Here is a 111060-nt window from a genome sequence, read left to right on the forward strand (position 1 = left end):
GGCTGGAAGATCACCATGCTGCCCGACGAGGTGGTGCAGGCCTACACGCTGCTGGAGGGCCGCGACTGCCCCGCCGTGTCGCTCTACGTGACCTTCGACGAGGCCACGCTGGCGGTGCAGGCCAGCGAGACGAAGCTCGAGCGCGTGCCCATCGCCGCCAACCTGCGCCATGACCGGCTCGACGCGGTCGTGACCGAGGCAGCGCTCAACGGCGAGGCACCGGCGGAGTTCGACTTCGCGCCCGAGCTGACCTTCGCCCACCGCCTGGCACGCCACCTGAAGGCGCAGCGCGAGGTGGTGCGCGGCAAGCCCGAGAACTTCAACCGGCCGGACTACAACTTCCGCCTGGTCGATGCCGCCGGCCAGTCGCCGAGCGAGCCGCCGACCGGCGTCGAGACGGTGCAGATCAGCGAACGCCGTCGTGGCGCCCCGCTGGACCTGATCGTGGCCGAGGCCATGATCCTGGCCAACAACACCTGGGGCGGCTGGCTGGCCGCGCTGGGCGTGCCGGGCATCTACCGCAGCCAGGCCAGCATGGCGCCGGGCATCAAGGTGCGCATGTCGACCCGCGCGCTGCCGCACGCCGGCATGGGCGTGGCGCACTACACCTGGGCGACCTCGCCGCTGCGGCGCTACGTCGACCTGGTCAACCAGTGGCAGATCATTGCCTGCGCCCGCCACGGCTCGACCGCCGCGCTGGCCGCGCCGTTCAAGCCCAAGGACACGACGCTGCTGGCCGTCATCAGCGGCTTCGACGCCGCCTACACCGCCTACAACGGCTTCCAGAACGGCATGGAGCGCTACTGGACGCTGCGCTGGCTGCAGCAGTCCGGCACGACCGAGATCACGGCCACCGCGATGAAGGACGGCCTGGTGCGCGCCGACAACCTGCCGCTGGTGCTGCGCGCGGTCGGTGCCGAGAGCCTGCCGCGCGGCGCGCATGTGCGGGTCCGCCTGGGCGAGCCCGACCTGCTGACGCTGGACATCGGCGGCAGCGTGGTGGCCCGCCTCGACGACGTCCCGGCCGATGCCGACGCCGCCCCCGGCGACGACGAGGCGGACGCCGAAGAGGGCGCCGCCGCCGCGCCGCTGGCGCTGGCCATCGACCTGGCCGATGGGGACGACGCCGAGGCGCCGGCCGCCGCCCCGCCGCCCGCCGCCTGAGCCTCGCGACACCACCCGCCCCGTCATGCGCCTGGCCCTGCACAAGCCCGACCTGCGCCGCCTGTTCAGCCGGCAGACCTGGCGCAGCCTGAGCACGCTGCAGCGCGCGCTGGTGGTGTCGGTGCTGGTCCATGCGGCGTTGCTGACGGTGCGTTTCGTCGATCCGGAATCCCTGCGCCGGGTGCTGGACGACACGCCGCTGGAGGTCGTGCTGATCAACGCCAGCAGCGCCACCGCGCCGCCCAACGCTCAGGTGATCGCGCAGCGCAACCTGACCGGCGGCGGCGATGCGGAGCGCGGCCGGTCGACCTCGCCGCTGCCGCCGATGGTCGCCAACCAGACCGGCGACGCGCTGGAGGAGACCCGCCGCCAGCTCGAGCAGATGCAGAACCAGCAGATGCAGCTGCTCGCCCAGGTCAAGCGCGAGCTGGCCAGCCTGCCCTCGCCCGAGCAGCGCCAGGCCGGCGCGCCGCGCCTGCGTCCGGCCGACGAGGACCGACGCCGCCAGCTGCTCAACCTGCTGGCCGAGATCGAGAAGCGCATCCAGGTCGAGAACACCCGGCCGCGTCGCCGCTACGTCGGGCCGGCCGCCCGCGAAGGCGTGCACGCGCTGTACTACGACCAGCTGCGCCACCGCATCGAGGACGTCGGCACGCGCAACTTCCCGACCGCCAACGGCCGGAAGCTCTACGGCGAGCTGACGGTGCTGGTCGCCGTCGACACCTACGGCCGGGTGGTCGAGGCCGAGGTCGTGCAGGGCTCGGGCAACGCCGGCCTGGACAAGCGCGCGCTGGTGATCGTGCGGGGTGCCGGCCCCTACGGCGAGTTCAGCGCGGCGATGCGGTCCCAGTTCGACCAGCTGGTGTTCGTCTCGCGCTTCCGCTTCACGCGTGACGAGGGCCTGAAGGCCAACGTCGAGGACGCCAGCGTCCAGCGCGCGGCCGATCCGGCCGCGCGCTGAGACCGATCGACCGCACCCCCCGGAGAGAACCGCGATGCGCTCCCTGCGCACCCATGTCCTGCGCCTGGCGCTGCTGGTCCTGCTGAGCGGGATCGGCCTGCAGCTCTTCTTCGCTGGCCGGATCGCGCTGATGCGCGTCGTCGCCCCCGAGTCGACCGCCTTCCAGCGCAGCGAGATCTGGCGCCTGGCCGTCGAGAAGCAGCGGGTCGACTGGAGCCAGCGCTGGGTCGACGGCGACCAGATCGCCGACCACCTCAAGCGGGCGGTGATCGCCAGCGAGGACGCCGGCTTTGCCGACCACAGCGGCGTCGAATGGGACGCGATCGAGAAGGCCTGGAGCCGCAACCAGAAGGCCGAGGCCCGCGCCGAACAGCTCAACGAGGCACGCCAGAAGCGCGAGGAACGCCTGGCCCAGCGCGGCAGGCCCGCACCGGCGGCGAGCACGCCGGTGCAGCCCAAGCTGGTCGGCGGATCGACCATCAGCCAGCAGCTGGCCAAGAACCTGTTCCTGTCGGGCGAGCGCACCGCCGCACGCAAGGCGCAGGAGCTGGTCATCACGCTGATGCTGGAAGCGCTGCTGCCCAAGCGGCGCATCCTGGAGATCTACCTGAACAACGTCGAGTGGGGCGAAGGCCTGTTCGGCGCCCAGGCGGCGGCACGCCACTACTTCCGGCAGGATGCCCGCACGCTCTCGGCGATGCAGGCGGCGCGCCTGGCGGTGATGCTGCCGGCCCCCAAGCGCTTCGAGAAGCGGCCGGATTTGGCCTACGTGGTGGGCCGCGCCGGCACCGTCGCCGCACGCATGGGTGCGGTCGCCCTGCCCTGATCCCGTCGTCGGCCGGCGCCGTGTTCCCACGCTGTTTCGCGTTCCCCAGACTGGCGACAAGGACTGCCCCGTGACTTCGGACCTGACCCTGGAAATCGCTGCCGTCGCCGCCCGCCTGGTGGTCGACGAGGGCATGGAGTATGGCCCGGCCAAGCGCCGCGCCGCCGACAGCCTGGGACTGCGCACCGGCGGCCGGCGCGGCGGTGCCGAACTGCCCGACAACGAGCTGCTGGAAGACGCCGTGCGCGAGCACCTGGCGCTGTTCTGCGCCGACACCCAGCCGGGCGAACTGCGTGCGCTGCGCGAGCTGGCGGCCCAGTGGATGGCGCGCTGGCCGGCGTTCCGGCCACACCTGTGCGGCGCGGTCTGGCGCGGCACGGCGACGCAGCGCTCGACCGTCCACATCGAGCTGTACTGCGAGGACAGCAAGTCCGCCGAGATCGCGCTGCTCGACGCGGGCGTGGATTTCGACGTGGCTTCGGCGCCCGGACCGCGCGGCCAGCCGATCGACACGCTGCTGTGCGAGCTACCCTGCCAGCCGCTGCGCACGCATGTGCTGGTGCGCCTGAGCGTGCTGGACCACGACGACCTGCGCGGCGCGCTCAAGCCCGACGCGCGCGGTCGCCCCCAGCGCGGAGACCTGGCCGCGCTGCGCCGCCTGATCGCGCACGACGCGCGGGACACCGATCCCGAACATCCCCAAGACCCCGCTGGAACTGCCGCATGAACCGTCGCAACCTCACCCTCGGCGCCGTCGCCGGTGTCGCCCTCGTCGCTGGAATCGGCTGGTCGCTGCGCCGGTCAGGCTCGACCGCCTCGACCCCCTCGACGGCCGCATCGGCTGCCGCGCCGGCCACCGCCGATGCGGCATCGGCCAACGGCGGCGACGTCTGGAGCCTGGGCTTCGACCGGCCCGAAGGCGGCCGCATCGAGCTGGCCAGCCTCAAGGGCAAGCCGCTGGCGATCAACTTCTGGGCCACCTGGTGCCCGCCCTGCGTGCGCGAGATGCCACTGCTCGACGCCTGGGCCCGCAAGCATGCCGACCACGGCCTGACGGTGCTGGGCCTGGCGGTCGACAGCCCGTCGCCGGTGCGCGAGTACCTGCTCAAGACGCCGGTCAGCTTCCCGATCGGCCTGACCGGCTTCTCCGGCACCGAACTGGCCCGCCAGCTGGGCAACGAACAGGGCGGCCTGCCCTTCACCGTCGTCTTCAACGCCGCCGGCGAGCCGATCATCCGCAAGCTCGGCGAGACCCAGGAGGCCGACCTGGCCGCCTGGTCCAAGGCGCTCGGCCTCTGATCGAGGCGCCCCGGGCCGACGTCCCGCGTCCGGGCCGGTCGCCCCAAGCGATCGCCTGTCAAGGCGCTTTTTGGGCCGAAAAGCGCGTAAAGTCCGGGTTTCGCCTCGGAAACCCACCGCTTCCGGTGCAGAACGTCGCCGCCTCGGCCCTCTCGGCCGGCCGGTTCATCGCCCCGATGACCTGCCGCGCACGGCCCTCACGGCACCGGCTGGCACGACCGGCCGCTTGCAGTCCCGCTGCCCGGCGTCCCTCGCGGCAGTGGTCGCCCGGCGGTGATCCCACAACTTTTGGATGGTGCGCCCGCGCATGAGCAAGTCACGCAACGCGACAGCCCCAGCGGCGTCCGAACTTCCCAAGCAAAACAACCCTGGAGCGCCTCGCATGGACCTTCGCAAGCTCAAGACCCTGATCGACCTGGTGTCGGAGTCCAACGTGTCCGAACTGGAGATCACCGAAGCCGAAGGCAAGGTGCGCATCGTCAAGGCACCGCCGACCGTGATCCAGGCCGCTGCCGCGCCGGTCATGGTGGCCGCCGCACCGGCGCTGGCCGCTGCACCCGCGCCGGCCCAGGTCGCCGCCGCCGTGCCGCTGGAGGCTGCCGCGCCGGCCGTCACCGGTCACATGGTCAAGTCGCCGATGGTCGGCACCTTCTACCGCGCCTCGAACCCTGGCGCCAAGCCGCTGGCCGACGTCGGCCAGCAGGTCAAGGAAGGCCAGGCGCTGTGCATCATCGAGGCGATGAAGATCATGAACGAGATCGACAGCGACAAGGCTGGCGTGATCACGAAGGTCCTGGTCGAGAACGGCCAGCCGGTCGAATACGGCCAACCGCTGTTCATCATCGAGTGATTCCGGCCTCCCGCGCGACGGGACAGACGTTCACGAGACCCTGATCGCCGCCCTCCGTCCGCCGGAGGGTCGTCGAACCACCGGACGGCCGCGCTGCCGTGCCGTCCGGTCACCGGGCACAGCCCGCTAGGGCCCAGAGCCGAGGCACCATGTTCAAGAAAATTCTCATAGCCAACCGCGGGGAAATCGCCCTGCGCATCCAGCGCGCCTGCCGCGAGATGGACATCCGCGCGGTGGTCGTCTATTCGGAAGCCGACCGCGACGCCAAGTACGTCAAGCTGGCCGACGAGGCCGTCTGCATCGGCCCGGCGCCGTCGGCCCAGAGCTACCTCAGCATGCCCGCGATCATCGCGGCGGCCGAGGTGACCGACGCCGAGGCGATCCACCCCGGCTACGGCTTCCTGTCGGAGAACGCCGACTTCGCCGAGCGCGTCGAGAAGAGCGGCTTCGCCTTCATCGGCCCGACGCCCGAGTCGATCCGCCTGATGGGCGACAAGGTCTCGGCCAAGGCCGCGATGGTCGAGGCCGGCGTGCCGACCGTGCCGGGCGTGCCGGGCGCGCTGCCGGACGACAACAAGGAAATCGTGCGCATCGGCCGCCAGATCGGCTACCCGGTGATCATCAAGGCGGCCGGCGGCGGCGGCGGTCGCGGCATGCGCGTGGTGCACACCGAGGCGGCGCTGCTCAACGCGGTCCAGACCACCCGTGCCGAGGCCGGAGCGGCCTTCGGCAACCCGTCGGTCTACATGGAGAAGTTCCTCGAGAACCCGCGCCACATCGAGATCCAGGTGCTGGCCGACACGCACGGCAACGCCGTCTGGCTGGGCGAGCGCGACTGCTCCATGCAGCGCCGCCACCAGAAGATCATCGAGGAAGCGCCGGCGCCAGGCATCCCGCGCAAGGTGATCGAGAAGGTCGGCGAACGCTGCGCCGCCGCCTGCAAGAAGATCGGCTACCGCGGCGCCGGCACCTTCGAGTTCCTGTTCGAGAACGGCGAGTTCTTCTTCATCGAGATGAACACCCGCGTGCAGGTCGAGCATCCGGTGACCGAGCTGGTCACGGGCGTGGACATCGTCCAGCAGCAGATCCGCATCGCGGCGGGCGAGAAGCTCTCGTTCACGCAGAAGCAGGTGCCGCTGCGCGGCCACTCGATCGAGTGCCGCGTCAACGCCGAGGACCCCTACACCTTCATGCCCTCGCCCGGCCGCATCACGATGTGGCATCCGCCCGGCGGCCCGGGCGTGCGCGTGGACTCGCATGCGTACACCAACTACTTCGTGCCACCGAACTACGACTCGATGATCGGCAAGATCATCGTCCACGGCGACACCCGCGAGCAGGCGCTGGCACGCATGCGCAGCGCCTTGAGCGAGACGCTGGTCGACGGCATCTCCACCAACATCCCGCTGCACCGCGAGCTGATGGTCGACGCCGCCTTCGTCGAGGGCGGCACCAGCATCCACTACCTGGAAGGCTGGATGGAAAGGCGCAAGCGTCGATGATCGAGCTGCTGCTGCTGACGCCGGCCGCGCGCGTCGACGAGATCTCCGACATCCTGATGGAGCTGGACGCGCTGGCCGTCACCGTCGAGGACGCCGATGCCGACACGCCCGACGAGGCGCCGATCTTCGGCGAGCCGGGCATGCCGGCGACGCTGTCCGAGCAGATCCGCGGCTGGCAGCGCTCGGTCCTGAAGGCGCTGTTCGAGAACGAGGACGCCGCCACCGAAGCCCTCACCGTCCTGCTGGCGCAGGACGGCATGGCGGGCGCGGACGGCGTGCATGTGCAGTCGATGCAGACGGTGGCTGAGCAGGATTGGGTCCGCCTGACGCAGTCGCAGTTCGACCCGGTCCCCATCACCGGGCAGTTCTGGATCGTGCCGTCCTGGCATGAGCCGCCGGCCGAGGCCCGCCAGGTCATGCGCCTGGATCCGGGCCTGGCCTTTGGCACCGGCACGCATCCGACCACCCGCATGTGCCTGCGCTGGATCGCCCGTCACGCCGCCGAGGCGCAGGGCTGGGACCGTGTGCTGGACTACGGCTGCGGCTCCGGCATCCTGGCCATCGGCGCAGCATTGCATGGCGCGCGCGGCATCGACGCGGTCGACATCGACCCGGCCGCCGTCGAGTCGACGCAGGCCAACGCGGCGGCCAACGGCGTGACGCTGACCGCCGGGCTGCCCGAGCGTGCCGACGGCCTCTACCCGGTCGTGCTGGCCAACATCCTGTCGGCCCCGCTCAAGCTGCTGGCACCGCTGCTGTGCAGCCACGTCGCACCGGGCGGCCATCTCGTGTTGTCCGGCATCCTGGCCCGCCAGACCGAGGAACTCCAGGCCGCCTACGCGCCCTGGGTCGCGCTCGAGGCCGGCGATCAGGAAGACGGCTGGGTGCTGCTGACCGGCCGCCGCGCCTGAGCGTGGCCCGATCCGTCCGCCCATGACGCTCGCGACGTCCTGTCCATCCTGCGGGACCGTCTTCAAGGTCATCGAGGACCAGCTCAAGGTGTCCGAGGGCTGGGTCCGCTGCGGCCATTGCCATTCGGTCTTCAACGCGCTGGAAGGCCTGTTCGACCTGAGCACACGCTCGCGCAGCGGCCATTCGCGACCGATGGCGCCCGAGGGCCTGGCCAGCGGTGCCGGTCGGTTGCCTGAACCGGAGCGTCCGGCGCCGACGCCTGCCGCCCCGGAAGCGCCTGTCGAGCGTCCTTCACCCGTGTCCTGGCAAGCCGGCGCGGCGGTGGCGACGTCCGGCCTGGCGGAGCCTTCCGGCTTCGGTCAGAGCGGCTGGGGCAACAGCGGATTCGGTGCGGCAGCCGCTCCCCGGCCGGTTGCGCCCGAGGTCGAGGCGGACGGCCAGGCGGTCGTCCCGCCTGCGCCCCTCGACAGCACCGTGCGGCATCCGTCCGATGACCTGTTCGACGAGACGCCGCGCCAGGATCACCTCGCCGCCGGTTCGGTCCACGAACGGCATGAGCTGGAAGCGGCCCGCGGCGCACGGCGACAGTCGTTCGACGATGCCGACGGCGACACCGTCTTCCTGGCCCACGAGGGCTTCGGCACCGAGGACGACGCCTTGCTGGTCGTCCGCCCCGGAGCGGATGCGGTCAACGCGCTGCCTGCCTCAACATCGCATGCAGAGCCTTCCTTCGACGACCTGGCGCCTTCGGGCGTCGCGTCAAACGGCGATTCCGGCCTGGCGCCACTGGCGCATGGCTCCGATGCCCTGGTCGGTGCCGTCGACCGACCGGCCGACAACGGCTGGACCGATCCGCTGCCCGACTTCAGCACCGGCGAGCATTCGCCCAGCTTTGTCCGCCATGCCGACCGTGCCGCCTGGTGGCGGCAGCCGTGGGTGCGCGTCGGCCTGGCGCTGGCGTGCGTGCTCGCCACCGCCGGGCTGATCCTGCAACTGGGCCTGATGCGGCGCGACCTGCTGGCGGCCCAGTCACCCGCAGCACGTTCGGTGCTGGAAGCGGCCTGCGAGCAGCTCGGCTGCACGATCGAGCCGCCTCGGCTGCTGGACGCGCTGGCGGTCGAGAACAGCAACATGGTCAAGCTCTCGGGCATCGACGGCTACCGTCTGCAATTGCTGCTGCGCAACCGCGCGGGCCATGAGGTGCGCGCGCCCCACGTCGAACTGAGCCTGACCGACGCCACGGGTGCGCTGGTGGTGCGGCGCGTGCTGCCGCCGGCCGACTTCCGCCAGCCGGCATCCCTGGCTGCCGAAGCGGAGGGCAACTGGCAACTCGACTTCGCCAGCGCCGACCGTCGCGTGGCCGGCTACACGGTCGCGATCTTCTATCCCTGACGCGCCGTCCTGCCCACCATGAAAAAGGGCGACCCGAGGGTCGCCCTTGCTCCTTGCGCTTGGCAGCGTCGAGACAATCAGCCGCGTGCCTGCTTGAGCATGGTCTGCGCGTCGCTGACCTCGAAGGCGCCGGGTGCCTCGATGTTCAGCGTCTTGACCACGCCGTCCTCGACCAGCATCGAGTAGCGTTGCGAACGCAGGCCCATGCCGCGCGCGGTCAGGTCCAGCGTCAAGCCGGTGGCCTGGGTGAAAGTGGCCGAGCCGTCGCCCATCATGCGGACCTTGCCGCCGGTGCCCTGCTCGCGGCCCCAAGCGCCCATCACGAAGGCGTCGTTGACCGACACGCACCAGATCTCGTCCACGCCGGCCGCCTTCAGGTCGGCCGCTGCCTCGACATAGCCGGGCACGTGCTTGGCCGAGCAGGTCGGCGTGTAGGCGCCGGGCAGCGCGAAGATCGCGACCTTCTTGCCGGCGGTCTCCTTCTGCACGTCGAAGCTGTTCGGTCCGATCGAGCAGCCATTGCCTTCGACCTCGATGAATTCCTGCAGCGTGCCCGCGGGCAGCTTGTCTCCAACCTTCAGCATCTGTTTCTCCAGAGTCGTTGAACCGTGAGGATCGGTCCGCCGGGAGGGCCGCGCGGACACAAAAAAACCGGGCTGCCAGTATCCCAGCAGTCCGGTTTCGGGGTGGTCGGCGGCGTCTAATCCGCCAGCCAACCGGGGTCGGTGCGACGGTGCCGGCGCGAGGCCGACACCAGGCCGGTCATCAGACCGTGCGTGCCTTCTCGACCAGGCGGGTCACGACCCAGCTCTTGGTCTTCGACAGCGGACGGCTCTCGGTGATCTCGACCACGTCGCCCATCTTGAATTCGCCGTTCTCGTCGTGCGCGTGGTACTTGCGCGAGCGGGCCACGATCTTGCCGTAGAGCTCGTGCTTGGCACGACGCTCGACCAGCACGGTCACGGTCTTCGCGCGCTTGTCGCTGACGATCTTGCCCACGAAGGTGCGGACAGACTTGGCGCGGGTTTGGGCTTCGCTCATCACGCAGCTCCCTTCTTCTTCTCGGCGAGGATCGTGCGGGCGCGGGCGATGTCGCGACGCGTCTGCTTGAGCACGTTGGTGTTGCTCAATTGTTGCGTGGCCTTTTGCATGCGCAGACCGAAGTGGGCCTTCAGCAGGTCGCTGATTTCCTTCTCCAGAGCTGCGACATCCTTGGCGCGGAGTTCAGAGGCTTTCATCCATGTTCTCCTTGCGCTCAGGCGCCAAAGCCACGCGTCACGAACGTCGTGCGCAGCGGCAGCTTCGCAGCGGCCAGCGTGAACGCCTCGCGGGCGAGATCTTCGGGCACGCCGTTGAGTTCATACAGCACCTTGCCCGGCTGGATCTCGGCGACGTAGTACTCGGGGTTGCCCTTGCCGTTACCCATACGCACTTCGGCCGGCTTCTGCGAAATCGGCTTGTCCGGAAAGATCCGGATGAAGATGCGGCCGCCGCGCTTGATGTGGCGCGAGATGGCACGACGGGCGGCTTCGATCTGGCGCGCGGTGATGCGGCCACGCTCGGTGGCCTTCAGGCCAAACTCGCCGAACGACACGTTGGCGCCACGGGTGGCGAGGCCGGTGTTGCGGCCCTTCTGTTCCTTGCGGAACTTGCGACGCGATGGTTGCAACATTCCTTACTCTCCTTTGGCAGCCGCCGGTGCAGCCGCGCGAACGACGCGCTTGGCACCCGGCTTGGCATCACCAGCAGGGCCCGCCGACGGGGCGCCGGCAGGGCCGTCACCACGAGCGGGGCCACGCGGGCCACGACGATCACCCGGACGGTCGCTGCGCGGACCGCGGCGGCGGCGATCGTCTTCCGGACGATCCTCACCACGCAGTTGCGGCGCTTCGCCGTTGGCCAGGCGGTCACCCCGGTAGACCCAGACCTTGACGCCGATGACGCCGTAGGTGGTCTTGGCTTCCGAGAAACCGTAGTCGATGTCGGCCTTGAGGGTGTGCAGGGGCACACGGCCTTCGCGATACCACTCGGTGCGAGCGATCTCGATGCCGTTCAGACGGCCGGCCGACATGATCTTGATGCCCTGGGCGCCCAGGCGCATCGCGTTCTGCATCGCGCGCTTCATGGCGCGGCGGAACATGATGCGCTTCTCGAGCTGCTGGGTGATCGATTCGGCGATCAGCTGGGCATCGACTTCGGGCTTGCGCACTTCCTCGATGTTGACGGCCACCGGCACGCCCAGCATCTTGGCCAGTTCGACCTTCAGGTTCTCGATGTCCTCGCCCTTCTTGCCGATCACCACGCCCGGACGGGCGGAGTAGATCGTGATGCGGGCGTTCTTCGCCGGGCGCTCGATGGTGATGCGCGAGACCGCGGCGCTCTTGAGCTTCTTCTTCAGGAACTCACGAACTTCGATGTCTTCGGCCAGCATCGCGGCGAACTGGCGATTGCCAGCGTACCAACGCGACGACCAGTTGCGCGTCACCGGCAGGCGGAACCCGGTCGGATGGATTTTCTGTCCCATGGATTTCGTCCTGCCTTAGTTGCCGACGGTCACGTAGATGTGCGCGGTGGGCTTGCTGATGCGGTTGCCACGGCCCTTGGCGCGGGCCGCGAATCGCTTCAGCGTGGCGCCTTGCTCGACATAGATCGAGGTGACGCGCAGCTCATCGATGTCAGCGCCATCGTTGTGTTCGGCATTCGCGATGGCGCTCTCGAGCGCCTTCTTGATGATGCCGGCGGCCTTCTTCTGGGTGAAGTTCAGGATGTTCAGCGCCTGATCGACCTTCTTGCCACGGATCATGTCCGCGACCAGACGGCCCTTGTCGCAGGACAAGCGGACGCCTCGCACGACTGCTTTGGTTTCCATTGCTGCGACTCCTTAGCGCTTGGCCTTCTTGTCCGCCGGATGACCCTTGAACGTACGGGTCAGTGCGAACTCGCCCAGCTTGTGACCGACCATCTGGTCGGACACATACACGGGCACGTGCTGCTTGCCGTTGTGCACGGCAATCGTCAGGCCAATGAACTCGGGCAGGATGGTCGAACGACGCGACCAGGTCTTGACGGGCTTCTTGTCCTTGGTCGCCACGGCCTTCTCGACTTTCGCGAGCAGGTGGTGGTCGACGAAGGGACCCTTCTTGAGTGAACGAGACATGTGTTCGCTCCCCTTTTACTTCTTGCGACGCGAGACGATGAACGTCTGCGTGCGCTTGTTGTTGCGGGTGCGGTAGCCCTTGGTCAGGGTGTTCCACGGCGACACAGGGGCCTGGCCCTCGCCGGTGCGGCCTTCGCCGCCGCCGTGCGGGTGGTCCACCGGGTTCATTGCCGTGCCGCGAACGGTCGGGCGGATACCCAGCCAACGCTTGGCACCGGCCTTGCCGTACTGGCGCAGGTTGTGCTCTTCGTTGGAGACCTCGCCAAGCGTGGCGCGGCAGTCAACGTGGATCTTGCGCACTTCACCCGAACGCAGGCGAACCTGGGCGTAGGTGCCTTCGCGCGCCATCAGCGTCACCGAGGTGCCAGCCGAACGGGCGATCTGGGCGCCCTTGCCGGGCATCATCTCGACGCAGTGGATCGTCGAACCCACCGGGATGTTGCGGATCGGCAGGGTGTTGCCAGCCTTGATCGGCGACTCGGCGCCGCTCAGGACCGTCTGACCCACTTCCAGGCCACGCGGGGCAATGATGTAGCGACGCTCGCCGTCGGCGTAGCACACCAGCGCGATGTGGGCCGTGCGGTTCGGGTCGTACTCGATGCGCTCGACCTTGGCCGGGATGCCATCCTTGTTGCGACGGAAGTCCACCACACGGTAGTGGTGCTTGTGACCGCCGCCCTTGTGACGGATGGTGATGTGACCGTTGTTGTTGCGGCCGGAGTTCTGCTTCTGCGGTTCCAGCAGCGAAGCTTCCGGCGCACCCTTGTGCAGGTGCTTGTGCACCACCTTCACCACGGCACGGCGGCCGGGCGAAGTGGGTTTGACCTTGACGACAGCCATTACGCGGCCTCCCCGGAGAAGTTGAGTTCCTGGCCTTCCTTCAGGGAAACATAGGCCTTGCGCAGGTGGTCGCGACGGCCGATGCGGCCGCCGAAGCGCTTGGTCTTGCCCTTGATGTTCAGCACGTTCACCGACGCGACCTCGACCTTGAACATCAGTTCAACAGCGGCCTTGATCTCGGTCTTGGTGGCGTCCTGGAGCACCTTGAAGGTCACCTGGTTGTTCTTCTCACCAACGCGGGTCGCCTTTTCCGAAATGATCGGGGCAACCAGCACCTGGGCCAGACGGCCCTCGTCGAACTTGGGTGCGGCGCTCATGCGTACATCTCCTGCAGCTGCTCGATGGCGGCCTTCGTCACCAGGACCTTCTTGTAGAAGACCAGCGACAGCGGATCGGCGTAACGCGGCTCGACCACCAGCACATTGGCGAGGTTGCGCGAGGCGAGGAACAGGTTCTCGTCGATCGCGTCGGAGATCACCATCACGTGATCGAGGTTCATCGCCTTCAGCTTGGCGGCCAGCAGCTTGGTCTTGGGCGCTTCGATGGAGATCGAATCGACCACGGCCAGGCGGCCTTCGCGGGCCAGCTGCGAGAGGATCGACGCCATGCCGGCGCGATACATCTTCTTGTTGACCTTCTGGCTGAAGTTCTCGTCCGGCTTGTTCGGGAAGATGCGGCCGCCGCTGCGCCACAGGGGCGAGGCGGTCGAACCGGCGCGAGCGCGGCCGGTGCCCTTCTGGCGGAACGGCTTCTTCGTCGAGTGGTGGACTTCGGCGCGGGTCTTCTGGGCACGGGTGCCCTGACGCGCGTTGGCCTGGTAGGCGACGACGAGCTGATGGATCAGCGCTTCGTTGTAATCGCGGGCGAACACGGTGTCAGGCGCGTCCACCTTGGCGGTGGCCTGACCCTGCTCGTTCAGGAGCTCGAGCTGCATCAGTTGGCCCCTTTCTTGAGCTTGACCTTGACGGCCGGGCGCACGGTGACGAAGCCACCCTTGGCGCCAGGAACCGCGCCCTTGACCAGCAGCAGCTGGCGGGCTTCGTCGATGCGCACGACGTCGAGGTTCTGGGTCGTGACGGTGTCGTCGCCCAGGTGGCCGGACATCTTCTTGCCCGGGAACACGCGGCCCGGGTCCTGCGCCATCGAGATCGAGCCCGGCACGTTGTGCGAGCGGGAGTTGCCGTGCGATGCGCGCTGCGAACCGAAGTTGTGGCGCTTGATCGTGCCGGCGAAGCCCTTGCCGATCGAGGTGCCCTGGATGTCGACCTGCTGGCCGACCTGGAACAGGCTGGCAGCGATCGTGGCACCCGGCTTCAGCTCGGCGGCGACTTCGGCGGGAACACGGAATTCGCGCAGCAGCTCCGCGCCATCAGCGCCAGCCTTCGCCAGGTGACCGGCTTCGGGCTTGGTGATGCGGGAGGCCTTGCGGCTGCCGAACGCGACCTGCACGGCGACGTAGCCGTCGGTCTCGACCGACTTGACCTGGGTCACGCGGTTGTTGGACACGTCGAGCACCGTCACGGGCACGGCATCGCCGTCGTCCGTGAAGATGCGCATCATGCCCACCTTGCGGCCCAGCAAACCGAGGCGCTCGCCCGGGTTGGGGGTAGTCATGGTTCTTCTCCAATGCCCGACAACGATTGGCCGGGCTGACTGATGTGCTCGTCTGTCGGGCTCTGCCGTCCCGATCCTCGCGGACCGGGCCAGCCGGAACTCTCCAGCGGGCGCTTGAAATGGACGCGGGTTGCCCCTCGTCCGGGAAAGCTCGCGATGCTAGCACATGCGTGATCGAGGCATCAAGCTCGGCCTACCGGGGAAGTGCGTGGGCTGTCAAGCCTGCCGGGCCGCGTGGCGCAACGCCAGCAGCATGCCGGCGACGCCGACGACCAGCGAGGCGGCGATCAGCACGAAGGCCGTCGCGTCGGAGGCTCGCGCCGCCACCAGCCCCAGCAGCAGCGGCGTGGGCAGGCGGATCACGCCCGAGATCAGCGAGGCCCGCCCGAGCGCCTGTCCGCCGCGTCCGGGCAGCGCCGCGGCGATCTGCGCGAAGCAGCACGGGACGACGCAGGCCGTGCCCAGGCCGACCAGCGCGAAGCCGGCCACGCCGACCGCGAAGCTGTCGGCCATCGCGACGACGCCGAAGCCGACCGCCGCCAGCAGCAGCGACACCGTGATCACGCGGACATCGCCGAAGCGGTGCCGCAGCGGGTCGCCGACCAGTCGGACCAGCGACTGGCAGCCCGCGTACAGCGCCGCGCCGGCGCCGGCCAGCGCGGCCAGGCTGGCGGCCTGCTCGGCCAGGAACTTCGCCGACCACATCTGCGCGGTCAGCTCGGCCACGGTCGACAGGCCCAGCACGATGCCGAACAGCAGCACCGGATCGGGCTTGCGGCGCGGGCCAACGGCCAACGTCGACGCGGCCTGGATCGCCGCCGCACCGGCGCTCTCCAGCTCGGGCTCGCGCAGGGTGGCCGGCGGCGGATCGGGCAAGGGGCGACGCCGCCCCAGCCGCGTCACCGCCAGCCAGACCGGCGCAACCACCGCCGCGCTCAGCAGCGCGCAGGCCAGTGGGCCGACCGAGGTGGAGATCAGGCTGCCGCCGATCGCCCCGAGCGCGAACGAGCCCGAGGCCGCCGCGTGCATGCGCGTGAGCATCGGCTGGCCGCGCTCATGCTCCAGCGTGGTCGCCTCGGTGTTCATCGCCAGGTCCAGCGATCCGGCGGTCAGGCCCATGACGACCAGCGCCAGCACCAGCATCCAGGCCGACGTGGCGGTGAAGATGCCGAAGAACGCGACGCCGTGCGCGGCCAGCAGCGCGGCCATGAAGCCGCGCAGCTCGAAGCGCCGGGTCATGCGTCCGGCCAGCGTCATCGCGCCGATGTAGGCCGCGCTGTGCAGCGTCAGCGCCAGCCCCAGGCCTTCGGCGCCCAGGCCGGTGCGGTGCATCAGGACCGGCACCGAGCCGGCCCACAGGCCGATGCCCAGCGCGAAGGCGAAGAACACGGCGGTCGTCACCGCACGCGGCGACAGCACGCCCCAGGCGGGATTCAGGAAGGAACGGGATTCCACCGGCGACCTCTCGACATGCCGGCCGTCAGGCGCCCTGCGTGGTGGCCGCTGCGGGCTGCGCCACGGGGCGCTGGCGCAGCACGCCGCTGACGGCAAGGCTCAGCAGCACCATCGGCAGACCGAGGCCAAAGCTCCAGCGGATGCCGATGTGCTCGGCGACGAAGCCCAGCAGCGGCGGCGCGAGCATGAAGCTCACGAAGGCGATCTGGGCCAGTGCCGCGACGTTGACGGCAGCGGATCGGTCGGTGCGCTGCGCCGCGGCCGACATGGCCAGCGGGAACAGCACGCTGGTGCCGACGCCCATCAGGCCGAAGCCGATCAGTGCCTGCGCCGGATGGGCGGCGGTCACGACCAGCACGTTGCCGAGTCCGAGCAGCGTGAGCATCAGCCGGGCCACCTTCATCGGGCTGTGACGCTCGACGTGGCGGTCGGCGAGGTAGCGCGTCACCGCCTGCGTGAAGGCGCCGATCGCCACCGCCGCCGCGCCGACCCACGGGGCGGCCTGAAAGACGTCGCGCATGAAGATCGCCGACCAGTCGAAGCCGGCGCCTTCGAGCACCAGCGCCGACAGCGACAGCGCGACCAGCACGAGGATGGCGCCGGTCGGCCGGGAGAACAGCGGCGCCGGCCCGTCGCTGGCGGCGACTGCGGCGGCGCGGTGCGGCGCAGCCTCGAAACGGCCCATCAGCAGCACGGTCATGAGCAGCGACAGCGGCACCATGCCGGCGAGCTGCCATTGCGGGCTCAGGCCGACGCGGGCGGCCAGCGCGCCCAGCAGGCCGGCACCGAAGAAGCCGAAGCTCCAGAAGGCATGGGCGCGGTTCATGATGCGCCGGCCTTCCTGGTGCTCGACGCGGTCGGCCTCCAGGTTGACGACCACCTCGATCGCACCGATGAAGAGGCCGGCCGGGAACAGGCACAGGAACAGCCCGAGCGTGCCGCTGGCGTGCGAGGCGACCGCGTAGAAGACCGGCAGCAGCGGCGGCACGATCAGCAGCATGCGGCGGTGCCCGATGCGCTCGATCAGCCGGCCGGCGAAGGTCAGCGAGACCAGCGTGCCCATCGCCGCGCCGATCAGGCCCATGCCGAGCTGGCCCTCGGTCACGCCCATCATCCCCTGCAGCTCGCCCAGGCGCGGGAAGAAGCCGCCGAAGCCGAAGGCATAAAGGAAGAAACCGGCGAAGACGCGGCGGTGCGCGGGCAGCTCGAGCCCGAGGCGGCGGATCAGGGAGGTGGACAAGCGGCGGCTCCGGAGGCGGGAGATGGGGGCGGACGTTCTGGGCGGCCGCGCAGTATGCGTTGCAGCCCTTGATCGCGTGCGACAGGCGGGTACACGACGGCGGCGCGTGCGCCGCACCACGGTCCGGGCTCAGCCGCGCGGCAGCACGATCGCGTCGCCGGGCTCGAAGGCGACGCCGACCGGGTCACCGCGCCGCAGCGAGCCGGCACCGCCGGCCGGCCCGAAGGCCAGCAGTTCGCCCCAGGGCGAGTCGAGCAGCACCTCGGCATGGCTGCCCAGGTAGTCGGCGCGCCGGCAGGTCGCGTCGAAGCGGCCGGCCCCGGCGCCGACCAGGCCGATGCGGTGTGGCCGCAGCGCCAGCGAGGCCGGCCCCGGCACCAGCCCCGGCGCGATGGCGGCCGGTTCGACCGGCACGGCCACGCCGCCGGCCTCGAAGCGGCAGCGCTCGCCGTCGCGCCGCAACGTGCCGTCGACCAGGTTGGCGTCGCCGATGAAGTCGGCCAGGAAGCGGCCGGCCGGGCGCTCGTACAGCTCGGCCGGTGTGCCCTGCTGGGCGATGCGCCCGCCATTCATGACGATGACGCGGTCGGACACCGCCAGCGCCTCGCTCTGGTCGTGCGTGACGTAGAGCACCGTCAGCGCCAGCGACTGCTGCAGCTCGCGGATCTCCTGGCGGACACGCCGGCGCAGCTTGGCGTCGAGGTTGGACAGCGGCTCGTCGAACAGCAGCACCGCCGGCTCCAGCACCAGCGAGCGCGCCACCGCGACGCGCTGCTGCTGGCCGCCCGACAGCTCGGAGGGCAGGCGCTGCTCCAGCCCGGCCAGGCCCAGCATGCGCAGCTTGTCCTGCGCCAGCTCGCGCGCCCGGGCCGGCTTCGTGCCGCTGGCGATCGGGCCGTAGCAGACGTTGTCGAGCACGTTCAGGTGCGGGAACAGCGCATAGGACTGGAACACCATGCTGACGTCGCGCTCGTGTGCGGCACGGCGGGTGACGTCGACGCCGCCGATGCGGATCGCGCCTTCGCTGGCCGCCTCCAGCCCGGCCACCATGCGCAGCGTCGTGGTCTTGCCGCAGCCCGACGGGCCCAGCAGCGTCACCAGCTCGCCCGGGGCGATCGTGAAGCTGACCGCGTCGACGGCGGTGACCTTGCCGTAGCGCTTGCTGACGCGCTCGAAGGAGACGCCGCCGGCGGTGTTCGGGTGGACAGGCTGGTTCATGGGTCGGTCAATGTCCGGTGACGAGCACGTCGCGCGCGCCGGCGGCAGGTTCGGCGCCGCGCTGGCGCCGGCCGATGCGGGTCTCGCCGGTCAGCGCCTGCACGGCCAGCAGCACCGCCAGCATGAACACGATCAGCACCGTCGAGTAGGCGATGGCCAGCGGGTACTCGCCGGCCTCGACGCGGCCGATGATGTAGACGGTCGCCAGGTTGTATTTCGCCGTGACCAGGAAGATCACCGCGCTGACCGCCGTCATCGCATGCGTGAAGCTGAAGACCAGCGTGGTCACGATGGCCGGCCGCAGCAGCGGCAGCACGACCCGGCGCAGCGTCTGCAGCGTGCCGGCCCGCAGCGTCGACGAGGCCTCGTCGAGCGAACGGTCGATCTGCGCCAGTGCCGCGACGCCCGCCCGCACGCCCACCGGCATGTTGCGGAACACGAAGCAGATCACCAGGATCGCCAGTCCGCCGGTCAGCTCCAGCGGCGGCACGTTGAAGGCGACGATGTAGGCCACGCCGATCACCGTGCCCGGCACCGCGAAGGCGACCAGCGTCATGAACTCGAAGATGCCGCGCCCGGCGTAGCGGTGGCGCGTGATCACGTAGGCCGACAGCAGACCGACAAGGGCCGTCAGCGGCGCGGAGATCCCGGCCACCATCACGGTGGTGAAGAAGCTGTCCCAGGCCGAGCCGCTGAACAGCAGGCCGTGCGGCCCCCAGTCGATGCCGAAGCCTGCGCCCAGGTGCTTGAGCGACAGCGCCATGTCGCCGCGGCCGATGTCCTTGACGAAGCCGCCGACCGCGATCACCGCATAGCAGGCCAGCGTGAAGCCGATCCACAGCCAGGACAGGCCGACACAGCCGAGCCGCAGCGCGTCGGGCAGCACGGCGGGCAGGCCGCTGTCGCCCTTGCCGGTGACGCTGACGTAGCTCGCGCGACCGAGCCAGCGCTGTTGCAGCGCGAAGGCCGCCAGCGTGAAGACCAGCAGCACGGCGGCCAGCACGGCGGCCCGGCCCGGGTCGAGCTGCGCGCCGGCGACGGCGAAGAAGATCTTGGTCGACAGCACCTCGTAGTTGCCGGCCAGCACGATCGGGTTGGCGAAGTCGGCCATGCTCTCGACGAAGCCGAGCAGGAAGGCGTTGGCCAGCGCCGGCCGCAGCAGCGGCCAGGTGACGGTGCGCATGACGCGCCAGCGCGAGGCCCGCAGCGTCTGGGCCGCCTCTTCCAGCGACGGGCTGATGGCCGCCAGCGCGGCGTGCAGCATCATGAAGGCGATGGGCGTGAAGCTCAGCAGCTGAGCCAGCGTCACGCCGGTCAGGCCGTAGATCCAGCGCGAGCGCGGGATCTCGAAGACGCTCGACAGCCAGCCCGTCACCAGCCCGGTGCGGCCGAACAGCACCACCAGGGCCAGCGCGATCACGAACGGCGGCGTGACGATCGGCAGCACCGCCATCAGCCGGAACAGCGCGCCCTGCCGGCGCTGCGCCTCCGGGTCGCGGTGCCCGCGCTGTGCGGCCAGCGCCAGCACCAGGCCGAGCAGCGTTGACAGCAGTCCGACGATCGTCGCCAGCACGATCGAGTTGATCGCGACGCCGCAGTGCGCGCCCTCCCCGGCCAGGCAACCCAGCCCCCAGATGTCCGGGGCGGCCAGGCGCTGCAGCACGACCCACGGCGCGAAGGCGCCGGCATCGTCGAACAACGCCGCGCCGAGCGAGCGGCCGACCGGGTAGAAGATGAACAGCAGCAGCAGCGTGGCGATCAGCACCACGAGGGTCGCCACCGTGCGGTCGGCGCCGAAGGCACCGCGCCGCGCCAGCCACTGGGCCAGCAAGAGCGCGGCGACGACGACCAGCGCCAGGGTCAGCGCGGTCGTCATGCGGCGCGCGGCTTCGTCGTCGTCATCCAGCTCACTTCGGCTGGTTGCCGACCTCGGCGTCCCACTTGGCCAGCAGGCGCTTGCGCTCGGCCGAGGAGCCGTACTTGGCGAAGTTGTAGTCGATCAGCTTGATCTCGCTGAGCTTGGGCGCCGCTGCCGGCACGGTCGCCTTCTTGTTGGACGGCACCTGGTAGCTCACGCCGGCGGTCGCGCCGATCGCCTGGGCCTCGGGCGTCAGGGCCCAGTCGTACCACTTGCGCGCGTTGGCCAGGTTCTTCGCGCCCTTGATGATCGACATGCTGCCGATCTCGTAGCCGGTGCCCTCGCAGGGCGACACGATCTTGACCGGTGCGCCGCCCAGCGCCTGCACCACCGCGTCATGCTGGAACGTGATGCCGATCAGCGACTCGCCGGTGGCCACCGCGCGGGCCGGCGCGGCACCGCTCTTGGTGTACTGGTTGACGTTCTTGTGCAGCGCCTTCATCCACGCGAAGGCCTTGTCCTCGCCCATGATCTGGACCATCGTCGCCAGCATGGTGTACGAGGTGCCCGAGGAGTTCGGGTTGGCCACCTGGATCTCGTCCTTGTAGATGGGCTTGACCAGGTCGGCCCAGCACTTCGGCTCGGGCAGCTTGCGCTTCTTCAGCTCGTCGGCGTTGTAGCTGAAGCCCAGCGCGCCAGCGTAGATGCCGACGGTGCGGAACTGCGCCGAGCGGGCCTGGCGCACGGCCCAGTCCTGCAGGCTGTCGAGGCTGGTCTTCGAGACATAGGGATCGGTCAGGCCTTCCTCGGCCGCCTGAAGGTGCGGGTCGCCGGTGCCGCCCCACCAGACGTCGCCACGCGGGTTGGCGGACTCGGCCTTGATCTGGGCATAGAACTCGCCAGAGCTCTTGCGCGTCATCGAGACCTTGATGCCGGTGGTCTTCTCAAAGGCCGCGACCATCGGCCGGCACCATTCCTCCTGCACCGTGCAGTAGACGGTCAGCTCGCCCTGGGCCGACGCGATGGACGGCGCGGCGAGCGCAACGGCGGCGCCGGCCAGCGCCAGCCAGCGGCGCAGCGGCAGGAAGGGGGTGTTCGACAGCTTCATGGTTGTTCTCCTGATGTGGTGACAGCTGACTCGGGCCGGTCGGCCGAGGCTTCAGCGATGCCGCAGCGGCGCGATGGCGAGGACCCGCTCCAGCTCGGCGGCCAGCGCATGGCTGGTGGCGACCAGCACGTTGCCCTCGCGCAGGCCGGCGCCATCGGCGCTGAAGAAGTCGTTGCAATGGCCGCCCGCCTCCTCGACCAGCAGCACGCCGGCGGCGCAGTCCCAGGCGTTGATGTGCAGCTCGGCATAGGCCTCGATGCGGCCGGCGGCAACGTCGACCAGACCCAGCGCGCCCGAGCCGGCACGGCGCATCGCGCAGCCGGCGTGCATCACGCGCGAGACCATCGCCAGGTAGTCCTCGGTCGAACGGCGCAGCGACCAGCCGCATTCCACCGTGGCCGCGCCCAGCGTGTCGCAGGCGCTGACCGCCAGGCGCCGGTCGGGCTGGCCGGCCTCGCTCAGCCAGGCCCCGCCGCCACGCTGCGCCAGGTAGAGCCGGTCGTGGCTGGGGTCGTGGATGGCACCCGCCACCGGCTGGCCGCCCTCCAGGTAGCCGATCGAGACGCAGTAGTGCGCGATGCCGCGGGCGTAGTTCGCGGTGCCGTCGATCGGGTCGATGATCCAGATCCGTTCGCCGGGCTCGCCGCCGTCCTCCTCGCCGATCACGGCATCGTTGGGATAGGCCGCCGCGATGGCGGCGCGCACGTGGCGCTCGACCCGGCCGTCCATCTCGGTCAGCACGTCGTGACGGCCCTTGAGCGAGGCCGCCGAGCTGCCGAAGCCGGTGTGCGCAAGCGCCCCGGCTTCGCGGACAAGTTGCCGGAGAAAGTCGAGGCGATTCATGCGGCGCCCCCGGGCTTGTCATCGGGCCATGCTAGCGGTCGAAACCAAGCGTCACGGCACGGCCCTCACCCGGACTTTCCCGCAACGCCCCAAAGCCATCACGGCCTTGGCAGGGTGGTTTGTCGGCCCGAGCGGTGCGGCGTACAACGGCTTGCACGCGTGGCAGGCCCGGTCCGGGTGGGCCGCTCAGGTCCCGCCGCGCCGGCCTTGACGCTCATCCGAGGAGTCCGACATGCGCAGACGCATCTATTGGCTGGTGCCCGACCTGGCAAGTGCCCGCCGCACCATGGACGACCTGCTGCTCGCCCGCATCGGCGAGTCGCACATCCACTTCATCGCCCGCGATGGCGCCGAGCTGACCGGCCTGCACGCGGCCAACCTTCTGCAAAGCTCGGACATCGTGCGCGCGGCGCAGTCCGGCCTGGTGATCGGCGGCGCGGTCGGCATGCTGTGCGGCGTCGGGCTGGCGCTGCTCGGGCCGCTGCTGGACAGCACGCCGCAGTGGGGCCTGGTCGGCGCGCTGGCGATCGCCGGCGGCCTGTTCGGGGCCTGGTCGGCCAGCATGATCGGCGCGTCCACGCCCAGCCACCGGCTGCTGCGCTTCATGCCGGCGATCGAGCGCGGCGACTACCTGCTGATGATCGACGTGCCGCGTGGCCGGGTCGACGAGATCGAGGACCGCCTCGCCGCGCTGCACCCGGAGGCGCATCTCGAAGGGGTCGAGCCGGGCATCCCGGCCTTCCCCTGAACGCCTGGACGGCCGAGTCCGCCGTTCAGCCCGGGATGATCCCGTAGAAGCGCTCCGGCTGGAGCTTGGGCAGTTGTGCGGCCCGGGCCGGGTCGAGCGGACCGGCGATGCCGAACTCGGCCTGCGCCGTGTCGCGCGGCGTGGTCGACAGCGACGGGTTGCCGCGTGCGTCGCTGATCGCCGCTGCCTTGGGCGCCGGGCCTTGTGCGGCACGGCGCGTCACCACCGCCGTCTCGCCGCTCTTGAGGGTGACCAGGTCGCCCGGTGGGTAGATGCCGATCGAGCGGATCAGCGCCTGCGACAGCGCCTTGCCCTGCGCGTCGACCTGCTCGGCCTGGTAGAGCTGGCGCGCCGCCACCTGCGGCGCCAACGCCGCGCGCTGCGCCCGCGGGCTGATCTTGGCCATGTAGACATCGGCGGCGCGCAGCAGCCGGGCCGCCTCGGTCGGCTCGGCCACGCCCTGCGGATAGCCGCCGCCGCCGGGCTCCTCGTGGTGCATCAGCACGGCGTCGAGCCATTCCTCGTCGTCGACGCCACAGCGCCGCAGCAGCTCGACCGACAGCTTCGGATGCAGCCGGATCGCCTCGCGCTGGCGCGTGTTCGGCGGATCGGCCTGTTCGGCCAGCACCGCCTGCAGTTCGAGCATCGACACGTTCATCGTCAGCGCCGCGCAGACGATGCGCCGCTGGCGCTCGACCGGCCAGCCCAGCGCCCGGCTGGTCAGCAGGCAGATCACCGCGACGTGCAGCGCGTGGGTCAGCGCGTACAGCGCGAATCGGCGGTCGTCGCGCCGCACCGCGAGGTAGAGCGCGACATCCGGGTCGCGGTCGACCAGCGCGATGCAGGCGTCGGCATGGGCCTCCAGCTCGGGCTTCAGCTCCCGGAACTTCGGCACCCGGCGCAGCAGCGCGTCGTAGTCCCAGACCTGCTGCTCCCAGCGGTCGAACAGCGTCGGGTGACGCGCGCTGGGCACCTTGCCGGCGCCGGTCGCCGCGGCGGCAGCCCGCTCGCCGCGCAGCCGCTTGACCTGGGCGTACTCGACCCAGGCGCCGCGCTCGTTGAGCATGTCGAACTGGCGTTCGGTCAGCACGCTCTGGCCCTGCGCCAGCAGCAGCCGGGCCTGCGCGTCCAGCACCCGGAAGGGCAAGGCCAGGCCCAGGTGGATCAGGTCGCGGACCTGGTCCAGCGGAACCCGCTCGGCGGGCGGCACGTCGGAAGCATGGTTGGGGTCTGCACTCATGAGCGTCGTCTTCCTTCACCGGACCGGCTTGCAGTCTCGCACCGCGACCCGCCCGCCGCGAGCGCCTCGCACGCCGTCCGCCCCAGCACCCCCGCACACCGGTCGACGGCGGACCCGCAACGCGCAGATCGGGCCCGGATCTGCGACATCTAGAGTTCCGTCACTAGACTTTGCTGCAGCGCAGCAAAACGCTTGCAGCTGTCACGGTCGACCCCTATAGTCCGTTCCATGTTGCAGTGCAGCAAAGCACCGCAGACGATCCACCCGATCAACCAACCGCCCGGAGTCACACCATGACCATCTCGCCCGAACAGATCGCCGCCGCCAACAAGGCCGCCCTCGACAACCTCGTCACGCTGACCCAGCAAGCCTTCAAGGGCATCGAGCAGCTCGTCGAACTCAACATGCAGGCTGCCCGCAGCTCGCTGGACGACACCGCCGAGAAGGCCAAGGCCGCCCTGGGCGCCAAGGACCCGCAGGAATTCGTCAGCCTGCAAGCCAGCCTGATCCAGCCGGCCCAGGAAAAGGCCGTGGCCTACGGCCGCCAGGTCGCCGACATCGCCGCCGCCACTCAAGCCGAAGTGACCAAGCTGGCCGAAGCCCAGGTCAAGGCTGCGCAGGACCAGTTCCAGTCGCTGGTCGAAGCCGCCACCAAGCAGGCCCCGGCCGGCAGCGAGAGCGCCGTGGCCGCCGTCAAGACCGCGATCGCCAACGCGACCGCCGCCTACGACACCGTCCAGAAGGCCGCCAAGCAGGCCGCCTCGGCCGCCGAAGCCAACTTCAAGCAGCTGAGCGCCACCGCCGAGTCGACCGCCAAGGCCGCCGCCGAAGCTGTCAAGAAGACCACCAAGCGCTGATCCGGCGCGCCGTTCGCCCTCGGGCGAGCGACACCCGACCCGCTCGAAGAGCCCGGCCCCGGCCGGGCTTTTTTGCGTCTGGCCGAACCGCGCTTGAAGCGCGTCCGCCGACCAGCGCGATCGGTCGACGCGCGGCATCATCGCGCCCTCGCCGCCCGGACCGGAACACCCGCCGGGCGCATCCACGAGGAGACACCCGATGAGCTACACCGCCGCCGCCGACCGCTACGAATCCATGCCCTACCGCCGATGCGGCGCCAGCGGGTTGAAGCTGCCCGCGCTGTCGCTGGGCCTGTGGCACAACTTCGGCGACACCACGCCGATGAGCGTGCAGCGCGAGATGGCGCGCACCGCCTTCGACCTGGGCATCACCCACTTCGACCTGGCCAACAACTACGGGCCGCCCTACGGCAGCGCCGAGATCAACTTCGGCCGGCTGCTGCGCGAGGACTTCAAGCCCTACCGCGACGAGCTGATCATCTCCAGCAAGGCCGGCTGGGACATGTGGCCCGGCCCCTATGGCCAGGGTGGCGGCTCGCGCAAGTACGTGCTGGCCAGCCTGGACCAGAGCCTGCAGCGCCTCGGCCTCGACTACGTCGACATCTTCTACTCGCACCGCTACGACAAGGACACGCCGCTGGAGGAGACCGCGCAGGCGCTGGCCCAGGCCGTGCGGCAGGGCAAGGCGCTCTACATCGGCATCTCGTCCTACTCGCCCGGCAAGACCGCCGAGATGGCCGCGCTGCTCAAGGCCGAGGGCGTGCCGCTGCTGATCCACCAGCCCAGCTACAACCTGCTCAACCGCTGGATCGAGAACGGCCTGCTCGACACCCTGGCGCAGCACGGCGCGGGCTGCATCACCTTCACCGCGCTGGCCCAGGGCCTGCTGTCGGACAAGTACCTCGCCGGCATCCCGGCCGATGCCCGCATCAACCGGCCGGGCGGCGGCTCGCTGATGCGCGAGCACCTCAGCGAGGCCAACCTGCAGCGCGTGCGCGCGCTCAACGGCATCGCCCAGCGTCGCGGCCAGAGCCTCGCCCAGATGGCGCTGGCCTGGGTGCTGCGCGACCCACGCGTGACGACCACGCTGATCGGCGCGAGCAGCGCCGCCCAGATCCGCGAGAACGTCGGCGCGCTGCGCAACCTGACCTTCACCGCCCAGGAACTCGCCGAGATCGACGCCCATGCCGGCGAAGGCGGCGTCGACCTGTGGCGGGCTCCGGCGACGGACTGGGCCTGATCCCGGTCCCGCTCGGCGGCGTGGCTCATCCGCGCCGCCACGCCGCCTGCTCCGCCACCCAGCCCGCGAAGGCATCCAGCAGCGGGGCGTAGCGGGCGGCATCGGACTCGATGTCGGCCAGCGCCAGGCAGGTCGCCTCCAGCGTCGACAGCTGGCCCGGCCGGGCCGCCTTGCGCAGCGCGGCATAGCGGCTGTCGGGCGGGGACTGCAACGGCCAGCGTGGCAGGGCCTGCAGGGCGGGATCGAGGTGCAGCAGGCGCAGGCTCTTGCGCCAGGTGGCGTCCAGCACGACCAGGCGCTGCGGGCGCACCGCGCGGTCGGCCAGCGGGCCAGGGGCCGATTCGGTGACCGGGTAGAGCAGCACGGTGCGGCCTTCGGCGCCGCCGTCGGCCGCACCGTCCAGCGTCTCGCCGACGTGGACCTCGCAGCGCTGCAGGCTCAGCTGCAGCAGCCTCAGGCTGCCCTTGGCCTGGGCGGCCTCGTCCGGGTGCTGCAGCACGCGCACCTCGACCGCGTGGGCGGTTGGGCGGACCCAGCGGCACAGGCAGGTCGGCAGCGGGCGCAGGCAGGCAGGGCAGTGGGGACGCGACATGGGCAAGGCGACGGCAGGTGGACGATTGTGGTCGCCCCACCCGCCCGGCCGGTCAGCTCGCCGGATCTTCCGGCGGCGGCTCCTGGTGGGCCTTGGCGAAGGTCAGGATGACCTCCCGGAGGATCTTGCGTTGCGGGGCGGGCAGCTGCAGGAAGGCATCGAAGGTCTCGCGCTCCTCGTACGTCAGCTTGTCTTCCCAGCGCGCCTTGTACTTCTGCACCGACTCGGCCACGCCTTCGCCGAAGCGCAGCACCTGAGGCTCGACCTTGAGCCACTCGGCCAGGACCTGCAGCTTGTCCTGGGCGGGGATGGCCTTGGCGTTGAGCCAGCTCCACGCGGCCTGGAGGCTGATCGACCGACCCAACCAGCGCTGGTTGAACTCGTGCTCGATGACCGAGGCGCGCACCTCACAGCCAGCGGCCTGCATCGCGGCGCGGAGTCGCTTGCTGAACTCGAGCTTCTCATCCATCAAGTGGAAATTAATGGAGGCATCAAGCGACGAATGCAGTTCGTTTGATCAGAGAATCAAAAGTCGTTTGATTTCTGAGTCAAGCCTCGCTTGATGCCGCGCATGCCCAAGTCACTGCTCGATCAACTGCCCGACATCGTCGCCCAAGGCCGCAAGGAGGCCGAGAAGATCCTGGAAAGCCTGGAAGGCCGTCACCGCGTCGGCCTGCAGACCCGCGAACTGGTGCTGCCCGCCCGCGACAGCAGCGCCCAGGACTGGGTCACCCAGCAGCGTCGCCAGGCGCAGGCCCGCGAGGTCGGCGCCGCGCTGCCCGACACCGCGCCCTGGACCAACCGCCTGATCTATGGCGACAACCTGCTGGCCATGGCCGCCCTGCTGGCCGGCGACGAGGACACGCCCTCGCTGCGGGGCCGCGTCGACCTGATCTACATCGACCCGCCGTTCGACTCCAAGGCCGACTACCGCACCAAGGTGACGCTGCCCGGCGTCGAGCTGGAGCAGAAACCCACCGTCATCGAGCAGTTCGCCTACTCCGACACCTGGGCGGACGGCACCGCGTCCTACCTGGCCATGATCACGCCGAGGTTGATCCTGATGCGGGAGCTGCTGGCGGATACGGGGTCGATCTACGTGCATCTGGATTGGCACGTGGGGCATTACGTGAAGTTGGTGATGGACGAGGTTTTTGGAAAGGACCAGTTCATCAACGAAATCATTTGGAAGCGGCAGACGGCCAAGGGCGACGTCACCCAAGGGGCCACACACATGGGGCGCATTCATGACACGCTCTTCCTTTACGGAAAAACCGTCGCGCGACATTGGTCACCGGTCTTCACGCCATACACGCAGGACTACATCGATGACTTCTACCGCCACAAGGATTCCGGCGGTCTTTACCAACTGAGCGATATCACGGCGCCAGGAGGCGCGTCCAAAGGCAATCCGTACTACGAGTTCATGGGCGTGACGCGCTACTGGCGCTTTTCTGAGGCACGCATGCACGCCCTGTATGCAGAGGGTCGAATCGTGCAGACCTCGCCCGGAACAGTGCCACGCCAGAAGCGCTACCTGCATGACATGCCCGGAGTCCCTCTTCAGGACCTGTGGTCGGACATCCTCCCCGTGCAAGCGCAAGCCAAGGAAGCCGTGGACTACGGGACCCAGAAGCCTGAGTCCCTGCTCGATCGCATCGTTCGTGCGTCTTGCCCGGAAAACGGAATGGTCCTGGATTTGAACGGAGGCTCAGGCACCACCGCCGCCGTTGCCGAAAAACTCGGTCGCCGCTGGATCACCACCGACATTGGCAAACCCGCCTGCATGATCATGCGCAAGCGCTTGATCGACCTGGACGCCAAACCCTTCCTGTACCAGGCGGTGGGCGACTACCACGTCGAAGCCGCCAAGGCCACGATGGGGCGGGACTTCCGGATCGGCGACCTGGCGCAGATCGTGTTGTCGCTGTATGGCGCACTGCCCTTGGCGCCGGAAGACAACCCGGCGCGCAACCTTGGCCAGATCGCGGGTTTCTCGGGCAGCGCCGGGCGTGGCAGCAAGACGCTGGTGCTGGCGGATTCGCCGAACAAGATGACTGGCACCGCCACCCTGAAGAAGGCCGTGGCGCTGCGGGATACCCTGCTGGGCGGCTGGGATCGGGTGGTGGTGCTGGGCTGGAATTTCGAGCCTTCGATCGGCGAAACCCTGACGGCGATGAACGACAGCCGTCTGGAGGTGCTGGTGATTCCGCCCGACCTGCTCGATCGGCTGAAGAAGAAGGGTGGCGTCGACAAGTTGCGCGGCCAGGTGCGGTTCTCGTCGCTGCAATACCTGACGCTGGACCCGGTGGATCGCCGCCGCCTGCCGCCCGATGCGGACGGTGCGCCGCAGGAAAAACTCACCGTGTCGCTGAAGAACTATGTGCTGCTGTCGCCCGAGGCGATCAACCTCGATGAGGCCAACCGCGTCAAGCTCCAGGCGGTGATGAACAAGGATCCGCTGGCGCTGATCGAATACTGGGCGGTCGACCCGGACCACGACGGGAAACTCTTCCGCTCGGTCTGGCAGGACTACCGCGGCAACACGGCCAACGATGGCGACGAATGGATGGTGATGTCGGTGGCCGATCTGGTCGTGCCGGCGGTGCCGGGCACGCGTCGGGTCTGCGTCCGGGCGGTCGACGTGTTCGGCTTCGAGTCGGAGGTGGTGGCCACCGTGGCGGAGGCGCGGGCATGAGCGCCGCCGCGAAGTTGACAGGAAAGCTGGCAGCGACGTTGGCAGCGAATCCAGCCGCGCAGGCCGACGATCCGCTGGCGCTGTCCAAGGCCCTCACCGCCTACACGGCACCGCTGTGCAACGGGCTGGCGCATGGCGCGGCCGATCTGTTCGACCTCGTCACGCCGACCACGGCCGAGCTGCTGCACGTCTGGTTCGGCGAGGATATGACGGCCACCCGCCAGGGCCTGAACTTCCACCCCGGACAGAGGCAGGCGATCCTGAACACGATCGTCGCGCACGAGGTTCTGGCGGCGGGATCGTTGCGAGAGCTGTACGAGAAGGTCGCGCCCACGGCCTTGCTGGCGGGCGACCGGCTGGCCGAGGTGTCCGATGCCAGGCATGCCCATCCGAAGTACTGCCTGAAGATGGCCACCGGCACCGGCAAGACCTGGGTGCTGCAGGCGCTGCTGATCTGGCAGCTGCTCAACAAGAACGCCGCGCTCGCAGAGGGCCGGGACGACCCGCGCTTCACGCGCCAGTTCATGGTCGTGGCACCCGGCTTGATCGTCTACGAACGGCTGCTGGATGCCTTCTGCGGCAAGCTGGTCGCCGGCTCCACCTCCGGCGCGCGCGACTTCGCCACATCGGATCTGGTGCGTTACGCCGAGCTGTTCATTCCCGCGGCGCACCGCGCGTCCGTGCTCGCCTTCGTGCGCGGCAACGTCTGCAGCAAGAGCGAGATCGGCCTGAAGGCCACCGGCAACGGGATGATCGCCATCACCAACTGGCACCTGCTGGCCGAGGGCGACGTCGAGGACGAGGTGCCCGACGTCCACGCGCCGGGCGAGCTGCCCGACCCGCAGCGCGTGGTGGACGCGGTGCTGCCGCTCACCCCCGGCCGGGCCGCCGGCAACAGCCTGGACATGCTCGACCGCCGCTACGCCAGAGGCAACGTGCTGGCGTACCTGGCGAGCCTGCCCGAACTGATGGTGTTCAACGACGAGGCGCATCACATCCACGAGGTCCGGCGCGAAGGCGAGACCACCGAGGTGGAATGGCAGAAGAGCCTGCGCCGCATCGCCGAGACCAAGGGCCGCCGCTTCGTGCAGGTGGACTTCTCGGCCACGCCCTACAACGACGTCGGCACGCCGACGCGGCGTCGCAAGGTCTACTTCCCGCACATCGTGACCGACTTCGATCTCCAGAGCGCCATGCGCGCGGGGCTGGTGAAGTCGCTGGTGCTGGACCGCCGCAGCGAGATCGGCGCCCTGCCGTTGGAGTTCAAGGCCGAGCGGGACGAGCACGGCAACCCGATCCTGAGCGCCGGCCAGCGCGTCATGCTGCGCGCCGGCCTGCACAAGCTGCGCAAGCTGGAGACCGACTTCGCGAGGATCGACCCGACGCGTCATCCGAAGATGCTGGTGGTCTGCGAGGACACGGGCGTGTCGCCCCTGGTGGCCGGCTTCCTGCGCGACGAGGGACTGGCCGAGGACGAGGTCATGACGATCGACTCGGGCAAGAAGGCCGAGCTGGGTCCGAGGGACTGGCTGCCGGTGCGCGAGCGCCTGTTCAACGTCGACCGGCATGCCAGGCCGCGGGTGATCGTCAGCGTGCTGATGCTGCGAGAGGGCTTCGACGTCAACAACATCTGCGTGATCGTGCCGCTGCGTTCCTCGCAAGCCCAGATCCTGCTGGAGCAGACCATCGGCCGCGGCCTGCGACTGATGTGGCGCGACCCGGAATATGCCGACCTGAAGCGCGAGAACCGCGAGCGCATCAACGCCGGGCAAGAGCCGGAGAACCTGCTGGACATCCTGTCCATCGTCGAGCACCCGGCCTTCCAGTCCTTCTACGACGAGCTGATGCATGAAGGCCTGGCCGGCATCAGCACCGACGATGCCGATGAGCGCTCGGGCACCGGCGACGTGGTCGCGTCCGAACTGCGGGAAGGCCACGAGGCCTTCGATTTCGCGATCCCCTTCATCCTCCGCGAAGCCGACGAGGTGATCGCCCATGCCCCGCTGGACGTGGCGACGCTGCCCGCGTTCACGACGCTGGGCCTGGACCAGCTCAAGGGCCTGCTGGGCCAGGGCGACCAGTTCGTGTCCCAGGACCTGCAGAGCAGCACGCTGTTCGGCAGCTACCGCATCGACGGCGCGGTGATGCGCGTGGGCGGCTACAACGACTACCTCTCGCGCCTGACCCGGCGCATCAGCCAGGCCCTGAGCCAGCCGCTGCCGAAGACCGGCAAGGTGGCCAACCACCTGGCCCAGCCCTACCTGCAGGTCAACACGGTCGAGCTGACGGGCTGGCTGGACGACTACGTCTGGGACCGGCTGTTCGGCCGCGACTTCAATCCCCTGGCCGACGACAACTGGCGCGTCCTCTTGCTGCAACCCGTCGTCGACCATGTGACCAAGGTGTTCGGCATGGCCCTGCTGGACGCGCAGGAGCGCCGCATCGAGGGCGAGACGGAGGTGCGTCACCGGCGCCTGTCCGAGGTGCCCCGTCTGATGGTGCGCACGAGCTGTTCGGTGGCGGTCAGCAAGTGCATCTACCCGCGCCTGCCCTATCCGTCGCACCACGGCGGTCTGGAAAGGACCTTCATGCACTGGGCACAGGCCGATGCGGGCATCCAGGCCTTCTGCAAGATCAGCGAGACGCGGCACGGCTTCGCCCGGCTGCGCTACGTGAAGGAAGACGGCCTCCCGGCCTTCTATTCGCCGGACTTCCTGGTGCGCACGGACGACGCGATCCACCTGGTCGAGACCAAGGCGCAGGCGCAGACGCTGCATCCGAATGTCCAGCGCAAGCGCCGCGCGGCGCTCGCCTGGTGCGAACGCATCAACCAGCTGCCCGAGGCGGACCGGGACGGACGCCCATGGCACTACGTCCTGCTGGGCGAGGACGTCATGGCGGACTGGCAAGCCAAGGGCGCGACGCTGGCGCAACTGCTCCGGTTCGCGCGCTTGCGTCCGGTGGCGGACGGGGCCGCGCAAGTCCCGCTGCTCTGAGACCTGTCCCGCACCGATCGGGGCTGCGCTACCGTTGCCCCACCCCACCCCGGAGAGCCGCACCCATGGCGAGCAACATCGAGATCAAGGCCCGCCTGTCCTCGCTGGAGGCGATCGAGCCGCAGGTCGCCGCCGTCGCGACGCAAGGGCCGGTCGAGCTGCTGCAGGACGACACCTTCTTCACCTGCGACAACGGCCGGCTCAAGTTGCGGGCCTTCGGGCCGGACGCGCAGGGGCGGGCGGTGCCGGCCGACCTGATCTTCTACCGGCGTGCCGATGCGGCCGGGCCGCGGGCCTGTCACTACCGCCTCAGCGCCTGTCCGGATCCGGACGGCATGCGCGTGCTGCTGGCCGAGGCACACGGCCAGACCGGACGGGTGCGCAAGCGCCGGCTGCTCTACCTCGTCGGCCGCACGCGCATCCACCTGGACCGGGTCGAGGGGCTGGGCGACTTCCTGGAACTGGAAGTCGTGATGCGCGACGGCGAGCCGCCCGAGGCCGGCCTGGCCGAGGCCCGCGCGCTGATGGCGCAGCTGGGCATCGGCGCGGACCAGCTGGTCGCGCAGGCCTATGTCGACCTGCTGGCCGCGCGTGAAGCGGCACAGGACGCCGCCCGCCAGGCCACGCCCGACTGGCTGCTGGACCTGGCCGATTCCGAGCTGGCCTCGGTCACGCCCGACGGTGCCGGCGGCCTGCGGCTGCGGCTGGCCGTCGCGCTGCTGGCGCCGACGCCGTCACGCCGGGCCGAGGGCGCCGAGGCCGAACACGCGCTGGGCGTGACGCTGCATGTCATGGCCGTCACCGGGCTGGACGCAGCGGCGCTGGCCGAGGTGACGGCCGGGCGCATCCGCCAGGCCCGGCTGGTTGACGCCGCCTCGGGCGCGACGCTCGCCCTGCCCTGCCCTGGCCGTGTCGACGGGCCGCTGCGGATCGAGCTGCAGCCGGCTCACGGACCGGCGTTGCGCTGGCAGGCGGGCGGCCTGCGGGTCGAGCTGCCGGACGACGCGCGGCGGCTGGGCGTTCACGCCTGCTGAACCACGCCGCCGGCGGTCCCGGCCCCGGTCCAGTAGCTCGGCGCGCCGTAGGTGTGCTTGAGGTAGTCGATCCACAGCCGCACCCGCAGCGGCAGGTGGCGGGCGTGCGAGAACACCGCGTAGATGCCGTTGGGCGACGCCGCGTAGCCGTCCAGCACGGCCACCAGGCGGCCACTGCGCAGGTCGTCCTCGACCTCCCACTGGCTGCGCCAGGCCAGCCCGAGGCCGTCGCGGCACCAGGCGTGCAGGACCTGGCCGTCGGTGCAGTCCAGCCGGCCCGGCGGACGCAGGTGGTGGACCTCGCCGTCGATCATGAAGGCCCAGCCGCGCGACTGGCTGGCCTCGGAGCTGAGCGTCAGGCATTCGTGGCGCATCAGGTCGGAGGGGTGCTGCGGCAGGCCGGCGCGGGCCAGGTAGGACGGCGCGGCGACGCAGCGGCGGCGATTGTCGGCCAGCCGCACGCTGATCAGGCTGGAGTCGGGCAGGTCGCCGACCCGCACGGCGCAGTCGTAGCTCTCGTGCACCAGGTCGATCACCCGGTCGGCCAGGTTCAGCGAGATGCGCACCTCCGGATGCAGCGCCTGGAAGCGCGGCACCAGCGGCGCGACGTGGCGGCGGCCAAAGCCGCCGGGCGCGGTCAGGCGCAGCTGGCCGGCCGCCTTGACGCCGCCGGCGCTGACGCTCGCCTCGGCGTTGGCGAGGTCGGCCAGCAGCCGGTGGCAGTCCTCCAGGAAGGCGCTGCCCTCGTGCGTCAGCGTGATGCGGCGGGTCGTGCGCAGCATCAGCTTGACGCCCAGGCGGGCCTCCAGCGCATCGATGCGCCGGCCGATCATGGCCGGCGCCACGCCCTCGCCCGCCGCCGCGGCGGTCAGGCTGCCCTTCTGGGCGACAGCCACGAAGGCTTCGAGCTGGGTCAGGCGATCGGACATCGGGGTCTCCCGTGGTGGTCGATTCGTGCATCAGGCGCACGAATCAATGAACTTTGGCGAGCGTAATACTGATCAAAGTATGGAATAAAGTCCCCTCTCACGCTTCCCCCGATCCACCCACCTGCGCTCGCCGCACTGCACCATGGTCCGCGCTGTCCTGTTCGATGCCTACGGCACCCTGTTCGACGTCTACAGCGTCGGGCTGCTGGCCGAGCAGCTGTTCCCGCAGCGCGGCGACGCGCTGGCGCTGCTCTGGCGCGACAAGCAGATCGAGTACACCCGGCTGATCACCATGAGCGCGGCCGACGGCAGCCGCTACCGGCCGTTCTGGGACATCACCCGCGCCGCGCTGCGCTACGCCGGCCAGCGCCTGGGCCTGGCCATGAGCGCCGAGGCCGAGGACCGGCTGATGAACCAGTACCGCCACCTGAGCGCCTTCCCCGAGGTCCGCGAGGTGCTGCAGGCGCTGCACGCCCGCGGCATCCGCACCGGCATCCTGAGCAACGGCGACCCGGCCATGCTGGGCATCGCGGTGCGCAGCGCCGGGCTGGACAGCCTGATCGACCCGCTGCTGAGCGTCGAGCCGGTGCGCGCCTTCAAGACCGATGCCCGCGCCTACGCGCTCGGCCCGCAGGCGCTGGGCCTGCCGGCGCGCGAGATCCTGTTCGTCTCCAGCAACGGCTGGGACGCGATCGGCGCAACCTGGCACGGCTACACGACGCTCTGGGTCAACCGGGCCGGCCTGCCGCTGGACCCGCTCGGCACCGAGCCGACCCGCATCGGCAGCAGCCTGGCCGACGTGCTGGGCTTCTTCCCCGATCCGGCCGGCGCGGCCTGATTCCTGCACCCGACCGCCGGCACCCGACAAGAACCGACCGATCCTCACCCTCCCCCGAAGGACACCGCCATGACCGCACGCACCTCCATCCACGGCCTGAAGGTCGCCACCGAGCTGTTCCGCTTCATCGAGGACGAGGTGCTGCCCGGCACCGGCGTCGCCAGCGCCAGCTTCTGGGCCGGCTTCGACGCCATCGTGCGCGACCTCGCCCCGCGCAATGCCGCGCTGCTGGCCGAGCGTGACCGCATCCAGACCGAGATGGACGGCTGGCACCGCGCCCACCCCGGCCCGATCGCCGACATGGCCACCTACCGCGCCTTCCTGAGCCAGATCGGCTACCTGGTGCCGGTGCCCGAGACGGTACAGACGACCACCGCCCACGTCGACGCCGAACTCGCCACCCAGGCCGGCCCGCAGCTGGTCGTGCCGATCCTGAACGCCCGCTACGCGCTGAACGCCGCCAACGCGCGCTGGGGCTCGCTGTACGACGCGCTCTACGGCACCGACGCCATCCCCGAGACCGGCGGCGCCGAGCGCTCCGGTGGCTACAACCCGGTGCGCGGTGCCCAGGTCATCGCCTATGCCCGCCGCGTGCTCGACCAGGCCGCCCCGCTGGCCAGCGGCAGCCATGCCGACGCCACCGGCTATGTGGTCGCCGGCGGCGCGCTGGTGGTCACGCTCCAGGGCGGCGCCACGACCGGCCTGAAGGACGCCGCCGCCTTTGCCGGCTACACCGGCGAGGCCGCCGCACCGCGCTCGATCCTGCTGGCCCACCACGGCCTGCACCTGGACGTGCAGATCGACCGCAGCACGACCATCGGCGCCAGCGACGCGGCCGGCATCAGCGACGTGATCGTCGAGTCGGCGCTGTCGACCATCCTCGACCTGGAAGACTCGGTCGCCGCCGTCGACGCCGAGGACAAGGTGCTGGCCTACCGCAACTGGCTGGGCATCCAGCTGGGCACGCTGACCGAGGAGGTCAGCAAGGGTGGCAAGACCTTCACCCGCCGCCTCAACGCCGACCGCGTCTACACCGCGCCGTCCGGCAGCGGCGAGGTGCGCCTGCATGGCCGCTCGCTCATGTTCGTGCGCAACGTCGGCCACCTGATGACCAACCCGGCCATCCTGTGGGGCGCCGCGAATGGCGACGGTGACCGCGAGATCCCGGAAGGGATCCTGGACGCCGTCGTCACCACCACCATCGCGCTGCATGACCTGCAGGGTCGTGGCCAGAACGGCCTGCGCAACTCGCGCACCGGCAGCGTCTACATCGTCAAGCCGAAGATGCACGGCCCGGCCGAGGTCGCGTTCGCGGCCGAGCTGTTCGGCCGCGTCGAGCAGCTGCTGGGCCTGCCCGACAGCACCGTCAAGCTGGGCATCATGGACGAGGAGCGCCGCACCAGCGTCAACCTCAAGGCCTGCATCGCCGCCGCCTCGTCGCGCGTGGCCTTCATCAACACCGGCTTCCTGGACCGCACCGGCGACGAGATGCACACCGCCATGCTGGCCGGCCCGATGATGCGCAAGGGCGACATCAAGGGCAGCGCCTGGATCGCCGCCTACGAGCGCCGCAACGTGCTGATCGGCCTGAGCTGCGGCCTGCGCGGCCGGGCCCAGATCGGCAAGGGCATGTGGGCCATGCCCGACCTGATGGCCGCCATGCTCGACCAGAAGATCGGCCACCCCAAGGCCGGCGCCAACACCGCCTGGGTCCCGAGCCCGACCGCGGCGACGCTGCACGCGCTGCACTACCACCAGGTCAGCGTGGCCGCTGTCCAGCAGCAGATCGAGGCCAGCGGCGACGCCACCGATCCGGCCATCACCGAGAAGCTGCTGACCGACCTGCTGACCATCCCCGTGGTCGCCCAGGCCACCTGGAGCGCCGCCGAGCGCCAGCAGGAGATCGACAACAACGTGCAGGGCATCCTCGGCTACGTCGTGCGCTGGGTCGACCAGGGCGTGGGCTGCTCCAAGGTGCCCGACATCAACGACGTCGGCCTGATGGAAGACCGCGCCACGCTGCGCATCAGCAGCCAGCACATCTGCAACTGGCTGCACCACGGCGTCGTGACCGAGGCCCAGGTGCGCGAGACCTTCGCCCGCATGGCCGCCAAGGTCGACCAGCAGAACGCCGGCGACCCGTCCTACAAGAGCCTGGTCGCGAACCCGCAGGGCGCCGCCTACCAGGCCGCGCTGGACCTCGTCTTCAAGGGCAAGGAACAGCCCAGCGGCTACACCGAGCCGCTGCTGCATGCGTGGCGGCTGAAGGTGAAGGCGGGGGCCTGAGCGGGGCGGCTCAGCCCTCGCCACCCCAGCTGAACGCCTCGCCCAGCGCCCGCGCGACCGCCTCGGTCGCGGCGATCGACAGGGTGAGGGTGTGGCGCACGGTCTCGCCACCGCCGGCCGGCTCGGACACGAGGCGGCCGGCCGACGGGTCGTAGCGGACCTGCTCGCGGGTGCTGCGCTCGGTGCTGGCGCGCAGGTCGGCGTCCCAGGGCGCACCCTCGTCGAGCGGGCCGGGGCCGTCCGGGAAACGGCGGTGCAGCCAGGCCAGCACCTGCACCACCTCGGCCTGCAGGGCCGGCAGGTGATCCGGCCGGACGGAGGCCATCGCATCCAGCGTGCAATGGCCTTCGCCGTCGTCGCTGGTCTCGAAGTCGAGCAAGGTCAGGGAAGTCATCGGCTCGATTCTGGCGCTGCCGTCCGGCCTCCATTCATCTGGTCGTACTTCAGGAAGTACTGCTTCGCCAACGCCACCAGTTGCCGGTCACTCGGGTGATCGACCAGCTCGTAGCCGACCACCTGCGGCACCAGCGCCGGGCGGTGCTTCTCGACGTAGTGGCGGAAGTCCGTCAGCGCGGTGTGCGAGCCGGTGACCAGCACCTCGGCGATGCCGGCCAGCGCGTCGCAGACGACGGCGTAGAACTCGTGTTCGGTGCGCACCGCGCTGCCGTGCTGCTTGGTGTGGTGGGTGCGGGCCTTGACCTTCTCGGCCTGGACATGCTCGGCGTCGAACTGCAGCACCTGGGCCTGGTGGTGATCGATCAGCACCACGGCGTGGAACATCGTCATCGAGGGTTCTCCTGCTCTTTCCGCGCGTCCGGGGCCGGGTCGGCGGGTTGCCGGTGGTTGGCGTGCCCCAGGCGTCGAAGCCATGTTCTGCCCGGACGACGCACCCGGCCTTGACCGGGCGCAAGCCGCAGCCCCATCCGTGGAAACCCGCACCGGCCGACCCGACATTCCGAGTCGATAGCATCCCGCCCTTGCCCGTCAGACGTCGCCTTGCGCGCCACCGCCGATGAACCGCTCCCTGTTCCACCATGCCCTGATCCTGGGGCTGCTCTCGGCCATCGGCCCGTTCGCGATCGACATGTACCTGCCGGCGCTGCCGGAGATCGGCCGCGCGCTGCAGGCCGAGCCGCATGCGGTGCAGAACAGCCTGACGGTGTTCTTCCTGGCGATGGGCGTGTGCCAGCTGATCTACGGCCCGATGTCGGACCGCTACGGCCGCAAGCCGCCGCTCTACCTGGGCCTGGCGCTGTTCGTGATCGGCAGCATCGGCTGCGCGCTGGCGACCGACGTGAACCAGCTGATCGGCTTCCGCTTCCTCGAAGGCCTGGGCGCCTGCGCCGGCGCGGTCGTGCCGCGCGCCATCGTGCGCGACCTGCACACCGGCGTCGAGGCGACCCGGCTCAGCTCCCTGCTGATGCTGGTCTTCAGCGTCTCGCCCATCCTCGCGCCGCTGGCCGGCAGCCTGACCATCGCGGCGGTCGGCTGGCGCGGCATCTTCTGGGCCGTCACGCTGTTCGCGCTGGCCGCCATCGTGATGATGGCGATGTGGCTGGAGGAAAGCCGCCCCGCCGCCGCCCGCGCCGGCACGCGCCTGAGCGGCACCCTGCCGGCCTACCTGATGCTGCTGCGCGACCGCCACTTCCTCGGGCTGACCTTCATCGGCGCCTTCGGCATGTCGGGCTTCTTCGCCTACCTGGGCAGTTCGCCCTACGTGCTGATCGAGCACTACGGCCTGAGCCCGACGCAGTACAGCTTCTGCTTCTCGATCAACGCGGCGGCCTTCATCGGCCTTGCGCAGTTCAACGGCCGCCTGGTGGCGCGCCACGGCCTGCCGGCCGTCGTGCGGCTGGGCGTGATCGGCTACTGCAGCATGGCCGTGCTGCTGTGGCTGAGCTTCGCGGCCGGTTTCGGCTCGCTGCCGCTGCTGCTGGTGCTGGTCTTCTTCAGCCTGGGCTGCCTGGGCCTGGTCGTGCCGACCACGGCGGTGCTGGCGCTGGAGAACCACGGCGCGGTCGCCGGCACGGCCTCGGCGCTGCAGGGCACCCTGCAGTTCGTGGTGGGCGCGGCGGTGATGGGCACGGTCTCGGTGTTCGTCGACGGCACCGCCTGGCCGATGGTCTGCGGCATCGCCGGCTGCGCCGTCACCGCCGCCGCGCTGACCTGGGGCACGCTGGGCCGGCGCGATGCCGCGCCCGTCACGCCATGAGCGACGACTGCCAGATCGAGGTCCCGCCCTCCTTCACCGCGCTGCATGTCGATGCGCGATCGCGCCTGCGCATCCCCCTGGCCGAGCTGCGCCAGCGCTACGAGTGGTGCGAGGACATGGCCCAGCAGCTGGTCGAGCGGGCCCAGCAGGTCCACCACGACCTGGGCGTGGCGCAGGACCAGGTCATCGCCCGGATCGGCGCCGGCCTGGCCGATCCGGCCAGCCAGGTCGACGCCGCCGAGGCCGGCTGGGTGCTGCGCCGGCTGGCCGAGCTGCTGGGCTGGGACTGGGACGAGGTTGCGCCGCCGCCGGATGCATCCGATCCGCAGCGGCCTGCGTAAAGGGTGGAGGCGAGGCGGTCACGGGACCGTCCGACCCCCAACCTCACCCGGAACGCAACATGCAACGCAAGCTCACCCTGATCGCCGCCGCCACCGCCACGCTGGTCCTCAGTGCCTGCGGCTCGATAAAGCCGATGGCCGACAAGATGGCGATGAAGCCGTTTGACCAGTCCACCCTGCCGGCCGCCGTGCAGGTCCCCGCCGGCCACCAGGTCGTGCTGGAGACCGTCGGTGCAGGCGACATCACCTACGAATGCAAGGCCAAGGCCGACAAGAGCGGCCACGAGTGGGTCTTCGTCGGCCCGATGGCGGTGCTCAAGGACCGCAGCGGCAAGGCGATCGGCAGCTACTTCGGCCCGCCCGCGACCTGGAAGGCGAACGATGGTTCGGCCGTCACCGGCAAGCAGCTCGCCGTCGCCCCGGCCAGCGCCGGCAGCATCCCGCTGCAGCTGGTCCAGGCCAACCCGGCCACCGGCATGGGCGCGATGCAGGGCATCAGCCACATCCAGCGCGTCGCCACGATGGGCGGCGTCGCACCGGCCAGCACCTGCGACGCGGGCGCGGTCGGCAAGAAGGAAGTCGTCAAGTACCAGGCGGACTACATCTTCTGGGCTGCCAAGAAGATGTGACATGAAGCCCCTCGACCGGCGGGTACGCCGGTCGATCCCCCAGGGGGATCCGGGCCGGCTTGGGGCGGCCCGGCGCTCGGCCCGGGAATGCGTTCGCCCCTCGCCCGGCGGGTACGCCGGTCGATCCCCCAGGGGGATGTCGGGCCGGCTTGGGGCGGCCCGGCGCTCGGCCCGGGAACGCGTTCGCCCCTCCATGGGGCCGCCGGTCCGGCCCCTTGTCCCGTGCGGCCTTCGGCGGGCGTCGATCAGCCCTTCTGCGGCTCGCGCAGGTAGATCTCCACGCGCCGGTTCATCGCCCGACCGGCCGGCGTGGTGTTCGTCGCGACCGGCTCGCGTTCGCCGCGGCCTTCGACCTGGATGCGGCTGGCCGGCACGCCGTGGCGGGCCAGGTAGTCGCGCACCGCTTCGGCACGGTCCAGCGACAGCGGGTTGTTGACCGCGTCGCTGCCGGTGTCGTCGGTGTGGCCGATGACGTGCATCTGCATGTCGGCGTCCAGGCCCTGGGCCAGCTTGTCCAGCACCGGCACCATCACCGGCTTGATCGCGGCGCGGCCGACGTCGAAGCTGAAGTCGGCCGGGATGTTCACCTTGAGCTGGTTGTCGGTCGTGCGGGCCACGTCGATGCCGGTGCCGCGGGTGGCGGCTTCCATCGCCTGGCGCTTGTCTTCCATGCGCTTGGACCAGAGGTTGCCGGCCACCGCGCCGACGGCGCCACCGACCACTGCCCCCGTGCCGGCCTTGCCGCCGGTGCCCTTGGCGATCAGCGCCCCTCCCACGGCACCGATGGCCGCGCCGGCGGCCGTGCCCTTCTGGGTCTCGCTCATGTTGGCGCAGGCGCCCAGCAGCAGGGCGCTGGAAGCCAGCGCGACGACGGTCAGCTGGCGGGTGTTCGAACGGGTCATGCGGGTATCGGTCATCGGGTCTCTCCTGTGTCAGTCGCCGGGCAGACATCGGCCCGGTGGCGCGGCGCGATTCTGTCGCCGCTGCGTTCACCCCTTGTCACAAGCTGTCAATAGCCGCGCGCCCGGTCGACCCGGTGACGCACCGGCTGACCCGCCAGCGCGGCGCGCACATTGGCCACCGCGACGTCGGCGGCGCTGCGCAGGTCGGTCATGGCTGCCGCATGCGGCAGCAGGGTCACGCCCGGGTGCGACCAGAAGGCATGGCCAGCCGGCAGTGGCTCGGTCGCGAACACGTCCAGCACCGCATGCCCGAGTTGACCGCTGGCCAGCGCGGCCAGCAGGTCGGCCTCGACCAGGTGGGCGCCGCGTGCCAGGTTCACCACCGCCGCGCCGCGCGGCAGGGCGGCCAGGAAACGTGCATCGATCAGCCCGCGCGTGGCGGGCGTCAGCGGCAGCAGGTTGACGACGATCTCGCTGCGCGCGAGCAACGGCCCGAGCGCCTGTGGCCCGCTCGTGCAGGCCAGCCCGTCCGGATCGGCCAGACGCGGCGTGGCGCCCCAGCCGGTCACGTCGTAGCCCTGCGCACGCAGCCGCAGCGCGGCGGTGCGGCCCATCTGGCCCAGGCCCAGCACGGCCACGCGGACCTCGTCGGCACGGCGCTGCGGGTGCGGCGCCCAGAGGCCCTCGCGCTGCGCCTGCGCGTAGCGGTGAAAACCACGGTGCAGCATCAGCACGGCCCACAGCGCGGTCTCGGCCATCGCGGCGTTCATGGCCGGATCGACCATGCGGGCGATCGGCAGTCCGGCCGGCACGCTGTCGTCGGCCAGCAGCTTCTCCACCCCGGCCCAGAGCGACTGCACCAGCCGCAGCCGGGGCAGGCCGCGCAGCACCGCCGGTGCCGGGTTGGCGACGATGGCGACGTCGATGCGGCCGGCCTCCTCGGGCGTCGCCGGCGCGTCCAGCACCCAGCGTGCCTCGGGCAGCCGCTCGGCCAGCGCGCGGTGCCAGTCGTCGCGCTCGCCGCGGTCCCAGCGGCCGGTCAGGAGGAGGGTCGGTTCGGTCAGCGGCTCGGTCATCGCGCCAGCATACCGAGGCGGTCGGCCGAAGCGGTCCGGCGCGGCCGTTCACGGCGACAATCCGGCGGTGAATCCGACCCCCCTCTTCCTGCCTTGCGCCAACGGCGTCGAGGCCCTCCTGGCCGACGAAGTTCGCGCCATCCTGGCCCCCGTCGCGCCGCGCGCGCTCGAGACGATCAACGCCGGACGCGGCGGCGTCGGCCTGCTCGGCAGTGCCGCCACCGCGATGCGGCTGCACCTGCACAGCCGGCTGGCCCAGCGCGTGCTGTGGCAGATCGCCGCCGGCCCCTACCGCGACGAGCAGGACCTCTACGCGCTGGCCATGGGCGTGCGCTGGGGCGACTGGATCACGCCGAAGAACTCGATCCGCGTCGACACCACGGCGATCCGCTCGCCGCTGCAGAGCCTGCACTTCGCCTCGCTGCGCATCAAGGACGCCGTCTGCGACGCCCTGCGCGCCAGCCACGGCGCCCGGCCGGACGTCGACCCGCGCCATCCCGACCTGAGCCTGGTGCTGCACCTGCACGAGGACCACGCCGCGCTCAGCATCGACCTGAGCGGCGAGGCCCTGTTCAAGCGCGGCTGGCGCGAGGCCAAGGGCGAGGCGCCGCTGAAGGAGACCCTGGCCGCCGCGATGCTGGCCGCCGCCGGCTGGCAGGGCCGCGAGGAAGACGGCGACCTGCTCGACCCCTGCTGCGGCGCCGGCACCATCGCCATCGAGGCGGCCCAGATCGCCTGCGGCATCGCCCCCGGCCTGCAACGCAGCTACGCCTTCGAGAAGCTGGCGCCCTTCCGGGCCGAGTCGCTGGCCTGGCAGCAGATGAAGGCCGAGGCCCGCGAGGCCGCGCACGCGCCGGCCGTGGCCATCCACGCCGGCGACGTCTCCTTCCGTATGACCGACTTCGCCACCCGCAACGCCGAGCGGGCCGGCGTCGAGCGGGCGATCCAGTTCAAGACCGCCGACGCGCTGCAGCGCCCGGCGCCCGGACCGCGAGGCGTGCTGATCATGAACCCGCCCTATGGCGAGCGGATCGAGGCCAAGGGCAGCGGCTCCGGCGGTCGCCAGGAACGCGGCAGCGACCGCTGGCAGTCGACCGAAGCCTGGGAACGACCCGGCCAGCGCGACGACGCCGGTGCCCGTGAAGGCTTCGAGGGCGCCAGCAACGCCGCCACCTTCTTCTCGGCCCTGGCGGCGCACTGGAAGCGCCAGTACGGCGGCTGGACCGCCTGGGTCCTCAGCCCCGACGCCAAGCTCCCCAGCGCCATGCGCCTGAAGGAAAGCCGCCGCATCCCGATGTGGAACGGCCCGATCGAGTGCCGGCTGTTCCGCTTCGACCTGGTCTCCGGCTCGATGCGCGAGAGCAAGCCGGTGGCCGGGCTGGGTGAGGCGGAGGCGGGGCTCCAGGATTGAGGGCTTGCGTCACTCGCCGAAGGGCTCCGCCCAATCTCAAATTGAGGTAGGCTTCCTGGGTGGCGATGAAGCTCATCTCGAACAAGGCCCTGCGTGACTTTGCGCGGCTGCACGTCGATGCCGAGACGTCGCTGCAGGCCTGGCGAAGGCTGATCGAGCACGGGAGCTACGGCAACTTCGCCGAGCTCCGCGCCACGTTCGCCACCGTGGACAAGGTAGGCGATCGCTACGTGTTCAACATGGGTGGCAACAAGTACCGCCTGATTGCAGCCATCGCCTTCAAGCCCGGATGGGTATGGGTCAAGGCTGTGCTGACCCATGCCGAGTACGACCGAGGAGCCTGGAAATGAACGTTCAAGACATTTCGTCGCACTGGGTGGCACTTCACGAGGCGCTCGGCGTCGGCGCGCCGCTGGCCGACGAGTCGGCCTACCTGGCCTTGCTCGCGCAGGTGGACGACATGGTCGAGGCCACCGGCGGCCAGGAGGAGGATCCGCTGTGGGGCCTGATCGGCGTGGCGGGCGATCGCCTGCGCGAGTACGAGGCCCGACACCATCCCTGGCCCGACACGAGCACGCCGGCCGAGGTGCTGGCCAGCCTGATGCAGGAACACGGCCTGACCCAGGCCCAGCTTCCGGAAATCGGCTCCCAGGGCGTGGTCAGCGAGGTACTGTCCGGCAAGCGCATGCTGAACCTGCGCCAGGTCCGTGCGCTGGCGAAACGGTTCAGCGTGCCCATGGAAGTGTTCGCGAACTGAACCAACGCTCCTGCGGATCGGCTGGCGCGCCATGGGGCGGTGAAACCACGTCCCGTGTTCACCCACCGAGCAAGCGCCGCGCGATCGCGCCGACCTCGCGCAGCGCGGCCTGCTGGGTCTCGTCCCAGCGGCCGCCGAAGCCCAGGCGGATGCAGTGGCGGAAGCGGTCGGTGGCGCTGAACATGGTGCCGGGGGCGATGCAGATGCGCCGTTCCAGGCAGGCCTGCGACAGCACCATCGAGTCCAGCCCGCCCGGCAACTCGACCCACAGGATGAAGCCGCCCGCCGGGTCGGTCACGCGCGTGCCTTTCGGGAAGCTCTCGGCGATCAGGTGGCGTGCCGCGTCCATGCGGGCGGCGACGGTCGCGCGCATCTGCCGGAAGGCCGACTCCTGGCCCGGCTGCGTCAGCACGTCGGCCATGGCGTGTTCCAGCAGCTCGGTATGGGCGCCCGACTGGACCGCCTTCAGGCGCTGCACCTCGGTCGACCAGCGGCCGGCCTCCAGCCAGCCCAGCCGCAGCCCCGGCGCGACGGTCTTGGAGAACGAACCGCAGATCATCACGTGGCCGCTGCTGTCGAAGGCCTTGACCGCGCGGCGCTTGTCCTCCTGCTCGGCCAGGTCGTTGTAGATCACGTCCTCGACCAGCGGGATGCCCTGCTGCCCGCACATCTGCGCCAGCCGGCGGCGGTCGGCCAGCGTCATGCTCGAGCCCAGCGGGTTGCTCAGGGTCGGCACCGCCAGCACGGCCTTGACCGGCTGCGTGTCGAAGGCGAGCTGCAGCGCGTCCAGCGACAAGCCGGTGCGCGGATGGGTCGGGATCTCGAGCGCGCGCAGGTGCAGGCTTTCGAGGATTTCCAGGAAGCTGAAGTGGGTCGGCGACTCCAGCGCGACCACGTCGCCCGGCCGGGTCACCGCCCGCAGGCACAGGCTGATCGACTCCAGGCAGCTGTTGGTGACGACCAGCTGGTGCGGCTCCAGCTGGCAGCCCATGCGCAGGGCATGGCGGGCGATGGCACGGCGCAGGTCAAGGTGGCCTGGGCCGACCGGGTAGGTGCACAGCGACGCCCGGTGGCGCTGCGCCGCGCGGCTGACGGCGCGCCGGATGCGCTCCTGCTGGAACAGGTCGGCCGACGGGCAGACCGCGCCGAAGGAGATGTGGTCCGGCGACATCGCGAGCTTGAGCACCTGCTCGGCCAGCGAGCTGACGTCGACCGCCAGCGAGGACGCCGGTGGCGCCGACGGCTCCGGCTCCGGCAGGCGGGCCGGCCGCGCGGCGACGAAATAGCCCGAGCGCGGCCGCGCCTCGATCAGCCGCGCGTCCTCCAGCGCCCGGTAGGCCTGCACGGCGGTCGACGGCGAGACGCCCTGCTGGCGCGCCAGCTCGCGCACCGACGGGATGCGCGCGCCGCGCGCCAGCGTGCCGGAGCGGATCGAACGCGCCAGGCGCTCGGCGATCTGCAGGTACAGCGTGTCGGACGTGGAGCGGCTCAGGTCGTCGGTGGCGGTGGTCATCGCTCGATTCTGTGCGGGTCGATCTGCGCCAGACCCGTACAGATGGCACCCGATCCGACCGACACAGGCCGCCGTTCCAGCCACCTGTACCGACCCGGACGACCACGGCCTGTGGCGGGTCGGGTGCACAGACGGCGGCCACGATGGCCGCCATGGACACCCACCTCGCGTCGCCCTCGCCGGTCTCGACCCCGGCCCCCGCCCGTCCAGCCCTGTCGCTGGCCCCCGGCGCCCTGCACCGCCGCGAGATCGCCGCTGGCGCGACGCTGGCGGTGCTCGCCGGGCGGCTCTGGGTCACGCTGGACGGCGACCCGGACGACCACTTCATCGCCGTCGGCCAGCGCTGGACCGCGTCGCATGCCGGGCGCTGCGTCATCCAGGGCGACGGCGCCGGGGCGAGCGCGTGGCGCTGGCTGGCCTGAGCGGCATGCGGCGCGCGCCGTGCTGCGCCGACAATCGCGGGCTTCCACAGCCCCACCCCGCACGCCCGTGAAACTCGCCCAACTGCTCTTTTCCCAAGGCTTCGGCCCGCGCCGCACCTGCGAGGGCCTGATCTGCTCGGGCGAGGTCCGCATCGGCGGCGTCGTCATCGACGACCCCTTCCACGAGATCGACCCGGTCGGTCTCGCATTCACCGTCGAGGACCAGGACTGGACCTACCAGGAGAAGGCGCTGCTGGTCATGAACAAGCCGGCCGGCTACGAGTGCTCGCAGAAGCCCAAGCACCATCCCAGCGTCTACGGCCTGTTGCCGGCTCCGCTGCGGCGGCGCGACGTGCAGAGCATCGGCCGGCTGGACGAGGACACCACCGGCCTGCTGCTGTTCACCGACGACGGCGGCCTGATCCACCGCTGGACCTCGCCCAAGCACCACCTGCCCAAGGTCTACGAGATCGGCTGCAAGCACCCGCTGACCGAACGCGCCATCGCCGACCTGCTGCATGGCGTCGTGCTGCATGACGACCCGCTGCCGGTGGCAGCGGCCGCCGCCGAGGCGACCGGGCCGTTCGAGCATGCGCAGCACGGCACGCTGCACGGGCTGCGCCTGACGCTGACCGAAGGCAAGTACCACCAGGTCAAGCGCATGGTCGCGGCGGTGGAAAACCGGGTCGAGACCCTGCACCGCAGCACCTTCGGCGCCTTCGTGCTGCCGGCCGACCTCGCACCCGGTCAATGGCGCTGGATCGCCAGCCCGACCGAGGTGCAGCCGGCGCGCTGACCGGCGCCCGGCAGCGACGTGTCAGTTCGACACGATTGCTTGCCGGCCTTGCAGCTTGCCGACGTCGGCGAGCGCGGCTCTTTCCGTCGCCAGGGTGGTCGCCAGGTCCGGATCGCCGCCCAGGTCCAGGCCAACCAGGTCGACCTGCTGGCCACGGCTGCGGACCAGCTCAAGCACCATCTCGCGCACCTCCGGCGACAGCTCGGGCCAGAGCGCCTGGGCGTCGGCGACGAACTGTTCCAGGCGTGCATCCCGCGCCGGGGCCGGTGCCACCGCCGGGCGGGCCATGCGCTCGATGCGGCTGGCCGCAGCGGGCCGCGCCGCCGGGCTGGCCAGCACGGCGCTGGCCGCCAGCATGCCGAGGGTGCCGAGCACGCCCCAGGCCACCATCAACTTGTCGAGACGACCCTGGCGGTCGCCGTTCCGGTTCTTGCTGCTGCTCATCACGGTCACTCCATCCCGCACGACTGCCGGGCTGGAACGCAGTCTGCGGGCCAGCCTCGGCGGCTGGGTTGCAGGCTGTGACAGACGTGACGGCGATCAGAGCTTCTTGATCGACTGGTCGAGCTTCTTCATCTCCATGCGGGCCAGCGCCAGGTTGCCGTGGCGGCGGTCGATCGACAGGTAGATGAAGACCTCGCGGTTGATGCCCACCGGGCGGATCAGGTGGTACTGCTCGGTCAGGCTGATGAGGATGTCCTCGATCGCCTGGTCGCCGAGTCCGACCGCCTTCATCGCCTTGAGCTTGGCCTGGACAACCTGGGTGTTGGCGGCCGAGGCGGCCTCGATGTCGAAGCTGCCGTTGCTGGTCGCCTCGATCATCATGCCGCTGGTGGAGTCGACGATCGCGGCGGCGATGAAGCCTTCCAGGTCGCGCAGGGGCTGGATGGTGCGGGAATTGGTCATGTCGTTTCTGCCTGAAAAGTGGGGGATCGGAGGGTGGGTGGTTGCCCCGACCGATGCCGGCATCACGTCAGGGTTGAACCCATCGTAGGCAGCAAACGATTTCGGAAATTGACATTTGTCCAGTTTCGGACCCCGGAAACGTGCGATCCGACCCTCCGGCACCCCGCCTGAACACGGGGGCCGGATGGGGCGGGAGGGGGCCGGACGGCGTGCCAGGCCCGATTCGTCCGGTCAGCGCGCCAGCACCGGCTTTAGCGCCGCGCCGGTGTGCGTGCGGCTGCGCACCACCTGCTCGGGTGAGCCGGCCATCACGACCTGGCCGCCGCCGGTGCCGCCTTCGGGGCCCAGGTCGATGACCCAGTCGGCCTCGGCGATGACGTCGAGGTCGTGCTCGATCACCACCACGCTGTGGCCCGCGTCGACCAGGCGGTGCAGCACCCGGATCAGCTTCTCGACGTCGGCCATGTGCAGGCCCACGGTCGGTTCGTCCAGGACGTAGAGCGTGTGCGGCGCGCCGGGACCGCGACGCGGCGCGGCGCGCGGGGTCGGGCCGTCGGCCGGCCCGGGCGGCAGCGGCAGCTCGTCGCGGACCTTGCTGAGTTCGGTCACCAGCTTGATGCGCTGGGCCTCGCCGCCGGACAGCGTCGGCGAGGGCTGGCCCAGCGTCAGGTAGCCCAGGCCGACGTCCTGCAGCAGCTTGAGCGGGTGGGCGATGCTGGGCATGCTGGCGAAGAACTCGACCGCCTCGTCGACCTCCATCTGCAGCACGTCGCCGATGCTCTTGCCGCGCCAGGTGACGGCCAGCGTCTCCGGGTTGAAGCGCGCGCCGTGGCAGAGGTCGCAGGGCACCTTGACGTCGGGCAGGAAGGCCATCTCGATGGTCCGCATGCCCTGCCCCTCGCAGCCGGGGCAGCGGCCGTTGCCGGTGTTGAAGCTGAATCGGTTGGCGGCGTAGCCGCGCGCCTTGGCCTCCAGCGTCTCGGTGTAGAGCTTGCGGATCGTGTCCCAGAAGCCGATGTAGGTCGCCGGACAGCTGCGCGGGGTCTTGCCGATCGGGGTCTGGTCGACCTCCAGCACGCGCTCGACGTTGCTCCAGCCCTCGACGGCGTCGCAGCCGGTCCAGGCGACCTTGGGCAACGGCGCCTCGGCGGCCTTGCGCCCGGTGCCGCGGGCGCTGACCGCCGCCTGCACGTTGGCCAGCAGGACGTCGCGCGCCAGCGTGCTCTTGCCGGAGCCGGACACGCCGGTCACGGCCACCAGCCGGGCCAGCGGCACCTCGGCATCGACGCTGCGCAGGTTGTGCAGCTTCGCGCCGCGCAGCTTGAGCACCGGCGTGTCGGCATCGATCGGGCGACGCGGCTTGAGCGGGTGACGCAGCGGCGCGTTCAGGTAGCGCCCGGTGATGGAGTCCGGATTGGCCTTGAGCTGCTCGGCCGTGCCCTCGGCCATGATGCGGCCGCCGCGCTTGCCGGCGCCCGGGCCGATGTCGATGATGTGGTCGGCCCGCCGGATGGTGTCCTCGTCGTGCTCGACCACCACCAGCGTGTTGCCGGAGGCGCCGAGCTTGTGCAGCGCATCCAGCAGGACCTGGTTGTCGCGCGGGTGCAGGCCGATGGTCGGCTCGTCCAGCACGTAGCAGACGCCCTGCAGGTTGCTGCCGAGCTGGGCGGCCAGGCGGATGCGCTGGGCCTCGCCGCCGGACAGCGTCGGTGCGGCGCGGTCCAGCGTCAGGTAGCCCAGGCCGACCTCGTCGAGGAAGCTCAGGCGCGACCTGATCTCGCTGACCACGTCGCGGGCGATCGCGGCCTCGCGGCCGTCGAGCTTCTGGCGCGTGATCCAGCGCGCCGCGTCGTTGACCGACAGCGCCGCCAGCGCCGCGATCGACTCGCCGCGGAAGCGCACCGCGCGCGAGACCGGGTTCAGCCGCGCGCCGGCGCAGGTCGTGCAGGGCCGGCCTTCGGCGCCCTCCTCCAGCTCGATCTCGGGTTCGGCGAAGGTGCGCTCGCGGCCCTTGTTGTCGTCGTCCTGCAGGCTGTCGTCGAGCGCCTTGCGCTGCTCGCGCGTCAGCGCCAGGCCGGTGCCGACGCAGTCGGGGCACCAGCCGTGCTTGCTGTTGTACGAGAACATGCGCGGGTCCAGCTCGGGGTAGCTGGTGCCGCACTGCGGGCAGGCGCGCTTGATCGAGAAGACCTTGGCCCGGCCGATGCGCCCGGAGGTGCCGGCCGCCATCGCGGTCTTCAGGCCCTTGAGCGGCGTCAGCAGGTGCAGCACGCCCTTGCCGTGTTCGAGCGCCTCGGCCAGCTTGGCGCGCAGCAGGGCCTCGTTCTCCGGCTCGACCACCAGGTCGGCGACCGGCAGCTCGATGGTGTGTTCCTTGTAGCGGTCCAGCTTGGTGCCCTTGGTGCCCCAACCGTCGGTCGGCAGGAACTCGCCATCGACCCGCAGGTGGGTGTAGCCCTTGCCCTTGGCCCACTTGGCCAGGTCGGTGTAGACGCCCTTGCGGTTGACCACCAGCGGCGCGAGCAGGCCGATGTGCTGGCCGCGGTACTCGCGCAGCATCTGCGCGGCGATCGATTCGGGCGTCTGCGGCTGCACGGCGACCCAGGCCTCGGGCGCCTCGCCGGTCTTGTCGGCCGGGTCGGGCAGGACGTGGAAGTCGCTGCAGGCCGGGCAGTACTGCACGCCCAGCTTGACGTAGAGCAGGCGCAGGAAGTGCCAGACCTCGGTGGTCGTGGCGACCGTGCTCTTGCGCCCGCCGCGCGACAGGCGCTGCTCGATCGCGACGGTCGGCGGGATGCCGTAGACCGCGTCGACGTCGGGCCGGCCGGCCGGCTGCACGATGCTGCGGGCGTAGGCGTTGAGGCTTTCGAGGTAGCGGCGTTGGCCCTCGTTGAACAGGATGTCGAAGGCCAGCGTGCTCTTGCCCGAGCCCGACACGCCGGTGACGACGCTGAACTTGCCGCGCGGGATGTCGACGCTGATGCCCTTGAGGTTGTGCTCGCGGGCGTTGACGATCTGGATCGCCTGGTCGCGCCGCGCCTTCAGCAGGGTCTGCAGCGGACGGCCCTCGGCATCCTGGGCGTCCTCGGTCGAGGCGTAGGTGGCCGCCTTCTCGGCGACGCGCACGCCGCCGTGGCCCAGCATCTCCTCGTACTCGCGCAGCGCCTGGCCGGTGTGGCTGGTGGCGTGGCCGCGCAGGTCGGCCGGCGTGCCCTCGGCGACCAGCAGACCGCCGGCGTCGCCGCCTTCGGGGCCGAGGTCGATCAGCCAGTCGCTGGCGCGGATGACGTCAAGGTTGTGCTCGATCACCAGCAGGCTGTGGCCGGCTTCGAGCAGCTTGCGGAAGGCCCGCATCAGCTTGGCGATGTCGTCGAAGTGCAGGCCGGTGGTCGGCTCGTCGAACAGGAACAGCGTGCCCTTGCGGGCCAGCTTCTGGCGGCTCGCGGTGCTGTTGCGCGCGGCCTCGGCCAGGAAGCCGGCGAGCTTCAGGCGCTGGGCCTCGCCGCCCGAAAGCGTCGGCACCGGCTGGCCGAGCTTGACGTAGTCCAGGCCGACGTCGGCCAGCGGCTGCAGCGCGCGCACCACCTCGCGGTCGTCGGCGAACAGGCGCACGGCGTCGGCGACGGTCAGCTCCAGCACGTCGGAGATGCTCATCTCGCGGCTGCCGCGCGCGAGCTTGACCTCGCGGATCTCCGGCCGGTAACGGGTGCCGTCGCAGTCCGGGCAGCGCAGGTAGACGTCGCTCAGGAACTGCATCTCGACGTGCTCGAAGCCCGAGCCGCCGCAGGTCGCGCAGCGGCCGTCGCCGGCGTTGAAGCTGAACAGGCCGGCGGTGTAGTTGCGCTGCTGCGCGGCCGGCAGCGCGGCGAACAGCTCGCGCACCGCGTCGAAGGCGCCGACGAAGCTGGCCGGGTTGGAGCGCGCGGTCTTGCCGATCGGGCTCTGGTCGACGAAGACCGCGTCCGACAGCCAGTCCGCGCCCAGCAGGCGGTCGTGCTCGCCGGGCGTCTCGGTGGCCTGGCCGAAGTGGCGTGCCAGCGCCGGGTAGAGCACGTCCTGGATCAGCGTGGACTTGCCCGAGCCGCTGACGCCGGTCACGCAGACCAGCCGCTGCAGCGGGAACTCGACCGTCAGGTCGCGCAGGTTGTGCTCGCGCGCGCCTTCGAGGATCAGGCACGGCGTGCTGTCGAGCACCGGCCGCGTCAGGCCCAGGCCGATGCTGCGGCGCGCGCCGAGGTAGGCGCCGGTCAGCGTCTCGGCCGACTTGAGCTGCTCGGGCGTGCCGTCGAAGACGATGCGCCCGCCCTGCGTGCCGGGGCCGGGGCCGAGGTCGATGACGCGGTCGGCCGCCAGCATCACCGCCGGGTCGTGCTCGACCACCACCAGCGTGTTGCCGGCATCGCGCAGCCTCAGCATCGCCTGGTTGATGCGGTGCATGTCGCGCGGGTGCAGGCCGATGCTGGGCTCGTCCAGCACGAACAGCGTGTTGACCAGCGAGGTGCCCAGCGCCGTCGTCAGGTTGATGCGCTGGACCTCGCCGCCGGACAGCGTGCGGCTCTGGCGGTCCAGCGTCAGGTAGCCCAGGCCGACGTCGCACAGGTAGCGCAGGCGGGTGCGGACCTCGTCGAGCACCAGCTGCATCGCGGCGTCGGCCGCGCCCTCGCCCGGCAGGTGCTGGGGCTCGGCGGCGACCGCGTCGGCAAAGCGGCGCAGGCGCTCGATCGGCAGGATCATCAGGTCGTGCAGGCCGAGGCCGGGCAAGCCCTCCAGCTGCTCGCGGCGCCAGGTCACGCCCTTGGGCATGAAGCGCTTTGACGGTGGCAGCACCGCGTCGGCCTGGGCCTTCGTGCCGATGCGCCAGAGCAGCGATTCGGTCTTCAGCCGCGCGCCGCCGCAGTCACCGCAGGGCGTGTAGCTGCGGTACTTGGACAGCAGCACGCGGATGTGCATCTTGTAGGCCTTGCTCTCGAGGTACTCGAAGAAGCGCCGGATGCCGTACCACTGCTGGTTCCACTTGCCGTTCCAGTTCGGCGAGCCCTCGATGACCCAGTCGCGCTGGGCCGCCGTCAGCTGGTTCCACGGCGTGTCGCGCGGCACGCCGGCATCGCCGGCGTACTTGATCAGGTCGTCCTGGCATTCCTTCCAGGCCGGCGTCTGCAGCGGCTTGACCGCGCCGCCGCGCAGCGTCTTGCGCACGTCGGGGACGACCAGGCCGAAGTCCACGCCGATCACCCGGCCGAAGCCGCGACAGGTCTCGCAGGCGCCGTAGGCCGAGTTGAACGAGAACATCGACGGCTGCGGCGCGCTGTAGCGGCGGTCGCTCTCCGGGCAGTGCAGGCCCGCGCTGTAGCGCCAGATCTCGAGCTCGGCCGGCGGGCTGTGGACAACTTCCGGGCCGCCCTCCCCGCCTGCCTCATGTCGCAGCACGTAGACGTTGAACCGGCCACCGCCGCGCTTGAGCGCGGCTTCGATCGCTTCGACGACACGGACCTTCTCGGCGTTGCCCATGCGCAGCCGGTCGGCCACCACGTCGAGCCGCTTGCGCGGTCCCGTCGGCGTGGCGACCTCGCGTTCGGCCTGGATGCGGGTGTAGCCGCTGGCCGAGAGCCACTGGGTGATCTCCTCGGTGGTGGTGCCGGCCGGCAGCTCGACCGGGAAGGTCAGCACCAGGCGCGGATCGCCGGCCGCCGCCGCGCGCGCCTGCAGGTCGCTCCAGATGCTCTGCGGATCGTCCTCGCGCACCGGCCGCGCGGTCTCGGCGTCGTGCAGGTGGGCGGCGCGGCCGAACAGCAGCTTCAGGTGGTCGTTCAGCTCGGTCATCGTGCCGACCGTGCTGCGGCTGGTGCGCACCGGGTTGGTCTGGTCGATCGCGATGGCCGGCGGCACGCCTTCGACCGAATCGACCGCCGGGCGGTCCATGCGGTCGAGGAACTGGCGGGCGTAGGCCGAGAAGGTCTCGACGTAGCGCCGCTGGCCCTCGGCATAGAGCGTGTCGAACACCAGGCTGGACTTGCCCGAGCCGCTCGGGCCGGTCACCACCGTCAGCTCGCCGGTGCGGATGTCGAGGTCCAGGTTCTTGAGGTTGTGCTGTCGCGCACCCCGGATGCGGATCAGGCCGGCGCGGGAGCCGGAAGCGGGAGAGCCATTCGAACCAGGCATGAGGAGCTGCTTGCACGAGGGGGAATCGACCATTCTAGGAAGCCGACGCCCGGCCTGCTGACGCCGTTCCGGACGCATCCAGCCCTGTGGGCAAGCCTGGGGACAAGCCCTGGATGACGCCTGCACAAGGCCGCTGGGTCGGTGAACAAGCCGGTGCACAAGCCTGTGGATGGAGATGCCCGGACGCGGCGCGGCGGTCCCAGCCGGTGCGAACAGCTTTGAGGACAGCCTGTGGACAAGCTTGTGGATGTCCGGTGCAGGGATTCGACCGCCGCCGTCCCCGCCTGTGGGCAAGACTGGGGACAAGTCCTTCCCAAGTTGTGGACGACCTGTGCCCGCGCGGTGGACGACCGGTGGACAGTGGCTGGGCCTGCCGTGAAGACGGGGTCGCAGCAGTGGAAAACCGGTGGATGCCCTGTGTGCGGGGCGGGATGAGGGGTGGACAAGCGCGAAACCGACGCGTCTGTCCACAGGTGGCCTGTGGATGAGCTGTGGGCTTTCCAGGCGGGACAGGAACGGGGTGCGGAGAACCGCGCACCAGAACGGGCGCGGCACAAGAAAAGGGGCGACTGGCCGTCGCCCCAAGTCGACCGGGTCCGCGAGGGACGCCCTCCGGCACGGGCGCCGGAGGGAGGTCGACACACGATCAGGGTCCGTGGACGACCCTGCGACGGCTCATTCGGGAGGACGAACGACGTCGATCTTCAGGCTGGCATACCAGGCGGCCAGGTCGGCGATGTCCGCGTCGCTGAGCGGCTTGGCCATCACGTTCATGACCTCGTGGCGGCGCGCGCCACTGCGGAAGGCCTTGAGCTGGGCGCTCAGGTAGATCTCCGGCTGACCGGCCAGGTGCGGTGCATCCGGCGTCTGGCCCATGCCCAGCGCACCATGGCAGGTCGCGCACAGGCCGGCTTTCTGCCGACCGGCGGCGGGATCGGCGGCGAGCGCCGATCCGCTCGCCACCGACAGCCCGGCCCACAACAGGGCCGCCGCGACCGGGCCCCAGGTTTCACGCGACATCGTCATGCGGCGGTCCCCTCGTGCCATCAGTTGCCGTAGGTGATGCGGTAGATCGCACCCGCGTAGTCGTCGGACACCAGCAGCGAGCCGTCCTTCCAGACCGCCACGTCGACCGGCCGGCCGCGGTAGCTGCCGGTCTCGGCGTCGAGGAAGCCTTCGGCGAAGGTCTCCAGCGCGCCGGCGGTGCCGTCGGCCTTGAGGGGCACGAACTGCACCAGGCCGCCGGACGGCTTGGTGCGGTTCCACGAGCCGTGGGCCGCGATGAACACGCCACCCTGGTACTTCGCCGGGAACTGCTTGGCGTTGTAGAAGCTCATGCCCAGCTGCGCCTGGTGGGCGGGCAGCTCGACCTGCGGCTTGGTCCACTGGGCCGGCGGCTGCAGGCCCTTGAGGTCCGGGGCCGCGCCGGTGCCGGCGATCTGGGTGTTGTTGCCGTGGATGTAGGGATAGCCGAAGTGCTCGCCACCGGTCTTGGTGATGCGGTTCAGCTCGCCCGGCGGGATGTCGTCACCCATGCCGTCGGTCTGGTTGTCGGTGAACCAGACGGTCTTGTCCTTCGGGTTGATGTCCATGCCGACCGAGTTGCGCACGCCCCGCGCGACCACTTCGCGGCCTGAACCGTCGAAGGGGTTCAGCTTGATCATGCCGCCGATGCCCAGCTTCTCGAACTCGGCGATCTTTTCCTTGGGCTGCACGTTGAAGGGCTGGCCGAGCGTGATGTGCAGCTTGCCGTCGTCGCTGACGCGGCAGGTGCGCGCGCCGTGGTTGAAGCTCTCGTGTTCCGTCGGGACCAGCTGGCCCTGCGGCACCACCTCGATCACCGCGACGTCCGGGCCTTCATAGAAGAACTCGGCGGCCGGGAAGTTCAGCACGCGGTTGTGCTCGACGACGATCAGGAAGCCGTCCTTGGTCCAGCACACCCCGTTGGGCACCTTGAAGTTCAGGCCGGGCGCGAAGGACTTGACCTCGTCGGCGACACCGTCGCTGTTGCGGTCGGTGACCGCCCAGACCGTCGTCTTGCGCGTGCCGACGAAGAGCATGTTGGTGCTGGGGCCGACGGCCATGTGGCGGGCATCGGGCACGACCGCGAACAGCTCGATCTTGAAGCCCGGCGGCAGCTTCACCTTCTCGAGGTTCTTGCGGATCGCCGCCGCGTTTCGGCCTTCCTGGGCCACGGTCGGCAGGTTCAGGTCGGTCGTCGCGACCTTGAACTGCTTCATCTTCTCGATGGTCTGGGCTTGCGCGCCAACCACCGCCAACATGGCGGCGAGGGCAACACCACCCACGGCAAACAGCGAACGATGCTTCATGTCTGAGTCTCCACGGTTTGTTCGTCGTCGTCACGGAGACTGCCGCGCCCGACGCTTGCGCAGCAGCCATCCAGCCCCCTGACGCCCCCAGGCGTCAGGTGCCGAGATCTCGGGTCTTCGGGGCTGGCCCGCAAACGGGGCGGCCCATGCGGGGTCGGGGGCTAGCTGCTGGCAGCGAGCGACACCGCCTGCGGCCGTGCCAACGTCACGGGCGGTGTCACCGACGGCGTCACCACGCGGAGCGGCCGCTCGATCTGCTGGCCGTCGAGCTGGCGACGCATGAAGCGCATGCAGGTCACGCGCAGGAAGGACGCGAAGTTGGGCACGTCGCCCCGGTGCGCCACGATCTCGTCATGCAGCTGCGCGATCAGGTTGTTGGTGGTCCGGTCTTCGGATGCCGCCATTTCCGCCAGGATGTCCCACACCATGTTCTCGAGCCGGATGCTGGTCAGCACGCCATGGATGCGGATCGTGCGGGTGCGCTGCTCATAGAGGATCGGGTCTGCCTTGACGAAAAACTCGCACATGCGGGACTCCTGTCTCGAGCGGGTTCTGGAACAGCCTGGGGTACGTTGCGGCGGAGTTTCACCGCAGCCCCGACCCCCTTGGTGATAGGTGGCTATTTACACGGGAAGATCCCAAGTGGAGGGGTCACGCAGGCGACAGGACGTCGCGACAAGGCTGCGCGCCGGCGGCGCTCAGGGCCGCGTCTCGCGCTCCAGGCGGTCCAGCCAGGTCATCGCGTGGACGCGGTCCGGGCCGCACATCTCCGGTCCGGGCTGCAGGCCGGCGCAGACCGCCGGGCGGTCCGGGTGGCCGAAGATCCGGCAGCGCAGCGCCTCGTCGAGCTGCACGCAGGGCACACCGGCCGGCTTGCCGCCGGGCATGCCGGGGATCGGGCTGCTGATCGACGGCGCCGTGCAGCAGGCGCCGCAGTGCGGCCGGCAGGCAAACGGGAGCGGGGCGTCGGCGGGCATCGCCGGATCATATTCAGCGTCGCGCGCCCGCCCCGGAGGCCGACCACGGCGTGCCACACTGACGGCCCTCCGCGCCAGCCGTCCCGCCGCCATGAAGCATCCGCAATACAACCCCGCCCTGCCCAACGAACCGCTCGGCGATGCCGAGATCGACCAGCTCGACAGCCTGCTCGGCAAGATCGACGGCGATGCCGTGCTGGATGTCGAATCGCTCGACGGCTACCTGACCGGCCTGCTGGTCAGCCCGCAGCTGCCGGCCTCGGATGTCTGGATCTCGCGCATCTGGGGTGGCGACGAAGACAGCGAGCCGCCCTTCCCCAGCGGCAAGCAGACCAAGAAGGTGGTCCAGCTGGCGCTGCGCATGATGGCCGGCATCGACCGACAGCTGCGCGGCGACATGTCGCGCTTCGAGCCCTGGTTCGGCGTGGCCGAGTCCGGCGCCGACGAGTGGGTCGACGCCCAGGTCTGGTGTGCCGGCTTCCTGCTCGCGCTGGACCTCTGCGCCGACCAGTGGCAGCACGACTGGGACCTGCCCGAGGTTGCGCTGGCACTGCGCCCGATCACGCTGCTGGGCGGCGACGAACTGCCGCCCGAGGACGCCGCGCTGGTCGCGACGCCGGCCCAGCGCGACGAGTGGAGCCGCCAGGTGCCCGAGGCCATCGAGGCGCTGGTGCGCCACTGGCATCCGACCCGGCTGGATCCGGCCGTCGAGGCCGATCCGGCCGACGACGCCGCGGACGCCTGACCGGCGTCCCACCCCACGCCCCCCCAACGTCCGACCGATCGGCCATGGACACGACCGTCGTCGAGCATGCGCTGCGCCTCATCGCCGGCTACGGCGACGCGGTCCGCGATCAGGTCCGCACGCTGGCGCTGTCGGGCGGGCTGGCCGAGCGGCTGTCGCGCCGCTACCCCGAGCGCCATGCGGTGCGCACCGACGCCGCGCTCTACGACTACACCCAGGCGCTCAAGTCGCGCTACCTGAAGAGTGCGCCACCGCTGGCCAAGGTGGTCTATGCGGCCCGGCTGGACGTGATCCAGAACGCGCTCGGCACCCACACCACCATCGCCCGGGTGCAGGGCGCGCAGCTCAAGGCCAAGCGCGAGATCCGCATCGCCGCCCTCTTCCGCGACGCGCCGCCCGAGTTCCTGAAGATGATCGTCGTGCACGAGCTGGCGCACCTGCGCGAACGCGAGCACGACCGCGCCTTCTACGCCCTGTGCTGCCACATGGAGCCGGACTACCACCAGCTGGAGTTCGACCTGCGCCTGCACCTGGTCGCGCTGGCACTGGACAAGGCGGCGCCGCGCACCGACTGAGTCGGTGACGCCAGCCGGCGCGCTGTTTCACGTGGAACAGCACGCGTCGCCCGCCGGCCAGCAAGGCCGCGCGGGTGACTTGTCCACAGGCCCTCCCTAAAATCGCGGGTTCCCCCGAGGTGGCCGACGTGGCGCCCGGCTTGTGCGACAAGCCGGCCCGCCTGTCTGCGGCTGCCCAGCCTTCCCGCAAGGCCCATCCAGAAGGTGCCGAGATGCTCTATCCCCAGGAATTCGACGTGATCGTGGTCGGCGGCGGCCACGCCGGCACCGAGGCGGCGCTCGCCGCCGCACGCATGGGCGCCCGCACGCTGCTGCTGACCCACAACATCGAGACGCTGGGGCAGATGAGCTGCAACCCGTCGATCGGTGGCATCGGCAAGGGCCACCTCGTCAAGGAAGTCGATGCGCTCGGCGGCGCGATGGCCGCAGCGACCGACGAGTCCGGCATCCAGTTCCGCATCCTCAATTCCAGCAAGGGCCCCGCCGTGCGTGCGACCCGCGCCCAGGCCGACCGCATCCTCTACAAGGCCGCGATCCGCCGCCGGCTGGAGAACCAGCCCAACTTGTGGCTGTTCCAGCAGGCCGTGGACGACCTGATGGTGGCGTCCACCGGGTCGGGCGACCGGGTCGTCGGCGCCGTCACCCAGGTCGGCATCCGCTTCCGCAGCCGCACCGTCGTGCTGACGGCCGGCACCTTCCTGGACGGCAAGATCCACGTCGGCCTGAACAACTACCCGGCCGGCCGGGCCGGCGACCCGCCCGCCGTCAGCCTGTCGGGTCGGCTCAAGGCGCTGAAGCTGCCCCAGGGACGCTTGAAGACCGGCACGCCGCCGCGCATCGACGGGCGCTCGATCGACTTCAGCCGCCTGACCGAACAGCCCGGCGACCTGGACCCGGTGCCCGTCTTCAGCTTCCTCGGCAACGCCGACCAGCACCCGCGCCAGGTGCCCTGCTGGATCACCCACACCAGCGAGCAGACCCACGCCATCCTGCGCACCGGCTTCGACCGCAGCCCGATGTTCACCGGCGTGATCGAGGGCGTCGGCCCGCGCTACTGCCCCAGCATCGAGGACAAGATCAACCGCTTCGCCGACAAGGACAGCCACCAGATCTTCCTGGAGCCCGAAGGCCTGACGACGAACGAGTTCTACCCGAACGGCATCTCGACCTCGTTGCCCTTCGACATCCAGCTGGCCGCCGTGCGCACCCTGCCCGGCCTCGAGAACGCGCACATCCTGCGCCCCGGCTACGCGATCGAATACGACTACTTCGACCCGCGCGAGCTGGGGGCGACCTTCGAATCCAAGGCCATCGGCGGACTGTTCTTCGCCGGCCAGATCAACGGCACGACCGGCTACGAGGAAGCGGCCGCCCAGGGCCTGCATGCCGGCGCCAACGCGGCGCTGCAGGCCCGCGGCGAAGGCCCGCTGACGCTGCGCCGCGACCAGGCCTACCTCGGCGTGCTGGTCGATGACCTGATCACCAAGGGCGTGACCGAGCCTTACCGCATGTTCACCAGCCGGGCCGAGTTCCGCCTGCAACTGCGCGAGGACAACGCCGACCTGCGCCTGACCGAGCTGGGCCGACAGATCGGCCTGGTCGACGACGCCCGCTGGGGCGCCTTCAACCGCAAGCGCGACGCGCTGGCGCGCGAGACCGAGCGGCTGAAGTCGACCTGGGTCCACCCCGGCATCCTGGAAGCGGCCCAGGCCGAGCGGCTGCTGGGCAAGGCACTGGAGCGGGAATACAACCTCGCCGACCTGCTGCGCCGACCTGGCGTCGGCTACGACGCGGTCGCCGAAGTGGCCGCCCTCGCCCGCCCGCACACCGCGCCGGACGAGCGTGTTTCACGTGAAACGCTGTCCGCCAGGCTCGGCGCGCAGCTGGCCGATGCGGTGATCGAGCAGCTGGAAATCGCCACCAAGTACGCCGGCTACATCGACAAGCAGAACGACGAGGTCCAGCGCGCCGCCCACTACGAGCACCTGCGGCTGCCGGCCGAGCTGGACTACGCACAGGTCACCGCCCTGTCCTTCGAGGTCCGCCAGAAGCTGGCCACGCACCGGCCGGAGACGCTGGGCCAGGCCTCGCGCGTTTCCGGCATCACGCCGGCCGCGATCTCGCTGCTGCTGGTCCACCTGAAGAAGGGCAAGTACAAGGGCTTCGACAAGGTCGCGCCCACCGCCCTGTCCACCGACGCCCCCGAAGCCACGGCGGCAGAAACGGCGAGCGATGTCGGCTGACCGCGACCGCCTCCAGGCCGGCGCCGAGGTGCTGGGCACGCCCATCACCGAGACCCAGGCCGACACCCTGCTCGCCTACCTGGCCCTGCTGCAGCGCTGGAACCAGGTCTACAACCTGACCGCCATCCGCGACCCGCAGCAGATGCTGGTCCAGCACCTGCTCGACAGCCTGTCCGTGCTCGCTCCGCTGGACCGCCATCGCGCGGGCCTGGGCGAGCGCCCGATCCGGCTTCTGGACGTGGGCTCCGGTGGCGGCCTGCCGGGCGCGGTCATCGCCGTGCTGCAGCCGGACGTCGCCGTGACCTGCGTGGACACCGTGGGCAAGAAGGCGACCTTCATCCGCCAGGTCGGCGCGGAACTGCGCCTGCCCAACCTGCAGGCCCGCCACGCCCGCGTCGAGGAACTGCGCGAGCCGCCTTATGACGTCATCACCGCACGGGCCTTCGCGTCGCTCGCCGACCTGGTCCGGCTGACGCGCAGCCTGCTCGCCCCCGGCGCCTGCTGGATGGCGATGAAGGGCCAGCACCCGCAGGCCGAGATCGACACGCTGCCTGTCGACGTGTCGGTGTTTCACGTGGAACAGCTCCAGGTGCCGCATCTGGACGCCGAGCGCTGCCTGATCTGGATGCGTCCGGCGACTGTTTGACGCAACAGTCCTCCGGCTCACCGGCCCGCCGTCGCGCTTGGGCAGGCTCTCGACGGATGCCGTGACCGGCATCTGCGGTACGCTCGATCGGCTTTGTTCCACGGCCACCCGAAAGAACTTCCATGCTCGGCATCGCGGACTTCGGCGCCTTCTGCGCCGCCATCGTTGTCTTCCTCGCCCTGCCCGGTCCGGGCACCTTCGCGCTCCTGGGCGCATCGGCCCAGGGCGGCTTCCGGGCCGGCGCCGCCGCGACCTTCGGGGTCATCGCAGGAGACCAGGTCCTGCTGTGGCTCGCGGTGGCCGGCGTCGCCGCGCTGATGGCCGCGACGCCCTGGCTGTTCAACGCGGTGCGCTGGGCCGGCGCGGCCTACCTGGCCTGGATGGGCTTCAAGCTGCTGTTCGCCAAGGACGGCGAGGACGCCAGCCCGGTCAGGATCGCCCCCAGCCACTTCTTCCGCCAGGCGCTGCTGATCACGCTGCTGAACCCTAAGGCCATCGTGTTCTACATGGCCTTCTTCCCGCTCTTCATCGACCCGGCCACCCACCGCGGCCTGCCGACCTTTGCGGCCATGGCCGTCACCATCGCCGTGATCACCGCGATCTGGTGCCTGACGCTGTGCGCCTTCGCCGAACGCATCGCCGGCCATGTGCGCGCCCATCGCCGGCTGGCGATGCTGCTGCGGCGCGGCGCGGGCGTCTGCCTGATCGGCTTCGGCCTGCGCATGGTGCGCTGAGCCACGCCACCCCCTGCCCCGCCCTCCGTCCTCCGACCACCGTTCCCCAGACCGCGCACCCATGGCCCGTATCTTCTGCATCGCCAACCAGAAAGGCGGCGTCGGCAAGACGACCACCACCGTCAACCTCGCCGCCGGGCTGTCCCGCATCGGCCAGCGCGTGCTGGTGGTCGACCTCGACCCGCAGGGCAACGCGACCATGGGCTCGGGCGTCGACAAGCGCAGCCTGAAGGCCACCGTCTACGACGTGCTGATCGGCGGTGCCGGCGTGCGCGAGGCCCGCGTGACCAGCGAGAAGGCCGGCTACGACGTGCTGGGCGCGAACCGCGAGCTGGCCGGCGCCGAGATCGAGCTGGTCAACCTGGAGCAGCGCGACCGCCGCCTCAAGCTCGCGCTGGCCGACGCGATCGGCGACTACGACTTCGTGCTGATCGACTGCCCGCCCTCGCTGAGCCTGCTGACGCTCAACGGCCTGAACTGCGCCCACGGCGTGATCGTGCCGATGCAGTGCGAGTACTTCGCGCTTGAGGGCCTGTCCGACCTGGTCAACACCATCAAGCAGGTCCACGCCAACCTCAACCGCGACCTGCAGCTGATCGGCCTGCTGCGGGTGATGTTCGATCCGCGCATCACGCTGCAGCAGCAGGTCAGCGAGCAGCTCAAGGCGCACTTCGGCGACAAGGTCTTCAACAGCATGATCCCGCGCAACGTGCGCCTGGCCGAAGCGCCCAGCTATGGCCTGCCAGGCGTCGTGTTCGACCCGGCCTCGCGCGGCGCGCAGGCCTTCGTCGAGTTCGCGCAGGAGATGGTCGAGCGCGTCAAGACGCTCTGACCCTCCTCAGGCCGGCAGTCCGAAGCGCCAGACGCCGTCCGCATCGCGGCTGCGGACCAGCCGGCCGGACAGCCACAGCAGGTGCAGGTGGGCGACCGACTCGCCCATCGCGAAGGTGGTCTGGTGCAGGTCCAGCGCCCGCTTGAACAGCACCGGCAGCACGTCGGCCGCGCTCTGCGGCGCGGCGGCGCAGGCCTCCAGCACCTCGGCCAGGCGTTCCGCATGGTGGCCATGCAGCTGGTCGATGCGTGCATGCAGGCCGCGGAAGGGCTTGCCGTGCGAGGGCAGCACCAGCGTGTCGGCCGGCAGCACGCGCAGCCGGTCCAGCGAGGCGAGGTAGAGCGACAGCGGATCGGCCTCGGGCTCCAGGTCGATCACGCTGACGTTGGTCGAGATGCGCGGCAGCACCATGTCGCCGGAAATCATCAGGCCGAGGCCGGGCGCATGCAGGCTGATGTGCTCGGGCGAATGGCCATGGCCGGCGAGGCAGCGCCAGGCCTGGCCGCCGATCTCGATCACCTGCCCATCCATCAGGCGGCGGAACTGGGTCGGCACCTTGGGCACCATCGAGCCGTAGTAGTTGCCCCGCGCGCGGACCTTGGCCTGGCGGTCCGGATCGGTCAGCCCGTGGGCCGCGAAGAAGCGCGCCGCCGCCTCGCCGCCGTAGCCGGTGGTCTGCTGGCTGGCCATGCGGCCGGCGTTCCAGTCGGTGCCGCTGATCCAGAGGCGGCAGTCGTGCTCGGGCGTGGACCAGCGCTCGCACAGCCAGTGCGCCAGCCCGATATGGTCCGGGTGCATGTGGGTGACGATCACGCGCAGCACCGGCAGGCCGTCCATCTGCTCGGCGAAGACCTGTTCCCAGGCCCGCTGGGTCGGGTCGTTGGTGATGCCGCAGTCGACCACCGTCCAGCCCTCGCGGCCGTCGATCCGGTCGCGCAGCAGCCACAGGTTGATGTGGTCCAGCGCGAAGGGCAGGCCCATGCGGATCCAGCGCACGCCGGGTGCCAGCGTGATGGCCTGGCCCGGTTCGGGGACGCTGTCGCCGAGGACGTAGTCGAGCTGGTGTTCAAGCGGATTGGCCATCGGGACTCCATCGGTCGGATGCGGCCGACCGGCCGGATCGCGGGGTTAGACTTGCATTGACGTTTACGTCAACGGCAGTTTAACCAGCGCACCCTTGGCGTGCCCTCTCCCCGACCGGACCGTGATCCCATGACCTCCGCCCCTGTCGACGCGCCCCGCACCTACACGATCACCGAGCTGTCCAGCGAGTTCGACATCACGCCGCGCGCGATCCGCTTCTACGAGGACGTCGGCCTGCTGGAGCCGGCCCGCGACGGCCGCAACCGCGTCTACACCCTGCGCGACCGGACCCGCCTGAAGCTGACGCTGCGCGGCAAGCGCCTGGGCCTGAGCCTGCAGGAGATCAAGCAGCTGGTCGACATGTACGAGTCGCCCGACGACACGCACCAGCAGCTGCAGGCCTTCCTGGGCATCCTGCGCCAGCACCGCAGCCAGCTCGAACAGCAGCTGGAGGACCTGCAGGTCACGCTGGCCGAGATCGCCCAGCACGAGGAACGCTGCCTGCGCATGCTCGAAGGCAAGTCGGGCGACCTGCCCGAAGCGATCGACTGAACCCGAAAGGCCCTCGCCCATGTCCAGCCACCAGCCCGCCGATCCCGCCTACGCCGAGCGCGTGACCGCGTCCTTCGCCCGCCAGAGCGCCATGACGACCATCGGCGCGCGGCTGCTGGCCGTCCGGCCGGGCGAGGTCGAGATCGAGCTGCCGCACGGCCCCGGCATCTGCCAGCAGCACGGCTTCGTGCACGCCGGCATCGTCTCGACCGCGCTGGACTCGGCCTGCGGCTACGCGGCCGCCAGCCTGATGCCGGCCGACGCCGGCGTGCTGACCATCGAGTTCAAGGTCAACCTGCTGGCGCCGGCGCGCGGGCCGGTGATTCGCATGGTCGGGCGCGTCACCAAGGCCGGTCGGACCATCAGCGTGGTCGACGGCCAGGCCCTGCAGCCGCATCCGCGCGACCCGGCGCAGACCCAGGTCGTCGCCACCATGACCGCCACCGTGATGACCGTCAGCGGCCGCGACGACGTGCGCGGCTGATCCCCTTCCCTGTCCGCCGCGCCATGCGGCTGCGCAACAATTCCGGCCATGAGCACCGAACTGCAAGAACTCTTCGACAGCAACCGCAACTGGGCCCGCAAGGTCGAGCAGCGCGAGCCCGGTTTCTTCTCCAAGCTGCTGGAACAGCAGACGCCGCAATACCTGTGGATCGGCTGCGCCGACAGCCGCGTGCCGGCCAACGAGCTGGTCGGGCTGCTGCCCGGCGAGCTGTTCGTGCACCGCAACGTCGCCAACGTGGTCGTGCATTCGGACATGAATGCGCTGTCGGTGATCCAGTTCGCCGTCGACGGGCTGAAGGTCCAGCACATCATCGTCGTCGGCCATTCGAACTGCGGCGGCGTGAAGGCCGCGCTCAACGACCTGCGCCTGGGCCTGGTCGACAACTGGATCCGCCACGTCAAGGACGTGCGCCACCTGCACCAGGGCCTGCTCGAACGCATCGCGCCGGAGCTGCGCCTGAACGCGCTGGTCGAGCTGAACGTGCTGGAGCAGTCGCTCAACGTCTGCCACACCAGCGCCGTGCAGGACGCCTGGGCGCGCGGCCAGGAGGTGGTCGTGCACGGCTGGGTCTACGGCCTGCACAACGGCCTGCTGCAGGACCTGCGCATGACGGTCCGTCAGGGTGGCGATATCCAGCCGGCCTACGCTGCCGCCCTCGCCTCGCTGACGGCCCGCTACGTCAGCGCCGATCCCGCACCGGACCCCGCGCCGCAGAAAGCCGTTTGATGTTCCCGCAACAGCTCAACGACAGCCGAGCCTTCGACATCGCCACCGCCCTGGTCGAAGGCTTCAACCGCCACTACCGGCTGTTCCGCGAGACCAGCGCCGAGGCCAAGGCCCGTTTCGAGGTCGCCGACTGGCACGGCCAGCAGCGCGCCCAGCGCGAACGCATCGAGTTCTACGACATCCGCGTGCAGGAAGCGGCCGACCGGCTGCAGACCGAGTTCAAGGCCGGCACGCTGGCGATGGATGTCTGGCAGCAGATCAAGCTGCATTACATCGGCCTGCTGACCAACCACCACCAGCCCGAGCTGGCCGAGACCTTCTTCAACTCGGTCACCACCAAGATCCTGCACCGGGACTACTTCCACAACGACTTCATCTTCGTGCGGCCGGCCGTCAGCACCGAGTACATCGAGAACAACGAGCCCGCCGCCAAGCCGACCTTCCGGGCCTGGTACCCGACCCGCGAGACGCTGCGCGACACGCTGGCTCAGCTCGTGAGCTACTTCGACCTGAAGGGCCGCTGGGAAGACTTCGACCGCGACATCGACCACATCGACGCGGTGATGCGCCAGGAGCTGGGCGACGAGCGCCTGCGCACCAACTTCCAGTTCCAGGTTCTGTCCTCGCTGTTCTTCCGCAACAAGGGCGCCTACATCGTCGGCAAGATCCTCAACGGCTACCGCGAGACGCCCTTCGCGCTGCCGATCCTGCACAACGGCAACGGCGAGTTCTACGTCGATGCGATGCTGCTCGGCGAGGACGACCTGCAGATGCTCTTCAGCTTCGCGCGGGCCTACTTCATGGTCGAGATGGAGGTGCCCTCGGCCTACGTGCAGTTCCTGCGCTCGATGATGCCGCGCAAGCCGCGCAGCGAGCTCTACAACGCGCTGGGCCTGCAGAAGCAGGGCAAGACGCTGTTCTTCCGCGACTTCCAGTTCCACCTGCGCCACAGCAGCGACCACTTCCGCATCGCACCCGGCATCAAGGGCATGGTCATGCTGGTGTTCGACCTGCCGAGCTACCCGTTCGTCTTCAAGGTCATCAAGGACTACTACCCGCCGCAGAAGGACACCACGCGCGAGCTGATCAAGAGCAAGTACCTGCTGGTCAAGCAGCACGACCGGGTCGGGCGCATGGCCGACACGCTGGAGTTCAGCAACGTCGCCTTCCCGCGCTCGCGCTTCGAGCAGGAACTCATCGACGAGATCCGGAAGTTCGCGCCCAGCCAGCTGGAGATCTCCGACCGCGACGGCGACGGCGAGGAGGAGGTCATCCTCAAGCACGTCTACATCGAGCGCCGCATGGTGCCGCTCAACATCTACCTGCAGGAAGCCGATCCGGGCCAGCTCGAACACGCGGTGATCGAGTACGGCAACGCGATCAAGGACCTGGTCGCGGCCAACATCTTCCCCGGCGACATGCTGTGGAAGAACTTCGGCGTGATGCGGCAGAACAAGGTCGTCTTCTACGACTACGACGAGATCGAGTACATCACCGACTGCAACTTCCGCCGCGTGCCCGCACCTCGCAACGAGGAGGACGAGATGTCCGGCGAGATCTGGTATCGCGTCGGCCCGAAGGACGTCTTCCCCGAGACCTTCGGCCCCTTCCTGCTCGGCAACCACGCGGTCCGCGACGTCTTCATGCGGCACCACGGCGACCTGCTCGACGCCGCCTTCTGGCAGGGCCACAAGGAACGCATCCTGGCCGGCCACGTGCACGACGTCTTCCCCTACGAGCAGGACAAGCGCTTCATCAGCCACCGCAACGGCAGCGCCGCGCGCAACACCAACAGCCTGGCGCAGGCCGGCCGCTCGGCCGACTGACGCCCCGCGAAGCCGGCCGTCCCGCCCCACCGATCCACACGAGGTCCCCGCCATGTCCATCCCGACCGATCCGATCGTCATCGTCTCCGCCGCCCGCACGCCGATCGGCGGCCTGCTGGGCGACTTCGCCGGCCTGAGCGCCTCCGAGCTGGGCGGCGTGGCGATCGCCGCCGCCGTGCAGCGCGCCGGCATCGACGGTGGCGCCGTCCACGAGGTGCTGATGGGCAACTGCCTGCTGGCCGGCCAGGGTCAGGCCCCGGCGCGCCAGGCGGCGCTGAAGGCCGGCCTGCCGCTGACGGCCGGCGCGGTCACGCTCAGCAAGATGTGCGGCTCGGGCATGCGCGCCATGATGTTCGGCCACGACATGCTCGCGGCCGGCAGCGCCGAGGTGGTCGTCGCCGGTGGCATGGAGAGCATGACCAATGCGCCGCACCTGATGTTCGCGCGCAAGGGCGTCAAGTACGGCGCGGCCCAGATGTTCGACCACATGGCGATGGACGGGCTGGAGGACGCCTACGAGCGCGGCAAGGCCATGGGCGTGTTCGCCGAAGCCTGCGTGGCGAAATATGGTTTCACCCGCGAGCAGCAGGACGCCTACGCCATCGCCTCCACCACCCGCGCCAAGACCGCCAACGAGGACGGCAGCTTCGACTGGGAAATCGCGCCGGTGACGGTCGCCGGCCGCGGTGGCGACACGGTGATCCGCCACGACGAGCAGCCCGCCAAGGCCCGGCTCGACAAGATCGGCAGCCTGCGGCCGGCCTTCCTCAAGGACGGCACCATCACCGCCGCCAACGCCAGCAGCATCAGCGACGGCGCGGCCGCGCTGGTGCTGATGCGCGCCTCGACCGCGAAGGCCCGCGGCCTGCAGCCGCTGGCCCGGATCGTGAGCCATGCGGTCCATGCGCAGGAACCGGCCTGGTTCAGCACCGCGCCGGCCGGCGCGATCCGCAAGGCGCTGGACAAGGCCGGCTGGACGCCCGCCGACGTGCAGCTCTGGGAAGTCAACGAGGCCTTCGCCGCCGTGACGCTGGCCGCGATGGCCGACTTCGAGCTGCCGCACGACATCGTCAACGTGCACGGCGGCGCCTGCGCGCTGGGCCACCCGATCGGCGCCTCCGGTGCCCGCATCGTCGTCACGCTGCTGGGCGCGCTGAAGAAGCGCGGCCTGTCGCGCGGCATGGCCAGCCTGTGCATCGGCGGCGGCGAGGCCACCGCGCTGGCCGTCGAGATGCTGTGAGGCCCGCGCCGCCATGACCCCGCTCGGCCTCCAGGACCTCGCACTCTTCAGCCTGACCGTGCTGGTGCTCAACGCCACGCCGGGGGTCGATCTGCTGTTCACGGTCACCCGCACGCTGCAGCACGGCGTGCGCGGCGGGCTGGCGGGAGCGGCGGGGATCTCGGCCGGTTGCGTCGTGCATGCGGTCGGCGCGGCCTTCGGGCTGGCGGCGCTGATGGCGACGTCGGCGGCGGCGTTCGGGGCGGTGAAGTGGGCCGGCGCGGTCTACCTGCTGTGGCTGGGGCTGACGGCGTGGCGTGGCGTGCTGCGGCGCGGGCCGGCGCCGGGCCATCCGCCGTCGACGGAACCGCCGATCGCCACGGCCATGCCGGCCGGCCGGCTGTTCCGCCAGGGCCTGCTGACCAACGTGCTGAACCCGAAGGTCGCGATCTTCTTCCTCGCGCTGCTGCCGCAGTTCATCGCCGCCGACGCGCCGCACAAGACGCTGGCCTTCCTCGCGCTCGGCGCCTGGTTCGTGCTGCAGAGCGCCGTCTTCCTGACCGTGCTGGTGCTGGCGGTCGCGCCCTTGCGACGCTGGCAGCCGGGCACGGCGGTGCGGCGCACGCTGGGCGGCCTGTCGGGCCTGCTGTTCCTGGGCCTGGCGGCGCGGCTGGCGCTGACGCCACGGCCCTGATCACCTGCCCCGCCCGAACCGTTTCCTTTCCCACCTTCCCGACCGAGACCCGATGAGCCGTTACTGGAGTCCGCTGGTTCACACGCTGAGCCCCTATGTCCCGGGCGAGCAGCCGAAGATCGCCCAGCTCATCAAGCTCAACACCAACGAGCACCCCTGGCCACCCAGCCCGCGCGTGGCCGCCGCGATCGCGGCCGAGCTGGCCGGCGAGGCGGGCCAGGCCAGCGGCGAGCGGCTGCGGCTCTACCCCGATCCGACCGCCTCGGCGCTGCGCGCCACGCTGGCCCGGCTGCACGGGCTGGACGCGGTGCAGGTCTTCGTCGGCAACGGCTCGGACGAGGTGCTGGCCCATGCCTTCCAGGCGCTGCTGAACCACCGCCGCGCCGACGGCACGGCGCGACCGCTGCTGTTCCCCGACATCACCTACAGCTTCTACCCGACCTACTGCCGGCTCTACGGCATCACGCCGCAGACCGTCGCGCTGGACGATCGCCTGCAGCTCAACGTCGACGACCTGATCGCCGCTGCCCGCGCGCACGATGCTGGCGGCGTGATCTTCCCCAACCCCAACGCGCCGACCGGCAGCGGCGTGGCGCGGGCCGAGGTCGAGCGCCTGCTGCGCGCCCTGCCCGACACGGTGGTCGTGGTCGACGAGGCCTATGTCGACTTCGGCGCCGAGTCGGCCCTGCCGCTGATCGCCGCCCACCCCAACCTGCTGGTGGTTCATACGCTGTCGAAGTCGCGCGCGCTGGCCGGCCTGCGGGTGGGCTGCGCCTTCGGCCAGGCCGAGCTGATCGAGGCACTGGTGCGGGTCAAGGACAGCTTCAACTCCTATCCGCTGGACCGCCTCGCGCTGGTCGGCGCCCAGGCCGCGCTGGAAGATGCGGACTGGTTCGAGCGGGCCTGCCGCGCCGTCATCGACAGCCGCGAGAAGCTGACCGCCGAGCTGGCCGGGCTCGGCTTCGACGTGCTGCCCTCGCAAGCCAACTTCGTCTTCGCGGCCCACCCGCAGCACGACGCCGCCGCGCTGGCGCGCGCGCTGCGCGAGCGGGCCATCATCGTGCGCCACTTCAGCCGGCCCGAGCGCATCGCCGACCGGCTGCGCATCACCATCGGCACGCCGGCGCAATGCGACGCGCTGGTCGCGGCGCTGCGCGAGATCCTCCGCCCTCAAGGATGACGACATGAGCAGTTCCCCCACCTACTCCCCGCCCTCCCCGCGCAGCCGCGCGCTGCGCACCCTCGTGATCGGCGCCTCGCGCGGCATCGGCCTGGCGCTGGCACAGCAGGCGGTCGCCGCCGGCGAGCAGGTCGTGGCCACCGCCCGCGACGAGTCCGGCCTGATGACGCTGGGCCAGCTCGGCGCGCGCGCGATCAAGCTCGACGTGACCCTGCCGGCCAGCGTCGCGACCCTGGCCTGGCAGCTCGACGGCGCCGGCTTCGACCGCGTGTTCGTCAACGCCGGCGTGTTCGGCCCGCGCCTGCGCACGCTCGACAGCCCGTCGGTGGACGACTTCGACGCGGTGATGCATGCCAACGTGCTCGGCCCGATGCAGGTGATCCCGCAGCTGGTCGATGCACTCGCAGCGGACGCGCGGCTGCTGGTGATGAGCTCGACGCTGGCCTCGATCGGCGGCCGGCAGGGGCCGGGCAGCTGGCTCTACAGCGCCTCGAAGGCGGCGCTGAACTCGGTGCTCAAGGACGTCGCGCTGGCGCTGGCCGGCCGCGCCATCTGCATCGCCGCGCACCCAGGCTGGGTCCGCACCGCGATGGGCGGACCGGGCGGCCAGCTCGAACCCGCCGAGAGCGCCGCCGACCTGCGCCGCCTGCTCGACAGCCTGACGCCGGCCGACAACGGCGGCCTGTTCAACCACGACGGCGGCGTGCTGCCCTGGTGAGGCTGCGGCAGGCTCATCGCATGAGCCTGTCCGGGCACGACCGACCCGCCCTCGATCTTGACGACGACAACGCACCCCGGAGACACCGATGCTGCTGAGTGAAGACCACCGTGCCGTGCAGGATGCCGTGCGCGCCTATGTGCAGGACCAGGTCGCGCCGCATGCGGCGCAATGGGACCGCGAGCACACCTTCCCGGCCGAGGCGCTCCAGGGCCTGGCCGCGCTGGGCTGCTACGGCGTCGCGGTGCCCGCCGAGTGGGACGGCGCGGGGCTGGACTACCTCGCGCTGGCCGTGATCCTTGAGGAGATCGCGGCCGGCGACGGCGGCACCTCCACCGTCATCAGCGTCAACAACTGCCCGGTCTGCTCGATCCTGATGGCCTTCGGCAACGAGGCCCAGAAGGCGCAGTTCCTCCGGCCGCTGGCGCGTGGCGAGATGCTCGGCGCGTTCTGCCTGACCGAGCCGCACGTCGGCTCGGAGGCCGGCGGCCTGAAGACCACCGCGCGGCGGGACGGCGACGACTACGTGCTCGACGGCGTCAAGCAGTTCATCACCAGCGGCAAGCATGGCGACGTCGCCATCGTCATGGCGGTGACCGACAAGGCCGCCGGCAAGAAGGGCATCAGCGCCTTCCTCGTGCCCACGGCCACGCCCGGCTACACGGTGGCGCGGCTGGAGGACAAGATGGGCCAGCACAGCAGCGACACCGCGCAGATCCTGTTCGAGAACTGCCGCGTGCCGGCCGCCTACCGGCTGGGCGAGGAGGGCATGGGCCTGAAGATCGCGCTGTCGGGCCTGGAAGGCGGCCGCATCGGCATCGCCAGCCAGAGCGTGGGCATGGCGCGGGCAGCCTTCGAGGCCGCGCTGGCCTACAGCCGCGACCGCGTCGCCTTCGGCACGGCGATCTTCAACCACCAGGCGGTGCAGTTCCGGCTGGCCGACATGGCCATGCAGATCGAGGCCGCGCGCCAGCTGATCTGGCACGCCGCCAGCCTGAAGGACGCCGGCCTGCCCTGCCTGAAGGAAGCGGCGATGGCCAAGCTGTTCGCCAGCGAGATGGCCGAGAAGGTCTGCTCGGCCGCGATCCAGACCTTCGGCGGCTACGGCTACGTCAGCGACTTCCCGGTCGAGCGCATCTACCGCGACGTGCGGGTCTGCCAGATCTACGAGGGCACGAGCGACGTGCAGCGCATCCTGATCGGACGAGGGCTATAGGGCCCCTCGCCCGGCGGGTACGCCAGGCGATCCCCCGGGGGGATCGGGCCGGCTTGGGGCGGCCCGGCGCTCGGCCCGTGAACATGTTCGCCCCTCGCTCGGCGGGTACGCCAGGCGATCCCCCGGGGGGATCGGGCCGGCTTGGGGCGGCCCGGCGCTCGGCCCGCGCGCCCTCTGAACCCACGCCAGGTGGCACGCGTGCGTCAAGCCGCCGGCAGCAGCAGGGCCTCCACGACCTCGACCAGTTCCATCGGGACGAAGGGCTTGGTGAGGTGGGCGACGGCGCCGGCTGCCTCGCCGGTGGCGCGGTCGCGGTCGCTGCCGAGCGAGGTCAGCAGCAGCACGGGGATGTGGGCCCAGCGGGGCTGCGACTTGAGCGTGCGGCAGAGCGTGTAGCCGTCGATCTCGCCGGGCAGCATCACGTCCAGCACGATGACGTCGGGCAGGCCGTCGCGCAGTGCCAGCAGGCCGCGGCGGGCGTCCGGGGCCTCGACGATCTGGTGACCTTCGGGTTCGAGGCTCCAGCGGATCAGCCGGCGGATGGCGGCGACGTCTTCGATGACAAGGATGCGGGCCACGGTTCGGATCGGTGGGTTCAGGCGCCCAGCGACAGGAAGTCGCTGCTGGCGTGGCCAGGCTGGCGGGGCGCGGCCGCACGCGGCAGCCACAGCGTCACCGTCGTGCCCTGCCCCGGCACGCTGGCCAGTGCGAGGGTGCCACCGAGCAGCTCGATGATCTCCTTGACGATGCTCATGCCCAGGCCGGTGCCGGCGATGTTGCCGCTGGCGTCGGCGCGGTAGAAGCGTTCGCTGACGCGGGCCAGCTGATCGGCGCTCATGCCGATGCCGGCGTCGCGCACCTCGATGCCGACCCGGCCGGGCCGGCCGTCGACGCCGGGCTCGCGCAGCACGCGCAGGTGGACGGCACCGCCGTCGGGCGAGTACTTGTAGGCGTTGGACAGCACGTTGACCACCGCCTGCGTGAGCTTGTTGCGGTCGATGCGGACCCAGACCGGCGCCGGCAGCAGCGCGAAGCCGGGCGGCTCGCGCTCCTGCGGCGGCTTGAAGTCGTGCAGCACCTCGGGCAGCAGCGCGTTCAGGTCCAGCGTCTCCAGCACGAAGTCCTGGCCACGCCGGGCCTCGATGCGGGCGAGGTCCAGCAGCTCGTTGATGATGGCGATCATCCGCGCGCTCTGGCGGTGGATGGTCTCGAGCACGTCGGCCTGCTTCTCGGGCGTCATCTTGCGGCGGATCAGCAGCTCGACGAAGCCGAAGATGCTCGCCATCGGCGTGCGCAGCTCATGCGCGGCGGTCGACAGGAACTCGCTCTTCATCTGGTCGACCAGGCTCTCGTGCGTGACGTCGCGCAGCGACAGCACCTGCGAGATCACCTGCCCGTCGCCGACCCGCAGCGCGACCTCCAGCGTGCGCCGCACCGGCCGGCGGGTCTCGATGCGGTCACGCGCCGGCGCCGCCTCGGCCGGCCGGTTTGCCGGGTCCGCGTCCGTCGCCGGCACGACCGCGGCGGCCTGGCGCATGGCCTGGAAGCCGCGCCAGCCCATCGGACCGTCGACCAGGCCGTTGAGCAGCCGCTCGACCGCGCGTTCGTCGCAGCCCAGCAGCTCGGTCTCGGGCTGGCCGGTCAGCAGCGTGAAGGCCGGGCTGACGTAGTTGACGTGGCCGCGAGCGTCGAAGGAGACGAAGCCGTCGGCACTCAGCGCGAAGATGGCATCGAGCTGCGCGCCCCGCTCGCGCAGGCGCCTCACCAGCTCGGAAATCATCAGCGAGATGGCGGCGAGGTCGTCCGGGGCCGAGGCGGCGGTCGCGGGCATGCCGGGCGTCAGGTCCTCCAGCACGCGGCGCAGCGCCTCCAGCGAGACGGCGGCCTGCTCGCGCTGGCCGCGCACGCTGGCGGCGGCGCGGCCCAGCACCTCGAAGGTCTCGCGGAACTCGAGCGGCGCGTCCTCGGCGCTCGGGATGGGCAGCGGCGCGCCGTCCGGGCGCATGGCCTGGTCGAAGTCGTGCACGCGGTTGAGCTTGCCCAGCCAGCGCACCAGCGGCCAGCGGATCAGCAGCAGGCCGCCGACGACGCCCAGCAGGCCCAGCGCCAGCGCGATGCGGGTCTGCTGCCACAGCGCGCCGGCGATGCGCTCGGCCGCGAAGCCCAGGCGCAGCACGCCGTAGTCGCGCCCGCCCACGCGGATCGTCATGTTGGTGTCGTACAGGCGCGATTGCACCGTCTCGACCAGCCAGGCCGGCGGGGCCACCAGCGGCGGGTCGTTGCGGGTCGCCTTGACGACGCCGCCGGCCAGGTCGATGTAGGACGCCGAGGCGAACGACGGGTGATGCACCGCGCTTTCGAGCGTGCGGTGGATGGTGTCGTAGTCGCCGATCACCGCGCTGTCGGTGACGGCCGGCTGGATCACCGCGCTGAGCGCGTCGGCGCGCAGCTGGGCTTCCTCCAGCTCGACGCTGAGCTGGTAGCGGTAGAACAGCGCCAGCCCGAGGGCGACGAAGGCCAGCAGCGTCACCGTGTAGAGCGCGAACACGCGCCCGACCAGCGAACGGGGCAGCAGCCGGAGCGGCAGACGCAGGCGCAGGCGCATCACGGCAAGCTCGGCTCGGGCACGGCCACTCAGCGCAGGCTGGCCGGCGCGTTGCGGTAGAAGTCCCGGTAGCCGGCGTACTCGCTGCCGTCGGAGGCGATGAAGTAGGCCTCCTCGCCCAGCCCGACCTGGGCCGAGGCCTGGGTCAGCACCGCGCGGCCCTTCGGGTCGGCGTGCATGCCGAGAAAGGCGGCCGCAACGGCCTTCTGGACCTTGTCGGGCACCTTGGAGGCCGACATCAGCGCCAGGTCGTGCAGCGGCTGTGACTGCCACAGCACGCGGAACTTGCGGCCTTCGCGGCGGGTGTAGCCCTCGGCCAGTTGCGAGTTGGCCCCGACAGCCGCCGCCTTGCCGCTGAACAGCTGCCCGAAGGCGCCGTCCATGTTGCCGCCGAAGACGGTCTTGAAGTCGATCTTGCGGGTCATCAGCTGCGCGGCCGCGAACTTGTAGGCGACCAGCGCCTCGGGGCCGGGAAAGGCCACTTCCTTGCCGGCGAGCTGGCCCAGCTCGGTGATCGGCGACTCGATCGGCACGAGGATCTGGCTGTGTACCGGCGGCGTCAGGCGGCGTCCGAAGACCTTCCAGCCCAGCCCCTCGCGCTCGGGGCTGAAGAGGTGGTTGCTGAAGATGAACTCGACCTCCTGCGCCAGCACGTAGGCGGTGGTGTCCGCCGAGGTGCGGCCGATCTTGAGCTGCAGCTTCACGCCGCTCTTCTCGGACACGTAGGCCATGATCGGATTCCAGTAGGCGGCGGTGACCGCGATGCCGTACTGGTTGACCGGCGAGAAGCGGTAGACATCGCCCTCCTGGGCCCGTGCGGGCGCCATGCCCAGCAGGCCGGACGTCGCGGCAAGGGCCGACAGGATCAGGCCGGCGCGGCGGCGGACGGCCGACAGGCCGCGGGCAAGAAAGTCGATCATCGAGGCGGCTCCAGGACAGGCGCAGGGCAGCGCAGGGCAGCAAGGGGTTCGCAAGGAACCGAAGCGAAAGTCTACGAAGTCTCGTGCGGTCCCGAGATCAAGAATCGTGCGGGGATCACGGCCCAATCCGGCAGAACGGCCGGGAAGTTCAGGCCGATCGGGCCGGCGTCGCCGGCGCCATGGCCTCCACCACCTCGACCAGGCGCAACGGGCTGTAGGGCTTGAGCAGGTAGTCGTCGGCACCGGCGTCCAGGCCGATCTGCATGTCGTTGCGGTGACCGCGCGCGCTGACCAGCACGACCTTCATGGCCGCGGTGCGCGGGTCGGCCTTGAGGCGGCGACACAGGTCCAGCCCGTCCATCGTGCCCGGCATCATGATGTCCAGCAGCACCAGGTCAGGCCGCTGCGCCAGGGCCGCGTCCCAGCCGGCCTGGGCATCGGCGGCCTCGTGCAGTTCGTGGTCGTCCAGGCCCAGCGTCATCTGCATGAGCTGGCGCAGGTCGGCCTGGTCTTCAACGATCAGGATCTTCATCGGTCCACCGTCAACGCCCCCTCCGCGCCCCGACGGGGCTCCACCAGCGGGGGTCTACCTCCCGGATGTCGGACGGACGATGCTGAACTTGAGTGGCCGGCCCGGCACCGCGCCGGCTGCGGCTCAGGTCGCGGTGGTTTGTCGCACCGCGCGGTCCCACAGCGCCAGGCGTTCCTCGGCGCGGTCGCGCGGCAGCGTCGGCACGAAGGTGCGTTCAGCGCGCCAGTGGCCCGCCAGCTCGTCGGTGTCGCGCCAGACACCGGTGGCCAGTCCGGCCAGGTAGGCCGCCCCCAGCGCGGTGGTCTCGATCACCTGCGGGCGCACCACCGGGATGCCCAGCAGGTCGGCCTGGATCTGCATCAGCAGGTCGTTGACGCAGGCCCCGCCGTCCACCCGCAGCTCGCTGACCGGCGCCCCGCCGGCGGCCACCGCGTCGCGGCCCATGGCCTGCAGCAGCGCGGCGCTCTGGAAGGCGATCGACTCCAGCGCCGCCCGCGCGATGTGCGCCACCGTGCTGCCGCGCGTCAGGCCGACGATGGCGCCGCGCGCCTGCGCATCCCAGTAGGGCGCGCCCAGGCCGGTGAAGGCCGGCACGAACATCACGCCGCCGGCATCTGGCACGCTCTCGGCCAGCGACTGAACCTCGCTGCTGGACTGGATGGCGCGCAGGCCGTCCCTGAGCCACTGCACCACCGCCCCACCGATGAAGACACTGCCTTCAAACGCGTACTGGGCCGGGCTGCCGGCCGTCTGCGCCGCCGCCGTCGTCAGCAGGCCGTTGTGCGAAGGCTGGAACTGCGCGCCGGTGTGCATCAGCATGAAGCAGCCCGTGCCGTAGGTGTTCTTGGCCAGCCCGGCCTTGAAGCAGGCCTGGCCGAACAGCGCGCTCTGCTGGTCGCCGGCCACGCCCGCGATCGGCAGGGCGGTGCCGAACAGCGCCGGGTCGGTCTCGCCGTAGACATGGCTGGACGGCAGGACCTGCGGCAGCAGGCTGTCGGGCACCTGCAGGTACGCCAGCAGCGCCGGGTCCCACTGCTGCTGGCGGATGTCGAACAGCATCGTGCGCGACGCGTTGGTGACGTCGGTCGCATGCACCCGCCCTCCGGTCAGCTGCCACATCAGCCAGCTGTCGACCGTGCCGAAGGCCAGCTCGCCGCGTTCGGCCGCCTCGCGCGCGCCGGCCACGTGGTCGAGGATCCAGCGGATCTTGGTAGCCGAGAAATAGGCATCGATCTTCAGCCCGGTGCTGCGCTGGAAGGCCTCGCCCAGGCCCTGTTCGCGCAGCCGGGCGCAGGTCGGCTCGCCGCGCCGGTCCTGCCAGACGATGGCGTGGTGGATGGGCTGGCCGGTGCGGCGGTTCCAGACCAGCGTGGTCTCGCGCTGGTTGGTGATGCCGATGGCGCGGATGTCGCGCGCCGTCAGCCCGGCCTTGACCAGCGCCTCGCGGGCGGTGTCGAGCTGGCTCTGCCAGATCTCGAACGGGTCGTGCTCGACCCAGCCGGGCTGCGGGTAGATCTGGCGGAACTCGCGCTGCGCCATCGCGACGATGTGGCCGTGCGCGTCGAAGACGATGCTGCGCGAACTGGAGGTGCCCTGGTCAAGGGCGAGCAGGAAGGCCATGGCGGACTCCGGTCAGGGATGGGGAGGAAGGGTGAGCAGGCTCAGCCCGCCGCCGCGACGAACAGCGGCACGTCGACCTCGGCCAGCAGCTGCGCATAGGGCGCAGGCGGCTGGGCGTCGGTGTAGACGCGGTCGAGGTCGGCCAGCCGGCCCAGCTCGACCATCGCCGGCCGGTTGAACTTGCTCGCGTCGGCCGCCAGCCAGACCTCGCGCGACTGCGCCACGATGGCCTGCGAGACCTTGACCTCGCGGAAGTCGAAATCGCGCAGCGTGCCGTCGGCCTCGATGCCGGAGATGCCGATCACCGCGATGTCGACCTTGAACTGGCGGATGAAGTCGACCGTCGCCTCGCCGATCAGGCCGCGGTCGCGCGCGCGCAGCAGGCCGCCGGTGACGATGACCTCGCAGTCCGGGTTGTCGGCCAGGATGCCGGCGACGTTCAGGTTGTTGGTGATGACGCGCAGGCCACGGTGCTGGATCAGCTCGTGAGCCACCGCCTCGACCGTCGTGCCGATGTTCATGAACAGCGAGCTGCCGGCCGGCACCGCCTGCGCGACGGCCCGCGCGATGCGCTGCTTGCCGTCCGCATGCAGGGCCTGGCGCTGGCGGTAGGCGATGTTCTCGGTGGTCGACCCGGGCAGGCGCACGCCGCCATGGAAGCGCGACAGCAGGCCGGCCTCGGCCAGCAGCTTCACGTCGCGCCGGACGGTCTGCAGCGTGACGCCGAAACGGTCGGCCAGCGCCTCCACCGTGGCCGATCCACGCGCACGGACCTCGGCCAGCAGATCGGCCTGACGGGGATTCGGATTCATGGGTCGCGAGCCTAGCCGAACCCGAAATGAACAGACTTGCGGGTATTTCCGGTGATGACACGAACCTGCCTGGCGACTACAAAGAAAAAAAGCGAACGCAAACGAACACAATTCGAACCTTTGCAACGCCCTCCACCCGATGCCATCCCATCGCCCGCCGCCGACCGTTCCGGAGCCCCCGACCTTGAGCCGCCCGACCGCATCCGCCCCGCCCGCCACCGATGTCCCGAGCCGCGACGACCCGTCGGGCTGCGACGTGCTCGTGGTAGGCGGCGGCATCAACGGCTGCGGCATCGCCCGCGACCTGGCCGGGCGCGGCTGGCGCGTCACGCTGGTCGAGGCCGACGACCTGGCCTCGCACACCTCGTCCTCGTCGACCAAGCTGATCCACGGCGGCCTGCGCTACCTCGAGTACTACGAGTTCAACCTCGTGCGCAAGGCGCTGCAGGAGCGCGAGGTGCTGCTGCGCAGCGCCCCGCACATCATGTGGCCGCTGCGCTTCGTGATGCCGCTGCAGCCCGAGGGCAGCCTGCTGCGGCCGGCCTGGCTGATCCGGCTGGGCCTGTTCCTCTACGACCACCTGGCGCGCCGCGAGGTGCTGCCGGGCTCGACCGGCGTGGACCTGCGCCGCCACCTGGCCGGCGAGGCGCTGCAGCCGCAGTACCGGCGCGGCTTCATCTACTCGGACGGCTGGGTCGACGACGCCCGGCTGGTGGTGCTCAACGCGCTCGACGCGCAGGCCCATGGCGCGCGCATCCACACCCGCACCCGCTGCGTCGGTGCCGAGCGCGACGCCAGCGGCTGGAACGTCACCCTGCAAGCCGCCGACGGCACCCGGCGCACGCTGCGGGCCCGCGCGCTGGTCAACGCCGCTGGGCCCTGGGCCGAGTCCTTCCTGCGCGGCGTGGCCCGGCCGGCCGGCGGCGAGGCGCTGGCGACCAAGCACCTGCGCCTGGTCAAGGGCAGCCACATCGTGGTGCGCAGCCGCTTCGCGCATGACCCGGCCGCGCCGCATGCGTACATCTTCCAGAACCCCGACAAGCGCATCATCTTCGCCATCCCCTACGAGCGCGACTTCACGCTGATCGGCACGACCGACGTCGAACTGCCCGGCGCCGACCCGGCCGGCGCGAGCATCGACGACGACGAGATCGCCTACCTCTGCGCCCAGGCCACGCGCTACCTGCGCCAGCCGGTCACGCCGGCCGACGTGGTCTGGCACTACAGCGGCGTGCGGCCGCTGCTGGACGATGCCTCGGGCGACCCATCGGCCGTCACGCGCGACTACCTGCTCGAATCGAGCACCGAGGCCGCGCCGCTGCTGAGCGTCTGGGGCGGCAAGATCACCACCTTCCGCAAGCTGGCCGAGGACGCCGCCGGCGAGATCGGCCGCATGCTCGGCGAGCACCGCCCGGCCTGGACCCGCGACGCGGCGCTGCCCGGCGGCGACCTGTCCGGCTGGATCGGCCGGCCGCAGCGTCCCGACACCGACTTCGCCCGCTTCGTGCAGGCCGTGAGGCAGCGCCATCCCTGGCTGCCGGCCGAGCTGGCGCACCGCCTGGCGCGCGCCTACGGCAGTCGCATCGACGGCCTGATCGGTCCGGCCACGTCGCTCGCCGACCTGGGCACCGAGGTCGCCCCCGGCCTGCACGAAGCCGAGCTGCGCTTCCTGCAACGCACCGAATGGGCCGTGGACGCCAGCGACGTGCTGTGGCGGCGCTCCAAGCTGGGCCTGCACCTCGACGCCGCACAGCGCGCGGCGGTGGCCGACTGGCTGGCCGCGCATCCCTGCGCCCCGACTTCCCCCGCATCCAGAAAGGCTGCCTGATGAAACTGGCGCTGGAGGGCATCAGCCGCAAGGTTGGCCCGTCCGATCACCTCTACGCGATGGACCTGCAGCCGCAGCCCGGCGCGGTCACCGTGCTGCTGGGCGCCACCCAGGCCGGCAAGACCAGCCTGATGCGCATCATGGCCGGCCTGGACGTGCCCACCACCGGAAGGGTCCGGGTCGACGGCGTCGACGTCACCGGCCTGCCGGTGCGCGAGCGCAACGTCGCGATGGTTTATCAGCAGTTCATCAACTACCCGTCGTTCACGGTCCACGACAACATCGCCTCGCCCCTGAAGCTGCGCGGCGAACGCGGCATCGACGCCCGGGTGCGCGAGATCGCCGCCCGGCTGCACATCGAGCCCTTCCTGCCGCGCCTGCCGGCCGAGCTGTCCGGTGGCCAGCAGCAGCGCGTCGCGCTGGCCCGCGCGCTGGCCAAGAACGCGCCGCTGATGCTGCTCGACGAGCCGCTGGTCAACCTCGACTACAAGCTGCGCGAGGAACTGCGCGAGGAGCTGGCTGCGCTGTTCGCGGTCGGCGACTCGACCGTCATCTACGCCACCACCGAACCCGGCGAGGCCCTGCTGCTGGGCGGCTGGACCGCCGTCATGGATGCCGGCGAGCTGCTGCAGTACGGCCCGACCGCCGACGTCTTCCACGCACCGGCGTCGATCCGGGTGGCCCGTGCCTTCAGCGACCCGCCGATGAACCTGATCGCCGCCGAGGCGCAGGACGGCGGCGTGCGCCTGGCCGGCGGTGCCGTGCTGGCGCTGGACCTGCCGCGCAGCCTGCCGGCCGGCGTGGTGATGAACGGCGGGCATGGCGCCTCGGCCCATGCGCTGACGGTGGGCGTGCGCGCCAGCGCGCTGCGGCTGCAGGCCCGGCCCGGCGACATCGCCATTCCCGGCCAGGTCGAGCTGGCCGAGCTGTCGGGCTCCGACACCTTCGTGCACGTGGCCACGCTGGCCGGCGAGCTGGTCGCGCAGCTGACCGGCGTGCACGACTTCGAGCTCGGCAGCGCGATCACGCTGCACCTGAACCCGCGCCAGGTCCACGTCTTCGACGGCCGTGGCGAGCTGCTGCTGGCACCGCCGCGACGCACCGCGCAAGGACACTGAGATGGCCCGAATCGACCTCGACCTGGCGCACAGCTACCGCCCGAATCCGGCGCAGGACAGCGACTACGCGCTGCTGCCGCTGAAGATGAGCTTCGAGGACGGCGGCGCCTACGCGCTGCTCGGCCCCTCGGGCTGCGGCAAGACCACCATGCTCAACATCATGTCGGGCCTGCTGGTGCCCTCGCAGGGCCGGGTGACCTTCGACGGCGTGGACATGACCCGCGCCACGCCGCAGCAGCGCAACATCGCCCAGGTGTTCCAGTTCCCGGTCATCTACGACACGATGACCGTGGCCGAGAACCTCGCCTTCCCGCTGCGCAACCGGCGCGTGCCGGAGGCCCAGATCCGCCAGCGCGTCGGCCAGATCGCCGAGATGCTGGAGATGAGTCACCAGCTCGACCAGCGCGCGGCCGGCCTGTCGGCCGACCAGAAGCAGAAGATCTCGCTGGGTCGCGGCCTGGTCCGCTCGGACGTCAGCGCGGTGCTGTTCGACGAGCCGCTGACCGTCATCGACCCGCACCTGAAGTGGCAGCTGCGGCGCAAGCTCAAGCAGATCCACCGCGAGCTCAAGCTGACGCTGATCTACGTCACCCATGACCAGGTCGAGGCCCTGACCTTCGCCGAGCAGGTGGTCGTGATGACGCGCGGCCGGGTGGTGCAGCTGGGTTCGCCCGATGCGCTGTTCGAGCGCCCGGCGCACCGTTTCGTCGGCCACTTCATCGGCTCGCCGGGCATGAACTTCCTGCCGGTGCGCAGCAGCGGCCGCGAGGTCCGTCTGGAGGCTCACGCGCTGAGCCTGCCGGCCGACATGGCCACGCTGCCCGAGGGCGAGCTGCTGCTGGGCGTGCGGCCCGAGTACCTGGTGCCCTGCGCGCCGCAGGCCGACGGCAGCGTGCCGGCCGAGGTCGTCAAGGTGCAGGACATCGGCACCTGGTGGCTGCTGACCGCGCGCATCGGCCCGCACGAGGTCAAGGCCCGTCTGGGCGTCGATGCCGAGGTGCCGGCGCCGGGCCAGCCGCTGTGGCTGCAGGTGCTGGGCCCGCACAGCTGCTTCTACAACCAGAACGAGGCCCTCGTCGCATGAACAAGCCCGTCAACCAGAAAGCCTGGTTCCTGATCCTGCCGGTGTTCCTGTGCGTGGCCTTCTCGGCGGTGCTGCCGCTGATGACGGTCGTGAACTACTCCGTGCAGGACATCATCTCGCCGGAGCGGCGGGTCTTCGTCGGCACCGAATGGTTCGCCGCCGTGATGCGCGACGAGGAGCTGCATGCCGCGCTGTGGCGCCAGCTGACCTACTCGCTGTCGGTGCTGGCCGTCGAGATCCCGCTGGGCATCGGCCTGGCGCTGTCGATGCCGGCGCAGGGCTGGAAGGCCTCGGCCACGCTGGTGATCGTCGCGCTGTCGCTGCTGATCCCGTGGAACGTGGTCGGCACGATCTGGCAGATCTACGGCCGCGCCGACATCGGCCTGCTCGGCGCCGCGCTGCAGGCCCTGGGCTTCGACTACAGCTACACCGGCAACGCCACCCATGCCTGGGTCACGGTGCTGGTGATGGACGTCTGGCACTGGACCCCGCTGGTCGCGCTGCTGTGCTATGCCGGGCTGCGCTCCATCCCCGATGCCTACTACCAGGCCGCCCGCATCGACGGCGCCAGCAAGCTCGCGGTGTTCCGCTACATCCAGCTGCCCAAGATGCGCGGCGTGCTGATGATCGCGGTGCTGCTGCGCTTCATGGACAGCTTCATGATCTACACCGAGCCCTTCGTGCTGACCGGCGGAGGTCCGGGCAACGCGACCACCTTCCTCAGCCAGTACCTGACGCAGAAGGCGGTCGGCCAGTTCGACCTCGGCCCGGCCGCGGCCTTCTCGCTGATCTACTTCCTCATCATCCTGCTGCTGTGCTTCATCCTCTACAACTGGATGCAGCGGGTCGGCCAGGCCGAGAAGGAAGGCACCCATGACTAAGCAGCCCTTCCAGAAGCGGACGCTCTTCCTGTTCGCCTACATCGTCTTCGCCATCCTGCCGATCTACTGGATGACGATGATGTCCTTCAAGACCAACGAGGAGATCGTCTCGAGCTTCTCGCTCTGGCCGCAGCACTTCACCTGGGCCAACTACCGGACCATCTTCACCGACGTGTCCTGGTATTCGGGCTACATCAACAGCCTGATCTACGTGGCCATCAACACGGTGATCTCGGTGGGCGTGGCGCTGCCGGCCGCCTATGCCTTCAGCCGCTACAGCTTCCTGGGCGACAAGCACGTCTTCTTCTGGCTGCTGACCAACCGCATGACGCCGCCGGCGGTCTTCCTGCTGCCCTTCTTCCAGCTCTACACCACCGTCGGCCTGATGGACACGCACCTGGCCGTGGCGCTGGCGCACCTCGTGTTCAACGTGCCGCTGGCGGTATGGATCCTGGAAGGCTTCATGAGCGGCATCCCGCGCGAGATCGACGAGACCGCCTACATCGACGGCTATTCCTTCCCGCGCTTCTTCGTGACGATCTTCCTGCCGCTGATCAAGGCGGGCGTCGGCGTGGCGGCCTTCTTCTGCTTCATGTTCAGCTGGGTCGAGCTGCTGCTGGCGCGCACGCTGACCAGCGTCAACGCCAAGCCCATCGTCGCGACGATGACACGCACCGTCAGCGCCTCCGGCATGGACTGGGCCACGCTCGCCGCCGCCGGGGTGCTGACCATCGTGCCCGGCGCCATCGTCATCTGGTTCGTCCGCCACTACATCGCAAAAGGCTTTGCGATGGGCCGGGTCTGAAAGGAATCAAGCCATGTTCGACTGGATGGCATGGACGCTGCCGGTGGCGGTGTTCTTCATCTGCATCGCGCTGATGCTGGTGGGCATGACGGTGTGGGAGATCCGCTCGCCCACCACGCTGCGCAAGGGCTTCCTGCCGATCGCCACGACGCGCGGCGACCGCCTGTTCATCGGGCTGCTGAGCGCGGCCTACATCAACCTCGCCTTCATCGGCATGGCCGGCCGCATCGCCGGCTGGCTGAGCCTGGACCAGGAACCCAGCATCTGGGTCAGCTTCGTCGTCTCGATGGGCGCGCTCGCGCTGATCATGCGACGCGGCTGAGCCCTGCGCCTTCACGGATCCGGCCCGTCGCTTCCCCGGGGCCGTTCCAGATCACAGCAATGGGGGAAGCGCTCCGAGGAGACAAGTCCATGAAGATGCGTTACACCGCGCTCGCGCTGGCCGCCGTTGCCGCGCTGGCCAGCCAGGCCGCCCAGGCCGGCGAGGCCGAAGCCAAGAAGTGGGTCGACAGCGAGTTCCAGCCGTCGACCCTCAGCAAGGACCAGCAGATGGCCGAGATGAAGTGGTTCATCGAGGCCGCCAAGAAGCTGCAGGCCAAGGGCGTCAAGGAGATCTCGGTGGTCTCCGAGACCATCACGACGCACGAGTACGAGTCCAAGACGCTGGCCAAGGCCTTCACCGAGATCACCGGCATCACCGTCAAGCACGACCTGATCCAGGAAGGCGACGTGGTCGAGAAGCTGCAGACCTCGATGCAGTCGGGCAAGTCGATCTACGACGGCTGGATCAGCGACTCCGACCTGATCGGCACCCATTTCCGCTACGGCAAGATCCTCAGCCTGACCGACTACATGGCCGGCGCGGGCAAGGAGTTCACCAACCCCGGCATCGACATCAAGGACTTCATCGGCACGAAGTTCACGACAGCGCCGGACGGCAAGCTCTACCAGCTGCCCGACCAGCAGTTCGCCAACCTCTACTGGTTCCGCGCCGACCTGTTCGACCGCAAGGACCTGAAGGACAAGTTCAAGGCCAAGTACGGCTATGACCTGGGCGTGCCGCTGAACTGGAGCGCCTACGAGGACATCGCCGAGTTCTTCACCAACGACGTGAAGAACATCGACGGCAAGGCCATCTACGGCCACATGGACTACGGCAAGAAGGACCCGTCGCTGGGCTGGCGCTTCACCGATGCCTGGCTGTCCATGGCCGGCACCGCCGACATCGGCGCGCCCAACGGCCTGCCGATCGACGAGTGGGGCATCCGCGTGGCCGACGACAAGTGCACGCCGGTGGGTGCCTCGGTCGCCCGTGGCGGCGCGACCAACTCGCCGGCCGCCGTCTACGCGCTGACCAAGTACGTCGACTGGATGAAGAAGTACGCGCCCAAGGAAGCCACCGGCATGACCTTCGGCGAGGCCGGCCCGGTGCCGGCGCAGGGCCAGATCGCGCAGCAGATCTTCTGGTACACGGCCTTCACCGCCGACATGACCAAGCCGGGCCTGCCGGTGGTCAATGCCGACGGGACGCCGAAGTGGCGCATGGCCCCCGGCCCCAACGGCCCGTACTGGAAGCAGGGCATGCAGAACGGCTACCAGGACGTCGGCAGCTGGACCTTCTTCAAGGACCACGACGCCAACAAGACGGCCGCCGCCTGGCTCTACGCCCAGTTCGTCACCGCCAAGACGACCAGCCTGAAGAAGACCACGGTGGGCCTGACGCCGATCCGCGAGTCCGACATCCAGAGCAAGGCCATGACCGACCTGGCGCCCAAGCTCGGCGGCCTGGTCGAGTTCTACCGCAGCCCGGCCCGCGTGGCCTGGTCGCCCACCGGCACCAACGTGCCCGACTACCCGAAGCTCGCGCAGCTGTGGTGGAAGAACGTGGCGCAGGCGGTCACCGGCGAGAAGACCCCGCAGGGCGCGATGGACACGCTGGCCGACGAGATGGACCAGGTCATGGCCCGCCTCGAACGCGCCGGCATGGCCAAGTGCGCGCCCAAGATGAACCCGAAGAGCGATCCGTCCAAGTGGCTCAGCGACAAGGCCGCGCCGTGGAAGAAGCTGGCCAACGAGAAGCCCAAGGGCGAGACCATCGCCTATGACTCGCTGCTGAGCGCGTGGAAGGCCGGCAAGGCGCGCTGAACGGCGCCGCCCGACAGGTGAAGAGGACCGGCCCCGCCTCGTGCGGGGCCACCCCAGGCGGTCGGACGTCTCCCCGACCGCCTTTTTTCATGCCCGCGCGGCTCAGTTCACCGCGTGGATCATCTCCCGCACCCGCGGGTAGATCTGCTGGCGCCAGCGCCGGCCGCTGAAGACGCCGTAGTGGCCCACGCCCAGCTGGACGTGGTGGTTCTTCAGCCAGGGCTTGATGCCGGTGCACAGGTCATGCGCGGCGACGGTCTGGCCGATCGCGCAGATGTCGTCGCGTTCGCCCTCGACGGTGAACAGCGCGCTGCGCCGGATCGCGCCGCAGTCGACCCGCTCGCCGCCGACGACCAGCTCACCGCGCGCCAGGAGGTGGGTCTGGAAGACCTGCTCGACGGTCTCCAGGTAGAACTCGGCCGGCAGGTCGTTGACCGCGAAGTACTCGTCATAGAAATGCGCCGTCGCGTCGGCCGCCGCGTGATCGCCCGCGCGCCGGTCGTCGTAGAGCTTGCGGAAGGCGTCGGCATGGCGCTGCGGGTTCATGCTCATGAAGGCGGTCAGCTGCAGGAAGCCGGGGTAGACCTCGCGGCCCGCGCCCGCATGTCGCCACGGCACCGGATGCACCAGGTTCTGCGCGAACCACTCGATCGGCTTGCCGGTGGCCAGCACGTTGACCTGGGTCGGGTTGATGCGCGTGTCGATCGGGCCGGCCATCAGCGTCAGGCTGCGCGGCTGGGCCGGGTGATCGCGCTGGGCCATCAGCGCGGCGGCGGCCAGCACCGGCACGCAGGGCTGGCAGACCGCCAGCACGTGCACGCCCGGGCCCATCGCGGCGATGAAGTCGATCACCGTCTCGACGTACTCGCCCAGGCCGAACGGCCCTTCCGACAGGGGCACGTCGCGGGCGTTGTGCCAGTCGGTGATGCAGACGTCGTGATCGGCCAGCAGCGTGCGCGCGGTGTCGGTGAGCAGGGTCGCGAAGTGGCCCGACAGCGGCGCCACCACCAGCACGCGCGGCAGCGGCTTGCCGCCGTCGCCGGCCCGCTCCAGGTCGGCACGGCGCAGGTGCAGCAGGCTGCCGAAGGCGCTGCGGCGGATCACGTGCTCGGTGACCGCGACGGCACCGGGCGCATCGGCCGAGGCCGGGATGGCGCCGGGCTGCGCCGGGTCGATCGCGTGGATGCCGTAGTCCGGCCGGCGGTGCGTCAGGCGCAGCCGCGAGAAGACCTCGTGCGCCGCCGCCGCATCGAACCAGCCGGGCGGCGCGGGCCACGGGTGCAGCTGCTGCGCGCCGCGCGACAGCGTGCGCGACGTCCATGCGGCGGCCTGTTGCCAGGGACCGATGGCATCGGTGAGCGCTTGATAGGCGGCATAGAGCATGGGCAGCGGCGGACGGCGTTCGGGCCGACCTTCTCGTGGAGGCGATGGACCTGGACAGGCAAGTTGCAGGCCAGTTTCAGCGCGGGTACGCCGCCGGCATGGCACATCGATTGCGTCTGTCGGACACACGCTGGAGACCGGACCCATGCCCTCGAAGACCCCCTCGACGACCGCTCGCACCACGCTGACGCTCAGCAGCAAGAACTACTCGTCCTGGTCCCTGCGCGGCTGGCTGATGTGCCGCTTCGCCGGCCTGCCCTTCGACGAGGTCATGCTCTCGCCCGACGACCCGGACGCCAAGGCCGAGATGCTGCTGCTGGCCCCGTCCATGCTGGTGCCCTGCCTGCGCCATGAGGGCGCGACCGTCTGGGACACGCTGGCCATCGGCGAGTACCTGCACGAGGTCTGCCCGGACGCCGGCCTGCTGCCGGCCGACCGCCTAGCGCGGGCCCGTTGCCGCGCCATCAGTGGCGAGATGCATTCGGGCTTTTCCTCGCTGCGATCGGCCTTGCCGATGAACCTCAAGGGCCGCTTCCCCGGCTACAAGGTCTGGAGCCGCGCGGCGACCGACATCGAGCGCGTGCTGCAGATCTGGCGCGACAGCCTCGCCGCACACGGTGGCCCCTACCTGTTCGGCGCGACGCCGACCCTGGCCGACGCGATGTACGCCCCGGTCGTCACGCGGCTGCAGACCTACGACGTCCAGATCACCGATCCGGCCTGCGCGGCCTACGCCCGGACCGTCCTGGCGCTGCCCGAGATGCAGGAATGGACCGCCGCCGCGCGGGCCGAGCCCGAGGCGATCGACGAGCTGGAAGTGGAGTTCTGAGCCCGCGCGTCAGCCTCGTCGCGGTGCCACCCCGCCCCACCCGGGTGCGGCGTGCGCCACGACGAGCGGCGGCGGCGACATGCGCACGCATCCTCCGGGCGGACCGCCCGATGTGGCCGCAAGCGCCTTGCCGAAACTGGATTGTTCGGGCCCGCCATGCGTGGACCAATCCGTTCACACCCGCCGGCACTCGCTCGTCGGCGGCAACCTGAAACGGAGAACACCGTGTCCAGTCCATCCAAGACGCTCGACGACGAAGACCTCAAGGTGCTGCACAGCATGGGCTACGCCCAGGAGCTGGCGCGCAACATGAAGGGCTTCCAGAACTTCGCGATCTCGTTCTCGATCATCTGCATCCTGTCGGGTGGCATCAACTCGCTGGGCCAGGGCATCGGCGGCCTGGGCGGCGGTGCCATCGGCATCGGCTGGATCATCGGCTGCGCCGTCACGCTGATCTTCGCGCTGGGCATGGCGCAGATCGGCTCGGCCTACCCGACCGCCGGCGGGCTCTACCACTGGGGCTCGATCCTGGGCGGACGCGGCTACGGCTGGCTGACCGCCTGGCTCAACCTGCTGGGCCTGGTGACGGTGCTGGGCGCCATCAACGTGGGCACCTACAACTACTTCATCGGCGCCTTCGGACCGACGCTCGGGCTGGAGACCAGCTTCGGCCTGCAGGCCGCCTTCGTCATCGGCATCACGGTGCTGCAGTCGGTGATCAACCACGTCGGCATCCGCGCCACGGCCAAGCTGACCGACCTGTCGGGCTACCTGATCTTCGCGGTCGCGGTCGGCCTGACCGTCTCGCTGCTGGCCTACGCACCGAGCTGGGACTTCTCGCGCCTGGTCACCTTCAAGAACTACAGCGGACCGGCCGGCGGCGACGTCTGGCCGGCCACCGACAGCATGCTGTTGCTGTTCGGACTGGGCCTGCTGCTGCCGATCTACACCATCACGGGCTTCGACGCCTCGGCGCACACCGCCGAGGAAACGCAGAACGCGGCCCGGGCCGTGCCGCGCGGCATCATCAATTCGGTGATCTGGTCCTCGCTGTTCGGCTGGCTGATGCTGAGCGCCTTCGTGCTCGCCATCCCCGACATGGACAAGGCGGCGGCCAGTGGCTGGGGCGTGTTCTTCCACGTGCTCGACGCCGTCCTGCCCGGCCCGCTCAAGCAGCTGCTGTACGTGCTGATCCTGGTCTGCCAGCTGATCTGCGGCCTGGCCACGGTGACCTCGGCCTCGCGCATGATCTACGCCTTCGCCCGCGACGGCGGCCTGCCGGCCTCGGCCCGGCTCAAGACGGTGCACGCGACCTTCCGCACCCCGGTGGCGGCGATCTGGACCGCGGCGGTGATCTCGATCGCCTTCACGCTCTACACGCCGGCCTACGCCACCATCGTGTCGGTCACGGTGATCTTCATCTTCCTGTCCTACGGCCTGCCGGTGATCGCCGGGCTGTTCGCCATCGGCAAGACCTGGACCACCATGGGCCCCTGGGACATGGGCGCGACCGCCTACCGCGCGGTCGGCGTGCTGGCCATCGTCGCGATCGCGGCGATCTTCTACCTCGGCGTGCAGCCGCCCAACGATGCGGCGCTATGGATCACCGGCATGTTCCTGGCCATCACCGCCGTGGTCTGGTTCGGCTTCGAGCGCCGACGCTTCCAGGGTCCGCCGGTGGGCGAGGAGGTGCTGCGTCGCCAGGCCGAGATCGCCGCCGCCGAGCGCGCGCTGCAGGTCACCGACTGAGGCGGCCGACGAAGCGGGCCGGCGGCGCCCCGGACAGCCGCCGCGCCAGGCGGCTCATCCGGCGTGGCGCGGCTCGGCTCAGGCCGCCTTGAGCGCCCAGCCCTGCGGCGCCGGGATCTCGCAGACCGGGTCGACGTCGACGGTGGCGAAGTCGGCCGGGCCGACGATCTCCAGGTACTCCATGTCGGGCGAGTAGTCGAACAGGTAGTGCCGCACGCCCGGGCGCTGGTGCACGCAGTCGCCGGCGCTGACCAGCGTCTCCCGGTCCTCGTACATGAAGCGGGCCCAGCCGCGCAGCATGATCACGATGTGGAAGTCGGCCTCGTGGCGGTGCCAGCCGGTGCCCTTCTCGGGTGCGTTGTGCGCCACCACGAGCTGCGCCAGCACCTTGCCGCCGGTGGCAGCGGCGACGCCGAGGTCGCGGTAGAGGAAGAAGTCGCGCAGGCCGTCGCCGCGGAACGTCGTGTCCATCGGCTTGACGTGGGAAAACAGCGTGTCGCCGGTCGATTCGGGGACCTTGTCGAGCATGGGAGCCTCCTGTGGCTGGGCAGAGGTTGAGGGATGCTGCACTGCGACATGCAGGTTCCATTCCGGCGGCACGCTTGCATCCGGACACGCCCTTGAAACAGGCCGCTGACACCTCGGACGCGGGCATGAACGTGGCCTGTACCGCCGTCACGACCGGCAACACTCCTTCGCCGCCGTTGCAAGTCCCAGCCCCCAGGTGGGGCCGTGACACGCCACGATCGGGCCTCGAACGCGAAAAACCTCACACAAATCGCCACCCCGTCGCCGCACGGGCCACGCGGTGCGAGGACCACGGACCGACCCGGAGGGAAGCTGATGAACGCCTTGATCCTGAGCCACCAGAAGACCCTGCTGCCGCTGCTGCAGGACGCCCTGAACCCGATGTCCGCGATGGCTCGGGTGCGCCGCAGCGGCGCGGCCCCGCTGGACGCCGGGGAGCAGGCGCGCCAGCAACCGCCCGACCTGATCTTTGTCGACCTGGCCTGGTGCGGGATCTCGGCGGCGCCGGCGCTGATGCGCGAGCTGCGCCGGACCGTCCAGCGCGCCCCGCTGGTGCTGCTGGTGGACCGGCCCGAGGAGGTCACGCTGGCCCAGCTGGCCCGGGTCCACGCCGACCTCTACATCGGCAAGTCGGCCGCACCGCGGGTGATGCGGCGATCGCTGCAGCGCTGGTTCACGCCCACCGGCGACCTGGTCGAGCCGCCCTGCCCGCGCTCGGTCGCCGACAGCATCCCGGTGCCGGACCTGCCGACGATCGAGCAGCTGCTGCCGGCGCTGGCCCGCAGCGCGGCGGCGAGCGTCAGCCACGCGACACATTGATCGGCCGGGCACGGCGATCATCCCGGTCCCCTGCTCCCTGGGAGACCGCCTTGAGACACCCACGCCCTGCCCGCGCCGGCCCGTCCGGCGCGGCCCGCTGAGATGGGCCGCCTGCACCTGGTCCGGCACGGCCAGGCCAGCTTCGGCGCCGACGACTACGACCGCCTCAGCCCGCTCGGCTGGCAGCAGTGCCGCCGCCTCGGCGCCTGGTGGCGTGCGCGCGGCCTGCGCTTCGATGCGGTGCTGTGCGGCACGCTGCGGCGCCAGCGCGAGTCGCTCGCGGCCATCGCCGAGGGGCTGGATCAGCCACTCGACGCGCTGCCGGTCGAACACCGGCCAGGGCTGGACGAATACGACAGCGACGCGCTGATCGCCGCGCTGCTGGCGGCCCACGCCGCCGAAGGCCGGCCGGTGACGCCGCCGCCGCTGGACACGCCGGAGGGCTACCGCCAGCATTTCCGGCTGCTGCGCGAGGCCCTGCAGCGCTGGTTCGACGGCACGCTGGCAGCGCCCGGCCTGATGCCGCATGCGCAGTGGCGCGCCGGCATCCTCGCGGCGCTGGACCATGTGCAGCAGGCCCATGCCGGCGGCGAGGTGCTGCTGGTCAGCAGCGGCGGGCCGATCGCGACAGCGGTCGGCCACGTGCTGGGCGTGCCGGCGGCCGGCGTGATCGAGCTGAACCTGCGCATCCGCAACAGCGCCGTCAGCGAGCTGGCGACACACCCGCGCGGCCACCGGCTGCTGGCCTTCAACGGCGTGGCCCACCTGGACGACCCGACCGATCCGGCACTGGCCGGGGCGATCACCTACGCCTGAGCCCGCCTCCGAGCCCACTGCCGCTGCCTCAGCCCCTGCCTCAGCCCCTGCCTCAGCCCCTGCCTCAGCCCCTGCCTCAGCCCCGGACCAGCGGCTCGGTCGCCGCGAGCGCCGCTGCCGACGCCTCGGGCGGCACCTCCAGCAGGCGCAGCAGCAGCGCCGCCAGCGGCTCGGGCCGGTGCAGCAGGTGGCCCTGGGCCCAGGTCACGCCCAGGCAGCGCAGCTCATCGAGCGTGGCCGGGTGCTCGACGAACTCGGCCACGGTCGGCACGCCGATCACGCTGGCGACGTCGCAGAAGCTGCGCACGGCGGCCAGGTCCAGCGGGTCGGTGCCCAGGCCGCGGATGAACTGGCCGTCGATCTTGAGGAAGTCCACCGGCAACGACTTCAGGTAGCCGAAGGACGAGGCCCCGGCGCCGAAGTCGTCCAGCGCGACCCGCACGCCGCGCTGGCGCAGCTCGGTCACGAAGGCCGCCGCGTCGTGCGGTCGGGTGATCGCGGCGGTCTCGGTGATCTCCAGGCAGAGGTGGCGGGCCAGCGCCGGATCGGCGTCGACCAGCTCCAGCGCGAGGCGGTGGAAGGCCCGGTCGCTGACCGACTGGCCCGACACGTTCACCGCCAGCAGGTCGTCGGCCTGCAGCCAGGGTCGCAGCCGGCCCAGCAGCGCCAGCACGCGGCGCAGCACCCAGCGGTCGATCCGGCCGGCGCGGTGGAAACGCTCGGCCGCGGGCAGGAAGGCACCCGGCGCGATCAGGCCGCCACGGCCATCGGCCATGCGCAGCAGCACCTCGGCATGCAGTGGGGCTCGCCCGGGCGGCGCCGCGTCGTCGTCGCCCTCGCGCCCGCCCACCGGCACGATGCGCTGGGCATGCAGCACCAGCGTGTGCTCGGGCAGCGCGTGGTCCTCCAGCGCGGCGTCGATGCGGGCGGCCCACTGGGCCTCGCCGCGCAGGGTCTGCAGGTGCTGCTCGTGGTCGTCGGACATGTGGACCCGGTTGCGGCCGGCGGCCTTGGCGCTCATGCAGGCGCTGTCGGCCGCCTGCATCAGGCCGGCGGTGTCGCGCCAGCGCGCGTCCAGCCCAACCAGGCCGATGCTCGCGCCGATGCGGAAGCGGCGCTCGCCGTGCACGAAGCGGAACTCGTCCATCTGGTCGCAGACCTGCTGGGCCAGCCGCTGGGCCTGGTCGGGCGGGCAGTGTTCGAGGATGACCGCGAACTCGTCGCCACCGAGCCGCGCCAGCGTGTCGCGGCCGCGCACGGTGCGTTGCAGCAGGCCGGCAACCTGGCGCAGCAGCTGGTCGCCGGCGGCATGGCCGGAGCTGTCGTTGACGAGCTTGAACTCGTCCAGGTCGATGAACATCAGCGCATGCTGGCAGCCGGTGTCGTGGCACTGGCCCAGCGCGCGCTGCAGGCGCTCCTCGAACTCGCTGCGGTTGACCAGGCCGGTCAACGCATCGTGGGTGGCGCGGTAGTTCATCTCGCTGGCCATGCGGCGCTGCGCGGTGACGTCGCGGAAGACCAGCACCACGCCGATCAGCCGGCCGTCGATGCCACGCATCGGCGAGGCCGCATGCTCGACGCCGAACTCGTGCCCGTCCTGCGCCAGCAGCAGCCCGTGCGGCACCAGCGGCACGGCGCGGCCATCGGCCAGGCACTGCAGCACGGGGTTGTCCAGCGCGGCGCGGCTGCGTTCGTGGACGAGCTGGAAGACCCGTTCGACCGGCTGGCCCAGCGCCTGCACGCGCGACCAGCCGGTCAGCGATTCGGCCACCGGGTTGAGGTCGTCGATGCGGCCCAACGCGTCGGTCGTGATGACCGCGTCGGCGATGGCGTGCAGGGCCACATGCAGGCGCTCATGCTCGGCCTCCAGGCCGCGCGCCAGGCGCAGGCGCTCGGTGACGTCCTCGACCACCGCCATCGAGCGCAGCGGGCGGCCCTCGGCATCGCGTTCGAGCACGCTGGACAGCCGCACGTCGATCACGCTGCCGTCGCGCCGCACCATCTGGTAGGCGACATCCCGGTTGCGTCCTTCGCGGAAGAAGGCCGGCAGCACCTGTTCGAGCGCATGGCGGCGCGAGGCCGGCGTCATGAAGTCGACCGAGCGGCGGCCGATCACCTCGTCGCGCCGGTAGCCGAGGTGCTCCAGCCAGGCGTCGCTGACGCTCAGCAGCCGGCCCTCGCCGTCGATCGACTGCAGCATCGCCGGGGTGCGGTCGTAGAGCGCGCGGAACTGGGCCTCGCGGTCGGCCAGCGCGCGCTGCAGGCGCAGCCGGTCGCCGATGTCGCGCGCCAGCTTGGACACGCCGACGATGCGGCCGGCCGCGTCGCGGATCGGGCTGAGCGTGACGGCCACGTGCAGGTACCGGCCATCGGCATGGCGACGCTCGGTCTCATGGCCCCGCACCGCCTCGCCGGCCCGCACGCGGGCCAGCAGGTCGTTCTCCTCGTCGATGCGCTCGGGCGGCACCAGCATCAGGATGGAGCGGCCGAGCACCTCGTCGGCGGCATGGCCGAACAAGGCGGTGGCCGCGGCGTTCCAGCTGGTGATGGTGCCGGTCAGCGTCTTGGAGACGATCGCGTCGGCCGATGACTCGACCACCGCCGCCAGCCGCGCCAGCGCCTCGCGGCCGCGCACCTCGTCGGTAATGTCGCGGCCGACCGAATGCAGCCATTCGACGCGGCCGTCCGGCGCACGCAGCGCGCGGTTGGTCCACGAGACCCAGCGCACCTCGCCGTCGTGCTGGACGATGCGGTTCTCGCTGCGCTCGGTGCGGCCGTCGGCCAGCACGGCGGCGAGCCGCTCGCGCACCGTCGCGCGATCCTGCGGCGGCACCTGGTCGAGCAGGCAGTGGCCGACCAGCGCCTCGCGCGGCAGGCCGTAGAGCGCCGCATAGGACGGGTTGACGTAGCCGCGCACCAGGTCACCGGGCCGCGCCAGCGAGATCGCCTCGGCCTGGTCCTCCACGATCGCGCGCCAGCGCGCCAGCTCGACCGGATCGGTCGTCTCGGCGGACAGGTCGAAGGACGGGCGGAAGACGGGTGGCACGGCGGCAGCGGCGAGGGGTCGGTCCGGCCGATCGGCGCGGGCGGAAAGGAATGTAGTCAGCCGGCAGGCCCTTGGCGCGGCAGGCCGTTGAATCGTTTGCAAGCCGACACAATTCCACGGTCTTCCAAGGCCCTCATCACCGTTCCCCGCCCGGCCGCGTGCTGGCCGGCCCGCCACCGCCCCGTCGACGCGGTGCCGTGGTGACCAGGGCCGTGACGGGCCGCCTACGATCGTCGCCATGAACCCTCCGAACCTTCGTTACCTGATCGGCGTGGACGGCGGCGGCACCGCCACGCGGGCCCGCCTGCACGCTGCCGACGGCCGCCTGCTGGGCGACGGCGCGGCCGGTCCCTCGGCGCTGGGCCAGGGCGTCGCGCAGGCCTGGCGCCACATCGGCGAGGCGGTCGACGCCGCCTTCTCGGCCGCCGGCCTGGTGTCCGCGCCGATCGGCGACTGCGCGCTCGGCCTGGGCCTGTCGGGCGCGGAGAACCCCGGCTGGGTCGCGGACTTCCACGCCGCCAACCCGGGCTGGGCACGCGTCGCGCTGGCCAGCGACGGCGCGGCGGCGGTGCTGGGCGCGCATGCCGGCGGTGCGGGCGCGCTGCTGGCGCTGGGCACCGGCAGCATCGGCGTGGCCCGTCATGCCGACGGCTCGCACCAGATGGTCAGCGGTTGGGGCTGGCAGATCGGTGACGAGGCCGGCGGGGCCTGGTTCGGCCAGCAGGCGGTCCGGCTGGCGCAGCGCGCGATGGACGGCCGGGCGCCGGCGGGCGCGCTGGCGCAGGCGGTCTGGCAGCACGGCGGCGCGAGCCGGGCCGAGCTGCTCGACTGGTGCGCCGCCGCCGGCCAGGGCGGCTACGCGGCGCTGGCACCGCTGGTGCTGGACCACGAGGCGATCGATCCGGCCGCCGCCGCACTGGTCGCCCAGGCCGTCGACGACGCCCGCGCCATCGTGCGGGCGATGGACCCGGACGGCGTGCTGGCGCTGGCCATCACCGGCAGCCTCGGCCGCCAGCTGGCCGCGCGCATCGTCGCCGGCCTGCCGCACCGCCAGGTCGATCCGGCCGGCGATGCCTGCGACGGCGCGCTGCACCTGATCCGCCAGGCGCTGCGGGGGGAGGTCCGATGAACACGGCGACGAAGCCCGCGCCGAACACGCGCAGCGGTCGCCTTGACGGCGACATCCTGACCCCCACCGGGCTCCTGCGCGGCACGATCACCTGGCGCGACGGCCGCATCGCGTCGCTCGCCGGCCAGCCGGTCGATGCACCCGGCGGCGACGCGCCGCTGCTGCTGCCCGGCTTCATCGACCTGCACGTGCACGGCGGCGGCGGCCATGACGTGATGGACGGCGCGGAGCATCCGGAGGCCGCCGCCGAGGTCGCGCGCTGCCACGTCCGCCACGGCACCACCGCGATGCTGGCCACGACGATGACCGCGCCGATGGACGAGATCCGCGCCGCGCTGGTCGCGCTCGCGCCGCACGTGCGCCAGCGCCCGGCCGGCAGCGCCCGCATCCTGGGGGTCCACCTGGAAGGCCCGTACATCAACCCCGGCCGGCTCGGCGCACAACCCGCCTTCGCCCGCGCGCTGACGCTGGCCGAGGTGCACGAGCTGCACGCGCTGGCCCCGCTGGTGACGATCACGCTGGCGCCGGAGGTCGACGGCCACCTGGACCTGATCGCCGCGCTGCGCGAGGCCGGCCACCGCGTCCAGCTCGGCCACAGCAACGCCCGCTACGAGGACGGCGTGGCCGCGCTGCGCTGCGGTGCGGTCAGCTTCACGCACCTGTTCAACGCGATGAGCGCGCTGCACCACCGCGAGCCCGGCCTGGTCGGTGCGGCCCTGGCGCATGCCCGCTATGCCGAGATCATCCCGGACCTGCTGCACGTCCACCCCGGCGCGATCCATGCGGCGCGGCGTGCCATCCCCGGCCTGTACTGCGTCAGCGACGCCACCGCCGCCACCGGCATGCCGGACGGCGACTACCGGCTCGGCCGCCACACCGTGCGCAAGTGCGAAGGCGGCGTGCGGCTGGCCGACGGCACGCTGGCCGGCAGCGCGCTGACGCTGGACCAGGCGCTGCGCAACCTCGTCGCCATCGGCCTGCCGCTGGCCGAGGCCTCGATGCGCGTCTCGACCCACGCGGCCGACCTGATCGGCCGGCCCGACCTGGGCCGGCTGGCCGTCGGCGCCTGCGCCGACCTGGTCGTGCTCGACCCCCGGCACCTGACGATCCAGCAGGTGCTGGTCGATGGCGCCCCACCTTGAACGACCGGGGCCGCGACAGCCTGACGCAAGGCGGGTGATCCTCGCTAGGGTATCTCTGAGATTTTTCTTCAGGGCGCGTGCCTCTAGCATCGGGCTTCATGCTCGACGGCCCCTTGTCCAGGACATACCCGGACACGAAGACCGCACATCGACCCCAGGATCGATCCACAGGAGACCCGCCATGACCCAAAGTGCACAACCCCGCCGCCGCTTCCTCCGCAACGCATCGGCCTCGGCCCTCGGCGCCGGCGCCCTGGCCGCGCCGATGGTGTCGCGCGCGCAGACCACCACGCTGCGCTTCCAGAGCACCTGGCCGGCCAAGGACATCTTCCATGAGTACGCAAACGACTTCGCCAAGAAGGTGAACGACATGGCCGGTGGCCGCCTCAAGATCGAGGTGCTGCCCTCGGGCTCGGTCGTGCCGGCCTTCCAACTGCTCGACGCGGTCAACAAGGGCACGCTCGACGGCGGCCACGGCGTCGTCGCCTATCACTACGGCAAGCAGTCGGCGCTGGCGCTGTGGGGCTCGGGCCCTGCCTTCGGCATGGACCCGAACATGGTGCTCGCCTGGCACAACTACGGCGGCGGCAAGGCGCTGCTCGAAGAGATCTACAAGTCCATCAACATGGACGTGATCTCCTACCTGTACGGCCCGATGCCCACGCAGCCGCTGGGCTGGTTCAAGAAGCCGGTGGCCAAGGTGGCCGACATGAAGGGCCTGAAGTTCCGCACCGTCGGCCTGGCGGTCGACGTGTTCACCGAGCTCGGCACCGCCGTCAACCCGCTGCCCGGCGGCGAGATCGTGCCGGCGCTGGACCGTGGCCTGATCGACGCGGCCGAGTTCAACAACGCCACGTCCGACCGCATCCTCGGCTTCCCCGACGTCACCAAGAACTGCATGCTGCAGAGCTTCCACCAGAGCGGCGAGCAGTTCGAGATCCTGTTCAACAAAGGCAAGTACGAGGGCCTGCCGGCCGAGCTGCGCGCCATCATCGACTACGCCGTGCAGGCCTCCAGCGCCGACATGAGCTGGAAGGCGATCCAGCGCAACTCGCAGGACTACCTCGAACTGAAGAAGTCCGGCATCAAGTTCTACAAGACGCCCGACGCCATCCTCAAGGCCCAGCTCGACGCCTGGGACAAGGTGATCGAGAAGAAGGGTGCCGAGAACCCGCTGTTCAAGAAGGTGCTGGAAAGCCAGAAGACCTTCGCACAGCGCGCCGGCCAATGGCAGAACGACTACATGGTCGACTTCAAGATGGCCTGGAACCGCTACTTCGGCGCCAAGAAGGCCTGAGGTCCGCGCGGCATCCGTGCCGCAGGACCCTGAACTGAAAGAGATGCAATCGCCTGCCCCGTGCAGGCGATTGCCTGTGAGCCCCGACCGACGGGGCCGATTACCGAGGGGTGTCACGCATGCAAAGCCTGCTGCTGCTGGTCGACCGGATGTCGACCTGGCTGGGCCAGCTGTTCGCCTGGTCCATCGTCGCGCTGACCGGGCTGATCACGTGGGAGGTGTTCTCCCGCTACGCCTTCAACCAGCCACACGCCTGGGCGCTCGATGCCCAGATCATGCTGTACGGCACGCTGTTCATGATGGGCGGTGCCTACACGCTGGCCAAGAACAACCACGTGCGCGGCGACGTGCTCTACGGCTTCTTCGAGCCGCGCACGCAGGCCACGGTGGACCTGGTGCTCTATGTGCTGTTCTTCCTGCCGGGCATCTTCGCGCTGACCTGGGCGGGCTGGAACTTTGCCCACGAGTCGCTGGCGATCCGCGAGCAGACCTTCTCGGCCGAGCCGCTGCCGCTCTACCCCTTCAAGTTCATCATCCCGCTGGCCGGCGCAATGCTGCTGCTGCAGGGCATCGTCGAGATCGTGCGCTGCGTGCGCTGCATCCGCGACGGTGAGTGGCCCTCGCGCGAGCAGGACGTCGAGGAAGTCGACGTCGACAAGCTCAAGCAGATGGTGCAGGTGAAGGACGAGGACATCGCCGCCCTGGACAAGTACATCAAGCCTCCGAAGGACGCGTCATGAAGATCCGCAAGGAGCTTTGGTTCGGCTTCATCCTGATGGGGCTGATCATCCTGGGCGCGCTGACCATGCTGGTCAGCGCCGACAAGGTCACCAACGGCCACATCGGCCTGCTGATGCTCTCGCTGGTGGTCGTGGCCATCATGCTGGGCTTCCCCACGGCGTTCACGCTGATGGGCATGGGCATGATCTTCACGTGGATCGCCTACGAGCGCGACACCGACAAGACCCTCACGCTGATGGTGCAGAGCGCCTTCAAGGTGATGGGCAACGACGTGCTCATCTCGATCCCCTTGTTCGTGTTCATGGGCTATCTCGTCGAACGGGCCAACCTGATCGACAAGCTGTTCCGCAGCCTGCACCTGGCGCTGGCGCGGGTGCCGGGATCGCTGGCGGTGGCCACGCTGTTCACCTGCGCGGTGTTCGCCACCGCCACCGGCATCGTCGGCGCGGTGGTCACGCTGATGGGCCTGCTGGCGCTGCCGCAGATGCTGCGTGCGGGCTACGACGTGCGGCTGTCGGCCGGCGCGATCACGGCCGGCGGCTGCCTGGGCATCCTGATCCCGCCCAGCGTCATGCTGATCGTGTACGGCGCGACCGCCGGGGTGTCGGTGGTGCAGCTCTACGCCGGGGCCTTCTTCCCCGGGATCATGCTGGCGGGCCTGTACATCGTCTACGTGATCATCATCGCCAAGCTCAAGCCCCACCTGGCACCGCCGCTGACGGCCGAGCAGCGCTTCGTGCCGCTGCCGCCGCTGACGCAGCGGGTCTCGGACGGCATCTCCAACACGGCGCTGCCGGCCTTGGTGAAGGCGCTCAAGGGCGAACGCAACGTCGACGTGCCGAGCAGCTACCTGCTGCGCCAGCTCGGCGTCACGCTGCTGCCGGCCCTGGTCTTCGCGCTCGTCGCACTGTGGGGCCATGAGGTCTCGACGCGGCCCGCTGCTGCTGCGGTGGAGATCCAGCAGAACGACGGCGGCGTTGCCGCGCCACCGGGATCGGCCGACGAGTCCACGCCGTCCGGTGGCGGGCTGGCCGAGCCGCCGTCCGACGAGGGCGGCCTGAAGGAGCCGCCGGCCGAAGGTGGCGTGCAGGAGCCCCCCGGCGCCGAAGGCGTGCAGGAGCCTCCCGGCAGCGAAGGTGCGGCTTCGGCCGACGCCGCCGCCGCGCCGGCCGCCCAGGGCGTCGCCGAACCGCCGGGCGCCCAGGCAACGCCCGCGACGCCGGCCGAGCCGGTGCCGGCCTCGACCAACTACTGGATCGGGCTGGGCGTGGGCTCGCTCGCGCTGGTCGCGTTCTACGGGATGTTGAGCTTCCAGCGGCTCGAGGTCTTCAAGATGCTGCTGGCCTCGTTCTTCCCGCTGGTCATGCTGATCCTGGCGGTGCTGGGCTCGATCGTGTTCGGCCTGGCCACGCCGACCGAGGCGGCGGCGGTCGGTGCCTTCGGCGGCCTGCTGCTGGCGGCGGCCTACAAGCAGCTGAACTTCGGCGTGGTCAAGGAAAGCGTGTTCCTGACCGCCAAGACCAGCGCGATGGTCTGCTGGCTGTTCGTCGGTTCGGCGATCTTCTCGGCCGCCTTCGCGCTGCTGGGTGGGCAGGAACTGGTCGAGCGCTGGGTGCTGAGCATGAACCTCAGCAAGACCGAATTCCTGCTGCTCAGCCAGGTGATCATCTTCATCCTGGGATGGCCGCTGGAATGGACCGAGATCATCGTGATCTTCATGCCCATCTTCGTGCCGCTGCTGGACAACTTCGGGGTCGACCCGCTGTTCTTCGGGCTGCTGGTCGCGCTGAACCTGCAGACCGCCTTCCTGAGCCCGCCGGTGGCGATGGCGGCGTTCTACCTGAAGGGCGTCAGCCCGCCGCACGTCACGCTCAACCAGATCTTCGCGGGCATGCTGCCCTTCATGGGGATCCAGGTCGTCGCGATCTTCCTGCTCTACATGTTCCCGGAAATCGGCCTGTGGCTGCCGCAGGTGCTGTACGGCCGTTGACCCGCGGCGCTGGCGTCACCGCCGCTGCGGTGGCAGGTAGATCCGGTCCGACCAGGTCGCCAGCCAGGTCGGCCGGAAGGCCACGAAGATGGCCACCAGCATGCCGGTGAGGAAGGCATCGCCCCAGGCGGACAGCCAGCGGGCGATGACGAGCTCACCGGCCTGCAACTCGACCGGCACGCCGTCCACCGCCAGCGCGCCCAGGCCGGCCGCCGTCAGCGCCAGCAGCGACATGCCGAATCCGCGCACCAGGATGTAGACGAACAGGTGGTGCGGCAGCCAGCGCCGCACCGCCGCGCCGAACGCCACCGTCAGACCGGCCGGCACCAGACCCAGCCAGACCAGCCGGTGCAGGGCCTCCCACAGGTCCAGCCCGGCCAGCCAGGCGGTCAGCAGCGCGGTCGGCAGCAGCGCCAGCACGGCCAGCGGCCAGCCGGCCATCAGCACCAGCAGCGGCACGCCCGACATCGGCTGGATCACCGCCGACGCGGCCAGCCGGTCACTGGCCCAGAACAGCGGCAAGGCCAGCCACCAGGCCAGCCAGGGCCACGGCGGTCCTTCGGCGGCGAAGGCGCGCCAGGGCTTGAGGGCCAGCGCCAGGGCGGTGCAGGCCAGCGTGATCAGCAGGTCGGGCATGGCGGGATGCTAGGCAGACCGCACCACCCGGGCATGACGCCGGTCAAGTTGCGCTCGCACGTCGCCGCGAACGGCCCACCGTGGTGCGGTGACCTCATGCCCGCATCGATCCATGCCGTCGACCCGCCGCTCCTGGGCCGCCTGTGGCGCCGGCGCCTCAAACCCCGGAACGGAGCCGATGGACGCTGTCGCATCCGCGCCATAAGGTCACGAGATGAATGCGCCCGCCCCGATCGAGTTCTATTTCGACTTCTCCTCGCCCTACGCCTACATCGCCTCCGAGTGGATCGAGGCGCTGGCCGCGCGGCATGGCCGGCCGGTGCGCTGGCACGCCATCCTGCTGGGCGTGACCTTCCAGGCCGCCGAGCTGAAGAGCCCCGTCTCCTACCCGATCAAGCGCGAGTACGCCTTGCGCGACTTCGCCCGCTCGGCCCGCATGGAGGGCGTGCCCTTCGCGATGCCGACGCCCTTCCCGATCGCCACGCACAACGCCGCGCGGCTGTTCTGGTGGCTCGAGAGCCAGGACCCGCAGCGTGCGGTGGCCTGGGCCCGCTCGGGCCTGCGTGGCTTCTTCGCGCGCGGCGTGAACCTCAACGACATGGCCGCGCTGCAAGGGCTGGCGGCCGAGTCCGGGATCGCGCCGGAGCAGTGCGCCGCGGTCTGCGCCGACCCGGCCTGGAAGGACCGCCTGCGCCGCGAGAACGAGTCCGCCATCGCCGCCGGCGTCTTCGGGGCGCCCTACTTCATCGTCGACGGCGAGCCCTTCTGGGGCAACGACCGCAAGCAGCAGATCGACCGCTGGCTGTCCGGCGACCGCTGAGCCGCCTCACGAGGTCCGGCTGTCGCACGCTGGTGCGGCCGGGCCCCGTCTGCCGCACTTCGGTGCACCGGAGCGGCCGCCAACGCCGCCCGGGTCGATGCCTGGCGCGACACCCGTTCATCGACCGACGTGACGCGTCGCACGAACCGCGTCAGGCCTCGGTGCTTACCCTGACGCCCGTTCGTGCACTGTCACACGGCATCGATTGCGGTTTCGGATTTGCGGCTCGGGGCAGCCAAACGGGCACGTCATCTGCATGGTGTGGACGCCAGGGAGCCACGCACCATGCCCACCATCATCGAAGACCGCCGCATTGCCCTCGTGCATCGCATCCATGCGCTGCTGCTGCACGAGACCGGCGAGGACATCGACATCAACCTGATGCTCGGTCCGGCCGAATATGCCCGTGCCGTCATGAGCCTGTGCCGCGCCAGCGGCAACCCCGAACTCGCCGGCCTGGCCGACGATTTCCTGCACAGCAGCCGCGCCCAGGCCCACCAGGGCCTGCGCCCCGCCAGCCGCTACGCCGCCCAGCTCGCGCAGCAACAATGAGACGCTGAGCCCTGGCCCTCGGGTGCTTGCCGAGGCGCGTCCCGCGGGCCGAGCGCCGGGCCGCCCCAAGCCGGCCCGCACCCCCACGGGGGGTGGTCACGCGTACCCGCGTGACCGGGGGCAGACATTTCACATGTCCTTGCGCAGGTTCGCCGGCGCGATCTTCAGCGCCTCGCGGTACTTCGCCACCGTCCGGCGCGCGACCTGGATGCCCTGCTCTTCCAGCATCGCGCTGAGCTGGCTGTCCGACAGCGGCTTCTTCGGGTCCTCGGCGGCCACGAACTGCTTGATCAGCGCCCGCACCGCCGTGCTCGACGCGTTGCCGCCGGCCTCGGTGTTGAGCGAGCTGCCGAAGAAGTACTTCAGCTCGAAGGTGCCGAAGGGCGTGGCCATGTACTTGGCCGTGGTCACGCGCGAGATGGTCGACTCGTGCAGGCCCAGCTCGTCGGCGATCTCGCGCAGCACCAGCGGCTTCATCGCGATCTCGCCGTGCGTGAAGAAGGCCTTCTGGCGCTCGACGATGGCCTGCGAGACGCGCTGGATGGTGTCGAAGCGCTGGAGGATGTTCTTGACGAACCAGCGCGCCTCCTGGAGCCGCGCCGACAGCGACGCGCCGTTGTCGCCGCCGCCACCGTTGCGCTGGCTGCGATGCTGGCGCAGCACCTGGGCGTACATGTCGTTGATGCGCAGCTTGGGCATGACGTCCGGGTTGAGCACGACCTTCCAGCCGCGACCGGACTTCTGCACGATCACGTCGGGCACGACGATGTTGGCCTCGGCCCGCGTGAAGCGCCGGCCGGGCTTGGGCTCGAGCGTGACGATCAGGCTCTGCGCGTCGCGGATCAGGTCCTCGTCGACGCCCAGCGCGACGGTCAGCTTGCGCACGTCCCGGCGCGCCAGCAGGTCAAGGTGGTCGCGGCAGATGCGGATGGCGGCGTCACGCACCGGCGTGGCGTCGCGCTCGCGCAGTTGCAGCACCAGGCATTCGGGCAGGTCGCGCGCGCCCACGCCGGTCGGCTCCAGGCTCTGCAGCCAGCCGAGCGCGCAGCGCAGCCGGTCGAGCAGGTCCTCGCGCAGCAGGGCCTGCTCGGCCAGCAGAGCCGGATCGACCGGCTCGGCAGCGCCAAACTCGTCGCCCAGGCCGACCATCGCGGCGACCGTGGCCTGGGTCAGCGGCGCGCCGCTGAGGACCTGCACCAGCCGCTCGACGATCTCCTCGAGCCGGTCGGCCAGGTAGCCGTCCTCGTTGAGCGAGTCGATCAGCGACTCGACCAGCATGATGTCCTCGTCGGCCAGGCGCATGCCGCGCAGCTGGGACCGCAGGTGCTCGGCCAGGCTGGGCGCGGCGGTGGAGCGCTCGCTCCAGTCGCTGTCGTCGTCCTCGAGCGCGCCGTTGCGGTTGCCGCTGCTGTCGGACAGGCTGTTGAAGTCCTCGCGGTCGTGGCCGCTGTCCCAGTCGTCGGGCGTGGACTCGGCGGCGCCGAAGTCCAGCTGTTCCATGCCCGCGCCGTCGCCATCGGACGTCGCCGAGGCCGACTCGGCCGGGCTTTCCGCGACCCGCTCGGCGGTGTAGTCGGACGCGCTGGCCGAGCCGCCGTCATCGCCGGGCGCGACCGGCACGCCCTCGTCCGGCAAGGCCATCGGCGTGTCGGCGCCGGCCGCTTCCTCGTCGGCCTCGAGAAAGGGGTTCTGTTCGAGCATCTGCTCGACTTCCTGGTGCAGCTCGAGCGTGGACAGCTGCAGCAGGCGGATCGACTGCTGCAGCTGCGGCGTGAGCGCCAGATGCTGGGAAAGGCGGACCTGCAGGGAGGGTTTCATGGGGGGTCGGCCAGGGGAATCACATCCGGAAATGCTCGCCAAGGTAGACCTTGCGAACGTCCGGGTTCTCGACGATCGCGGCCGGCGTGCCTTCGGCCAGCACGCGGCCCTCGCTGATGATGTAGGCGCGATCGCAGATGCCCAGCGTCTCGCGCACGTTGTGGTCGGTGATCAGCACGCCGATGCCGCGCGCCTTGAGGAAACCGATGATTCGCTGGATCTCGATCACCGCGATCGGATCGACGCCGGCGAAGGGCTCGTCCAGCAGGATGAAGCGAGGCTGGGTGGCCAGCGCGCGCGCGATCTCGACCCGCCGGCGCTCGCCGCCGGACAGCGCCGGGGCCGGGCTGTGGCGCAACCGGGTGATGGACAGGTCGGCCATCAGCGACTCGAGCATCTGGTCGATGTGACCGGCATCGGCGCGCCGCCCGCTGGCGTCCTGCTGCAGTTCGAGCACGGCGCGGATGTTCTCCTCGACCGTCAGGCGCCGGAAGATCGACGCCTCCTGCGGCAGGTAGGACAGCCCGAGCCGGGCGCGCTGGTGGATGGGCTGGCCCTGGACCGGCCGGCCGTCGATGCGGATCTCGCCGGCGTCGGCCCGGACCAGGCCGACCAGCATGTAGAAGCTGGTGGTCTTGCCCGCGCCATTGGGACCCAGCAGGCCAACGACCTCGCCGCTGTCGACCGCGAGGTGAACATCCTTGACGACCTTGCGCGCGCCGTAGGACTTCTGCAGGCCATCGGCCTCAAGGCGGCTGGGGGCGGGCGTCGGGCGGCGATCGGCGTCGAGGGCCGCCGTCAGGCCGGCGCTCAACGCGCGCCTCCGCTGGCAGACGCCGCCGGAGCGGCCGGGCGCGGCGTGACGACGCCCCGCACGCGACCGTTGCCGGTCGCCCCGGTGGCACCGGCCGGCGCGGCGCCGCCCTGGATCTCGAAGGCGTCGCGGCCGTGGTCGTAGACGATGGTCTCGCCGCTGATCTGGTCGGCCAGCGTGCTGCCGCGCAGCAGGCGCACCTGGGCCTGCTGCTGGAAGCGCACGGTCTGGGTGACGGTGTCGTACTCGATGCGCAGGGCCTGGCCGTCGACGGTCTCGTCGACGCCATCGCGCTTCTGGCGGAAGGTGGCGGGCTGCTCGGCGCTGCCGGTGGCGACCGCAACCTGGCCGGTCGGCGTCTCGCGCAACTCGACCAGCGCGGCCTTCAGGACCAGCGTGCCGCGGGTGATCTCGACACCGCCGGAAAGGACCTGCACCTTGCGCTTGCCGTCGATGCGCAGCTGGCCGGCATCGAAGGTGAGCGGCAGGTCACGGTCGGCCCGCTCGGCCTGCACCGGCATCGTCCCGGCGGCCAGCATGGCCAGCACGACCAGTCCGACCCGGGTGACCGGATGGCGGGCGCGCAGGCGGGCGTGCTGGCGGGGGGAGGTGGCTCGAGGCGTCTTCATGGCGGCACAGAAATTGCAGACGATTCTAGCCATACGCCTGTGCCGCCGGGTGGTTTTGATGCATCAATCGACGCGCCCGGCAGCGCCGCGACACGTCGACATGAACGATGCACGGCGCCGCCCGGAGCGCGACGCCGCAGCGGCCCGATCAGCCGCCCTTGCGCACGCGGGCGATCAGCTGGTCGGTCAGCGCCAGGCAGCGCTGGCCACCCTCGGTCTCGGGCGTGCCCTCGCCACCGGCCAGCGAGGGCGAGGTGTAGAAGCGGCCATGGATGCCGATGGCCGGGACGCCGTCGATCTTGTAGGACTCGGACAGCAGCTTGCCCTGGCGCACCTTGGCCTGCATGCCAAAGGAGTTGTACATCTCGACGAACTTGGCCTTGTCGCCGCCGTTCTTCTCGATGAAGTCGATGATCTCCTCGGGCCTGTCCAGACGCTGACGCTGCACGTGGATGGCGTGGAAGATCTTGCGCTGGTAGGTGTCGGTCCAGCCCAGTGCCTCCAGCGTCGCCGACAGGCGCTGCTGCGGCTCGAAGCTGGGGCGGAAGCCGACGTGCACGCGCCGGAAGGCGACGTCGGCGGGCAGCTTCTTGGACCAGGCATCCAGCGCCGGCTCGAAGGCGTTGCAGTGCGGGCAGCCGTACCAGAAGAACTCGACCACCTCGATCTTGCCGGTCGGCGCGGTCACCGGGACCTGCGCGGGCAGCTTCACGTAGTGCTTGCCCTCGACGAACTCCTGCGCCGACGCGGTGCCGGCCCAACCACCCAGCAGCGCCAGCGCGGCGCTGCCCTGCATCCATTCCCGACGATCCATCATCACGTTTTTCCTCGTTGCTTCCAGAACTTCCGTGCCGGCCTCAGCCGACCCCTGAGGTCATCGATTGGCCCGCCACACCGACGCGTCGCTGAAGCCCGCGCTGGCGGCCTGGTCCTTGGCCCGGTCCGCATCCTCGCGGACCTTGAAAGGACCCAGGCGAACCCGGTACATCTTGCCGCCGCCCTGTTCAAACTCGACCACCTTGACGTCGGTGAGTCCGGCCAGGATCAGCTTCGTGCGCTGCTGCTCAGCCTCGGCCGCGCGCGAGTAGGAGGCGATCTGCACCACGTACTCCAACGGGTCGGCACCCTTGCCGGCTGACGGCGCGGTGGTGCCGGCGGCCGGACGCGGGGTCCCGATCACCGCGACAGGAGGCGCCACCGGCGCCGGCGTCGCTGCCCCGCTGCTGCTGGCCGGCGCGACGACCGGCGGCGGGGCGATCACCTGCGGCTGGGCCGGTGCCGGCGCGGGGGCCTGGGCCGGCGCGCCATTGCCGTTCGCGCCGGTCGCGGGCTTGCCCGACAGCGCGGCGTTCGGATTCCAGTTCTCGTTCTTGCGAGCTTCGGCCGCGTCCTGCTCGGCGGTGCGCTGCGGCACCTTGTCGACGAAGGGCACCGGCACCTTGGTGACGTAGAGGGCGACGGCCAGCGACAGGCCCACGCCGATCAGCAGGCCGACGATCAGCCCGAGCGCGAAACCGCCGCGCTGCTGGCTGGGCGCGCCCTTGCGTGCGCCTTGTTGCGGAGATGACATGGTTCAGCTCGATTCGGGAGGGAAACGGTGACGCGCGTCCGGCGCGTTCACATCTTGCGCGGCGCGGACACGCCCAGCAGCGCCAGCGCGTTGCGCAGCACCTGGGCGGTCGCGGCCAGCAGCGCCATGCGGGCGTGCAGCAGCGCGGCGTCATCGACCAGGAAGCGCTCGGCGGCGTAGTAGCTGTGGAAAGCCGAGGCGACGTCGCGCAGGTAGAAGGCCACGTCGTGCGGCGCCAGATCCTCGGCGGCACGCTGCAGCATCTCGGGGTAGTCGGCCAGCTTGTTCATCAGCGCCGTCTCGGTCGGCGCGACCAGCGCAGACAGGTCGACGCCGGCCAGCGCGGCCAGGTCGCCGCCGCGGTCGGCCTCGTAGGCGGCCAGCACCGAGCAGATGCGCGCATGCGCGTACTGGACGTAGTAAACCGGGTTCTCGTCGTTGGCCTTCAGCGCCAGGTCGACGTCGAAGACAAACTCGGTGTCGGCCTTGCGGCTGATCAGGAAGAAGCGCACCGCGTCGCGGCTGGTCCAGTCGATCAGGTCGCGCAGCGTGACGTAGCTGCCGGCGCGCTTGGAGATCTTGACCTCCTCGCCGCCCTTCATCACGGTGACCATCTTGTGCAGCACGTAGTCGGGCCAGCCCTGCGGGATGCCGACGCCGGCCGCCTGCAGGCCGGCACGCACGCGGGCGATGGTGCCGTGGTGGTCGCTGCCCTGGATGTTCACCACCTTGTCGAAGCCGCGTTCCCACTTGTGCACGTGATAGGCCACGTCGGGCAGG

At 70.5% G+C, this 111060-nt stretch carries 107 protein-coding genes and 1 pseudogene (2 of these 108 only partly in view); 58 read left to right on the forward strand and 50 right to left on the reverse strand.

Annotation, left to right across the window (positions count from 1 at the left end; all coding sequences use genetic code 11):
• From Q8X39_RS13740 to Q8X39_RS13780, 9 genes are all read left to right on the forward strand, one after another.
• Positions 1 to 1164: the 3' portion of a ribonuclease catalytic domain-containing protein gene (locus Q8X39_RS13740; protein WP_305750247.1), read on the forward strand. Its footprint begins 915 nt before the window's first position; 1164 of the gene's 2079 nt are visible here — the last part of the coding sequence; its start codon lies off the left edge, out of view; it ends in the stop codon at positions 1162 to 1164.
• Between the two features lie 25 nt (positions 1165 to 1189).
• Positions 1190 to 2125, forward strand: a complete 936-nt coding sequence (locus Q8X39_RS13745) for an energy transducer TonB (RefSeq protein ID WP_305750248.1) — start codon at positions 1190 to 1192, stop codon at positions 2123 to 2125.
• 34 nt (positions 2126 to 2159) lie between these two features.
• Positions 2160 to 2951 (forward strand): transglycosylase domain-containing protein, encoded by a 792-nt coding sequence (locus Q8X39_RS13750; protein WP_305750249.1) that lies wholly within the window; start codon positions 2160 to 2162, stop codon positions 2949 to 2951.
• A 70-nt stretch (positions 2952 to 3021) separates the two neighbouring features.
• Entirely contained in the window at positions 3022 to 3678 is a 657-nt protein-coding gene (locus tag Q8X39_RS13755) for a hypothetical protein (RefSeq protein ID WP_305750250.1), read from the forward strand.
• Positions 3675 to 4250 (forward strand): TlpA family protein disulfide reductase, encoded by a 576-nt coding sequence (locus tag Q8X39_RS13760; protein ID WP_305750251.1) that lies wholly within the window; start codon positions 3675 to 3677, stop codon positions 4248 to 4250. The genes Q8X39_RS13755 and Q8X39_RS13760 overlap by 4 nt, the downstream gene beginning before the upstream one ends.
• A gap of 382 nt (positions 4251 to 4632) precedes the next feature.
• The gene (accB, locus tag Q8X39_RS13765) at positions 4633 to 5100 is read left to right on the forward strand and encodes an acetyl-CoA carboxylase biotin carboxyl carrier protein (RefSeq protein WP_305750252.1); all 468 of its coding nucleotides are present in this window, start codon (positions 4633 to 4635) and stop codon (positions 5098 to 5100) included.
• A 149-nt stretch (positions 5101 to 5249) separates the two neighbouring features.
• Positions 5250 to 6602, forward strand: a complete 1353-nt coding sequence (accC, locus tag Q8X39_RS13770) for an acetyl-CoA carboxylase biotin carboxylase subunit (RefSeq protein WP_305750253.1) — start codon at positions 5250 to 5252, stop codon at positions 6600 to 6602.
• Positions 6599 to 7513 carry a 50S ribosomal protein L11 methyltransferase gene (gene prmA / locus Q8X39_RS13775; protein ID WP_305750254.1) on the forward strand — a complete coding sequence of 305 codons (915 nt, stop codon included), beginning with the start codon at positions 6599 to 6601 and terminating at the stop codon, positions 7511 to 7513. The genes accC and prmA overlap by 4 nt, the downstream gene beginning before the upstream one ends.
• 22 nt (positions 7514 to 7535) lie before the next feature.
• Entirely contained in the window at positions 7536 to 8906 is a 1371-nt protein-coding gene (locus Q8X39_RS13780) for a zinc-ribbon and DUF3426 domain-containing protein (protein WP_305750255.1), read from the forward strand.
• Positions 8907 to 8983: 77 nt separating this feature from the next.
• Here Q8X39_RS13780 and Q8X39_RS13785 read toward each other — a convergent pair whose 3' ends face one another.
• From Q8X39_RS13785 to Q8X39_RS13865, 17 genes are all read right to left on the reverse strand, one after another.
• A complete protein-coding gene (locus Q8X39_RS13785) occupies positions 8984 to 9490 on the reverse strand; it encodes a peroxiredoxin (protein WP_305750256.1) in 507 nt (168 codons plus the stop codon).
• A 181-nt stretch (positions 9491 to 9671) separates the two neighbouring features.
• Positions 9672 to 9947 (reverse strand): 30S ribosomal protein S17, encoded by a 276-nt coding sequence (rpsQ, locus tag Q8X39_RS13790; RefSeq protein ID WP_305750257.1) that lies wholly within the window; start codon positions 9945 to 9947, stop codon positions 9672 to 9674.
• Complete coding sequence (gene rpmC, locus Q8X39_RS13795; protein ID WP_130482018.1) at positions 9947 to 10144, reverse strand: 50S ribosomal protein L29; 198 nt, start codon at positions 10142 to 10144, stop codon at positions 9947 to 9949. Before rpmC ends, rpsQ begins: the two co-directional genes overlap by 1 nt.
• 17 nt (positions 10145 to 10161) lie before the next feature.
• The gene (gene rplP / locus Q8X39_RS13800) at positions 10162 to 10578 is read right to left on the reverse strand and encodes a 50S ribosomal protein L16 (RefSeq protein WP_305750258.1); all 417 of its coding nucleotides are present in this window, start codon (positions 10576 to 10578) and stop codon (positions 10162 to 10164) included.
• Positions 10579 to 10581: 3 nt separating this feature from the next.
• Entirely contained in the window at positions 10582 to 11430 is an 849-nt protein-coding gene (gene rpsC / locus Q8X39_RS13805) for a 30S ribosomal protein S3 (protein ID WP_305750259.1), read from the reverse strand.
• Between the two features lie 15 nt (positions 11431 to 11445).
• Complete coding sequence (gene rplV, locus Q8X39_RS13810) at positions 11446 to 11775, reverse strand: 50S ribosomal protein L22 (protein ID WP_305750260.1); 330 nt, start codon at positions 11773 to 11775, stop codon at positions 11446 to 11448.
• A gap of 12 nt (positions 11776 to 11787) precedes the next feature.
• Complete coding sequence (gene rpsS, locus Q8X39_RS13815) at positions 11788 to 12063, reverse strand: 30S ribosomal protein S19 (RefSeq protein ID WP_130482022.1); 276 nt, start codon at positions 12061 to 12063, stop codon at positions 11788 to 11790.
• 15 nt (positions 12064 to 12078) lie between these two features.
• Entirely contained in the window at positions 12079 to 12903 is an 825-nt protein-coding gene (gene rplB / locus Q8X39_RS13820; RefSeq protein ID WP_130482023.1) for a 50S ribosomal protein L2, read from the reverse strand.
• The gene (gene rplW / locus Q8X39_RS13825) at positions 12903 to 13220 is read right to left on the reverse strand and encodes a 50S ribosomal protein L23 (protein ID WP_305750261.1); all 318 of its coding nucleotides are present in this window, start codon (positions 13218 to 13220) and stop codon (positions 12903 to 12905) included. The genes rplB and rplW overlap by 1 nt, the downstream gene beginning before the upstream one ends.
• Positions 13217 to 13837 carry a 50S ribosomal protein L4 gene (rplD, locus tag Q8X39_RS13830; RefSeq protein ID WP_305750262.1) on the reverse strand — a complete coding sequence of 207 codons (621 nt, stop codon included), beginning with the start codon at positions 13835 to 13837 and terminating at the stop codon, positions 13217 to 13219. The genes rplW and rplD overlap by 4 nt, the downstream gene beginning before the upstream one ends.
• A complete protein-coding gene (gene rplC, locus Q8X39_RS13835) occupies positions 13837 to 14517 on the reverse strand; it encodes a 50S ribosomal protein L3 (protein WP_305750263.1) in 681 nt (226 codons plus the stop codon). The genes rplD and rplC overlap by 1 nt, the downstream gene beginning before the upstream one ends.
• Positions 14518 to 14733: 216 nt before the next feature.
• Entirely contained in the window at positions 14734 to 15972 is a 1239-nt protein-coding gene (locus Q8X39_RS13840) for an MFS transporter (protein ID WP_305750264.1), read from the reverse strand.
• Positions 15973 to 15997: 25 nt separating this feature from the next.
• On the reverse strand, positions 15998 to 17212 hold the full coding sequence (locus tag Q8X39_RS13845; RefSeq protein WP_305750265.1) for an MFS transporter: 1215 nt from the start codon (positions 17210 to 17212) through the stop codon (positions 15998 to 16000).
• 129 nt (positions 17213 to 17341) lie between these two features.
• Positions 17342 to 18430 carry an ABC transporter ATP-binding protein gene (locus Q8X39_RS13850; RefSeq protein ID WP_305750266.1) on the reverse strand — a complete coding sequence of 363 codons (1089 nt, stop codon included), beginning with the start codon at positions 18428 to 18430 and terminating at the stop codon, positions 17342 to 17344.
• A 7-nt stretch (positions 18431 to 18437) separates the two neighbouring features.
• Positions 18438 to 20306 (reverse strand): ABC transporter permease, encoded by a 1869-nt coding sequence (locus Q8X39_RS13855; protein WP_305750267.1) that lies wholly within the window; start codon positions 20304 to 20306, stop codon positions 18438 to 18440.
• A gap of 31 nt (positions 20307 to 20337) precedes the next feature.
• The gene (locus Q8X39_RS13860; RefSeq protein WP_305750268.1) at positions 20338 to 21396 is read right to left on the reverse strand and encodes an ABC transporter substrate-binding protein; all 1059 of its coding nucleotides are present in this window, start codon (positions 21394 to 21396) and stop codon (positions 20338 to 20340) included.
• 51 nt (positions 21397 to 21447) lie between these two features.
• Entirely contained in the window at positions 21448 to 22239 is a 792-nt protein-coding gene (locus tag Q8X39_RS13865; protein ID WP_305750269.1) for an inositol monophosphatase family protein, read from the reverse strand.
• Positions 22240 to 22471: 232 nt separating this feature from the next.
• On the opposite strand from Q8X39_RS13865, the gene Q8X39_RS13870 reads away from it, so the two are divergent.
• Positions 22472 to 22987 carry a DUF1269 domain-containing protein gene (locus Q8X39_RS13870; RefSeq protein WP_305750270.1) on the forward strand — a complete coding sequence of 172 codons (516 nt, stop codon included), beginning with the start codon at positions 22472 to 22474 and terminating at the stop codon, positions 22985 to 22987.
• Between the two features lie 25 nt (positions 22988 to 23012).
• Here Q8X39_RS13870 and Q8X39_RS13875 read toward each other — a convergent pair whose 3' ends face one another.
• Entirely contained in the window at positions 23013 to 24227 is a 1215-nt protein-coding gene (locus tag Q8X39_RS13875; protein WP_305750271.1) for an HD-GYP domain-containing protein, read from the reverse strand.
• 293 nt (positions 24228 to 24520) lie between these two features.
• Here Q8X39_RS13875 and Q8X39_RS13880 point away from each other — a divergent pair, with 293 nt between their 5' ends.
• Positions 24521 to 25084, forward strand: a complete 564-nt coding sequence (locus Q8X39_RS13880) for a phasin family protein (protein WP_305750272.1) — start codon at positions 24521 to 24523, stop codon at positions 25082 to 25084.
• A 199-nt stretch (positions 25085 to 25283) separates the two neighbouring features.
• Positions 25284 to 26324, forward strand: coding sequence for an L-glyceraldehyde 3-phosphate reductase (gene mgrA / locus Q8X39_RS13885; RefSeq protein WP_305750273.1), 1041 nt, complete (start codon positions 25284 to 25286; stop codon positions 26322 to 26324).
• A 25-nt stretch (positions 26325 to 26349) separates the two neighbouring features.
• On the opposite strand, the gene Q8X39_RS13890 is transcribed toward mgrA, so the two are convergent.
• On the reverse strand, positions 26350 to 26916 hold the full coding sequence (locus tag Q8X39_RS13890) for a tRNA-uridine aminocarboxypropyltransferase (RefSeq protein ID WP_305750274.1): 567 nt from the start codon (positions 26914 to 26916) through the stop codon (positions 26350 to 26352).
• A 52-nt stretch (positions 26917 to 26968) separates the two neighbouring features.
• Positions 26969 to 27385 (reverse strand): transcriptional regulator, encoded by a 417-nt coding sequence (locus tag Q8X39_RS13895; RefSeq protein ID WP_305750275.1) that lies wholly within the window; start codon positions 27383 to 27385, stop codon positions 26969 to 26971.
• A 102-nt stretch (positions 27386 to 27487) separates the two neighbouring features.
• Between Q8X39_RS13895 and Q8X39_RS13900 the strand changes: the two genes are divergently transcribed.
• From Q8X39_RS13900 to Q8X39_RS13910, 3 genes and pseudogenes are all read left to right on the forward strand, one after another.
• The gene (locus Q8X39_RS13900; RefSeq protein ID WP_305750276.1) at positions 27488 to 29614 is read left to right on the forward strand and encodes a site-specific DNA-methyltransferase; all 2127 of its coding nucleotides are present in this window, start codon (positions 27488 to 27490) and stop codon (positions 29612 to 29614) included.
• A complete protein-coding gene (locus tag Q8X39_RS13905) occupies positions 29611 to 32610 on the forward strand; it encodes a DEAD/DEAH box helicase family protein (RefSeq protein ID WP_305750277.1) in 3000 nt (999 codons plus the stop codon). Before Q8X39_RS13900 ends, Q8X39_RS13905 begins: the two co-directional genes overlap by 4 nt.
• A gap of 65 nt (positions 32611 to 32675) precedes the next feature.
• A pseudogene (locus Q8X39_RS13910) lies at positions 32676 to 33203 on the forward strand (class IV adenylate cyclase); the annotation flags it as partial.
• Positions 33204 to 33631: 428 nt separating this feature from the next.
• Here Q8X39_RS13910 and Q8X39_RS13915 read toward each other — a convergent pair.
• A complete protein-coding gene (locus Q8X39_RS13915; protein WP_305750278.1) occupies positions 33632 to 34573 on the reverse strand; it encodes a LysR family transcriptional regulator in 942 nt (313 codons plus the stop codon).
• Between the two features lie 142 nt (positions 34574 to 34715).
• On the opposite strand from Q8X39_RS13915, the gene Q8X39_RS13920 reads away from it, so the two are divergent.
• Together Q8X39_RS13920 and Q8X39_RS13925 are read left to right on the forward strand one after the other, a co-directional pair.
• A complete protein-coding gene (locus Q8X39_RS13920; protein ID WP_305750279.1) occupies positions 34716 to 35411 on the forward strand; it encodes a haloacid dehalogenase type II in 696 nt (231 codons plus the stop codon).
• 69 nt (positions 35412 to 35480) lie between these two features.
• Positions 35481 to 37697 carry a malate synthase G gene (locus Q8X39_RS13925; RefSeq protein ID WP_305750280.1) on the forward strand — a complete coding sequence of 739 codons (2217 nt, stop codon included), beginning with the start codon at positions 35481 to 35483 and terminating at the stop codon, positions 37695 to 37697.
• Positions 37698 to 37707: 10 nt separating this feature from the next.
• On the opposite strand, the gene Q8X39_RS13930 is transcribed toward Q8X39_RS13925, so the two are convergent.
• Positions 37708 to 38091 (reverse strand): hypothetical protein, encoded by a 384-nt coding sequence (locus tag Q8X39_RS13930; RefSeq protein WP_305750281.1) that lies wholly within the window; start codon positions 38089 to 38091, stop codon positions 37708 to 37710.
• Entirely contained in the window at positions 38088 to 38483 is a 396-nt protein-coding gene (locus Q8X39_RS13935) for a hypothetical protein (RefSeq protein WP_305750282.1), read from the reverse strand. Before Q8X39_RS13935 ends, Q8X39_RS13930 begins: the two co-directional genes overlap by 4 nt.
• Before the next feature lie 226 nt (positions 38484 to 38709).
• On the opposite strand from Q8X39_RS13935, the gene Q8X39_RS13940 reads away from it, so the two are divergent.
• From Q8X39_RS13940 to Q8X39_RS13950, 3 genes are read left to right on the forward strand one after another with little or no spacing between them, the layout of a single operon-like run.
• The gene (locus Q8X39_RS13940) at positions 38710 to 39909 is read left to right on the forward strand and encodes a Bcr/CflA family multidrug efflux MFS transporter (RefSeq protein WP_305750283.1); all 1200 of its coding nucleotides are present in this window, start codon (positions 38710 to 38712) and stop codon (positions 39907 to 39909) included.
• On the forward strand, positions 39906 to 40250 hold the full coding sequence (locus tag Q8X39_RS13945) for a hypothetical protein (protein WP_305750284.1): 345 nt from the start codon (positions 39906 to 39908) through the stop codon (positions 40248 to 40250). Before Q8X39_RS13940 ends, Q8X39_RS13945 begins: the two co-directional genes overlap by 4 nt.
• Positions 40251 to 40309: 59 nt before the next feature.
• Entirely contained in the window at positions 40310 to 40879 is a 570-nt protein-coding gene (locus Q8X39_RS13950) for a DUF3455 domain-containing protein (RefSeq protein WP_305750285.1), read from the forward strand.
• A 245-nt stretch (positions 40880 to 41124) separates the two neighbouring features.
• Here the strand turns inward: Q8X39_RS13950 and Q8X39_RS13955 are convergent, their stop codons facing one another.
• Entirely contained in the window at positions 41125 to 41781 is a 657-nt protein-coding gene (locus tag Q8X39_RS13955) for a YiaD family glycine zipper/OmpA-like lipoprotein (RefSeq protein ID WP_473964720.1), read from the reverse strand.
• Between the two features lie 107 nt (positions 41782 to 41888).
• On the reverse strand, positions 41889 to 42857 hold the full coding sequence (locus Q8X39_RS13960) for a 2-hydroxyacid dehydrogenase (protein ID WP_305750287.1): 969 nt from the start codon (positions 42855 to 42857) through the stop codon (positions 41889 to 41891).
• Between the two features lie 67 nt (positions 42858 to 42924).
• Between Q8X39_RS13960 and Q8X39_RS13965 the strand changes: the two genes are divergently transcribed.
• The 3 genes from Q8X39_RS13965 (at position 42925) to Q8X39_RS13975 (ending at position 45025) form a co-directional block, all read left to right on the forward strand.
• Positions 42925 to 44268: a THUMP domain-containing class I SAM-dependent RNA methyltransferase gene (locus Q8X39_RS13965; protein ID WP_305750288.1), complete on the forward strand. Its 1344-nt coding sequence runs from the start codon at positions 42925 to 42927 to the stop codon at positions 44266 to 44268.
• A 65-nt stretch (positions 44269 to 44333) separates the two neighbouring features.
• Complete coding sequence (locus Q8X39_RS13970) at positions 44334 to 44618, forward strand: type II toxin-antitoxin system HigB family toxin (protein WP_305750289.1); 285 nt, start codon at positions 44334 to 44336, stop codon at positions 44616 to 44618.
• Entirely contained in the window at positions 44615 to 45025 is a 411-nt protein-coding gene (locus Q8X39_RS13975; protein WP_305750290.1) for a helix-turn-helix domain-containing protein, read from the forward strand. The genes Q8X39_RS13970 and Q8X39_RS13975 overlap by 4 nt, the downstream gene beginning before the upstream one ends.
• A gap of 58 nt (positions 45026 to 45083) precedes the next feature.
• On the opposite strand, the gene Q8X39_RS13980 is transcribed toward Q8X39_RS13975, so the two are convergent.
• Complete coding sequence (locus Q8X39_RS13980; RefSeq protein WP_305750291.1) at positions 45084 to 46538, reverse strand: aminotransferase-like domain-containing protein; 1455 nt, start codon at positions 46536 to 46538, stop codon at positions 45084 to 45086.
• A 152-nt stretch (positions 46539 to 46690) separates the two neighbouring features.
• Here Q8X39_RS13980 and Q8X39_RS13985 point away from each other — a divergent pair, with 152 nt between their 5' ends.
• Entirely contained in the window at positions 46691 to 46960 is a 270-nt protein-coding gene (locus tag Q8X39_RS13985) for a DUF2917 domain-containing protein (RefSeq protein WP_305750292.1), read from the forward strand.
• Positions 46961 to 47027: 67 nt separating this feature from the next.
• Positions 47028 to 47756 carry a pseudouridine synthase gene (locus tag Q8X39_RS13990; protein ID WP_305750293.1) on the forward strand — a complete coding sequence of 243 codons (729 nt, stop codon included), beginning with the start codon at positions 47028 to 47030 and terminating at the stop codon, positions 47754 to 47756.
• Positions 47757 to 47777: 21 nt separating this feature from the next.
• Here Q8X39_RS13990 and Q8X39_RS13995 read toward each other — a convergent pair whose 3' ends face one another.
• The 7 genes from Q8X39_RS13995 to Q8X39_RS14025 all read right to left on the reverse strand — a co-directional run bounded on the left by Q8X39_RS13995 (position 47778) and on the right by Q8X39_RS14025 (position 58128).
• Entirely contained in the window at positions 47778 to 48200 is a 423-nt protein-coding gene (locus Q8X39_RS13995) for a hypothetical protein (RefSeq protein ID WP_305750294.1), read from the reverse strand.
• Positions 48201 to 48296: 96 nt separating this feature from the next.
• Positions 48297 to 48662, reverse strand: coding sequence for a hypothetical protein (locus tag Q8X39_RS14000; protein ID WP_305750295.1), 366 nt, complete (start codon positions 48660 to 48662; stop codon positions 48297 to 48299).
• 231 nt (positions 48663 to 48893) lie between these two features.
• Positions 48894 to 54821: an excinuclease ABC subunit UvrA gene (uvrA, locus tag Q8X39_RS14005; protein WP_305750296.1), complete on the reverse strand. Its 5928-nt coding sequence runs from the start codon at positions 54819 to 54821 to the stop codon at positions 48894 to 48896.
• Between the two features lie 675 nt (positions 54822 to 55496).
• The gene (locus Q8X39_RS14010; RefSeq protein ID WP_305750297.1) at positions 55497 to 55847 is read right to left on the reverse strand and encodes a c-type cytochrome; all 351 of its coding nucleotides are present in this window, start codon (positions 55845 to 55847) and stop codon (positions 55497 to 55499) included.
• Between the two features lie 20 nt (positions 55848 to 55867).
• Entirely contained in the window at positions 55868 to 57151 is a 1284-nt protein-coding gene (locus Q8X39_RS14015) for a PQQ-dependent sugar dehydrogenase (RefSeq protein WP_305750298.1), read from the reverse strand.
• 161 nt (positions 57152 to 57312) lie between these two features.
• Complete coding sequence (locus Q8X39_RS14020; RefSeq protein ID WP_305750299.1) at positions 57313 to 57678, reverse strand: ribbon-helix-helix domain-containing protein; 366 nt, start codon at positions 57676 to 57678, stop codon at positions 57313 to 57315.
• A gap of 171 nt (positions 57679 to 57849) precedes the next feature.
• A complete protein-coding gene (locus Q8X39_RS14025) occupies positions 57850 to 58128 on the reverse strand; it encodes a YkgJ family cysteine cluster protein (protein ID WP_305750300.1) in 279 nt (92 codons plus the stop codon).
• Between the two features lie 91 nt (positions 58129 to 58219).
• Between Q8X39_RS14025 and Q8X39_RS14030 the strand changes: the two genes are divergently transcribed.
• The 6 genes from Q8X39_RS14030 to Q8X39_RS14055 all read left to right on the forward strand — a co-directional run bounded on the left by Q8X39_RS14030 (position 58220) and on the right by Q8X39_RS14055 (position 63903).
• Positions 58220 to 58873, forward strand: a complete 654-nt coding sequence (locus Q8X39_RS14030; protein ID WP_305750301.1) for a YecA/YgfB family protein — start codon at positions 58220 to 58222, stop codon at positions 58871 to 58873.
• 44 nt (positions 58874 to 58917) lie between these two features.
• A complete protein-coding gene (locus tag Q8X39_RS14035; protein WP_305750302.1) occupies positions 58918 to 59448 on the forward strand; it encodes a M48 metallopeptidase family protein in 531 nt (176 codons plus the stop codon).
• Between the two features lie 212 nt (positions 59449 to 59660).
• The gene (mnmG, locus tag Q8X39_RS14040) at positions 59661 to 61691 is read left to right on the forward strand and encodes a tRNA uridine-5-carboxymethylaminomethyl(34) synthesis enzyme MnmG (RefSeq protein ID WP_305750303.1); all 2031 of its coding nucleotides are present in this window, start codon (positions 59661 to 59663) and stop codon (positions 61689 to 61691) included.
• The gene (rsmG, locus tag Q8X39_RS14045) at positions 61681 to 62337 is read left to right on the forward strand and encodes a 16S rRNA (guanine(527)-N(7))-methyltransferase RsmG (RefSeq protein WP_305750304.1); all 657 of its coding nucleotides are present in this window, start codon (positions 61681 to 61683) and stop codon (positions 62335 to 62337) included. Before mnmG ends, rsmG begins: the two co-directional genes overlap by 11 nt.
• Positions 62338 to 62459: 122 nt before the next feature.
• Complete coding sequence (locus tag Q8X39_RS14050) at positions 62460 to 63071, forward strand: LysE family transporter (RefSeq protein ID WP_305750305.1); 612 nt, start codon at positions 62460 to 62462, stop codon at positions 63069 to 63071.
• Between the two features lie 61 nt (positions 63072 to 63132).
• On the forward strand, positions 63133 to 63903 hold the full coding sequence (locus Q8X39_RS14055) for a ParA family protein (protein WP_305750306.1): 771 nt from the start codon (positions 63133 to 63135) through the stop codon (positions 63901 to 63903).
• Between the two features lie 6 nt (positions 63904 to 63909).
• Here the strand turns inward: Q8X39_RS14055 and Q8X39_RS14060 are convergent, their stop codons facing one another.
• Positions 63910 to 64986, reverse strand: a complete 1077-nt coding sequence (locus Q8X39_RS14060; protein WP_305750307.1) for an MBL fold metallo-hydrolase — start codon at positions 64984 to 64986, stop codon at positions 63910 to 63912.
• Positions 64987 to 65115: 129 nt separating this feature from the next.
• On the opposite strand from Q8X39_RS14060, the gene Q8X39_RS14065 reads away from it, so the two are divergent.
• From Q8X39_RS14065 to Q8X39_RS14105, 9 genes are all read left to right on the forward strand, one after another.
• Positions 65116 to 65538 (forward strand): MerR family transcriptional regulator, encoded by a 423-nt coding sequence (locus Q8X39_RS14065; RefSeq protein ID WP_305750308.1) that lies wholly within the window; start codon positions 65116 to 65118, stop codon positions 65536 to 65538.
• A gap of 19 nt (positions 65539 to 65557) precedes the next feature.
• The gene (locus Q8X39_RS14070; RefSeq protein ID WP_305750309.1) at positions 65558 to 66022 is read left to right on the forward strand and encodes a PaaI family thioesterase; all 465 of its coding nucleotides are present in this window, start codon (positions 65558 to 65560) and stop codon (positions 66020 to 66022) included.
• A gap of 48 nt (positions 66023 to 66070) precedes the next feature.
• Positions 66071 to 66769 carry a carbonate dehydratase gene (can, locus tag Q8X39_RS14075; RefSeq protein ID WP_305750310.1) on the forward strand — a complete coding sequence of 233 codons (699 nt, stop codon included), beginning with the start codon at positions 66071 to 66073 and terminating at the stop codon, positions 66767 to 66769.
• Positions 66769 to 68595: a bifunctional isocitrate dehydrogenase kinase/phosphatase gene (gene aceK / locus Q8X39_RS14080; RefSeq protein WP_305750311.1), complete on the forward strand. Its 1827-nt coding sequence runs from the start codon at positions 66769 to 66771 to the stop codon at positions 68593 to 68595. Before can ends, aceK begins: the two co-directional genes overlap by 1 nt.
• 52 nt (positions 68596 to 68647) lie before the next feature.
• Positions 68648 to 69835, forward strand: coding sequence for an acetyl-CoA C-acyltransferase (locus Q8X39_RS14085; protein WP_305750312.1), 1188 nt, complete (start codon positions 68648 to 68650; stop codon positions 69833 to 69835).
• A gap of 13 nt (positions 69836 to 69848) precedes the next feature.
• Positions 69849 to 70508, forward strand: coding sequence for a LysE family translocator (locus Q8X39_RS14090; protein ID WP_305750313.1), 660 nt, complete (start codon positions 69849 to 69851; stop codon positions 70506 to 70508).
• Positions 70509 to 70560: 52 nt separating this feature from the next.
• Positions 70561 to 71688, forward strand: coding sequence for a histidinol-phosphate transaminase (hisC, locus tag Q8X39_RS14095; RefSeq protein ID WP_305750314.1), 1128 nt, complete (start codon positions 70561 to 70563; stop codon positions 71686 to 71688).
• 4 nt (positions 71689 to 71692) lie between these two features.
• Positions 71693 to 72406, forward strand: a complete 714-nt coding sequence (locus Q8X39_RS14100; RefSeq protein ID WP_305750315.1) for an SDR family oxidoreductase — start codon at positions 71693 to 71695, stop codon at positions 72404 to 72406.
• 88 nt (positions 72407 to 72494) lie between these two features.
• Complete coding sequence (locus Q8X39_RS14105) at positions 72495 to 73622, forward strand: acyl-CoA dehydrogenase family protein (RefSeq protein ID WP_305750316.1); 1128 nt, start codon at positions 72495 to 72497, stop codon at positions 73620 to 73622.
• A 203-nt stretch (positions 73623 to 73825) separates the two neighbouring features.
• On the opposite strand, the gene Q8X39_RS14110 is transcribed toward Q8X39_RS14105, so the two are convergent.
• The 6 genes from Q8X39_RS14110 to Q8X39_RS14135 form a co-directional block, all read right to left on the reverse strand.
• A complete protein-coding gene (locus tag Q8X39_RS14110) occupies positions 73826 to 74200 on the reverse strand; it encodes a response regulator transcription factor (protein ID WP_305750317.1) in 375 nt (124 codons plus the stop codon).
• Between the two features lie 17 nt (positions 74201 to 74217).
• Positions 74218 to 76227: a sensor histidine kinase gene (locus Q8X39_RS14115; protein WP_305750318.1), complete on the reverse strand. Its 2010-nt coding sequence runs from the start codon at positions 76225 to 76227 to the stop codon at positions 74218 to 74220.
• A 29-nt stretch (positions 76228 to 76256) separates the two neighbouring features.
• Positions 76257 to 77147 carry a phosphate/phosphite/phosphonate ABC transporter substrate-binding protein gene (locus tag Q8X39_RS14120; RefSeq protein ID WP_305750319.1) on the reverse strand — a complete coding sequence of 297 codons (891 nt, stop codon included), beginning with the start codon at positions 77145 to 77147 and terminating at the stop codon, positions 76257 to 76259.
• 148 nt (positions 77148 to 77295) lie between these two features.
• Positions 77296 to 77679 (reverse strand): response regulator transcription factor, encoded by a 384-nt coding sequence (locus tag Q8X39_RS14125; RefSeq protein ID WP_305750320.1) that lies wholly within the window; start codon positions 77677 to 77679, stop codon positions 77296 to 77298.
• Positions 77680 to 77802: 123 nt separating this feature from the next.
• Positions 77803 to 79299 carry a glycerol kinase GlpK gene (gene glpK, locus Q8X39_RS14130; protein ID WP_305750321.1) on the reverse strand — a complete coding sequence of 499 codons (1497 nt, stop codon included), beginning with the start codon at positions 79297 to 79299 and terminating at the stop codon, positions 77803 to 77805.
• 41 nt (positions 79300 to 79340) lie between these two features.
• Positions 79341 to 80111, reverse strand: a complete 771-nt coding sequence (locus Q8X39_RS14135; protein ID WP_305750322.1) for a DeoR/GlpR family DNA-binding transcription regulator — start codon at positions 80109 to 80111, stop codon at positions 79341 to 79343.
• Between the two features lie 139 nt (positions 80112 to 80250).
• Between Q8X39_RS14135 and glpD the strand changes: the two genes are divergently transcribed.
• The 7 genes from glpD (at position 80251) to Q8X39_RS14170 (ending at position 87972) form a co-directional block, all read left to right on the forward strand.
• The gene (glpD, locus tag Q8X39_RS14140) at positions 80251 to 81939 is read left to right on the forward strand and encodes a glycerol-3-phosphate dehydrogenase (RefSeq protein ID WP_305750323.1); all 1689 of its coding nucleotides are present in this window, start codon (positions 80251 to 80253) and stop codon (positions 81937 to 81939) included.
• Positions 81939 to 83057, forward strand: a complete 1119-nt coding sequence (locus Q8X39_RS14145; RefSeq protein WP_305750324.1) for an ABC transporter ATP-binding protein — start codon at positions 81939 to 81941, stop codon at positions 83055 to 83057. The genes glpD and Q8X39_RS14145 overlap by 1 nt, the downstream gene beginning before the upstream one ends.
• Before the next feature lies 1 nt (position 83058).
• Positions 83059 to 84141, forward strand: coding sequence for an ABC transporter ATP-binding protein (locus Q8X39_RS14150; RefSeq protein ID WP_305750325.1), 1083 nt, complete (start codon positions 83059 to 83061; stop codon positions 84139 to 84141).
• The gene (locus Q8X39_RS14155) at positions 84138 to 85022 is read left to right on the forward strand and encodes a carbohydrate ABC transporter permease (protein ID WP_305750326.1); all 885 of its coding nucleotides are present in this window, start codon (positions 84138 to 84140) and stop codon (positions 85020 to 85022) included. Before Q8X39_RS14150 ends, Q8X39_RS14155 begins: the two co-directional genes overlap by 4 nt.
• Positions 85015 to 85827 carry a carbohydrate ABC transporter permease gene (locus Q8X39_RS14160; RefSeq protein ID WP_305750327.1) on the forward strand — a complete coding sequence of 271 codons (813 nt, stop codon included), beginning with the start codon at positions 85015 to 85017 and terminating at the stop codon, positions 85825 to 85827. The genes Q8X39_RS14155 and Q8X39_RS14160 overlap by 8 nt, the downstream gene beginning before the upstream one ends.
• A 13-nt stretch (positions 85828 to 85840) precedes the next feature.
• On the forward strand, positions 85841 to 86149 hold the full coding sequence (locus tag Q8X39_RS14165; protein WP_305750328.1) for a DUF2160 domain-containing protein: 309 nt from the start codon (positions 85841 to 85843) through the stop codon (positions 86147 to 86149).
• A gap of 89 nt (positions 86150 to 86238) precedes the next feature.
• Positions 86239 to 87972 (forward strand): ABC transporter substrate-binding protein, encoded by a 1734-nt coding sequence (locus Q8X39_RS14170; protein ID WP_305750329.1) that lies wholly within the window; start codon positions 86239 to 86241, stop codon positions 87970 to 87972.
• 102 nt (positions 87973 to 88074) lie between these two features.
• Here Q8X39_RS14170 and Q8X39_RS14175 read toward each other — a convergent pair whose 3' ends face one another.
• Positions 88075 to 89355 (reverse strand): polyhydroxyalkanoate depolymerase, encoded by a 1281-nt coding sequence (locus tag Q8X39_RS14175; protein ID WP_305750330.1) that lies wholly within the window; start codon positions 89353 to 89355, stop codon positions 88075 to 88077.
• A 145-nt stretch (positions 89356 to 89500) separates the two neighbouring features.
• On the opposite strand from Q8X39_RS14175, the gene Q8X39_RS14180 reads away from it, so the two are divergent.
• Positions 89501 to 90184 (forward strand): glutathione S-transferase family protein, encoded by a 684-nt coding sequence (locus tag Q8X39_RS14180; protein WP_305750331.1) that lies wholly within the window; start codon positions 89501 to 89503, stop codon positions 90182 to 90184.
• A gap of 225 nt (positions 90185 to 90409) precedes the next feature.
• The gene (locus Q8X39_RS14185; protein WP_305750332.1) at positions 90410 to 91933 is read left to right on the forward strand and encodes an amino acid permease; all 1524 of its coding nucleotides are present in this window, start codon (positions 90410 to 90412) and stop codon (positions 91931 to 91933) included.
• 78 nt (positions 91934 to 92011) lie between these two features.
• On the opposite strand, the gene Q8X39_RS14190 is transcribed toward Q8X39_RS14185, so the two are convergent.
• Entirely contained in the window at positions 92012 to 92461 is a 450-nt protein-coding gene (locus Q8X39_RS14190) for a cupin domain-containing protein (RefSeq protein WP_305750333.1), read from the reverse strand.
• 315 nt (positions 92462 to 92776) lie between these two features.
• Here Q8X39_RS14190 and Q8X39_RS14195 point away from each other — a divergent pair, with 315 nt between their 5' ends.
• Together Q8X39_RS14195 and Q8X39_RS14200 are read left to right on the forward strand one after the other, a co-directional pair.
• Positions 92777 to 93280, forward strand: a complete 504-nt coding sequence (locus Q8X39_RS14195) for a response regulator transcription factor (protein ID WP_305750334.1) — start codon at positions 92777 to 92779, stop codon at positions 93278 to 93280.
• Between the two features lie 102 nt (positions 93281 to 93382).
• Positions 93383 to 94096: a histidine phosphatase family protein gene (locus tag Q8X39_RS14200; protein ID WP_305750335.1), complete on the forward strand. Its 714-nt coding sequence runs from the start codon at positions 93383 to 93385 to the stop codon at positions 94094 to 94096.
• 76 nt (positions 94097 to 94172) lie between these two features.
• On the opposite strand, the gene Q8X39_RS14205 is transcribed toward Q8X39_RS14200, so the two are convergent.
• Positions 94173 to 97142 carry a PAS domain S-box protein gene (locus Q8X39_RS14205; RefSeq protein ID WP_305750336.1) on the reverse strand — a complete coding sequence of 990 codons (2970 nt, stop codon included), beginning with the start codon at positions 97140 to 97142 and terminating at the stop codon, positions 94173 to 94175.
• Between the two features lie 238 nt (positions 97143 to 97380).
• Between Q8X39_RS14205 and Q8X39_RS14210 the strand changes: the two genes are divergently transcribed.
• The 5 genes from Q8X39_RS14210 to Q8X39_RS14230 all read left to right on the forward strand — a co-directional run bounded on the left by Q8X39_RS14210 (position 97381) and on the right by Q8X39_RS14230 (position 103441).
• Positions 97381 to 98271 (forward strand): glucosamine kinase nucleotide-binding domain-containing protein, encoded by an 891-nt coding sequence (locus tag Q8X39_RS14210; RefSeq protein WP_305750337.1) that lies wholly within the window; start codon positions 97381 to 97383, stop codon positions 98269 to 98271.
• Positions 98268 to 99413, forward strand: a complete 1146-nt coding sequence (nagA, locus tag Q8X39_RS14215; protein WP_305750338.1) for an N-acetylglucosamine-6-phosphate deacetylase — start codon at positions 98268 to 98270, stop codon at positions 99411 to 99413. Before Q8X39_RS14210 ends, nagA begins: the two co-directional genes overlap by 4 nt.
• A gap of 181 nt (positions 99414 to 99594) precedes the next feature.
• Positions 99595 to 100710, forward strand: a complete 1116-nt coding sequence (locus Q8X39_RS14220; RefSeq protein WP_305750339.1) for a TRAP transporter substrate-binding protein — start codon at positions 99595 to 99597, stop codon at positions 100708 to 100710.
• Positions 100711 to 100829: 119 nt separating this feature from the next.
• Entirely contained in the window at positions 100830 to 101450 is a 621-nt protein-coding gene (locus tag Q8X39_RS14225) for a TRAP transporter small permease subunit (RefSeq protein ID WP_305750340.1), read from the forward strand.
• Positions 101447 to 103441 (forward strand): TRAP transporter large permease, encoded by a 1995-nt coding sequence (locus Q8X39_RS14230; protein WP_305750341.1) that lies wholly within the window; start codon positions 101447 to 101449, stop codon positions 103439 to 103441. Before Q8X39_RS14225 ends, Q8X39_RS14230 begins: the two co-directional genes overlap by 4 nt.
• Positions 103442 to 103456: 15 nt before the next feature.
• Here the strand turns inward: Q8X39_RS14230 and Q8X39_RS14235 are convergent, their stop codons facing one another.
• Positions 103457 to 104077, reverse strand: a complete 621-nt coding sequence (locus tag Q8X39_RS14235; RefSeq protein ID WP_305750342.1) for a hypothetical protein — start codon at positions 104075 to 104077, stop codon at positions 103457 to 103459.
• Between the two features lie 214 nt (positions 104078 to 104291).
• Between Q8X39_RS14235 and Q8X39_RS14240 the strand changes: the two genes are divergently transcribed.
• Both Q8X39_RS14240 and Q8X39_RS14245 read left to right on the forward strand, forming a co-directional pair.
• Positions 104292 to 104897 carry a 2-hydroxychromene-2-carboxylate isomerase gene (locus Q8X39_RS14240; protein ID WP_305750343.1) on the forward strand — a complete coding sequence of 202 codons (606 nt, stop codon included), beginning with the start codon at positions 104292 to 104294 and terminating at the stop codon, positions 104895 to 104897.
• 285 nt (positions 104898 to 105182) lie between these two features.
• Complete coding sequence (locus tag Q8X39_RS14245; protein ID WP_305750344.1) at positions 105183 to 105449, forward strand: hypothetical protein; 267 nt, start codon at positions 105183 to 105185, stop codon at positions 105447 to 105449.
• A 129-nt stretch (positions 105450 to 105578) separates the two neighbouring features.
• On the opposite strand, the gene rpoN is transcribed toward Q8X39_RS14245, so the two are convergent.
• From rpoN to argS, 6 genes are all read right to left on the reverse strand, one after another.
• Positions 105579 to 107267 carry an RNA polymerase factor sigma-54 gene (rpoN, locus tag Q8X39_RS14250; RefSeq protein ID WP_305750345.1) on the reverse strand — a complete coding sequence of 563 codons (1689 nt, stop codon included), beginning with the start codon at positions 107265 to 107267 and terminating at the stop codon, positions 105579 to 105581.
• Between the two features lie 19 nt (positions 107268 to 107286).
• A complete protein-coding gene (gene lptB, locus Q8X39_RS14255) occupies positions 107287 to 108081 on the reverse strand; it encodes an LPS export ABC transporter ATP-binding protein (protein ID WP_305750346.1) in 795 nt (264 codons plus the stop codon).
• Positions 108078 to 108710, reverse strand: a complete 633-nt coding sequence (lptA, locus tag Q8X39_RS14260; RefSeq protein ID WP_305750347.1) for a lipopolysaccharide transport periplasmic protein LptA — start codon at positions 108708 to 108710, stop codon at positions 108078 to 108080. Before lptA ends, lptB begins: the two co-directional genes overlap by 4 nt.
• A 148-nt stretch (positions 108711 to 108858) precedes the next feature.
• Positions 108859 to 109527 carry a thiol:disulfide interchange protein DsbA/DsbL gene (locus Q8X39_RS14265; RefSeq protein WP_369538108.1) on the reverse strand — a complete coding sequence of 223 codons (669 nt, stop codon included), beginning with the start codon at positions 109525 to 109527 and terminating at the stop codon, positions 108859 to 108861.
• A gap of 57 nt (positions 109528 to 109584) precedes the next feature.
• On the reverse strand, positions 109585 to 110280 hold the full coding sequence (locus tag Q8X39_RS14270) for an SPOR domain-containing protein (RefSeq protein WP_305750348.1): 696 nt from the start codon (positions 110278 to 110280) through the stop codon (positions 109585 to 109587).
• Between the two features lie 47 nt (positions 110281 to 110327).
• A protein-coding gene (argS, locus tag Q8X39_RS14275; protein WP_305750349.1) for an arginine--tRNA ligase crosses the window boundary here: on the reverse strand, positions 110328 to 111060 show its 3' portion. Its footprint extends 953 nt past the window's final position; the window shows 733 of its 1686 coding nt (coding positions 954–1686); its start codon lies beyond the right edge, outside the window; it ends in the stop codon at positions 110328 to 110330.

The sequence above is a fragment of the Leptothrix discophora genome (assembly GCF_030705305.1).
GTDB lineage: Bacteria > Pseudomonadota > Gammaproteobacteria > Burkholderiales > Burkholderiaceae_C > Sphaerotilus > Sphaerotilus discophorus.

Bases quoted from the DNA above. Each gene is read 5' to 3' on its own strand.
- Q8X39_RS13745 (WP_305750248.1), top strand. From the start codon at position 1,190: ATGCGCCTGGCCCTGCACAAGCCCGACCTGCGCCGCCTGTTCAGCCGG.
- Q8X39_RS13750 (WP_305750249.1), top strand. From the start codon at position 2,160: ATGCGCTCCCTGCGCACCCATGTCCTGCGCCTGGCGCTGCTGGTCCTG.
- Q8X39_RS13760 (WP_305750251.1), top strand. From the start codon at position 3,675: ATGAACCGTCGCAACCTCACCCTCGGCGCCGTCGCCGGTGTCGCCCTC.
- accB (WP_305750252.1), top strand. From the start codon at position 4,633: ATGGACCTTCGCAAGCTCAAGACCCTGATCGACCTGGTGTCGGAGTCC.
- accC (WP_305750253.1), top strand. From the start codon at position 5,250: ATGTTCAAGAAAATTCTCATAGCCAACCGCGGGGAAATCGCCCTGCGC.
- prmA (WP_305750254.1), top strand. From the start codon at position 6,599: ATGATCGAGCTGCTGCTGCTGACGCCGGCCGCGCGCGTCGACGAGATC.
- Q8X39_RS13780 (WP_305750255.1), top strand. From the start codon at position 7,536: ATGACGCTCGCGACGTCCTGTCCATCCTGCGGGACCGTCTTCAAGGTC.
- Q8X39_RS13785 (WP_305750256.1), bottom strand. From the start codon at position 9,490: ATGCTGAAGGTTGGAGACAAGCTGCCCGCGGGCACGCTGCAGGAATTC.
- rpsQ (WP_305750257.1), bottom strand. From the start codon at position 9,947: ATGAGCGAAGCCCAAACCCGCGCCAAGTCTGTCCGCACCTTCGTGGGC.
- rpmC (WP_130482018.1), bottom strand. From the start codon at position 10,144: ATGAAAGCCTCTGAACTCCGCGCCAAGGATGTCGCAGCTCTGGAGAAG.
- rplP (WP_305750258.1), bottom strand. From the start codon at position 10,578: ATGTTGCAACCATCGCGTCGCAAGTTCCGCAAGGAACAGAAGGGCCGC.
- rpsC (WP_305750259.1), bottom strand. From the start codon at position 11,430: ATGGGACAGAAAATCCATCCGACCGGGTTCCGCCTGCCGGTGACGCGC.
- rplV (WP_305750260.1), bottom strand. From the start codon at position 11,775: ATGGAAACCAAAGCAGTCGTGCGAGGCGTCCGCTTGTCCTGCGACAAG.
- rpsS (WP_130482022.1), bottom strand. From the start codon at position 12,063: ATGTCTCGTTCACTCAAGAAGGGTCCCTTCGTCGACCACCACCTGCTC.
- rplB (WP_130482023.1), bottom strand. From the start codon at position 12,903: ATGGCTGTCGTCAAGGTCAAACCCACTTCGCCCGGCCGCCGTGCCGTG.
- rplW (WP_305750261.1), bottom strand. From the start codon at position 13,220: ATGAGCGCCGCACCCAAGTTCGACGAGGGCCGTCTGGCCCAGGTGCTG.
- rplD (WP_305750262.1), bottom strand. From the start codon at position 13,837: ATGCAGCTCGAGCTCCTGAACGAGCAGGGTCAGGCCACCGCCAAGGTG.
- rplC (WP_305750263.1), bottom strand. From the start codon at position 14,517: ATGACTACCCCCAACCCGGGCGAGCGCCTCGGTTTGCTGGGCCGCAAG.
- Q8X39_RS13850 (WP_305750266.1), bottom strand. From the start codon at position 18,430: ATGAACCAGCCTGTCCACCCGAACACCGCCGGCGGCGTCTCCTTCGAG.
- Q8X39_RS13855 (WP_305750267.1), bottom strand. From the start codon at position 20,306: ATGACGACCGCGCTGACCCTGGCGCTGGTCGTCGTCGCCGCGCTCTTG.
- Q8X39_RS13860 (WP_305750268.1), bottom strand. From the start codon at position 21,396: ATGAAGCTGTCGAACACCCCCTTCCTGCCGCTGCGCCGCTGGCTGGCG.
- Q8X39_RS13865 (WP_305750269.1), bottom strand. From the start codon at position 22,239: ATGAATCGCCTCGACTTTCTCCGGCAACTTGTCCGCGAAGCCGGGGCG.
- Q8X39_RS13870 (WP_305750270.1), top strand. From the start codon at position 22,472: ATGCGCAGACGCATCTATTGGCTGGTGCCCGACCTGGCAAGTGCCCGC.
- Q8X39_RS13875 (WP_305750271.1), bottom strand. From the start codon at position 24,227: ATGAGTGCAGACCCCAACCATGCTTCCGACGTGCCGCCCGCCGAGCGG.
- Q8X39_RS13880 (WP_305750272.1), top strand. From the start codon at position 24,521: ATGACCATCTCGCCCGAACAGATCGCCGCCGCCAACAAGGCCGCCCTC.
- mgrA (WP_305750273.1), top strand. From the start codon at position 25,284: ATGAGCTACACCGCCGCCGCCGACCGCTACGAATCCATGCCCTACCGC.
- Q8X39_RS13890 (WP_305750274.1), bottom strand. From the start codon at position 26,916: ATGTCGCGTCCCCACTGCCCTGCCTGCCTGCGCCCGCTGCCGACCTGC.
- Q8X39_RS13895 (WP_305750275.1), bottom strand. From the start codon at position 27,385: ATGGATGAGAAGCTCGAGTTCAGCAAGCGACTCCGCGCCGCGATGCAG.
- Q8X39_RS13900 (WP_305750276.1), top strand. From the start codon at position 27,488: ATGCCCAAGTCACTGCTCGATCAACTGCCCGACATCGTCGCCCAAGGC.
- Q8X39_RS13905 (WP_305750277.1), top strand. From the start codon at position 29,611: ATGAGCGCCGCCGCGAAGTTGACAGGAAAGCTGGCAGCGACGTTGGCA.
- Q8X39_RS13915 (WP_305750278.1), bottom strand. From the start codon at position 34,573: ATGTCCGATCGCCTGACCCAGCTCGAAGCCTTCGTGGCTGTCGCCCAG.
- Q8X39_RS13920 (WP_305750279.1), top strand. From the start codon at position 34,716: ATGGTCCGCGCTGTCCTGTTCGATGCCTACGGCACCCTGTTCGACGTC.
- Q8X39_RS13925 (WP_305750280.1), top strand. From the start codon at position 35,481: ATGACCGCACGCACCTCCATCCACGGCCTGAAGGTCGCCACCGAGCTG.
- Q8X39_RS13930 (WP_305750281.1), bottom strand. From the start codon at position 38,091: ATGACTTCCCTGACCTTGCTCGACTTCGAGACCAGCGACGACGGCGAA.
- Q8X39_RS13935 (WP_305750282.1), bottom strand. From the start codon at position 38,483: ATGACGATGTTCCACGCCGTGGTGCTGATCGATCACCACCAGGCCCAG.
- Q8X39_RS13940 (WP_305750283.1), top strand. From the start codon at position 38,710: ATGAACCGCTCCCTGTTCCACCATGCCCTGATCCTGGGGCTGCTCTCG.
- Q8X39_RS13945 (WP_305750284.1), top strand. From the start codon at position 39,906: ATGAGCGACGACTGCCAGATCGAGGTCCCGCCCTCCTTCACCGCGCTG.
- Q8X39_RS13950 (WP_305750285.1), top strand. From the start codon at position 40,310: ATGCAACGCAAGCTCACCCTGATCGCCGCCGCCACCGCCACGCTGGTC.
- Q8X39_RS13955 (WP_473964720.1), bottom strand. From the start codon at position 41,781: ATGACCCGTTCGAACACCCGCCAGCTGACCGTCGTCGCGCTGGCTTCC.
- Q8X39_RS13960 (WP_305750287.1), bottom strand. From the start codon at position 42,857: ATGACCGAGCCGCTGACCGAACCGACCCTCCTCCTGACCGGCCGCTGG.
- Q8X39_RS13970 (WP_305750289.1), top strand. From the start codon at position 44,334: ATGAAGCTCATCTCGAACAAGGCCCTGCGTGACTTTGCGCGGCTGCAC.
- Q8X39_RS13975 (WP_305750290.1), top strand. From the start codon at position 44,615: ATGAACGTTCAAGACATTTCGTCGCACTGGGTGGCACTTCACGAGGCG.
- Q8X39_RS13980 (WP_305750291.1), bottom strand. From the start codon at position 46,538: ATGACCACCGCCACCGACGACCTGAGCCGCTCCACGTCCGACACGCTG.
- Q8X39_RS13985 (WP_305750292.1), top strand. From the start codon at position 46,691: ATGGACACCCACCTCGCGTCGCCCTCGCCGGTCTCGACCCCGGCCCCC.
- Q8X39_RS13995 (WP_305750294.1), bottom strand. From the start codon at position 48,200: ATGAGCAGCAGCAAGAACCGGAACGGCGACCGCCAGGGTCGTCTCGAC.
- Q8X39_RS14000 (WP_305750295.1), bottom strand. From the start codon at position 48,662: ATGACCAATTCCCGCACCATCCAGCCCCTGCGCGACCTGGAAGGCTTC.
- uvrA (WP_305750296.1), bottom strand. From the start codon at position 54,821: ATGCCTGGTTCGAATGGCTCTCCCGCTTCCGGCTCCCGCGCCGGCCTG.
- Q8X39_RS14010 (WP_305750297.1), bottom strand. From the start codon at position 55,847: ATGACGATGTCGCGTGAAACCTGGGGCCCGGTCGCGGCGGCCCTGTTG.
- Q8X39_RS14015 (WP_305750298.1), bottom strand. From the start codon at position 57,151: ATGAAGCATCGTTCGCTGTTTGCCGTGGGTGGTGTTGCCCTCGCCGCC.
- Q8X39_RS14020 (WP_305750299.1), bottom strand. From the start codon at position 57,678: ATGTGCGAGTTTTTCGTCAAGGCAGACCCGATCCTCTATGAGCAGCGC.
- Q8X39_RS14025 (WP_305750300.1), bottom strand. From the start codon at position 58,128: ATGCCCGCCGACGCCCCGCTCCCGTTTGCCTGCCGGCCGCACTGCGGC.
- Q8X39_RS14030 (WP_305750301.1), top strand. From the start codon at position 58,220: ATGAAGCATCCGCAATACAACCCCGCCCTGCCCAACGAACCGCTCGGC.
- Q8X39_RS14035 (WP_305750302.1), top strand. From the start codon at position 58,918: ATGGACACGACCGTCGTCGAGCATGCGCTGCGCCTCATCGCCGGCTAC.
- mnmG (WP_305750303.1), top strand. From the start codon at position 59,661: ATGCTCTATCCCCAGGAATTCGACGTGATCGTGGTCGGCGGCGGCCAC.
- rsmG (WP_305750304.1), top strand. From the start codon at position 61,681: ATGTCGGCTGACCGCGACCGCCTCCAGGCCGGCGCCGAGGTGCTGGGC.
- Q8X39_RS14050 (WP_305750305.1), top strand. From the start codon at position 62,460: ATGCTCGGCATCGCGGACTTCGGCGCCTTCTGCGCCGCCATCGTTGTC.
- Q8X39_RS14055 (WP_305750306.1), top strand. From the start codon at position 63,133: ATGGCCCGTATCTTCTGCATCGCCAACCAGAAAGGCGGCGTCGGCAAG.
- Q8X39_RS14060 (WP_305750307.1), bottom strand. From the start codon at position 64,986: ATGGCCAATCCGCTTGAACACCAGCTCGACTACGTCCTCGGCGACAGC.
- Q8X39_RS14065 (WP_305750308.1), top strand. From the start codon at position 65,116: ATGACCTCCGCCCCTGTCGACGCGCCCCGCACCTACACGATCACCGAG.
- Q8X39_RS14070 (WP_305750309.1), top strand. From the start codon at position 65,558: ATGTCCAGCCACCAGCCCGCCGATCCCGCCTACGCCGAGCGCGTGACC.
- can (WP_305750310.1), top strand. From the start codon at position 66,071: ATGAGCACCGAACTGCAAGAACTCTTCGACAGCAACCGCAACTGGGCC.
- aceK (WP_305750311.1), top strand. From the start codon at position 66,769: ATGTTCCCGCAACAGCTCAACGACAGCCGAGCCTTCGACATCGCCACC.
- Q8X39_RS14085 (WP_305750312.1), top strand. From the start codon at position 68,648: ATGTCCATCCCGACCGATCCGATCGTCATCGTCTCCGCCGCCCGCACG.
- Q8X39_RS14090 (WP_305750313.1), top strand. From the start codon at position 69,849: ATGACCCCGCTCGGCCTCCAGGACCTCGCACTCTTCAGCCTGACCGTG.
- hisC (WP_305750314.1), top strand. From the start codon at position 70,561: ATGAGCCGTTACTGGAGTCCGCTGGTTCACACGCTGAGCCCCTATGTC.
- Q8X39_RS14100 (WP_305750315.1), top strand. From the start codon at position 71,693: ATGAGCAGTTCCCCCACCTACTCCCCGCCCTCCCCGCGCAGCCGCGCG.
- Q8X39_RS14105 (WP_305750316.1), top strand. From the start codon at position 72,495: ATGCTGCTGAGTGAAGACCACCGTGCCGTGCAGGATGCCGTGCGCGCC.
- Q8X39_RS14115 (WP_305750318.1), bottom strand. From the start codon at position 76,227: ATGCGCCTGCGCCTGCGTCTGCCGCTCCGGCTGCTGCCCCGTTCGCTG.
- Q8X39_RS14120 (WP_305750319.1), bottom strand. From the start codon at position 77,147: ATGATCGACTTTCTTGCCCGCGGCCTGTCGGCCGTCCGCCGCCGCGCC.
- Q8X39_RS14125 (WP_305750320.1), bottom strand. From the start codon at position 77,679: ATGAAGATCCTGATCGTTGAAGACCAGGCCGACCTGCGCCAGCTCATG.
- glpK (WP_305750321.1), bottom strand. From the start codon at position 79,299: ATGGCCTTCCTGCTCGCCCTTGACCAGGGCACCTCCAGTTCGCGCAGC.
- Q8X39_RS14135 (WP_305750322.1), bottom strand. From the start codon at position 80,111: ATGAATCCGAATCCCCGTCAGGCCGATCTGCTGGCCGAGGTCCGTGCG.
- glpD (WP_305750323.1), top strand. From the start codon at position 80,251: ATGCCATCCCATCGCCCGCCGCCGACCGTTCCGGAGCCCCCGACCTTG.
- Q8X39_RS14145 (WP_305750324.1), top strand. From the start codon at position 81,939: ATGAAACTGGCGCTGGAGGGCATCAGCCGCAAGGTTGGCCCGTCCGAT.
- Q8X39_RS14150 (WP_305750325.1), top strand. From the start codon at position 83,059: ATGGCCCGAATCGACCTCGACCTGGCGCACAGCTACCGCCCGAATCCG.
- Q8X39_RS14155 (WP_305750326.1), top strand. From the start codon at position 84,138: ATGAACAAGCCCGTCAACCAGAAAGCCTGGTTCCTGATCCTGCCGGTG.
- Q8X39_RS14160 (WP_305750327.1), top strand. From the start codon at position 85,015: ATGACTAAGCAGCCCTTCCAGAAGCGGACGCTCTTCCTGTTCGCCTAC.
- Q8X39_RS14165 (WP_305750328.1), top strand. From the start codon at position 85,841: ATGTTCGACTGGATGGCATGGACGCTGCCGGTGGCGGTGTTCTTCATC.
- Q8X39_RS14170 (WP_305750329.1), top strand. From the start codon at position 86,239: ATGAAGATGCGTTACACCGCGCTCGCGCTGGCCGCCGTTGCCGCGCTG.
- Q8X39_RS14175 (WP_305750330.1), bottom strand. From the start codon at position 89,355: ATGCTCTATGCCGCCTATCAAGCGCTCACCGATGCCATCGGTCCCTGG.
- Q8X39_RS14180 (WP_305750331.1), top strand. From the start codon at position 89,501: ATGCCCTCGAAGACCCCCTCGACGACCGCTCGCACCACGCTGACGCTC.
- Q8X39_RS14190 (WP_305750333.1), bottom strand. From the start codon at position 92,461: ATGCTCGACAAGGTCCCCGAATCGACCGGCGACACGCTGTTTTCCCAC.
- Q8X39_RS14195 (WP_305750334.1), top strand. From the start codon at position 92,777: ATGAACGCCTTGATCCTGAGCCACCAGAAGACCCTGCTGCCGCTGCTG.
- Q8X39_RS14200 (WP_305750335.1), top strand. From the start codon at position 93,383: ATGGGCCGCCTGCACCTGGTCCGGCACGGCCAGGCCAGCTTCGGCGCC.
- Q8X39_RS14210 (WP_305750337.1), top strand. From the start codon at position 97,381: ATGAACCCTCCGAACCTTCGTTACCTGATCGGCGTGGACGGCGGCGGC.
- nagA (WP_305750338.1), top strand. From the start codon at position 98,268: ATGAACACGGCGACGAAGCCCGCGCCGAACACGCGCAGCGGTCGCCTT.
- Q8X39_RS14220 (WP_305750339.1), top strand. From the start codon at position 99,595: ATGACCCAAAGTGCACAACCCCGCCGCCGCTTCCTCCGCAACGCATCG.
- Q8X39_RS14225 (WP_305750340.1), top strand. From the start codon at position 100,830: ATGCAAAGCCTGCTGCTGCTGGTCGACCGGATGTCGACCTGGCTGGGC.
- Q8X39_RS14230 (WP_305750341.1), top strand. From the start codon at position 101,447: ATGAAGATCCGCAAGGAGCTTTGGTTCGGCTTCATCCTGATGGGGCTG.
- Q8X39_RS14235 (WP_305750342.1), bottom strand. From the start codon at position 104,077: ATGCCCGACCTGCTGATCACGCTGGCCTGCACCGCCCTGGCGCTGGCC.
- Q8X39_RS14240 (WP_305750343.1), top strand. From the start codon at position 104,292: ATGAATGCGCCCGCCCCGATCGAGTTCTATTTCGACTTCTCCTCGCCC.
- Q8X39_RS14245 (WP_305750344.1), top strand. From the start codon at position 105,183: ATGCCCACCATCATCGAAGACCGCCGCATTGCCCTCGTGCATCGCATC.
- rpoN (WP_305750345.1), bottom strand. From the start codon at position 107,267: ATGAAACCCTCCCTGCAGGTCCGCCTTTCCCAGCATCTGGCGCTCACG.
- lptA (WP_305750347.1), bottom strand. From the start codon at position 108,710: ATGAAGACGCCTCGAGCCACCTCCCCCCGCCAGCACGCCCGCCTGCGC.
- Q8X39_RS14265 (WP_369538108.1), bottom strand. From the start codon at position 109,527: ATGATGGATCGTCGGGAATGGATGCAGGGCAGCGCCGCGCTGGCGCTG.
- Q8X39_RS14270 (WP_305750348.1), bottom strand. From the start codon at position 110,280: ATGTCATCTCCGCAACAAGGCGCACGCAAGGGCGCGCCCAGCCAGCAG.